Annotated in this window: 103 protein-coding genes, 1 tRNA gene, 1 other RNA gene and 1 pseudogene (2 of these 106 cut by a window edge); 34 read left to right on the plus strand and 72 right to left on the minus strand. The window is 70.8% G+C overall.

From position 1 onward, the window contains the following. The 8 genes from pyk to RC2_RS14605 form a co-directional block, all read right to left on the minus strand. A protein-coding gene (pyk, locus tag RC2_RS14570) for a pyruvate kinase (RefSeq protein WP_068152569.1) crosses the window boundary here: on the minus strand, positions 1–1,087 show its 5' portion. 332 nt of this gene lie to the left of the window's left edge; the window shows 1,087 of its 1,419 coding nt (coding positions 1–1,087); it begins with the start codon at positions 1,085–1,087; its stop codon lies off the left edge, out of view. A 125-nt stretch (positions 1,088–1,212) separates the two neighbouring features. Beyond that, positions 1,213–1,827 (minus strand): TM2 domain-containing protein, encoded by a 615-nt coding sequence (locus RC2_RS14575; protein ID WP_068152572.1) that lies wholly within the window; start codon positions 1,825–1,827, stop codon positions 1,213–1,215. Then, a complete protein-coding gene (gene lgt / locus RC2_RS14580) occupies positions 1,824–2,843 on the minus strand; it encodes a prolipoprotein diacylglyceryl transferase (RefSeq protein WP_068152577.1) in 1,020 nt (339 codons plus the stop codon). The genes RC2_RS14575 and lgt overlap by 4 nt, the downstream gene beginning before the upstream one ends. Beyond that, positions 2,840–3,646 carry a tryptophan synthase subunit alpha gene (gene trpA / locus RC2_RS14585; protein ID WP_068152634.1) on the minus strand — a complete coding sequence of 269 codons (807 nt, stop codon included), beginning with the start codon at positions 3,644–3,646 and terminating at the stop codon, positions 2,840–2,842. The genes lgt and trpA overlap by 4 nt, the downstream gene beginning before the upstream one ends. A gap of 23 nt (positions 3,647–3,669) precedes the next feature. Beyond that, positions 3,670–4,908, minus strand: a complete 1,239-nt coding sequence (gene trpB, locus RC2_RS14590; RefSeq protein ID WP_371828714.1) for a tryptophan synthase subunit beta — start codon at positions 4,906–4,908, stop codon at positions 3,670–3,672. Between the two features lie 83 nt (positions 4,909–4,991). Beyond that, positions 4,992–5,801: an indole-3-glycerol phosphate synthase TrpC gene (trpC, locus tag RC2_RS14595; protein WP_068152582.1), complete on the minus strand. Its 810-nt coding sequence runs from the start codon at positions 5,799–5,801 to the stop codon at positions 4,992–4,994. A gap of 114 nt (positions 5,802–5,915) precedes the next feature. Then, positions 5,916–6,599: a TIGR02234 family membrane protein gene (locus tag RC2_RS14600; RefSeq protein WP_068152586.1), complete on the minus strand. Its 684-nt coding sequence runs from the start codon at positions 6,597–6,599 to the stop codon at positions 5,916–5,918. Then, positions 6,596–8,140 carry an anthranilate synthase component I gene (locus RC2_RS14605; RefSeq protein ID WP_068152588.1) on the minus strand — a complete coding sequence of 515 codons (1,545 nt, stop codon included), beginning with the start codon at positions 8,138–8,140 and terminating at the stop codon, positions 6,596–6,598. The genes RC2_RS14600 and RC2_RS14605 overlap by 4 nt, the downstream gene beginning before the upstream one ends. A gap of 76 nt (positions 8,141–8,216) precedes the next feature. On the opposite strand from RC2_RS14605, the gene RC2_RS14610 reads away from it, so the two are divergent. Beyond that, a complete protein-coding gene (locus tag RC2_RS14610) occupies positions 8,217–8,696 on the plus strand; it encodes a MarR family winged helix-turn-helix transcriptional regulator (RefSeq protein ID WP_068152591.1) in 480 nt (159 codons plus the stop codon). Between the two features lie 13 nt (positions 8,697–8,709). Here the strand turns inward: RC2_RS14610 and hisI are convergent, their stop codons facing one another. From hisI to nadA, 12 genes are all read right to left on the minus strand, one after another. Continuing rightward, positions 8,710–9,063 (minus strand): phosphoribosyl-AMP cyclohydrolase, encoded by a 354-nt coding sequence (gene hisI, locus RC2_RS14615; protein ID WP_068152594.1) that lies wholly within the window; start codon positions 9,061–9,063, stop codon positions 8,710–8,712. Beyond that, positions 9,060–9,833: an imidazole glycerol phosphate synthase subunit HisF gene (hisF, locus tag RC2_RS14620; protein WP_068152597.1), complete on the minus strand. Its 774-nt coding sequence runs from the start codon at positions 9,831–9,833 to the stop codon at positions 9,060–9,062. Before hisF ends, hisI begins: the two co-directional genes overlap by 4 nt. Next, positions 9,830–10,660 (minus strand): inositol monophosphatase family protein, encoded by an 831-nt coding sequence (locus RC2_RS14625; RefSeq protein ID WP_068152600.1) that lies wholly within the window; start codon positions 10,658–10,660, stop codon positions 9,830–9,832. Before RC2_RS14625 ends, hisF begins: the two co-directional genes overlap by 4 nt. Continuing rightward, the gene (gene priA / locus RC2_RS14630) at positions 10,657–11,403 is read right to left on the minus strand and encodes a bifunctional 1-(5-phosphoribosyl)-5-((5-phosphoribosylamino)methylideneamino)imidazole-4-carboxamide isomerase/phosphoribosylanthranilate isomerase PriA (protein WP_068152604.1); all 747 of its coding nucleotides are present in this window, start codon (positions 11,401–11,403) and stop codon (positions 10,657–10,659) included. Before priA ends, RC2_RS14625 begins: the two co-directional genes overlap by 4 nt. A gap of 11 nt (positions 11,404–11,414) precedes the next feature. Then, positions 11,415–12,056 (minus strand): imidazole glycerol phosphate synthase subunit HisH, encoded by a 642-nt coding sequence (hisH, locus tag RC2_RS14635; RefSeq protein WP_068152606.1) that lies wholly within the window; start codon positions 12,054–12,056, stop codon positions 11,415–11,417. Beyond that, on the minus strand, positions 12,053–12,682 hold the full coding sequence (hisB, locus tag RC2_RS14640) for an imidazoleglycerol-phosphate dehydratase HisB (protein ID WP_068152610.1): 630 nt from the start codon (positions 12,680–12,682) through the stop codon (positions 12,053–12,055). Before hisB ends, hisH begins: the two co-directional genes overlap by 4 nt. Then, positions 12,679–13,875: a histidinol-phosphate transaminase gene (locus RC2_RS14645; RefSeq protein ID WP_068152613.1), complete on the minus strand. Its 1,197-nt coding sequence runs from the start codon at positions 13,873–13,875 to the stop codon at positions 12,679–12,681. The genes hisB and RC2_RS14645 overlap by 4 nt, the downstream gene beginning before the upstream one ends. Further along, a complete protein-coding gene (gene hisD / locus RC2_RS14650) occupies positions 13,872–15,206 on the minus strand; it encodes a histidinol dehydrogenase (RefSeq protein ID WP_068152618.1) in 1,335 nt (444 codons plus the stop codon). Before hisD ends, RC2_RS14645 begins: the two co-directional genes overlap by 4 nt. Before the next feature lie 94 nt (positions 15,207–15,300). Beyond that, positions 15,301–15,771 carry an SRPBCC family protein gene (locus RC2_RS14655; protein WP_068152619.1) on the minus strand — a complete coding sequence of 157 codons (471 nt, stop codon included), beginning with the start codon at positions 15,769–15,771 and terminating at the stop codon, positions 15,301–15,303. Positions 15,772–15,823: 52 nt separating this feature from the next. Beyond that, on the minus strand, positions 15,824–16,681 hold the full coding sequence (gene nadC / locus RC2_RS14660; RefSeq protein WP_068152622.1) for a carboxylating nicotinate-nucleotide diphosphorylase: 858 nt from the start codon (positions 16,679–16,681) through the stop codon (positions 15,824–15,826). Continuing rightward, positions 16,678–18,264, minus strand: a complete 1,587-nt coding sequence (nadB, locus tag RC2_RS14665) for an L-aspartate oxidase (protein WP_139277413.1) — start codon at positions 18,262–18,264, stop codon at positions 16,678–16,680. The genes nadC and nadB overlap by 4 nt, the downstream gene beginning before the upstream one ends. Beyond that, complete coding sequence (nadA, locus tag RC2_RS14670; protein ID WP_083529695.1) at positions 18,261–19,337, minus strand: quinolinate synthase NadA; 1,077 nt, start codon at positions 19,335–19,337, stop codon at positions 18,261–18,263. The genes nadB and nadA overlap by 4 nt, the downstream gene beginning before the upstream one ends. A gap of 93 nt (positions 19,338–19,430) precedes the next feature. Between nadA and RC2_RS14675 the strand changes: the two genes are divergently transcribed. Next, positions 19,431–20,129 carry an NUDIX hydrolase gene (locus RC2_RS14675; RefSeq protein WP_072681562.1) on the plus strand — a complete coding sequence of 233 codons (699 nt, stop codon included), beginning with the start codon at positions 19,431–19,433 and terminating at the stop codon, positions 20,127–20,129. Here RC2_RS14675 and RC2_RS14680 read toward each other — a convergent pair. Next, complete coding sequence (locus tag RC2_RS14680; protein WP_169846847.1) at positions 20,113–20,703, minus strand: DUF2567 domain-containing protein; 591 nt, start codon at positions 20,701–20,703, stop codon at positions 20,113–20,115. The genes RC2_RS14675 and RC2_RS14680 overlap by 17 nt on opposite strands. A 109-nt stretch (positions 20,704–20,812) precedes the next feature. On the opposite strand from RC2_RS14680, the gene RC2_RS14685 reads away from it, so the two are divergent. From RC2_RS14685 to treY, 4 genes are all read left to right on the plus strand, one after another. Beyond that, the gene (locus RC2_RS14685; RefSeq protein WP_068146318.1) at positions 20,813–21,406 is read left to right on the plus strand and encodes a TetR/AcrR family transcriptional regulator C-terminal domain-containing protein; all 594 of its coding nucleotides are present in this window, start codon (positions 20,813–20,815) and stop codon (positions 21,404–21,406) included. After that, the gene (locus RC2_RS14690; RefSeq protein ID WP_245811131.1) at positions 21,403–22,323 is read left to right on the plus strand and encodes an NAD(P)/FAD-dependent oxidoreductase; all 921 of its coding nucleotides are present in this window, start codon (positions 21,403–21,405) and stop codon (positions 22,321–22,323) included. The genes RC2_RS14685 and RC2_RS14690 overlap by 4 nt, the downstream gene beginning before the upstream one ends. A 69-nt stretch (positions 22,324–22,392) precedes the next feature. Further along, positions 22,393–24,726, plus strand: coding sequence for a glycogen debranching protein GlgX (gene glgX, locus RC2_RS14695; protein WP_068146320.1), 2,334 nt, complete (start codon positions 22,393–22,395; stop codon positions 24,724–24,726). Positions 24,727–24,735: 9 nt separating this feature from the next. Beyond that, entirely contained in the window at positions 24,736–27,084 is a 2,349-nt protein-coding gene (gene treY, locus RC2_RS14700) for a malto-oligosyltrehalose synthase (protein ID WP_068146323.1), read from the plus strand. Between the two features lie 65 nt (positions 27,085–27,149). Here treY and RC2_RS14705 read toward each other — a convergent pair whose 3' ends face one another. The 15 genes and pseudogenes from RC2_RS14705 to prfB all read right to left on the minus strand — a co-directional run bounded on the left by RC2_RS14705 (position 27,150) and on the right by prfB (position 41,186). Beyond that, the gene (locus tag RC2_RS14705; RefSeq protein ID WP_068146326.1) at positions 27,150–27,962 is read right to left on the minus strand and encodes a DUF1295 domain-containing protein; all 813 of its coding nucleotides are present in this window, start codon (positions 27,960–27,962) and stop codon (positions 27,150–27,152) included. After that, positions 27,959–29,248 carry a class I SAM-dependent methyltransferase gene (locus RC2_RS14710; RefSeq protein ID WP_068146329.1) on the minus strand — a complete coding sequence of 430 codons (1,290 nt, stop codon included), beginning with the start codon at positions 29,246–29,248 and terminating at the stop codon, positions 27,959–27,961. Before RC2_RS14710 ends, RC2_RS14705 begins: the two co-directional genes overlap by 4 nt. Beyond that, positions 29,245–30,507, minus strand: coding sequence for an SAM-dependent methyltransferase (locus RC2_RS18955; protein ID WP_068146502.1), 1,263 nt, complete (start codon positions 30,505–30,507; stop codon positions 29,245–29,247). Before RC2_RS18955 ends, RC2_RS14710 begins: the two co-directional genes overlap by 4 nt. Before the next feature lie 57 nt (positions 30,508–30,564). Continuing rightward, positions 30,565–31,248 (minus strand): annotated as a pseudogene (locus tag RC2_RS18960) (DUF1365 domain-containing protein); the annotation flags it as partial. Then, positions 31,245–32,549, minus strand: a complete 1,305-nt coding sequence (locus RC2_RS14725; protein WP_169818364.1) for an NAD(P)/FAD-dependent oxidoreductase — start codon at positions 32,547–32,549, stop codon at positions 31,245–31,247. The pseudogene RC2_RS18960 and the gene RC2_RS14725, both read right to left, overlap by 4 nt. 68 nt (positions 32,550–32,617) lie before the next feature. Further along, positions 32,618–33,235, minus strand: a complete 618-nt coding sequence (locus RC2_RS14730) for an alpha/beta hydrolase family protein (RefSeq protein ID WP_068146509.1) — start codon at positions 33,233–33,235, stop codon at positions 32,618–32,620. A gap of 166 nt (positions 33,236–33,401) precedes the next feature. Next, positions 33,402–33,772: a transfer-messenger RNA gene (gene ssrA / locus RC2_RS14735) on the minus strand. A 52-nt stretch (positions 33,773–33,824) separates the two neighbouring features. After that, on the minus strand, positions 33,825–35,342 hold the full coding sequence (locus RC2_RS14740; RefSeq protein WP_068146513.1) for an SDR family oxidoreductase: 1,518 nt from the start codon (positions 35,340–35,342) through the stop codon (positions 33,825–33,827). A 49-nt stretch (positions 35,343–35,391) separates the two neighbouring features. Next, on the minus strand, positions 35,392–36,261 hold the full coding sequence (locus RC2_RS14745; RefSeq protein ID WP_068146332.1) for an EamA family transporter: 870 nt from the start codon (positions 36,259–36,261) through the stop codon (positions 35,392–35,394). Between the two features lie 115 nt (positions 36,262–36,376). Continuing rightward, positions 36,377–36,850, minus strand: coding sequence for an SsrA-binding protein SmpB (gene smpB / locus RC2_RS14750; protein ID WP_068146334.1), 474 nt, complete (start codon positions 36,848–36,850; stop codon positions 36,377–36,379). Between the two features lie 114 nt (positions 36,851–36,964). Continuing rightward, entirely contained in the window at positions 36,965–37,870 is a 906-nt protein-coding gene (gene ftsX / locus RC2_RS14755; RefSeq protein ID WP_068146336.1) for a permease-like cell division protein FtsX, read from the minus strand. Positions 37,871–37,919: 49 nt separating this feature from the next. After that, entirely contained in the window at positions 37,920–38,609 is a 690-nt protein-coding gene (gene ftsE / locus RC2_RS14760) for a cell division ATP-binding protein FtsE (RefSeq protein WP_068146340.1), read from the minus strand. A gap of 67 nt (positions 38,610–38,676) precedes the next feature. Then, positions 38,677–39,183, minus strand: coding sequence for a hypothetical protein (locus tag RC2_RS18965; protein ID WP_068146344.1), 507 nt, complete (start codon positions 39,181–39,183; stop codon positions 38,677–38,679). Further along, a complete protein-coding gene (locus RC2_RS14770) occupies positions 39,180–40,067 on the minus strand; it encodes a mechanosensitive ion channel family protein (RefSeq protein WP_068146346.1) in 888 nt (295 codons plus the stop codon). Before RC2_RS14770 ends, RC2_RS18965 begins: the two co-directional genes overlap by 4 nt. A 3-nt stretch (positions 40,068–40,070) precedes the next feature. Next, entirely contained in the window at positions 40,071–41,186 is a 1,116-nt protein-coding gene (prfB, locus tag RC2_RS14775) for a peptide chain release factor 2 (RefSeq protein ID WP_068146349.1), read from the minus strand. A 120-nt stretch (positions 41,187–41,306) separates the two neighbouring features. Here prfB and RC2_RS14780 point away from each other — a divergent pair, with 120 nt between their 5' ends. From RC2_RS14780 to RC2_RS14800, 5 genes are all read left to right on the plus strand, one after another. After that, positions 41,307–42,089, plus strand: a complete 783-nt coding sequence (locus RC2_RS14780; RefSeq protein ID WP_068146516.1) for an inositol monophosphatase family protein — start codon at positions 41,307–41,309, stop codon at positions 42,087–42,089. Positions 42,090–42,182: 93 nt separating this feature from the next. After that, positions 42,183–43,592 (plus strand): acyl-CoA dehydrogenase family protein, encoded by a 1,410-nt coding sequence (locus RC2_RS14785; RefSeq protein ID WP_139277415.1) that lies wholly within the window; start codon positions 42,183–42,185, stop codon positions 43,590–43,592. A gap of 28 nt (positions 43,593–43,620) precedes the next feature. Further along, complete coding sequence (locus RC2_RS14790; RefSeq protein WP_068146355.1) at positions 43,621–44,835, plus strand: acyl-CoA dehydrogenase family protein; 1,215 nt, start codon at positions 43,621–43,623, stop codon at positions 44,833–44,835. Between the two features lie 144 nt (positions 44,836–44,979). Then, positions 44,980–45,213 carry a hypothetical protein gene (locus tag RC2_RS14795; protein WP_068146357.1) on the plus strand — a complete coding sequence of 78 codons (234 nt, stop codon included), beginning with the start codon at positions 44,980–44,982 and terminating at the stop codon, positions 45,211–45,213. Positions 45,214–45,379: 166 nt separating this feature from the next. Beyond that, positions 45,380–46,297: a glycoside hydrolase family protein gene (locus RC2_RS14800; RefSeq protein WP_167322617.1), complete on the plus strand. Its 918-nt coding sequence runs from the start codon at positions 45,380–45,382 to the stop codon at positions 46,295–46,297. 76 nt (positions 46,298–46,373) lie between these two features. On the opposite strand, the gene RC2_RS14805 is transcribed toward RC2_RS14800, so the two are convergent. Together RC2_RS14805 and RC2_RS14815 are read right to left on the minus strand one after the other, a co-directional pair. Beyond that, entirely contained in the window at positions 46,374–47,765 is a 1,392-nt protein-coding gene (locus RC2_RS14805) for an IS3 family transposase (protein ID WP_369406131.1), read from the minus strand. 267 nt (positions 47,766–48,032) lie between these two features. After that, positions 48,033–48,109 (minus strand) — tRNA-Met (locus RC2_RS14815). Positions 48,110–48,600: 491 nt separating this feature from the next. Here RC2_RS14815 and RC2_RS14820 point away from each other — a divergent pair. Next, positions 48,601–49,119 carry a transglycosylase family protein gene (locus tag RC2_RS14820; RefSeq protein ID WP_068146366.1) on the plus strand — a complete coding sequence of 173 codons (519 nt, stop codon included), beginning with the start codon at positions 48,601–48,603 and terminating at the stop codon, positions 49,117–49,119. Positions 49,120–49,204: 85 nt separating this feature from the next. On the opposite strand, the gene RC2_RS14825 is transcribed toward RC2_RS14820, so the two are convergent. Further along, positions 49,205–52,216 (minus strand): UPF0182 family protein, encoded by a 3,012-nt coding sequence (locus RC2_RS14825; RefSeq protein WP_174552335.1) that lies wholly within the window; start codon positions 52,214–52,216, stop codon positions 49,205–49,207. Between the two features lie 207 nt (positions 52,217–52,423). Between RC2_RS14825 and RC2_RS14830 the strand changes: the two genes are divergently transcribed. Continuing rightward, on the plus strand, positions 52,424–53,032 hold the full coding sequence (locus RC2_RS14830; protein WP_068146368.1) for a PPA1309 family protein: 609 nt from the start codon (positions 52,424–52,426) through the stop codon (positions 53,030–53,032). A 10-nt stretch (positions 53,033–53,042) separates the two neighbouring features. Here the strand turns inward: RC2_RS14830 and RC2_RS14835 are convergent, their stop codons facing one another. Beyond that, positions 53,043–54,080 (minus strand): YlbL family protein, encoded by a 1,038-nt coding sequence (locus RC2_RS14835; RefSeq protein ID WP_068146519.1) that lies wholly within the window; start codon positions 54,078–54,080, stop codon positions 53,043–53,045. A gap of 98 nt (positions 54,081–54,178) precedes the next feature. Here RC2_RS14835 and RC2_RS14840 point away from each other — a divergent pair, with 98 nt between their 5' ends. The 3 genes from RC2_RS14840 to RC2_RS14850 all read left to right on the plus strand — a co-directional run bounded on the left by RC2_RS14840 (position 54,179) and on the right by RC2_RS14850 (position 57,881). Next, positions 54,179–55,600 carry a zinc-dependent metalloprotease gene (locus RC2_RS14840; protein WP_068146370.1) on the plus strand — a complete coding sequence of 474 codons (1,422 nt, stop codon included), beginning with the start codon at positions 54,179–54,181 and terminating at the stop codon, positions 55,598–55,600. Positions 55,601–55,667: 67 nt separating this feature from the next. Beyond that, entirely contained in the window at positions 55,668–56,552 is an 885-nt protein-coding gene (locus tag RC2_RS14845; protein ID WP_068146523.1) for a TOMM precursor leader peptide-binding protein, read from the plus strand. 18 nt (positions 56,553–56,570) lie between these two features. Beyond that, the gene (locus RC2_RS14850) at positions 56,571–57,881 is read left to right on the plus strand and encodes an ABC1 kinase family protein (protein WP_068146372.1); all 1,311 of its coding nucleotides are present in this window, start codon (positions 56,571–56,573) and stop codon (positions 57,879–57,881) included. A gap of 3 nt (positions 57,882–57,884) precedes the next feature. Here the strand turns inward: RC2_RS14850 and RC2_RS14855 are convergent, their stop codons facing one another. Together RC2_RS14855 and RC2_RS14860 are read right to left on the minus strand one after the other, a co-directional pair. Further along, entirely contained in the window at positions 57,885–58,160 is a 276-nt protein-coding gene (locus RC2_RS14855; protein ID WP_072681602.1) for a WhiB family transcriptional regulator, read from the minus strand. A 538-nt stretch (positions 58,161–58,698) separates the two neighbouring features. Next, a complete protein-coding gene (locus tag RC2_RS14860; RefSeq protein ID WP_068146535.1) occupies positions 58,699–60,798 on the minus strand; it encodes an ATP-dependent DNA helicase UvrD2 in 2,100 nt (699 codons plus the stop codon). 163 nt (positions 60,799–60,961) lie between these two features. Between RC2_RS14860 and RC2_RS14865 the strand changes: the two genes are divergently transcribed. After that, a complete protein-coding gene (locus RC2_RS14865; protein WP_169818366.1) occupies positions 60,962–61,189 on the plus strand; it encodes a mycoredoxin in 228 nt (75 codons plus the stop codon). 36 nt (positions 61,190–61,225) lie between these two features. Here the strand turns inward: RC2_RS14865 and nudC are convergent, their stop codons facing one another. Both nudC and RC2_RS14875 read right to left on the minus strand, forming a co-directional pair. Continuing rightward, positions 61,226–62,098, minus strand: a complete 873-nt coding sequence (nudC, locus tag RC2_RS14870) for an NAD(+) diphosphatase (RefSeq protein ID WP_068146543.1) — start codon at positions 62,096–62,098, stop codon at positions 61,226–61,228. An 88-nt stretch (positions 62,099–62,186) separates the two neighbouring features. After that, positions 62,187–63,257 (minus strand): potassium channel family protein, encoded by a 1,071-nt coding sequence (locus RC2_RS14875; protein WP_068146378.1) that lies wholly within the window; start codon positions 63,255–63,257, stop codon positions 62,187–62,189. 135 nt (positions 63,258–63,392) lie between these two features. Here RC2_RS14875 and RC2_RS14880 point away from each other — a divergent pair, with 135 nt between their 5' ends. Further along, positions 63,393–63,812, plus strand: a complete 420-nt coding sequence (locus RC2_RS14880) for a DoxX family protein (RefSeq protein WP_068146382.1) — start codon at positions 63,393–63,395, stop codon at positions 63,810–63,812. Here RC2_RS14880 and RC2_RS14885 read toward each other — a convergent pair. Both RC2_RS14885 and RC2_RS14890 read right to left on the minus strand, forming a co-directional pair. Continuing rightward, the gene (locus tag RC2_RS14885; RefSeq protein WP_072681566.1) at positions 63,772–67,182 is read right to left on the minus strand and encodes an ATP-dependent helicase; all 3,411 of its coding nucleotides are present in this window, start codon (positions 67,180–67,182) and stop codon (positions 63,772–63,774) included. The genes RC2_RS14880 and RC2_RS14885 overlap by 41 nt on opposite strands. 64 nt (positions 67,183–67,246) lie before the next feature. Continuing rightward, entirely contained in the window at positions 67,247–70,687 is a 3,441-nt protein-coding gene (locus tag RC2_RS14890) for an ATP-dependent helicase (protein ID WP_068146387.1), read from the minus strand. A gap of 51 nt (positions 70,688–70,738) precedes the next feature. On the opposite strand from RC2_RS14890, the gene RC2_RS14895 reads away from it, so the two are divergent. Beyond that, complete coding sequence (locus RC2_RS14895; protein ID WP_068146389.1) at positions 70,739–71,533, plus strand: alpha/beta fold hydrolase; 795 nt, start codon at positions 70,739–70,741, stop codon at positions 71,531–71,533. A gap of 42 nt (positions 71,534–71,575) precedes the next feature. On the opposite strand, the gene RC2_RS14900 is transcribed toward RC2_RS14895, so the two are convergent. Then, positions 71,576–73,051 (minus strand): aminotransferase-like domain-containing protein, encoded by a 1,476-nt coding sequence (locus RC2_RS14900; RefSeq protein ID WP_068146391.1) that lies wholly within the window; start codon positions 73,049–73,051, stop codon positions 71,576–71,578. On the opposite strand from RC2_RS14900, the gene RC2_RS14905 reads away from it, so the two are divergent. Together RC2_RS14905 and RC2_RS14910 are read left to right on the plus strand one after the other, a co-directional pair. Next, the gene (locus tag RC2_RS14905) at positions 73,050–73,265 is read left to right on the plus strand and encodes a hypothetical protein (RefSeq protein ID WP_068146394.1); all 216 of its coding nucleotides are present in this window, start codon (positions 73,050–73,052) and stop codon (positions 73,263–73,265) included. The two genes, RC2_RS14900 and RC2_RS14905, sit on opposite strands and share 2 nt — an antisense overlap. Positions 73,266–73,274: 9 nt before the next feature. Next, positions 73,275–75,062 carry an NTP transferase domain-containing protein gene (locus RC2_RS14910; protein WP_068146397.1) on the plus strand — a complete coding sequence of 596 codons (1,788 nt, stop codon included), beginning with the start codon at positions 73,275–73,277 and terminating at the stop codon, positions 75,060–75,062. Here RC2_RS14910 and RC2_RS14915 read toward each other — a convergent pair. From RC2_RS14915 to RC2_RS14950, 8 genes are all read right to left on the minus strand, one after another. Next, positions 75,004–75,756: a sirohydrochlorin chelatase gene (locus RC2_RS14915; protein WP_068146399.1), complete on the minus strand. Its 753-nt coding sequence runs from the start codon at positions 75,754–75,756 to the stop codon at positions 75,004–75,006. The two genes, RC2_RS14910 and RC2_RS14915, sit on opposite strands and share 59 nt — an antisense overlap. Continuing rightward, a complete protein-coding gene (locus tag RC2_RS14920) occupies positions 75,753–76,961 on the minus strand; it encodes a uroporphyrinogen-III synthase (protein ID WP_245811134.1) in 1,209 nt (402 codons plus the stop codon). Before RC2_RS14920 ends, RC2_RS14915 begins: the two co-directional genes overlap by 4 nt. Further along, positions 76,958–77,359, minus strand: a complete 402-nt coding sequence (nirD, locus tag RC2_RS14925; protein ID WP_068146404.1) for a nitrite reductase small subunit NirD — start codon at positions 77,357–77,359, stop codon at positions 76,958–76,960. The genes RC2_RS14920 and nirD overlap by 4 nt, the downstream gene beginning before the upstream one ends. 103 nt (positions 77,360–77,462) lie before the next feature. Continuing rightward, on the minus strand, positions 77,463–79,958 hold the full coding sequence (nirB, locus tag RC2_RS14930) for a nitrite reductase large subunit NirB (RefSeq protein ID WP_068146406.1): 2,496 nt from the start codon (positions 79,956–79,958) through the stop codon (positions 77,463–77,465). Further along, a complete protein-coding gene (locus RC2_RS14935; protein WP_068146409.1) occupies positions 79,955–81,517 on the minus strand; it encodes an FAD-dependent oxidoreductase in 1,563 nt (520 codons plus the stop codon). The genes nirB and RC2_RS14935 overlap by 4 nt, the downstream gene beginning before the upstream one ends. After that, positions 81,514–83,655 carry a molybdopterin oxidoreductase family protein gene (locus tag RC2_RS14940; protein WP_068146412.1) on the minus strand — a complete coding sequence of 714 codons (2,142 nt, stop codon included), beginning with the start codon at positions 83,653–83,655 and terminating at the stop codon, positions 81,514–81,516. Before RC2_RS14940 ends, RC2_RS14935 begins: the two co-directional genes overlap by 4 nt. After that, positions 83,652–85,049, minus strand: a complete 1,398-nt coding sequence (locus tag RC2_RS14945) for a nitrate/nitrite transporter (RefSeq protein WP_139277426.1) — start codon at positions 85,047–85,049, stop codon at positions 83,652–83,654. Before RC2_RS14945 ends, RC2_RS14940 begins: the two co-directional genes overlap by 4 nt. Before the next feature lie 375 nt (positions 85,050–85,424). Then, positions 85,425–86,705 carry a CynX/NimT family MFS transporter gene (locus tag RC2_RS14950; protein ID WP_068146423.1) on the minus strand — a complete coding sequence of 427 codons (1,281 nt, stop codon included), beginning with the start codon at positions 86,703–86,705 and terminating at the stop codon, positions 85,425–85,427. An 81-nt stretch (positions 86,706–86,786) separates the two neighbouring features. Between RC2_RS14950 and RC2_RS14955 the strand changes: the two genes are divergently transcribed. The 3 genes from RC2_RS14955 to atzF all read left to right on the plus strand — a co-directional run bounded on the left by RC2_RS14955 (position 86,787) and on the right by atzF (position 89,671). Then, positions 86,787–87,449 carry a FadR/GntR family transcriptional regulator gene (locus tag RC2_RS14955; protein WP_068146426.1) on the plus strand — a complete coding sequence of 221 codons (663 nt, stop codon included), beginning with the start codon at positions 86,787–86,789 and terminating at the stop codon, positions 87,447–87,449. Positions 87,450–87,785: 336 nt separating this feature from the next. Then, complete coding sequence (locus tag RC2_RS18970) at positions 87,786–87,959, plus strand: hypothetical protein (protein ID WP_156509728.1); 174 nt, start codon at positions 87,786–87,788, stop codon at positions 87,957–87,959. After that, on the plus strand, positions 87,956–89,671 hold the full coding sequence (atzF, locus tag RC2_RS14960; RefSeq protein ID WP_068146430.1) for an allophanate hydrolase: 1,716 nt from the start codon (positions 87,956–87,958) through the stop codon (positions 89,669–89,671). The genes RC2_RS18970 and atzF overlap by 4 nt, the downstream gene beginning before the upstream one ends. Positions 89,672–89,684: 13 nt before the next feature. On the opposite strand, the gene RC2_RS14965 is transcribed toward atzF, so the two are convergent. The 3 genes from RC2_RS14965 to RC2_RS14975 form a co-directional block, all read right to left on the minus strand. Then, complete coding sequence (locus RC2_RS14965) at positions 89,685–90,533, minus strand: TIGR02569 family protein (RefSeq protein ID WP_371828480.1); 849 nt, start codon at positions 90,531–90,533, stop codon at positions 89,685–89,687. A gap of 67 nt (positions 90,534–90,600) precedes the next feature. Further along, entirely contained in the window at positions 90,601–91,761 is a 1,161-nt protein-coding gene (gene moeB, locus RC2_RS14970; RefSeq protein ID WP_068146433.1) for a molybdopterin-synthase adenylyltransferase MoeB, read from the minus strand. Further along, positions 91,761–92,759, minus strand: a complete 999-nt coding sequence (locus RC2_RS14975; protein ID WP_068146435.1) for a DUF3152 domain-containing protein — start codon at positions 92,757–92,759, stop codon at positions 91,761–91,763. Before RC2_RS14975 ends, moeB begins: the two co-directional genes overlap by 1 nt. A gap of 149 nt (positions 92,760–92,908) precedes the next feature. Between RC2_RS14975 and fasR the strand changes: the two genes are divergently transcribed. Further along, on the plus strand, positions 92,909–93,559 hold the full coding sequence (gene fasR / locus RC2_RS14980; protein WP_068146437.1) for an HTH-type transcriptional activator FasR: 651 nt from the start codon (positions 92,909–92,911) through the stop codon (positions 93,557–93,559). A 95-nt stretch (positions 93,560–93,654) separates the two neighbouring features. Here fasR and RC2_RS14985 read toward each other — a convergent pair whose 3' ends face one another. Continuing rightward, positions 93,655–93,888 (minus strand): DUF3107 domain-containing protein, encoded by a 234-nt coding sequence (locus tag RC2_RS14985; RefSeq protein ID WP_068146440.1) that lies wholly within the window; start codon positions 93,886–93,888, stop codon positions 93,655–93,657. Positions 93,889–94,026: 138 nt separating this feature from the next. Then, entirely contained in the window at positions 94,027–94,758 is a 732-nt protein-coding gene (locus RC2_RS14990; protein WP_068146445.1) for a ferritin-like fold-containing protein, read from the minus strand. A gap of 316 nt (positions 94,759–95,074) precedes the next feature. On the opposite strand from RC2_RS14990, the gene RC2_RS14995 reads away from it, so the two are divergent. Beyond that, positions 95,075–96,742, plus strand: coding sequence for a DEAD/DEAH box helicase (locus RC2_RS14995; RefSeq protein ID WP_068146450.1), 1,668 nt, complete (start codon positions 95,075–95,077; stop codon positions 96,740–96,742). Between the two features lie 18 nt (positions 96,743–96,760). Continuing rightward, positions 96,761–98,008 carry an Rv3212 family protein gene (locus RC2_RS15000; protein WP_068146452.1) on the plus strand — a complete coding sequence of 416 codons (1,248 nt, stop codon included), beginning with the start codon at positions 96,761–96,763 and terminating at the stop codon, positions 98,006–98,008. 35 nt (positions 98,009–98,043) lie between these two features. On the opposite strand, the gene RC2_RS15005 is transcribed toward RC2_RS15000, so the two are convergent. After that, on the minus strand, positions 98,044–98,835 hold the full coding sequence (locus RC2_RS15005; protein WP_068146546.1) for a ParA family protein: 792 nt from the start codon (positions 98,833–98,835) through the stop codon (positions 98,044–98,046). A gap of 64 nt (positions 98,836–98,899) precedes the next feature. Continuing rightward, positions 98,900–100,465 carry a DHA2 family efflux MFS transporter permease subunit gene (locus RC2_RS15010; RefSeq protein ID WP_082895404.1) on the minus strand — a complete coding sequence of 522 codons (1,566 nt, stop codon included), beginning with the start codon at positions 100,463–100,465 and terminating at the stop codon, positions 98,900–98,902. Between the two features lie 154 nt (positions 100,466–100,619). Between RC2_RS15010 and RC2_RS15015 the strand changes: the two genes are divergently transcribed. After that, entirely contained in the window at positions 100,620–101,249 is a 630-nt protein-coding gene (locus tag RC2_RS15015; protein ID WP_068146455.1) for an acid phosphatase, read from the plus strand. A gap of 104 nt (positions 101,250–101,353) precedes the next feature. On the opposite strand, the gene RC2_RS15020 is transcribed toward RC2_RS15015, so the two are convergent. Continuing rightward, a complete protein-coding gene (locus tag RC2_RS15020; protein ID WP_068146458.1) occupies positions 101,354–101,794 on the minus strand; it encodes a hypothetical protein in 441 nt (146 codons plus the stop codon). Between the two features lie 71 nt (positions 101,795–101,865). Between RC2_RS15020 and RC2_RS15025 the strand changes: the two genes are divergently transcribed. Together RC2_RS15025 and RC2_RS15030 are read left to right on the plus strand one after the other, a co-directional pair. Then, positions 101,866–102,891 (plus strand): diacylglycerol/lipid kinase family protein, encoded by a 1,026-nt coding sequence (locus RC2_RS15025; protein ID WP_068146461.1) that lies wholly within the window; start codon positions 101,866–101,868, stop codon positions 102,889–102,891. A 234-nt stretch (positions 102,892–103,125) separates the two neighbouring features. Then, a complete protein-coding gene (locus RC2_RS15030; protein WP_068101895.1) occupies positions 103,126–103,380 on the plus strand; it encodes a WhiB family transcriptional regulator in 255 nt (84 codons plus the stop codon). A 145-nt stretch (positions 103,381–103,525) separates the two neighbouring features. Here RC2_RS15030 and RC2_RS15035 read toward each other — a convergent pair whose 3' ends face one another. Both RC2_RS15035 and RC2_RS15040 read right to left on the minus strand, forming a co-directional pair. Continuing rightward, on the minus strand, positions 103,526–105,016 hold the full coding sequence (locus RC2_RS15035) for a sensor histidine kinase (RefSeq protein ID WP_068146464.1): 1,491 nt from the start codon (positions 105,014–105,016) through the stop codon (positions 103,526–103,528). 17 nt (positions 105,017–105,033) lie between these two features. After that, on the minus strand, positions 105,034–105,249 hold the full coding sequence (locus RC2_RS15040; protein WP_068146551.1) for a biotin/lipoyl-binding carrier protein: 216 nt from the start codon (positions 105,247–105,249) through the stop codon (positions 105,034–105,036). A 121-nt stretch (positions 105,250–105,370) separates the two neighbouring features. On the opposite strand from RC2_RS15040, the gene RC2_RS19440 reads away from it, so the two are divergent. Next, positions 105,371–105,445 carry a 50S ribosomal protein bL37 gene (locus RC2_RS19440; protein WP_110293457.1) on the plus strand — a complete coding sequence of 25 codons (75 nt, stop codon included), beginning with the start codon at positions 105,371–105,373 and terminating at the stop codon, positions 105,443–105,445. A gap of 80 nt (positions 105,446–105,525) precedes the next feature. Here RC2_RS19440 and rsrA read toward each other — a convergent pair whose 3' ends face one another. Together rsrA and RC2_RS15055 are read right to left on the minus strand one after the other, a co-directional pair. Further along, complete coding sequence (gene rsrA / locus RC2_RS15050) at positions 105,526–105,816, minus strand: mycothiol system anti-sigma-R factor (RefSeq protein ID WP_068146468.1); 291 nt, start codon at positions 105,814–105,816, stop codon at positions 105,526–105,528. Then, positions 105,813–106,436, minus strand: a complete 624-nt coding sequence (locus tag RC2_RS15055) for a sigma-70 family RNA polymerase sigma factor (RefSeq protein ID WP_068146554.1) — start codon at positions 106,434–106,436, stop codon at positions 105,813–105,815. The genes rsrA and RC2_RS15055 overlap by 4 nt, the downstream gene beginning before the upstream one ends. Before the next feature lie 407 nt (positions 106,437–106,843). Between RC2_RS15055 and RC2_RS15065 the strand changes: the two genes are divergently transcribed. Genes RC2_RS15065 through rsgA form a run of 3 tightly spaced genes read left to right on the plus strand, consistent with a single transcriptional unit; the run spans position 106,844 to position 109,679 of the window. Continuing rightward, positions 106,844–107,365 carry a YbaK/EbsC family protein gene (locus RC2_RS15065; protein WP_068146557.1) on the plus strand — a complete coding sequence of 174 codons (522 nt, stop codon included), beginning with the start codon at positions 106,844–106,846 and terminating at the stop codon, positions 107,363–107,365. A 26-nt stretch (positions 107,366–107,391) separates the two neighbouring features. Next, the gene (gene aroA / locus RC2_RS15070) at positions 107,392–108,693 is read left to right on the plus strand and encodes a 3-phosphoshikimate 1-carboxyvinyltransferase (RefSeq protein ID WP_139277417.1); all 1,302 of its coding nucleotides are present in this window, start codon (positions 107,392–107,394) and stop codon (positions 108,691–108,693) included. After that, on the plus strand, positions 108,690–109,679 hold the full coding sequence (gene rsgA / locus RC2_RS15075; RefSeq protein WP_068146563.1) for a ribosome small subunit-dependent GTPase A: 990 nt from the start codon (positions 108,690–108,692) through the stop codon (positions 109,677–109,679). The genes aroA and rsgA overlap by 4 nt, the downstream gene beginning before the upstream one ends. Positions 109,680–109,709: 30 nt before the next feature. Here rsgA and RC2_RS15080 read toward each other — a convergent pair whose 3' ends face one another. From RC2_RS15080 to RC2_RS15100, 5 genes are all read right to left on the minus strand, one after another. Continuing rightward, positions 109,710–110,963: a fatty acid desaturase family protein gene (locus tag RC2_RS15080; protein WP_068146475.1), complete on the minus strand. Its 1,254-nt coding sequence runs from the start codon at positions 110,961–110,963 to the stop codon at positions 109,710–109,712. 82 nt (positions 110,964–111,045) lie between these two features. Beyond that, positions 111,046–112,311 carry a fatty acid desaturase family protein gene (locus RC2_RS15085; protein ID WP_068146483.1) on the minus strand — a complete coding sequence of 422 codons (1,266 nt, stop codon included), beginning with the start codon at positions 112,309–112,311 and terminating at the stop codon, positions 111,046–111,048. Positions 112,312–112,530: 219 nt separating this feature from the next. Beyond that, positions 112,531–113,646: a ferredoxin reductase gene (locus RC2_RS15090; protein ID WP_068146486.1), complete on the minus strand. Its 1,116-nt coding sequence runs from the start codon at positions 113,644–113,646 to the stop codon at positions 112,531–112,533. A 60-nt stretch (positions 113,647–113,706) separates the two neighbouring features. Beyond that, positions 113,707–114,228 carry a DUF6912 family protein gene (locus RC2_RS15095; RefSeq protein WP_371828679.1) on the minus strand — a complete coding sequence of 174 codons (522 nt, stop codon included), beginning with the start codon at positions 114,226–114,228 and terminating at the stop codon, positions 113,707–113,709. Positions 114,229–114,283: 55 nt separating this feature from the next. Continuing rightward, a protein-coding gene (locus RC2_RS15100) for a WS/DGAT/MGAT family O-acyltransferase (RefSeq protein WP_068146489.1) crosses the window boundary here: on the minus strand, positions 114,284–115,343 show its 3' portion. Its footprint extends 365 nt past the window's final position; the window shows 1,060 of its 1,425 coding nt (coding positions 366–1,425); its start codon lies beyond the right edge, outside the window — the gene reads right to left on this strand; the stop codon is at positions 114,284–114,286.

A 115,343-nucleotide genomic window follows, 5' to 3' on the forward strand; every position in this document is an offset into this window, starting at 1 on the left:
CGCCGATGTCGCGTGCCGCGTAGGAGATGACACCGCGCTTGGTGCGCGGAATGTGGGACAACTGCGGAACCGCGTCACCCTCGATCTCGACGGTCTCGACGATGCGCGCCATGGTCCGCACCGTCTCCATGACGAACTTGCCCACCGACGTCTCGCCGGACAGCATCACGGCGTCGGTGCCGTCGAGCACGGCGTTCGCGACGTCGGATGCCTCGGCGCGGGTGGGCCGGGAGTTCTCGATCATCGACTCGAGCATCTGCGTCGCGACGATGACGGGCTTGGCGTTGGCGCGAGCGATCTGGATGGCGCGCTTCTGCACCAGCGGCACCTGCTCGAGCGGCAACTCCACACCGAGGTCGCCGCGGGCGACCATCACGGCGTCGAACGCGAGGACGATGGCCTCGAGGTTGTCGACGGCCTCCGGCTTCTCGAGCTTGGCGATCACCGGGACTCGGCGGCCCACGCGGTCCATGACCTCGTGCACCAGTTCGATGTCCGCCGGCGAACGCACGAAGGACAGTGCGATGAAGTCGACGCCGAGCTTCAACGCGAATTCGAGGTCGGCGACGTCCTTCTCGGACATCGCCGGAACCGAGACGTTCATCCCCGGCAGGGACACTCCCTTGTTGTTGCTGACGGGGCCGCCCTCGACCACGCGACAGACGACGTCGTTGCCCTCGACGCCGGTCACGACGAGCCCGACCTTGCCGTCGTCGACCAACAGGCGGTCACCCGGCTGCGCGTCCTGCGCCAGTTCCTTGTAGGTGGTCGACACACGATCGTGCGAACCCTCGCACTCGTCGACCGTGATGCGCACCTGCTCGCCGTTGGCCCAGGTGGTGCGTCCCTCGGCGAACCGCCCGAGGCGGATCTTGGGGCCCTGCAGGTCGGCGAGGATGCCGACGGCCTTGCCGGTGGCGTTGGATGCGGCGCGCACGCGCTTGTAGTTAGCCTCGTGATCGGCGTGGTCACCGTGGCTGAAGTTCAGACGGGCCACGTCCATTCCACTCTCGACGAGATCCTTGATCTTCTCGTCGCTGGCGGTGGCTGGTCCCAGGGTGCATACGATCTTCGTCCGTCGGCTCACGCGCCTCAGCCTAGCCCTACCGGGACCCGGTTCTCCATCGCCGCGCGGCGGATATGTCTTGACAAAGCAGGCTACCGATCAGTAGTTCATCCGCTCGCCGCGTGCGGTTGGCGCAATCGCCCCGATCAGGGGCGCAACAGCCGCCCGTCACCGTCACGCGGCGTCCCCGCGAGGACGACGATGCCGTCGACCAGGCACCACAACCACCCGACCACGAGCAGCGGGAGACCGAACACGATGCCGATGATCGTCAGGCACAGCAGCACGCCGACGACGAACACCGACAGCTGCGCGATCGCGATGGCGTTGGTTCCCATGTAGAACCGCCCGATGCCGATCGGCAGCGCGAAGACCAGCGGCACGAGCTGCAGCAGCCCCGCCACCACCTTGGACTTCTCGCCGTACGGCTCACCGGTCTGCTGGTGACGGCCGTAGGGAGCGGACGGATCGACCCACCCGCCGAACGGCGGCGCGCCGTACGGGTTCGGGGCGTACGGGTTCGTCGGGAGCGGCTGCTGCTGATACCCCTGCTGCTGATACCCCGGCTGCTGATACTCCGGTGACGAGGCGCCGTACTCGGGCAGCGGCGGGTAGGACGGGTACGCCCCCGCCTCGCCGCCGGGGCCGTCCCCGGACCGGGATCCGGACGAGGCGTCGCCGGCACCCTTCTGCAGGTTCGGACGGTAGTGCTGGGTGTCCTGTGTCTCGTCCGGCCGATAGCGGTCGTAGGGCTCCGTCACGACGGCTCCTGTGTGCTCGATTCCTGCTGTCCCGACTCGCGCTCGCTCGACGGTTCCGGAGCCGCACCGGCATTCACGGTGTTCTGTGTCTCGTTCCCGGTCTCGCTCGCGTCTCCGCCGTCCTTCTCGGGCTCGGTCACCGCGCGATCCTTCGTCACCAGCGTCGCCGGATCCTCACGCCCCTTCCGAGCGAGCACCACGTAGGCAGCGGCGAGCAGGAACACGATGCCCGACGTGAAGGAGTTCACGCGGATTCCGCCGATCAGGGTGGCGTAGTCGGTGCGCATCAGTTCGATGGCGAACCGGCCCGCGCAGTAGCCCGCGACGTAGAGGGCGAACACGCGGCCGTGGCCGATGCGGAAGCGGCGGTCCACGATCACCAGCAGGATCACCACGACGACGTTCCACAGCAACTCGTAGAGGAACGTCGGGTGCACCACGCGTTCCACCAGACCGGTCGAGACCCCGGTGAGGGAGTCGATGCGACCGTTCGCATCGACCCGCTGATAGATCTCCAGACCCCACGGCAGGGTGGTCTCCCGGCCGTAGAGCTCCTGGTTGAAGTAGTTGCCGATGCGGCCGATGGCCTGGGCCAGCAGGATCGGTGGGGCGACGGCGTCACCGAAGGCCGGCAGCGGGATCCCACGTCGGCGACACGCGATCCACGCGCCGATGCCGCCCAGCAGCACCGCACCCCAGATGCCGAGGCCGCCCTGCCAGATCTTCAGGGCGTCGATCGGGTTGCCGCCCTCGCCGAAGTACGTCGGCGCGTCGGTGATCACGTGGTAGAGCCGGCCACCGATCAGGCCGAACGGCACCGCCCACACGGCGACGTCGAGCACCGTGCCCTTGTCGCCACCGCGAGCGACCCACCGACGATCGCCCCACACGATGGCGACGACGATGCCGATGATGATGAACAGGGCGTAGGCGCGCAGCGCCAGCGGTCCGGCGTACCAGACGCCCTGGGGCGGACTGGGAATGTACGCGAGCACCGAGGCGGTCCCGGCGGTCATCGCGCGGACTCCGCTGCCGATCGCACGCCGCGCGCGAGTTCCTCGGTCAGCGACGCCACGGCGCCCGCCCCCTCGTTCACGGCCGAGACGAGGGCGGATCCCACGATCACCGCGTCCGCGTAGGCGGCGATCTCGGCGGCCTGCTCACCCGACCGCACGCCCAGGCCGATGCCGATCGGGATGTCCGAGTGCACGCGAATGCGGGCGGCGAGCTCCGGCGCGGCCGACGACACGACGTCGCGGGCACCGGTCACACCCATGGTCGACGCGGCGTACACGAAGCCGGACGACGACTGCACGGTCCGCGAGAGGCGCTCCTCGGTCGACGACGGCGCGACGAGGAAGATGCGGTCGAGGTGGTGCTCGTCGGAGGCCTGCAACCAGTCCCCCGCCTCGTCGGGAATGAGGTCGGGGGTGATCATGCCGAGTCCACCGGCCGAGGCGAGGTCGGCGGCGAAGCGGTCCACGCCGTACTTCATGACCGGGTTCCAGTACGTCATGACGACGGCGGCGCCGCCGGCCTCGGCGACGGCCTCGACGACGGTGAAGACGTCGCGTACACGTGCCCCGTTGGTCAGTGCGGTTCCCGCCGCCGCGGCGATGGTGGGCCCGTCCATGACTGGATCGGAGTACGGCACGCCGACCTCGACGATGTCGCACCCGGACTCGACGAGCGCGCGCACCGCGTCTACGGACCCCGCGACCGTCGGGAATCCGGCGGGCAGGTAGCCGACCAGTGCCGCGCGACCCTCCCCGCGGGTGGTCTCGAACACGCCGTCCAGCCGAGCCGGACCCGCGTGCATCGGAATGGGGGTGGGAGTCTCGCTCACCGGATGTTGCCCTTCTCGTCCAGAATGCCGAAGTAGGTGGCGGCGGTGTCGACGTCCTTGTCGCCACGACCGGACAGGTTGATCAGGATCACCGCGCCCTCACCCAGCTCGCGCCCGAGGACCAGTGCGCCCGCCACCGCGTGCGCGGACTCGATGGCCGGGATGATGCCCTCGGTACGGCTGAGCAGTCGGAAGGCGTCCATGGCCTCGGCGTCGGTGACCGGGCGGTACTCGGCGCGGCCGATGTCGTTGAGGTACGAGTGCTCCGGGCCGACGCCCGGGTAGTCCAGGCCCGCGGAGATCGAGTGGGATTCGACAGTCTGGCCGTCTTCGTCCTGCAGCAGGTAGGAGAACGCGCCGTGCAGGGCGCCGGGCGAACCGGCACCGATCGTCGCGGCATGTCGGCCCGTCTCGACGCCGTCGCCGGCCGCCTCGAGGCCGACCAATCGGACTCCCGGATCGTCGATGAAGGCGTGGAAGATGCCGATCGCGTTGGACCCTCCGCCGACACAGGCGGCGACGGCGTCGGGCAGACGACCGAGCGTGTTCAGCATCTGCGCACGTGCCTCCAGGCCGATGATGCGCTGGAAGTCGCGGACCATCATGGGGAACGGGTGCGGGCCGGCGACGGTGCCGAAGCAGTAGTAGGTGCCGTCGGCGTTGGTCACCCAGTCGCGGAGCGCCTCGTTGATGGCGTCCTTCAGGGTGCGAGAGCCGCTGGTGACCGCGACGACGTCCGAGCCGAGCAGCTTCATGCGAGCGACGTTCAAAGCCTGCCGCTCGGTGTCCACCTCGCCCATGTACACGACGCACTCGAGACCGAGGAGCGCACACGCGGTGGCCGTGGCGACGCCGTGCTGCCCGGCACCGGTCTCGGCGATGACCCGCGTCTTGCCCATGCGCTTGGCCAGCAGAACCTGTCCCAACACGTTGTTGATCTTGTGCGATCCGGTGTGGTTCAGATCCTCCCGCTTGAGCAGGATCCGGGCGCCCCCGGCGTGCGCGGCGAGGCCGCGGGCCTCGAAGATCGGGGACGGCCGGCCGGTGTAGTCCCGCTGCAGCCGGTCCAACTCGTCGAGGAAGTCACGGTCCGCGCGGGCCTTCGTGTACTCGGTGGTGACCTCGTCGATCACGCCCATCAGCGCCTCGGGGACGTACCGGCCGCCGTACTTGCCGAAGTGGCCGCCGAGGTCCGGATCGTGAGTCGTGCGATCGGTCAACCCGTCGCTGGACACGGGGAGCGGGTTCCGCCCGGGCGCAGAGGTAGTCACTCCACGAGTCTGCCCGATGCCGCCCTCACCCGACGAGTCGGGTGAGGTCAGCGGCGAGGCTTGGGGCAGGACGGATGCGTCCCCGCGGCCACCAGATCACGGACCGCGGTCCGGGGATCTCCACTGGTGACGAGGCCCTCGCCGACGAGCACGGCGTCGGCGCCCGCGCCCGCGTACGCCAGGAGATCCGCGGTGCCCTTCACTCCGGACTCGGCGATGCGGATGATGCTGGACGGCAGCCCCGGCGCGATGCGCGCGAACGTGTCCTGATCGACCTCGAGCGTCTTGAGATTGCGGGCGTTGACACCGATCACGGTGGCGCCGGCCTCGAGCGCCCGATCCGCTTCCTCCTCGGTGTGCACCTCGACGAGCGGCGTCATGCCGAGGGACTCCGTGCGGTCGAGCAGCGAGACCAACGCATCCTGTTCGAGCGCCGCGACGATCAGCAGGATCATGTCCGCACCGTGCGCCCGCGCCTCGTGGATCTGGTAGGGACCGACGATGAAGTCCTTGCGCAGCACGGGAATGTCCACGGCGCGTCGGACCGCGTCGAGATCGGCGAGCGAGCCGCGGAACCGCCGTTCCTCGGTGAGCACGCTGATGACCCGAGCGCCGCCCTCCTCGTACGCCCCGGCGAGCACCGCCGGGTCCGGGATGTCGGCGAGCGCACCCTTGGACGGGCTGGCGCGCTTGACCTCGGCGATGACGGCGATGCCGTCCTCGGCCAGGGCAGCGGCGGCGTCCAACGGCGGCCGCGCGGCAGCGGCGGCCTTCTTCACACTGGCGAAATCGACGACGGCCTCACGGGCCGCCGCGTCGGCGCGAACGCCGTCGAGGATCGAGTCGAGAACGGTCATCGTGTCCCCCGCGTCCTTTCGCCAGGTGCGTGGATGTGAGGTGTGGCTCATCCACGCCAAGAGCCTAGAGGCCCCCGGAACGGCCACGGCCACTGGGTGTCCGGGTGGTCCGGATCATCTCTCGGGGGTGCGGTCGGTCCCGGTCGCGTCCGGCGCGGTCGGGTCCCGGCCGGCGTCGAGCGCGTCCCAGAACGCGCGTTCGGAGACGTCCCCGGTGTCGCCGGACTTCCCGGGCCGCTCCGCCGCCGCGGCGCTCGCCGACGTCTCGGACGCGTGTTCGGCCCGTTCCCGACGGACCGCCGGCGCGTCGTACCGCGAGGACAGTCCCCGCGTGGATCCGGCCGCCCGCGCGATCGTCACGGCGCCGACCAGGGCCAGCAGCGACCCCAGCACGGCGAGTGCGGCGGGCCACCGGGACGCGCGCGCCGAGAGCACCTCGGCGCGGTCCGGCAGTTCTGCGAGCGCCGCTGCTCGCCCGACGTCGACCGTCGTCACCAGCAGGGTCACCGCCGGGATCGCCGCCGCCACGGCGACGAGCACCACCACGGCGGCCACCAGCACCGTCCACCGCCCGCGCACCGCGAAGGTCGCGGCGATAGCGGCGATCAACACCAGCGCCAACGGCGTCGTCGCGGCCGCCCAGGTCGCACCGAGGAGGGACTCCGCGCGGGGCTCGCCGAGACCGTCGGAACTGACCACCCGCACCCACGTCGCGCGCGAGGACGCCCACAGTGCGGCCGCCCCGAGCGCGAGCAGCAGGACCGCCACGGCGAGCGACCGACGTGCCGACGTGCTCACCGGTCGTCCCCGTACCGACGCACCGTCTCCGCGGCCGCGACGGCGCCCAGGACGGCCATCGCCTTGTTCCGCGCCTCGGTGTCCTCGTATTCCGCGACGGAGTCGGCCACCACGCCCGCGCCCGCCTGGACGAACGCCGTGCCGTCCTTCATCAGCGCCGAGCGGATGCAGATGGCCGTGTCGGCGTCGCCCGCGAAGTCGAGGTAGCCGACGATCCCGCCGTAGACGCCGCGGCGGGTCGGCTCGAGCTCGTCGATCAGTTCCATGGCGCGCACCTTCGGCGCGCCGGAGAGCGTGCCGGCCGGGAAGCACGCCCGGACGGCGTCGAGCGCGTGGCGTCCGTGATCGAGCCGACCGGTGACCGTCGAGACCAGATGCATGACGTGGCTGTACCGCTCGACGTGCCGGTAGTCGGTGACCTTCACGGTGCCCGGCTCGCAGACCCGGCCGAGATCGTTGCGGCCGAGATCGACCAGCATGAGGTGCTCGGAGTTCTCCTTCTCGTCCGCGAGAAGGTCCTTCTCCAGCAGCAGGTCGTCCTCCTCGCTGGACCCGCGCCAGCGGGTGCCCGCGATCGGGTGCGTCGTCGCGACCCCGTCCGCGACCGTGACCAGTGATTCCGGACTGGACCCGACGATGGAGAACGCGGTGGACCCGTCGGGAGCCGGGACGTGCATCAGATACATGTAGGGGCTCGGGTTCGACGCGCGCAGCATGCGGTAGACGTCGATGGGTGCGGCGTCGGTGTCCATCTCGAAGCGCTGCGAGAGCACCACCTGGAACGCCTCGCCGGCCTCGATCTCCGACACCAGGCGGTCGACGTCGGCGCCGAATCCCTCGGACGTGCGCTGGCGACGGTAGACGGGCGTGGGGCGGGAGAACCCGGCCACCGTCGACTCCGCGGGAGCCGACAGCGCCGCGGTCATCCGGTCGAGCCGCGCCACGGCGTCGTCGTACGCCTCGTCGACCCGCTCGTCGGTGCCGTTCCAGTTCACCGCGTTCGCGATGAGCGTGATCGCCCCCTCGTGGTGGTCCACGGCCGCGAGATCGGTGGCCAGCAGCATCACCATCTCCGGGATCTGCAGGTCGTCCTCGGTGGTCTCGGGGAGCCGCTCGATGTACCGCACGGCGTCGTAGCCGAGATAGCCGACCATGCCTCCGGTCAGCGGCGGGAGATCGGCGAGCCGTTCGCTGCGCAGCAGCTCCAACGTCGCCCCGAGCGCGTCGAGCGGATGTCCGCCGGAGGGCGCACCCGAGGGCACCTCGCCCATCCAGACCGCCTCGCCGTCGCGCACCGTCAGCGCCGACGGGCTGCCCGCGCCGATGAAGGACCATCGCGACCACGACCGCCCGTTCTCGGCCGATTCGAGCAGAAAGGTTCCCGGCCGATCCGCCCCCAGCTTGCGATAGGCCGACAACGGAGTCTCCGAATCGGCGAGCACCTTGCGCGTGACGGGGACGACGCGGTGCTCGGCGGCCAATCGCCGGAAGACCTCGCGCGAGGTGGTGGCGGCATCGACGGGGTCGGTCGTGACGGACATGCGGTCATTGTCCCGGGTGGCGGGGTATCGGGTACCACGGCACCCGGGCGCTCCCGCCGGTGCGAGACTGACCGGCATGGCAGAGACGCGGTGGCTGACCGCCGAACAGCAGACGGCGTGGCGGGTTCTGGTGGCGTTCACCACGCGGCTGCCGGCCGCACTCGATACCCAGCTGCAGAAGGACTCTGGGCTGACGCACTTCGACTACTTCGTGCTGTCCACCCTGTCGGAGGCTCCCGGCCGTCGGCTGCAGCTGCGGGTGCTCGCGGACTTCGCCAATGCCTCGCTCTCCCGGCTCTCGCACGTGATGACGAAACTCGAGAAGGCCGGCTGGGCGCGGCGGGAGACGACGCCGGGTGTCCGCGGATCGCAGGCCGTGCTGACCGATGCGGGACACGCCAAGGTGGTGGACACGGCGCCGGGCCACGTCGATACCGTGCAGTCCCTGGTCTTCGACGGGCTCGACGACGAGCAGGTCCGCACTCTCACCGAACTCGGCACGACGCTGCTGGACACCCTCGACGCCGGTATCGCGCGCGGCCGACGCCAGGTGTGACGGCCGGGGCCGATCAGCCGTCGGAGAGCAGGACGTCCGCGTCGAAGCAGGTGTGGTCGCCGGTGTGGCAGGCCCCGCCCTCCTGATCGACCGTGAGCAGCACGGTGTCGCCGTCGCAGTCCAGCCGCACCTCGTGCACGTACTGCGTGTGGCCCGAGGTCTCGCCCTTGACCCAGTACTGCCCGCGCGAGCGCGACCAGTAGGTGCCCGTGCGGGTCGCCAGGGTCATCGCCAGCGCGGTGTCGTCCATCCACGCCACCATGAGGACGTCGCCGGTGCCGCGCTCCTGCGCCACGGCACAGACCAACCCGTCCTCGGTGCGCTTCAGCCTGGCGGCGATGGCCGGATCCAGCGTCGGAGCACTCATCGGACCGGCACCCCCTCGGCGCGCATCGCGGTCTTGACGTCGCCGACGGTCATCTCGCCGAAGTGGAAGACGCTGGCCGCCAGCACCGCGTCGGCCCCGGCCTGCACCGCGGGCGCGAAGTGCTCCACGGCTCCGGCGCCGCCGCTGGCGATCACCGGCACCGACACCGCGGCGCGCACGGCGCGGATCATCGCCAGGTCGAACCCGGCCTTGGTGCCGTCCGCGTCCATCGAGTTCAGCAGAATCTCCCCCACCCCGAGGTCGGCGCCGCGCTGCGCCCACTCGACGGCGTCGATGCCGGTGCCGCGTCGACCGCCGTGGGTGGTGACCTCCCACCCGGACGGGGTCGGCGACTCGCCGTCCGACACCGTACGCGCGTCGACCGACAGCACGATGCACTGCGACCCGAATCGAGAGCTCAACTCGCGCAACAACTCCGGACGCGCGATCGCCGCGGTGTTGACCGACACCTTGTCGGCCCCGGCGCGCAGCAGGGCGTCGACGTCCTGCACGCTGCGGACGCCACCGCCGACCGTCAGCGGGATGAAGACCTGCTCGGCAGTGCGAGTCACGACGTCGAGCATGGTCGCGCGGCCGCCCGACGAGGCGGTCACGTCGAGGAAGGTCAGCTCGTCGGCACCCTCCGCGTCGTACTTCGCCGCGAGTTCCACCGGATCGCCGGCGTCGCGGAGGTCGGCGAAGTTGACGCCCTTGACCACCCGGCCCGCGTCGACGTCGAGACACGGGATGACGCGCACGGCGAGGCTCACGGGCGGGGTCCTTTCGGGCGATGGTCGTCGGGGTCACCGATCGCGCGCACGAGGTCGAGGACCTCGTCGTGCACACCGGGGGCGGCGGCGAGGACCGACCGCGAGGCGATGGTCCACTCGTCGCCGGCCAGGTCGGTCACGACGCCGCCCGCCGCGCGGACGAGCATGGCCCCGGCGGCGTTGTCCCAGGCATGGTGACCGAACACCAGGGAGGCCCCGAGCGTTCCCGCGGCGGTGAAGGCGAGGTCCAGGCCGGTCGAGCCGTGCATGCGAATGCGCGACGACACCCGGCTCAGCTCGGTGAGGATCTGTAGTCGGTACGCGCCCGGCAGGCGCCCGCGGCTGTCGGCGTTGAACGCACCGAACCCCACCATGGACGAGCCCAGGGTGGTCGGTCCCAACGCGGGCAACGCCTCCTCGCCGCGGTGGACGGGTCCACCGTCGACGGCCCAGAAGCGGTGCCCGGACAGGGGCAGCCAGGTGAGACCGATCACCGGACGACCGTCGACCAGCAGAGCGAGAAGCGTTCCGGCCGTGGGCAACCCGTAGGAGTAGTTGAACGTGCCGTCGATCGGGTCCAGCACCCAGACGGCGCCGGACTCGAGGTCGGGACCGCCGAACTCCTCACCGTGCACCGGGATGGACGTGCGGTCCTCGAGCTCGCCGGTCAGGCGACGTTCGAGCTCGAGATCGACGGCGGTGGCGAAGTCGTCCGGGCCCTTGGCCACGGCACTGGGCGCGCCGACCCCGGCCAGGAAGCGGTCGTGGACACCGTCGAGCAGGGCCCGCGCGTCGGCCGCCAACCGGTCGAGGTCCAGCGACGTCACGCGGACGCGCCGCCGGACACCGCGGCGAGCGCGTCGGGCAGCGTGAACTTGCCGGCGTAGAGCGCCTTGCCGACGATCGACCCCTCGACCCCGCGGTCCGTCAGGGTCGCGATGGCCCGCAGGTCGTCGATGGTGGACACGCCGCCCGACGCGATGACGGGCGCCTCGGTGGCCGCGCAGACCTGCTCGAGCATCTCGAGATTGGGGCCGGTCAGCGTGCCGTCGCGGGTGACGTCGGTGACGACGTACCGGGAGCAGCCGTCGCGGTCGAGGCGCTCCAGCACCTCCCACAGATCGCCGCCGTCGCTGACCCAGCCGCGGCCGCGCAGACGGTGCTCCCCGTCGACGATGCGCACGTCCAGCCCGACGGCGACGCGGTCGCCGTACTCGCCGATGGCCCGTCGGCACCACTCGGGATCCTCGAGGGCCGCGGTACCGAGGTTGACCCGAGCGCAGCCGGTGGCGAGCGCGGCGCGCAACGACTCGTCGTCGCGGATGCCGCCGGACAGCTCCACCTTCACGTCGAGCTCGCCCACCACCTCGGCCAGCAACTCGCGATTCGAGCCCCGCCCGAACGCGGCGTCGAGGTCGACCAGATGGACCCACTCCGCACCGTCGTTCTGCCACGCGAGCGCGGCGTCACGGGGTGAGCCGTAGGCGGTTTCGCTGCCGGCCTCCCCCTGGACGAGACGAACGGCTTGTCCGTCGGCGACATCGACGGCGGGAAGAAGTACCAGGCTCACGTGCGGAAAGATTACGCGAGGGTGCGCACCCAGTTCTCGAGCAGGGTGGCGCCTGCGTCGCCCGACTTCTCGGGGTGGAACTGCGTGGCCGACAGCGGGCCGTTCTCCACCGCGGCGAGGAACTCGCCACCGTGATCGGCCCACGTGAGAACCGGCGCGGCGAGGCTGTCGCTCGGCAGCATCTCCCACGTCTGCACGCCGTAGGTGTGGACGAAGTAGAAGCGGGTGTCCGGGTCCATCCCGGCGAACAGCACGCTGTCCGCGCCCGGCCGCACGGTGTTCCACCCCATGTGCGGCAGCACCTCGGCCTGCAGACGCTCGACGGTGCCGGGCCACTGGCCGCAGCCGGTGGCGGGCTCGTCGAACTCGACACCGCGGTCGAACAGGATCTGCATGCCGACACAGATGCCGAGCACCGGACGGCCACCGGCGAGACGCTTGTCGATCAGCTCGTCACCGCGCACGGACAGCAACCCGTCCATGCACGCCGCGAACGCGCCCACCCCGGGCACCACGAGGCCGTCCGCCGCCAGCGCGACTCGGTGGTCGTCGGTGACGGTGACGTCGGCACCCACGCGCGCGAGGGCGCGCTGCGCGGAGTGCAGGTTGCCCGAGCCGTAGTCGAGCAGGGCGACCGACGGGGTCGACGTCACAGGGTTCCTTTCGTGGACGGCACGCCCGTCACCCGCGGGTCGGGCTCGACGGCCTGACGCAGCGCCCGCGCGACGGCCTTGAACTCCGCCTCGGTCACGTGGTGCTGGTCGCGGCCGTAGAGCACCCGCACGTGCAGGGCGATCCGGGCGTTGAGCGCGATGGACTCGAAGACGTGACGGTTGATCACCGTTGCGTACGGCGTTCCGGGGTAGCCCCCGATGACGGCGTGCAGCAGGTGGTCCGGCTCGCCGGTGTGCACGCAGTAGGGGCGTCCCGACACGTCCACCGCGGCGTGGGCCAACGTCTCGTCCATGGGAACGAACGCATCGCCGAAGCGGCGGATTCCCTTCTTGTCGCCCAGCGCCTCGCCGAGGGCCTGACCCAGCACGATGGCGGTGTCCTCGACGGTGTGGTGCGCCTCGATCTCGATGTCGCCCTGCGCCCGCACGGTCAGATCGAACGACGCGTGGGTTCCCAGCGCCGTCAGCATGTGGTCGAAGAACGGCACGCCGGTGGAGACGTCCACGGTGCCGGTGCCGTCGAGGTTCAGCTCGACGGCGATCGACGACTCCTTGGTGGTGCGCTCGATCCGGGCGATACGCGGGGGGTTGACGGTGCTGGTCACGAGGGTCCGTTCTGCATCGAGGACGTGGAAGTGAAAGTGGTCGAGGTGGTGACGGGCGTGCGATCCGGGAACAGGGTCGTCGCGAGCTGCGCGCTCACGTCGAGGAACCGATCGTTCTCCGACTCCAGGCCGATGGTGACGCGCAGATGGCCGTCGATGCCGACGTCGCGGATCAGGACGCCGTGCTCGAGGTACGTCGACCACACGGCGGCGGCATCCTCGAAGCGGCCGTAGAGCACGAAGTTCGCGCTCGACGGAATCACGTGGAAACCGAGCCGGGCGAGCTCGGCGGACACCCGATCTCGCTCGGCGGACAGCGCCGCGACCGAGGCGAGGGTCTCGTCCGCGTGCCGCAGCGCGGCCCGCGCGGCGACCTGGGTGAGCACCGACAGGTGGTACGGCAGTCGCACCAGCAGCAGCGCGTCGACGACGGCGGGCGCCGCCACCAGGTAGCCGAGGCGCCCGCCGGCGAAGGCGAACGCCTTGCTCATGGTGCGGCTGACGATCAGACGCGTCGGGAACTCGTCGATCAACGTCACCGCACTGGGCGCGTCGGAGAACTCCGCGTACGCCTCGTCGACCACGAGGATGCCGGTGGTCGCCTCCGCCAGTCGACGCACGTCCTCGGTCGAGAGCGCGTGGCCGGTCGGGTTGTTCGGGCTGGTCACGAAGACGACGTCGGGTGCGAGCCGGTCGAGCGCGTCGACGGCGGCGCCGATGTCCAGCGAGAAGTCCTCGCGGCGGTGGACGTCGAGGAACTCGGTCTGCGTCCCGGCCGAGATGATCGGGTGCATGGAGTACGACGGCACGAATCCGAGCGCGCGTCGTCCGGGCCCACCGAAGGCCTGCAGGACCTGCTGCAGGATCTCGTTGGATCCGTTGGCCGCCCACAGGTTGTCGACGGTCACCGGCACGCCGGTGCGCCCCGCGACGTACGACGCCAGGTCGGTGCGCAACGCGACGGCGTCGCGGTCCGGATACCGGTGCAGGTCGGCTGCGGCATCGCGGACCGACGTGGCGACGTCGTCGATCAACGCCGTCGTCGGTGCGTGCGGGTTCTCGTTCGTGTTCAGCCGAACGGGCACGTCCAGCTGCGGGGCGCCGTACGGCGACTTGCCGCGCAGCGACTCGCGCAGCGGCAGATCGGTCAGCTCGGCCGCGCCTCCCGGAACACTGCCGCCGGAGCCGGTCACAGCGCCTCGAATCGCACCCGCACGGCGTCGCCGTGGGCGGGCAGGTCCTCCGCGTTCGCCAGGGCGACGACGTGCGTCGCGACGTCCGCGAGGGCGTCGCGCGAGTAGTCGACGATGTGGATGCCGCGCAGGAACGTCTGCACGGACAGCCCGGACGAGTGCCGGGCGCAGCCCGCCGTCGGGAGCACGTGGTTGGACCCGGCGCAGTAGTCGCCGAGGCTGACCGGCGCCCACGGTCCGACGAAGATCGCGCCGGCGCTGCGGACCCGCGCGGCGACGTCCGAGGCGTCCCGCGTCTGGATCTCGAGGTGCTCGGCGGCGTACGCGTCCACGGTCCGGATGCCGTCGTCGATCGTGTCGACGAGGACGATCCCGGACTGCTCGCCGGCGAGCGCGGTACGCACCCGCTCCACGTGCTTGGTCCGTCCGATCTGCTCTGCAACCGCCGCGTCGACGGCGTCGGCGAGCTCGGGCGAGGTGGTGACCAGGACACTGGCCGCGAGGACGTCGTGCTCCGCCTGCGAGATCAGGTCGGCGGCGACGTGCGTGGGGTCGGCGGTGTCGTCGGCGAGGATCGCGATCTCGGTGGGCCCGGCCTCCGAGTCGATGCCCACGACGCCGCGGCACAGCCGCTTGGCGGCGGTGACGTAGATGTTGCCCGGACCGGTGATCATGTCGACGGGCGCCAGTTCCGCACCGTCGGTGTCGCGGCCGCCGTAGGTCAGCAGCGCGACGGACTGGGCACCGCCGACGGCCCACACCTCCTCGACCCCCAGCAGCGCCGCGGCGGCCAGAATGGTGGGGTGCGGGAGCCCGCCGAACTCGGCCTGCGGGGGCGACGCCACCACCAGGGACGACACGCCCGCCACCTGGGCGGGAACCACGTTCATGACCACCGAGGACGGGTAGACGGCGTTGCCGCCGGGAACGTAGAGACCCACGCGATCGACCGGCACCCACTTCTCGGTGACCGTGCCGCCGGGCACCACCTCGGTGACGGTGTCGCTCCGGCGCTGGTCGCCGTGGACGATGCGGGACCGTTCGATGGACACCTCGAGCGCGGCGCGCACGTCCGGATCGAGCTCCGCGAGCGCGCGGTCGAGGGCCTCCGCAGGCACGCGCACGGTCTCGGGGCGCACGCCGTCGAACTGCTGCCCGTAGTCCAGAGCGGCGTCGGCGCCGCGCTCACGGACGGTGTCCACGATCGGCGTCACCAGATGCAGCACCGAGTTCACGTCCACTCCGCCTCGCGGGAGTACCGACCGGAGCTCGGTCGTGGACGGGGAGCTGCCGCGGAGATCGACGCGTCTCAGCTCGGTGCGGGCGGTCATGTGAGGTCCTTTCGGGGACGGCTCGACGAGGGAATTGCCTGTCGATTATCGCGCATCGTCGACGCCGTCACCCGACCGGAGTGCCGACGGGCGCCTACCGGCGGTAGCGCCCGGCGAGCTTCTCGAGCGTGCGCTCGATGCCCTTCGCGTTCTGCGCCGGCACCTTCAGCAGTTCGAGCACCTTCGGCGCCTTGGCGGTGTCGTACCGGAAGCTCTCGGTGACCTCGGTGGTCCGCGGACCGGTCGACTCCAACTCCCAGCGCCACCGGTGGCCCATCGGGTGCTGCCATTCGACGACGCGATGCTCCCCGGTGGCGACCACCTCGGTCACCCGACTGGTGATCTTGTACGGCAGCCCGTACATCTTCATCGCCACGGAGAACCTGTCGCCGGTCGACACCGCCGACGGTCCGCTCACCTTGTCCTGCACCGTTCCGGACCCGTCGAGTTCGCCGTGCCGGTGCGGGTCGGCCACCTGCGCGAACAGCTCGTCCACGGGGGCGTCGACCGTCACCTTCCGCGCGACCGTCCGGGCACCTCTGTCGACCTTCTGCACTGTTGCCATGTCCGACCTGTTCCCGCGCGGGCCGGGTGGGCAAACGCCCGCCGTGCCGGCGTCAGCGGAAGTCGAGGCCCAGATCGAGCACGGTCACCGAGTGGGTGAGCGCCCCGACCGCGAGGTAGTCCACGCCGGTCGCCGCGTAGTCGGCCGCCTGCTCGAGGGACAACCCGCCCGACGATTCGAGGCGGGTCGCCGGGGCGATCCGATCGCGTCGTTGCACGGCCATCTGCGTCTGCCACAGCGGGAAGTTGTCCAGCAGCACCAGGTCGGCGCCCTCGGCGAGCACCTCGTCGAGTTGCTCGAGCGTGTCCACCTCGACCTCGCAGGGCAGGTCGGGCGCGGCGTCGCGAACCGCGCGCAGCGCAGCCACGACGGACCCCGCGGCGACCACGTGGTTGTCCTTGATCAGGGCGGCGTCCCCGAGACCGAGGCGGTGGTTCTCTCCCCCGCCCGCGCGCACGGCGTATTTCTGCAGCAGCCGCAGCCCCGGCAGTGTCTTGCGGCTGTCCCGCACCACGCAGCGGGTTCCGGCGACCGCGTCCACCCACGCCGCCGTCGCCGTGGCGATGCCGGACAGGTGACACAGCAGGTTCAGCATCGTCCGCTCGGCCGTGAGGATCGGTCGGGTGAGCGCCTCCACCTCGAGGACCACGTCGCCGGGTGCCACCGTGTCGCCGTCGGTCGATCGCTGCAGGATCCGGTAGTCACCCACCACCTCGTCCAGCACCGCGAGCGCCACGTCGACCCCCGCCACCGTGCCGTGCGCACGGGACACGACCGCCGCGCGTGTGCTTGCGTCCGCGGCGACGGTCGCGACGGTGGTGACGTCGGGTCCGTAGCGCAGGTCCTCGGCGAGCGCGCGGCGGACGACGTCGAGAATCTCGTCGCGATCGACGGGAACGAGGGCGGTCATGACACTCCTGCGGGGACGGGGCGGCGGGCGAGGTCACCGAGACGGACGGACAGGGCACCGTCGTCGTCCCGGCTCAGCACGAGGCTGCGGCACTGCGCCGGGTCGGCGTCGGGATGATCGCGGCGAGTGTGGGCGCCGCGGGTCTCCGTCCGCAGCGCCGCGGCCGTCACCGTTGCGTCCAGGAGCGTCGTCAACGCGGAATCCTCGACGTCGCGCACCGTGGTCAGCGGACGGTCGACGGCACCGGCGGCCACCCGGCGGACGGCGTCGATGCCGGCGGCGTCGCGCACCACGCCGATGCCGGCCGACGCGGCGGCCTGCAGCACGGCGCGGTCCAGCCGCCGGGCGACACGGGGCACCACGGGATCTCCGGTCGGGTCGGTACCGAACCGCTCGCGCGCGGCCGCGGCCACCCGCCGACCGAGCACGACGCCCTCGAGCAGCGAGTTCGACGCCAGTCGGTTCGCGCCGTGCAGGCCCGTCCGCGCGACCTCGCCCGCGGCGAACAGACCCGGGACGCGAGTGCGTCCGGCGAGGTCGGTGACGATGCCACCGCAGGCGTAGTGCGCGGCCGGGGCGACGGGAATCGGCGTGGTCGCCGGGTCGATGCCGCGCTCGCGGCACGAGCGCGTGACCGTCGGGAACCGGCGGGCGACGTCGGGCACGCCCCGCGCGTCGAGCAGAACATGGGTCGCGCCGGTGTCGCTCAGTCGCGCTGCGATGGCGCGGGAGACGACGTCGCGGGGCGCGAGGTCGCCGAGCGGGTGGGCGTCACCGACGACGGGGCGGCCGCCCTGGTCGATCAGACTCGCCCCCTCCCCGCGCAGCGCCTCGCTGATCAGCGGCAACCGGCCGTGTCCGCCGGGCGCGAAGAACACCGTCGGGTGGAACTGGACGAACTCGACGTCGGCGATCTCTGCGCCGGCCGCCAGCGCGAGCGCGATGCCGTCCCCGGTCGCGCCGGTCGGATTGGTCCCGGTGGCGAAGAGCATGCTGCTGCCGCCCGTCGCGAGCAGGACGGCGGGCGCGCGGATCACGCCGACCGACTCCAGCGCGCCACCCGGGTCGGCCGTCGCGACGACGACGCCCGCGGCGCCGCGCGGTCCGGTGATCACCGACAGCACGACGGCGTCGGTGAGCGCGGTCGGACCGGCGGCGGTGAGGACGCGCTGGATCTCCGCGCCGGTCGCGTCGCCGCCCGCGTGGACGATGCGTGCCGTGCGATGCCCGCCTTCGCGAGTGCGCGCCACGCCACCGTCGGCGGACGCGTCGAATCGGGCGCCGAGGGCGGTCAGGGCAGCGAACGCCGCGGCGCCGTCGCCGACGACGGACCGCACGGCCTCCGGATCGCAGAGCCCTGCACCGGCGACGACGGTGTCCTCCGCGTGCGCGGCGACGTCGTCGATCGTCGCGGTCGCCATGCCACCCTGGGCATACCGCGTCGAGGTGTCCACCGCGTCCTTGGCGACGACCAGGACGCGCAGCCCGAGCCGGACCGCCTCGGTCGCCGCCGTCAGTCCGGCGACGCCGGCGCCGACCACCACGAGATCGGCGGCCGCGTCCCAACTACCCGTCAGGGTCACTCGCCGCCGCCCGGCGATCCGATCGCGATCATGCGCTCGACGGACGTGCGGGCCCGCGCGGCGACGTCGGCGTCGACGTGGACCTCGTCGGCACCCTCGGTGAGGCAGCGCAGCAGCGCCGCCGGGGTGATCATCTTCATGTAGGGGCAGGACGCCCGGTCGTTGACCGCGCGGAAGTCGACCTGCGGTGCGGCACGGCGCAATTGGTGGAGCATGCCGACCTCGGTGGCCACGAGCACCTGCGTGGCCCCGGTCGCGCGGGCCGCGTCGAGCATGCCCCCGGTCGAGAGGATCTTGACCTTGTTCTCGGGCACGAAGCCCTCGCCGGCGAGGTAGAGCGCCGAGGTGGCGCAGCCGCACTCGGGGTGGACGTAGAGCTCGGCGTCCGGATACGCCTTGGCCCGCGCGGTGAGCTCGTCGCCGTTGATGCCGGCGTGGACGTGGCACTCGCCGGCCCAGATGTGCATGTTCGTGCGCCCGGTCTGCCGGCGGACGTGCGCGCCGAGGAACTGGTCGGGCAGGAAGAGCACCTCGCGGTCCGGGTCGATGGACTGCACGACCTCGACGGCGTTCGACGAGGTGCAGCAGATGTCGGTGAGTCCCTTCACCTCGGCGGTGGTGTTGACGTAGGACACGACGACGGCATCGGGGTGCTCGGCCTTCCACTCCCGCAGCTGAGCGGCGTCGATCGAGTCGGCGAGCGAGCACCCGGCCCGCGCGTCCGGGATCAGCACCGTCTTGCTCGGCGAGAGGATCTTCGCCGTCTCCGCCATGAAGTGGACTCCGCAGAAGACGATGGTCTCCTCCTGCGCCTCGGCCGCGATGCGCGAGAGCGCGAGCGAATCCCCCACGTGGTGGGCGATGTCCTGGATGGCCGGCAACTGATAGTTGTGCGCCAGGATGGTCGCGTTCTTCTCCGCGGCCAGGCGCCTGATCTCCTCGGCCCACTCGGGTCCGGCCTCGACTCCGGTCCAGCCGGTGGGTCCGTCGTGGATCTCCGCGAACAGTCGGTCGGCGGTGGTCGACGGCAGGGTGGTCGACGACAGGGTCGTCGACGGCGTGGTGATCGACATGATGTCTCCTCGCGTGCGTCCGACGCGGGGGTCGCATCGGGTGCGGACCCACTCGAATGGACCCGGCCGGGTTTTCGACTTAGGGTCGAAAACATGACTCATGGTAGCACCGCCCGGCACGAGGTCCTCTCCGTGGTGTTCCGTGTGTCACCCCCGGCGCCCGACGTGCCCGCGGAACTGTGTGTCCTGCTGTGGCAACGTGCCCTCGCGCCCGACCTCGGCGCCTGGGCTCTCCCCGGCGGCACGCTGGGCGACGACGAGAACCTCCCCGACTCCGCGCGACGCCAACTCGCCGAGAAGGTCGACGTCCGCGAGGTCCGCCACCTCGAGCAACTCTCCGTGTTCGCCGAGCCCGGACGGGTGCCGGGTCTGCGCACCATCGCCTCGACGTTCCTCGGATTGGTGCCCCTGGTCGCCGATCCGGTTCTCCCCGTCGACACCCGCTGGCATCCGGTGTCCGACCTGCCGCGGACGGCGTTCGACCACGGCACCATGGTGGGTCACGCGCGCACCCGGCTGGCCGCCAAGCTGTCCTACACCAACATCGCGTTCGCGCTGGCGCCCGACGAGTTCACCCTCTCGACCCTGCGCGACATCTACTGCGCCGCACTCGGACACCAGGTGGACACCACCAACCTGCAGCGCGTCCTGACCCGCCGCGGCGTCATCGCCTCCACCGGCCGGACCGCTCCCCCCGGCCCCGCCGGCGGCCGGCCCGCCACGCTCTACCGCTTCGCCGACGCACGGCTGCGGGTGACCGACGAGTTCGCCGCGCTCAAGCCACCGGGCTGACGGGGGTGTCGGGGGCGTCGTGGGGGTCGGCGGTGTCCGGGTCGTCGGGGTCGTCGGGGTCGTCGGGGTCGTCGGGCGCGAAGGCGACGAGGACCACGAGGGTCACCGCCGCGGCCAGCGGCCCGGGCACCACCACCATCGGGGTGGCCAGCTCCGGGGCGAGGGCCACCACGGTGCCGGCGGCAGCGTCGGTGGCGTCGGTCGCGCCCGGGAAGCGCAGGGCGGCGAGTCCGAGACCCACACCGGCGGCGCACACCGATCCGACCGCGGCGCTCACGACGATGCCCAGCGCCCGACGCGGCGTTCCCCCCACCGACCGCCACACCGCAGCGGCACCGACCACGCCCGCCGCGGCCGTCACCAGGGCGAAGAGCGCCACGGCGTCGAAGCGGTGCAGGCTCTCGCCGGTGAGTACGGCGGCCCGTCCGTCGCCGAGCACGCCGACGTGCCGGGGCGGAGCGAGCAGCGCCCAGGCGACACCGAGAACGGCGCCGACCGCGGCAGCGACCACGGTCCATCGGGCCCACTGTGTCCACCTCGGGACGGACGCGCGACGAACGCCGGTATCGACCACGACGACGACCCTAGTTGCTCGGTGACCCCGGTCCTCGGGCATCTCGCTAGGGTGGCGGCAGCGCGGCGCCCACCCGGTGTCGACGAGGCCGGGAAGGACGGACGACGGCGTGCAGCTGACTCGTACCGACGTGGTGGACGCCGCCGTCGCACTGCTCGACGAGTACGGACTCGCCGATCTGTCGATGCGTCGGCTCGCGACCTCTCTCGGCGTCGCCCCCGGGGCGCTCTACTGGCACGTGGCCAACAAACAGGCGCTGCTCGGCGCGGTCGCCGACCGGATCCTGCTGCGCGCCGCTGCGCCCGAGGACCGACCGTCGCCCGAGGACTGGGATGCGCGTCTGCTCCGCGTCGCCGGCGCTCTCCGTGACGCGCTCCTGTCCCACCGTGACGGCGCGGAGGTCGTCGCGGCGAGTCTCGCCGCCCGGCAGGTGAGCGTGCCCGTCCGCGAGCGCCTCGCGGAGCCGGTGCGCGCCGCCGGGTTGTCCGAGGACGAGGCCGAGCCCGCCGCACTCGCCGTGCTGCACTTCGTCCTGGGCGCGACGACGGACGAGCAGTCGCGGATGCAGCTCGATTCCCTCGGCGTCCTCCCCGACGACGGGGCGCCGGTCGCCCTCGCCACCGATGCCGCCGCCGGCTTCGCGCTCGGACTCACGCTGTTCGTCGACGGCATCCGTCATCGCGTCCGTACGCTGGAGCGGTGAGCGAGACCACCGTCACCATCGTCGGCGCCGGAATGTCCGGTGCCGCCTGCCTTCTCGCGTTGCGACGCGCGGGCGTCGCGGCCCGGCTCGTCGATCGGGGTCGGGCACCGGGAGGCCGCATGGCCTCACCGCTGCTGCACGACCGCCGCGTCGACACCGGTGCCGGCTACTTCACCGTGCGGGACGACGACTTCGGTGCGCTCGTCGACGACTGGGCCGCGCGCGGCCTCGCGCACGAGTGGACCGACACCTTCACCGTCCTGCGCGCCGGTGCCGAGCCGGAGTCCAAGTCCGGCCCGACGCGCTGGGGCACGCCGGGAGGGCTGCGCTCGCTCGTGCGCGACCTTCTCCGTGACGTCCCCGTCGAGCAGACGGACGTCGACGTCCTCCCGGCGGGCCACGTGGTGCTCGCGATGCCCGATCCGCAGGCCTCCCGGCTCACCGAGGTACCGGACGCCGTTCCCTACGACCCGGTGATCACCGTGGTGCTCGGCCTCGCGACCGCGTCGTCGCTCCCCTTCGCCGACGCGGCCTTCGTGCAGGACGATCCGGACGTCGAGTTCCTCGCCGTCGACGGCGCGCGCCGCGGCGACGGTGCGCCGGTCCTCGTCGCGCACACCACCGCCGAGCGCGCCCGCCGCCATCTCGACGATCCGGACTCGGCCGTCGCCCCCGTCGTCGAAGCCCTCCGTCGTCTCACCGGCATCGCGCCACCCGAGTGGACGCACGCCCATCGCTGGACGTACGCGAAACCGTCGGCGAGCCACGAGGCGTCCTTCGGCCTGGTGGAGCGGGACGGTCGGCTGATCGGCTTCGCGGGCGACCAGTGGTGCCTGGAAGGGTCACCGCGCGTGGAGAGCGCATGGCGGTCCGGCAGCGACCTCGGCGCGGCACTGGCGGAACGGCTCGGCGCCTGATCGGGCCCCCACCAGCGGCCCCGGTCACAGACCGGGGGGTTCGCCGGCCGGCGGGATAGGGTTCGGTCCATGTCCGTCGAACCCGCACGCGAGTCCTCGATCCAGGTTTGGCCCGGCAGTGCGTATCCCCTGGGAGCGACCTACGACGGAGCCGGTACCAACTTCGCCCTCTTCTCCGAGGTGGCCGAAGCCGTCGATCTGTGCCTGGTGGACGCGGACGGAACGGAGACGCGGATCCGCCTCGAGGAAGTGGACGGCTACGTCTGGCACGCCTACGTCCCCAGCGTGCAACCCGGCCAGCGCTACGGATACCGCGTCCACGGTCCGTGGAATCCCGGCGCCGGTCAGCGGTGCGACGCGAGCAAGCTGCTGGTCGATCCGTACGGCAAGGCGTTCGTCGGCGCCTTCGACGGCGATCGATCGCTCTTCAGTTACGACATCGACCTCCCCGCACGGACACCGCAGATTCCCGTCACCGACGACGTCGCGGTGATCCCCGGCGCCGCGCACGACACCGCACCCGCGGGGTCGGCCGCCGCCTCGAAGACCGTCGACGCCATCCGTGACAACGCTCCCACGGCCGCGGTGGTGCCCGACGAGGCCGAGAACGAGCCGGACGAGACCGGTCCGACGGCCGACGCCGATTCGCACTTCCCGCAACACGATTCGCTCGGCCACACGATGCTCACCGTCGTCGTGAACCCGTTCTTCGACTGGCAGAACGACCGGTCGCCCCGCCGCCCGTACAACGAGACGGTGATCTACGAGGCCCACGTCAAGGGCATGACCATGACGCATCCCGACGTCCCCGAGGATCAGCGCGGCACCTACGCCGGCCTCGCCCACCCTTCGGTGATCGACCACCTCACCCGGTTGGGCGTCACGGCGATCGAGCTCATGCCGGTCCATCAGTTCATGCAGGACCAGACGTTGCTGGACAAGGGATTACGGAACTACTGGGGCTACAACTCCTTCGGGTTCCTCGCCCCGCACAACGAGTACTCGTCGTCGCCCGTGGCGGGATCCGCGGTGTCCGAGTTCAAGACGATGGTGCGGTCGTTCCACGAGGCGGGCATCGAGGTGATTCTCGACGTGGTCTACAACCACACCGCCGAGGGCAACCACATGGGCCCGACCATCGCGTTCCGCGGGATCGACAACGCCGCGTACTACCGCCTGGTGGACGACGATCCGTATTTCTACATGGACTACACCGGCACCGGGAACAGCCTGAACGTCCGCCACCCCCACACGCTGCAACTCATCATGGACTCGCTGCGGTACTGGGTGACCGAGATGCACGTCGACGGGTTCCGCTTCGATCTCGCCTCGACGCTGGCGCGGGAGCTGCACGACGTCGACAAGCTGAGCGCGTTCTTCGATCTGGTGCAACAGGATCCGGTCGTCAGCCAGGTCAAGCTCATCGCCGAGCCGTGGGACGTCGGCGAGGGCGGCTACCAGGTGGGCAACTTCCCCGGCCTCTGGACCGAGTGGAACGGGATGTACCGCGACACCGTCCGTGACTACTGGCGCGGCGAGCCGGCGACGTTGGGCGAGTTCGCCTCTCGCCTCACCGGATCGTCGGATCTGTACGAGGCGACCGGTCGCCGCCCGGGCGCGAGCATCAACTTCGTCATCGCGCACGACGGGTTCACGATGAACGATCTGGTGTCCTACAACGAGAAGCACAACGAGGCCAACGGCGAGGACAACAACGACGGCGAGAGCCACAACCGGTCCTGGAACTGCGGCGTGGAGGGCCCCACCGACGATCCGGAAATTCTCTCGTTGCGGGCCCGGCAGATTCGCAACATGTTGGCCACGCTGATGCTCAGTCAGGGCACCCCGATGCTCGCGCACGGCGACGAGATGGGACGAACCCAGCAGGGCAACAACAACGTCTACTGCCAGGACTCCGAGTTGGCGTGGATGGACTGGTCGCTCGCGGAGACCAACGCCGATCTGGTGGAGTTCACCTCCCGCGTGATCGCGCTCCGGAACGGTCACCCCGTGTTCCGCCGTCGTCGCTTCTTCGAGGGCCGGCCCATCCGATCGGCCGAGCAGACCCGCGACATCGCCTGGCTCACGCCCGCGGGCGAGGAGATGACGGAGGAGGACTGGGATTCCGGCTTCGGCAAGTCGCTGGCGGTCTTCCTCAACGGCGAGGGCATCCCGGAGCCCGACGCGCGCGGCAATCGCGTCGTCGACGACACCTTCTACCTGTGCTTCAACGCGCACCACGAGCCGATCGACTTCACCACCGTCGACGGGGAGTACGCGTCCGAGTGGACGGTGGCTCTCGACACCGCCGTCTCGACCGGGGTGCGCGACACGGTCGTGGCGGCGGGCAAGAGCGTTCAGGTGCAAGCACGGTCACTGTTGGTGCTGCGCAAAACGGGGTAACACCGGGCCATGACTGCCGACGCGATCACCTCGACCTACCGACTGCAGCTTCGGGGTGATCGCTTCGGCTTCGCCGACGCCGAGGCCCTCGTGCCGTACCTGGCCGGTCTCGGCATCTCGCACCTGTACCTGTCGCCGATTCTCACGGCCGCCGACGGCTCCACGCACGGGTACGACGTCACCGATCCGACCACCGTGTCGGCCGCCCTCGGTGGCCGCGAGGCGTTCGAATCTCTCTCGGCCGCAGCACGGTCGCACGGCCTCGGCGTCGTCGTCGACATCGTGCCCAACCATCTGGGCGTCGCGACCGCGCGGGAGAACCCGTCGTGGTGGGACGTCCTGCGGCACGGCCGGGCCTCCGCGTACGCGCACGTGTTCGACATCGACTGGACCGCCGGCCGCATCGCTCTGCCGGTTCTCGGGGACGATGCGGACGTCGCCGAGCTGACCGTCGACCGGTCCGGCGACGAGACCACCCTCGCGTACTACGACCACCGCTTCCCCGTCGATCCGAGCACGGACGACGGCAGCGACGACGCGCGCGCCGTGCACGACCGCCAGGCCTACGAGTTGGTCGGCTGGCGGTCGGGCCGGATCGGGTACCGCCGCTTCTTCTCCGTCAGCGATCTCGCGGGGATCCGTCAGGAGGATCCCGCCGTCTTCGACTGGTCGCACGAGCAGGTGCGCTCGTGGTTCGCGGACGGGTTGGTCGACGGCGTCCGGGTCGACCATCCGGACGGCCTGACCGACCCCGCCGAGTACCTCCACCGGCTGCGGACGCTGATCGGGCCCGAATCGTGGCTCGTGGTCGAGAAGATCCTCACCGCCGCCGAGCCGCTCGACGCCACCCTCCCGGTGGACGGCACCACGGGGTACGACGCGCTCGCCGACATCGGCGACGTGCTGCTCGACCGACGCGGCGAGGACGCGCTGACGCGTCTCGCCGAGGACACCACCGGCGACGCCGCCGACGCGGCCTGGGTGCACGCTGCGGAGCGCGCGCTGAAGACGGAGACCGCCCGAACCCAGCTGGCCGCCGAGGTACGTCGTCTCGCCGCCGCCGTCGTCCGGGACACGGGCAGCGACGTCGAACCGGAATCCATCGGCGAGGCCGCCGTCGACGTCATCGCGCGGATGCCGGTGTACCGGTCGGACTACGCCCCGCTGACCGGGTTGCTCCCCCGCCTGATCGGCGAGGTGGAGGCCGATCGGCCCGGCCTGTCCGACGCCCTCTCCGCACTCGCGGCCGCCGTCGCGGTCGGCGGTGAAGCCGCGGCCCGGTTGCAGCAGGTGGCCGGCGCGGTGATGGCCAAGAGCGTCGAGGACTGCATGTTCTATCGCGCGGCGCGGCTGGTCTCGTTGCAGGAGGTCGGCGGCGATCCGTCCCGATTCGGTCTATCGACGCCCGAGTTCCACGCTCGCCTGGCCGAGCGGGCGCGCTGGTGGCCGCGGGCGATGACCACCCTGTCCACCCACGACACCAAGCGCGGCGAGGACGTGCGTGCGCGGATCGGCGTGCTCTCGCAGGTGCCGGAACTGTGGCGGCGGTGCCTGGCCGACTGGACCGAGGCCGCGCCGGCCCCGGACGGATCGACCGGACTGTTCCTGTGGCAGAACATCATCGGGACCTGGCCGGCCGACGGCAACCTCACGGACACCTATCGTGAGCGTCTGCACGCCTACGCGGAGAAGGCGATGCGCGAAGCCGGGTCACGCACGTCCTGGAACGATCAGGACGCCGAGTTCGAAGACGCGGTCCACACCTGGATCGACACCCTCCTCGACGGGCCGGTCGCGCGCTCGATCACCGAGTTCGTCGCCGGTATCGCGCCGCACGGGTGGAGCGACTCGCTCGCGCAGAAGCTGATCCACCTCGCCGGTCCCGGTATCCCCGACGTCTACCAGGGCACCGAGGTGTGGGAGGACTCGCTGGTCGACCCCGACAACCGTCGCGACGTCGACTACGCGGCACTGCGCACCCTGGCCGAGACCACGACGTCGGCCCCCGCCGTCGACGGGACGGGAGCGGCCAAGTTCTGGGTCACTCGCCACGCCGCCACGCTGCGGCGCGAGCGGCCGGCGAGCTTCGCGGGAGGCAACTACACCCCGATCTCCGCGGCGGGGTCGGCGTCCGACCACGTCGTCGGGTTCGGGCGGGGTGAGCACGGCGCCGCACCGGACGTCGTCGTTCTGGCCACCCGCGCGTCCCTGGCGTTGGAGAGCACCAGCTGGGGTGACACGGCGATCGCTCTGCCCGAGGGTGAGTGGACCGATCGCCTCACCGGGGCGTCGTACTCGGGAACGGCGCCGGCCGCAGCGGTGTTCGGCACCCTGCCCGTCGCCCTGCTGGTGCGCTGACGACCGATCGTGTGCAGTAGTCCGCGCCGAGCACGGGTTTCTGCACACGATCGGCTGCCGCCCGCTCAGCCGCGCGGCGGGAGCGGCACGAAGTAGCTGGTGCGCTGCTGGTACTCGCGGTAGCCCGGCCGCTCCGCCATGTGCCGCTCGAGCAGCCGGGCCCCGGTCGCGAAGACGAGGAAGTAGGTCATCGCGACCGGGGAGAGCACGGTGACCACCGCGGGACCGACGAGCGCATCCGCGCCCCCTGCCGCGATCAGGTACACGCCCCACCAGACACACGCGTCGCCGAAGTAGTTGGGATGTCGCGTGTAGCGCCACAGCCCGCGGTCCATGATGCTGCCCTTGTTCGTCGGGTCGGCCTTGAACGCGTCCATCTGGCGATCGCCGACGGTCTCGAAGGTGATCCCGAGCAACCAGAGCGCCACACCGATCACGGTGAGCACCCCGACGGTGCCGGCGGCGGACGCGGCGACCTGCACGGGAAGCGAGACGAACCACAGGGCGAGCGCCTGCGTCAGATAGATCTTGCGCAGCGCCGTGACCACCGGATGCCCGCCGGCCCGCGCCAGCATGTCCGCGTAGCGCGGGTCCTCGCCCTTGCCGCGGGAACGCCGCGCCATCGACACCGCGAGCCGGGTTCCCCACAGCCCCACCAGAACAGCGAGCAGGACGCGCCGCCACGGTTCGCCCTCGCCGGCGATCGCGGCCACGACCGCGATCACCACGAAGCCGGCGCCCCAACTGACGTCGACGACGTTGTGCCGGCCGATGCGGAATCCGACGACGGCGGTCAGTCCGAGGACCGCCAGGGCCACGACCAGCGACAGGCCCGCGAGTCCCGCGAACGCCGAGAGATCGAACGACGCGGAATTCACGCGTACGACGCTCGAGTCGGCGGCATGGTGGTGTGACCGTGCTCGTCGGGCCGCGTCGCCAGGATCTGGTCGACGCCCATCCGACCGTCGCGGAAGGCCATCCCGCCTCCGACGAGGTACAACCGCCACACGCGGGCGACCTCCTCACCCACCATCGTGACCACCTCGTCCCACCGCGACTCGAAGGTCTCGTACCAGGCGTCGACGGTCCGCACGTAGTGCTCGCGCAGCGCGTGGACGTCGCGCACCTCCAGCCCGGACTCCTCGATCATCGCCACGGTGGCGCCCACGGGACGCATGAACATGTCGGGGGCGATGAAGGATTCGATGAACGCTCCGCCACCCGGGTTGTCACCGGCCCGGCGGGACATCTGCTGCACCAGCACGCGCCCGCCGGGGACGACGTTCTCGAACAACGCACGCGCGTACACGGGGTAGTTCTTCTCCCCCACGTGCTCACCCATCTCGATCGAGGCCACCGCGTCGAACGGCCCACCCTGCACCTCGCGGTAGTCCTGGATGCGGATCTCCACCCGGTCGGCGAGCCCGCGGTCCGCGATGCGCTTGTCCACGAACGCTTTCTGCTCGCGTGAGATGGTCACGCCCACCACCTGCGCGTCGAAGTGTTCGGCGGCGTGCAGGCTGAGCGAGCCCCATCCGCATCCCACGTCGAGAAAGCGCATGCCGGGTCGGGCGTCGAGGCCGATCTTGCGGCAGACCAGGTCGAGCTTGTCGCGCTGCGCGTCGACGAGTCCGTAGTCGGGGGCATCCGACGTCCAGTATCCGCTCGAGTACGCCATCTGCGGGTCGAGGACGAGCTCGTAGAAGTCGTTGGACAGGTCGTAGTGGTGGCTGATCGCCGCTCGATCACGCATCAGCGAGTGCAGACGCCCGGTCACCACGGCCTGCGACGCCGGCGGCGGCAGCGGACGGCCGATCACCCCGAGCGACGACGCCGTCCGGACCAGGTCGACGAGCGCGCGAGGAGTCGGACGCACGGCGGACAGGTGCCGCGTCCGCACGACCTCCCAGACGTGTGTCAAGGCCGCGTTCAGATCTCCCTCGACGTCCAGCTCGCCGGTGACGTAGGCCTGCGCCGCGCCCAGTTCACCCGGGCTCCAGAGCAGTCGCCGCAGCGCGTCGGGGCTACGAAGCGTCACCGCCGGTGCGTCGACCGGGCCTGCCGTCGAGCCGTCCCACGCCGTCAGGCGAACGGGAAGCTCCCCGCCCACCACCGGCCGCAGCAAGGTCTCGAGGCGGGCCGCCACGGTTCCGGTGGTGGTCATCGGTCGCTCCTTCGGTCGAGCACGATCTGGTGGACGTCGAGGTAGCCGGTGTCGAAACCGGCCTCGGAGTAGCAGAGGTAGAAGTGCCACATGCGGGCGAACGTCGGGTCGAAGCCCAGCAGGTGGACGTCCTCGAGGTTCTCGGCGAACTTCTCGTCCCAGGCGCGGAGCGTGCGGGCGTAATGGTCGCCCATCGAGAACCGTTCGCGCACTCGCAGAGTGGTCTCCCGTTCGGTGACGGTGTCGATCGCGTGCACGGACGGCAGGAACCCGCCCGGGAAGATGTACTTGTGCACCCAGGTGTAGGTGTTCCGGGTCGCGACCATCCGGTCGTGCGGCATGGTGATGGCCTGGATGGCGACCCGCCCGCCCGGCGCGAGAACCGAATCGATGGTGCGGAAGTACTCGCCCCAGAACTGATGTCCGACGGCCTCGATCATCTCGACGGACACCACGGCGTCGTACTCGCCGTCGACCAGGCGGTAGTCCAGCAGGTCCACCTGGACGCTGTCCGACCAGCCCGCGGCGTCGATACGCTTGCACGCCAGTTCGAGCTGCTCGGTCGACAGCGTGACCGACCGAACGGTGGCGCCCCGCTCCGCGGCGCGGATGGCCAGTTCGCCCCAGCCCGTACCGATTTCGAGGACTCGCGACCCGGCGGTCACCCCGGCCGCGTCGAGAAGCCGGTCGATCTTCGCCCGTTGCGCGTCGGCGAGCGAGGTGGTCGCGTCGGCGAACAGTGCGCTGGAATAGGTCATCGTCTCGTCGAGGAAGAGCTCGAACAGCTCGTTCGACAGGTCGTAGTGCCGGGAAATGTTGGATCGGGTGTTGGTCGTGGTGTTCGTCTCCGACCCGGGCGGCTTGGGTACGTACAGCGACCGGAGTCGCTGCAGCGGAGCAGGAATCAGCGTCGCCATGTGCTCGGCGAACACCGACAGCGCCGCCGTGAGGTCCGGTGCGTCCCAGTCGCCCGCCATGTAGGCCTCGCCGAACCCGATGAGCCCGCTCTCGCCGACCCGCGCGGCGAAGTCGCGAGGACGATGCACCACCATCGTCGGCGCGGTCGGATCCTGCGCTCCCCCACCGACGACGACACCGCCGGGCATCTCGACCCGGATGTGCAGCCCGGCCGCGGCGCGTCGGAAGAGCGCGTCGGCGACGGGTGCGGCGAGGCGCGCCTTCGGCGACGTCGGCACGTGGTCGAGTCCCGGCCAGCGACGCGCGTCGACGACGGGTGGGGCGGCGAACGTGGTGGGCATCGGCTGACTTTCGGTGGGAAGGGACGTCGAGGTGGGGGCCTCGGGACGGTGGCGCGGGACGATCGGCAGGCCGCGCAGCCAGAGTCCGATTCCCTGTCTCCGGATGCGGGCGGACACCAGGTGCGGCGCCAACGGCGCTCGCAGGGCGGTCCGCACGAGAGTGCGGGTCGTGGCCGGGCGGCCTGTGCCGGTGACGGTGGCGACGAACGGCGGGTGGCCGTCCCGGACGAGCACGACCGACAGGTCGAGCATGCCGTCCGGTTCCGGGAGCCGCATACGGTACCGACCGTCGACGTCGTTGAACGGTGAGACGTAGAACGCCTTGTCGACCTGCGCGCGACCGTCCGCGTCGGGCCGCACCGCGTAGTGGTGCCGACCGCCGTAGGTGTTCCGCACCTCGGCGACGACCCACTCGACGCGATCGGCGTCGTCGTGCACCCAGTAGACCGTCAGGGGGTCGAAGGCGTGCCCGAGCGAGCGCACCCCCGTGAGCATCGTGATGCGTCCGGTGGTCGCCGTGCCGCCGTGGGCGGCGAGGACGTGATCGATCTCCGCCCGTAGGGACCGACCGTCCGCGGTGTGGTCCGCCGGATCGATGCGGCCGAGCGCACGCAGCGGGCGCGGCACCGCCGGGAGGTCGTCGATGTCGACGAACCAGGCATGGCTGCGGTAGGTGAAGTCGCTACGGACCGGCGCGGACCGCACGTGCCGGATGGTGGTGTCGAACACCGCCGGCATCATGTCCACACTCCGCCGAGCCGTTCGGCGGCACGCAGTCCCGAGGCGGCTCCGTCCTCGTGGAAGCCCCACCCGTGGTATGCGCCCGCGTACGCGGTGCGATCGGTGGTCAGCCCGGGCAACTCGCGCTGCGCGGCAACGGACTCGGTGGTGTACAGCGGGTGCTCGTACTGCATGGTGTCGAGCACCGTCGTCGGGTCCACCCCGACGCGGCGGTCGGCGGGGTCACCCAGTGTGACCAGGTATCGCTCGCCCGTGTCGGGCAGCCGCTGGAGGCGCGTCATGTCGTAGGTGACGACGACGGCGCCGGGCGTCGCCGCGCACGTGTCCATCCGGTAGTTCCAGGACCCTCGGGCGCGCGGGGTCCGGGGCAGCACGGTGGAGTCGGTATGGAGTCGCGCCACGTTGGGCGAGTACGTGATCGCGCCCAGCACCCGATGCTCGGACTCCGTGGGATCCGCGAGGATCTTCAGAGCCTGCTGCGGATGCGTCGCGATCACGACGGCGTCGAACTCGGTCGAGTCCCCCGCGTCGGTGTCCACCGTGACGCCGTCGGCGTGACGACGCACCGAGGCGACGGGCGACGACGTTCGCACGTCCGCGATGTGCGCCGCGACCCGTTCGACGTAGCGGGCGGACCCGCCGGTGACGGTCCGCCACGTCGGGGAACCACCGACGCTGAGCATGCCGTGGTGGTCGAGAAAGGTGAAGAGGTACCGCGCCGGATAGTCCAGGGCGCGAGCGGGTTCGCAGGACCAGACGGCCGAGACCAGCGGGGTCATGAAGTGCGAGCGGAAGTAGGTCCCGAACCGGTGACGGTCCAGGAACTGTGCCACCGTCTCGGGCGACTCGTCGCTCGACGGTGCGGTGGCGATCAGCGCGGCGGCCACCCGGTGGAACCGCACGACCTCCGCCAACATCCTCAGGTACCGACCGCGACGGGCGGTCGCGAGCGACGGAAGGATGCCCGCGAGTCCCTGTCCGCCCGAGTACTCCAACCCGCAGCCGTCGCACCGGATGGACATGCTCATGTCCGATTCCTGCGTGGGAACGGACAGTTCACGGAACAGCCGCTGCAGGGTCGGGTACGTCCGGTCGTTGTGGACGATGAATCCGGTGTCGACCGACAGGTCGCCGTGGGTGCGCGTGGTCACCGTGTGCGTGTCGGCGTGACCACCGAGTCGCGCATCCGCCTCGAACACGGTCACACGCTCGGTGCGGGAGAGGACGTACGCCGCCGTGAGGCCGGCGACACCGCTGCCGACGACGGCGATGGACCGCGGGGTCCCCGAGGCGTGAAGCATGTGACTTCTCCCTGAGTTGCGCAGCCTGTGGTTGGACTGTCGATCAGGATTTCGTTGGCGACGGCGACTCAGATGGGTCGGTCGGCGCGACCGATCTCGCCGCGTGACGTCGAATCCGGGGCGAACAGGACATCCCGGACGGCGTCCCGCGTGAGACGTGACCAGTGCCACGAGCGGGTCAGCATGAAGTGACCCGCACCGCGCATCGCGACGAAACGTGCCGCGACACCACGCCGCTCGGCCCGCATCGTCGCGGCGTGCGAGAGCGTCGCGTCCGTCCACCGGTCGCGGGTGCCGTGCACGACCAGCAGGCGCGACCCCGGCGCCATCGTGTCGGTCTCGGTGCCGTTCGGCCACCACGGCGCCAACGCCACCACGCCGGCCACCGCGGGGTGGCCGGCCACCGCCGCCGCGGTCCGACCACCCATCGAGTGACCGACCAGGACCACGCGCGCACTCGGATGCCGACCACGCAGCACCTCGTCGATCGCCCACTGCGCATCGGCGACCGGGCTGCGTTCGGCTCCGTTCCATCCTCGGTAGCGACAGCGCAGGAGCACCACGTCCGCTTCGGAGCCGACGGACCGTCGCAGCATGCGGGCGAGGGGAACCATGCGGAGGTACGACAGATGCCACCGACGCACCGGGTCGTGGCTGGCGACCTTGCCGCCGTGCAGGAGCAGCACGACCGGTCGTGCCGAGCCGGTTGCGCCGGTCGAGCCGTGCAGAGAGGGTGCGTTCGGGGCCATGATCTGTGTTCGTGGCCCCGCGGGCGACGGATCACGGCCTGTGGCGTGATCCACGAACGATAAACGGCGGACCGGACACCTCGCGTGTCCGGTCCGCCGTCGCCGGTGGAGCTGCCGGGAATCGAACCCGGGTCCTGCGTCGTGTTACCAGGGCTTCTCCGTGTGCAGTTCGCTACGCCTCTGCTTGGATCTCCGGATCTCGCGAACACGTCCGGATGACGATCCCAGTCACTGTTGGATGTTCCACGTCAACCCGTGACCGGATGACGCGGTGAGCCCTCTAGCTGATGCCAGTACCCGGCCCGAGGGCGAAACCGGACTGACAGACACGCAGTCGCTACTTAGGCAGCGAGTGCGTAGTCGCGCTGATTGGAATCGGCGCTTATATTTTTGCGATGACGCTTGCGGTGGTCTCTCGCCTGCACCGACACGCTTCCCCTGACTCGACGTACACAGTCGAAACCGTTCAGCCCCTTTCTCACCCGAGGGTGACGTTCACCCACCGATACCCGGTGGGCTGCTCAGTCTAACGCGTCGCCGCGGGCGTTTCATCCCGGTTACCGTGTGCGGCGCGTTCGGCCTTCGTGGTGATGTTCTCGAGCATGCCGCGGAAGATCACGCCGTGGAACGGCATGATCGCGAACCAGTACAGCCGGCCGCCCAGACCGCGGGGGAAGAAGATCGCGCGCTGCTCGTAGCGGGACTTCGCCCCACCCTCGCGGGGGACGACCCGGAGTTCGAGCCACGCCCCACCCGGGGCCTTCATCTCCGCGCGCAGACGCAGCAACGACCCTCGTTCGATCTCCTCGACCCGCCACCAGTCGAGCGCCTCGCCGGTGTGCAGTCGACGCGGATCGCGGCGGCCCCGCTTGAGCCCGACCCCACCGACGACCTTGTCCATCCACCCGCGGATCACCCAGGCCACGGGGAACGAGTACCACCCGTTCTCCCCGCCGATGCCCTCGACGACGTCCCAGAGCAGTTCCGGCGGTGCCTCGCAGTCGCGGGCGCGCTCGTCGAGGTAGACCACTTCCCCCGCCCAGTCGGGGTCGGACGGCAACGGATCCGACGGCGCCCCGGCGTCGGTCGCGTTCGACCAGGTGGTCTCCACCTCGCCCGCCTCGATCCGTCGCAGAGCGAGCCGCACCGAATCGTCGTACCGCGTCAGTCCGCCGTCGGGCGGCGGGATCACTCGGTCGATGTCCCGTTCGTGCGCGATGGCGTCGTACTGGAGCGACTCGATCAACGGCATCGCCAGGCCCCGCGGGATCGGCGTCACCAGCCCGATCCAGTGACCGGCCAGGCGCGGGGTCAACACGGGGAGAACCAGCATGCGCCGCTTGCGCAGTCCGGCCACGGCGGCGTAGGTGTTCATCATCTCGCCGTACTGCATGACGTCCGGTCCACCGATGTCCCAGGTGCGCGACGTCTCGAACGGCGCCTCGGCCGACTCGATCAGATAGTGCAGCACGTCCCGCACCGCGATCGGTTGGATCTGGTTGTGCACCCACTTCGGCGTCGTCATGACCGGCAGGCGGTTGGTGAGGTGGCGGATCATCTCGAACGACGCGGACCCGGACCCGATCACCACGCCCGCCTGCAACACCACGGTGAACACCCCGGACTCGACCAGGATGCGGCCGACCTCGGCGCGCGACTTCAGGTGCGGCGAGAGATCGCCGGTCCGGGGATGGAGCCCACCGAGGTAGACGATGCGCCGGACCCCGGCACCCTTCGCGGCCTCGGCGACGTTCTCCGCGCTCTGCCGCTCGGCTTCGGCGAAATGGTCGGAACCGCCCATCGAATGCACGAGGTAGTAGACGACGTCGACGTCCCGGAAGGCGTCGTCGAGCGACTCGCGATCGGACAGGTCACCCTGCACCACCTCGACGCCGTCCGCCCACGGCACGTCGCGCAGTTTCTGTGGCGACCGCGCGAGGACGCGCACCCGGTAACCCGCCTCCCGCAACCGCGGGGCGAGTCGCCCCCCGATGTAGCCGGTGGCCCCGGTGACCAGGACGCGCGTGCCCGCAGAATCGTTCATGCACTCCATTCGTAGCAGAGGTGCGCCGCCAACGAGGCCGGCGAACCGCTCAGCCGGTTCCCGCGATCAGCGCGACGGCCCCCAACGCGACCACCATGCCGACCTTCTGCACGGTGCCCACCCGCTCGCCGAGCATCACCATCGCCAGGAGCACCGTCGCCGCCGGGTACAGGGACGCAATCACGCTGGTCAGCGAGAGCAGGCCGTCCTGGAAGGCGAACAGCAGAGCCGCGTTGGCGACGACGTCGAGCACCGCGATCCCGGCCGCCAGATGCAGCACGCTGCCGCGCGGCGCCGAGAACGCGCCCGTCGACAGCGCCACGGCCCACACCAGGGCGGTCGCGGCGAGCCGGCTCGCCAGCAGCGGCCAGAGCCCGGTGTCGTCCTCCCCGGCTCGGTCGAGGCAGACGAAGGTCGCGGCGAACGCCACCCCGGACGCGACCGTGAGCAGCGCGATGCGCGGCGTGAACCGCAGAACCCGTCCCCCGGCGACCTCACCGGCCGCCTCGTCCGGCGATTCCCGACTGACCAGCACCACGGCCACGAGCGCGGCCACGATGCCGACGTAGGCGAGCACGCTCGGTCGCTCGCCCACCGCCAGACCGATCAGCACGGGAACCCCGGCGACGAGCACCGCGGTGACGGGCGAGACGACGGCCATCGGTCCCCCGGCCAGCGCCAGATAGAACCACCACACCGCGACGCCGCCGGCGATACCCGACAGCGCGCCCCAGACCAGGGACGACGGCGTCGGCGAGCCGCCGACGACCGGGACCGCCACGGCGACGACGATCACCGACACGGGGTAGGACACGATCACCACGCGCAGCGCGGCGACCCGTCGCGACGCGACTCCCCCCACGAAGTCGCTGACGCCGTAGCCGACGGCGGCGAGCAGGGCGAGGAGAACGGCGGTCAGCGCAGTCCCCCGACGACGGAGGTCGTCATCTCATGTCCCCCGGCGACGGAGGTCGTCATCTCATGTCCCCCGACGACGGAGGTCGTCATCTCATGTCCCCCGACGACGGAGGTCGTCATCTCATACCCTTGATTCGACGACCGAGTTCGCGGGTCACCTCGCGCTCGGCGGTGCGTCGGGCGAGATCCTGACGCTTGTCGTAGTCCTGCTTGCCCTTGGCGAGGGCGAGTTCGACCTTGACCTTGCCCTCGTTGAAGTACATCGACAGCGGCACCAGGGTGATGTTGCCTTCGCGGGTCTTCCCCACGAGATGCTCGATCTCCCGCCGGTGCAGGAGGAGCTTGCGGTTGCGACGGGGAGCGTGATTGGTCCAGCTGCCCTGCAGGTACTCCGGAATGTGGAGTCCGCGCAGCCAGACCTCGCCGTCGTCGACGGTCGCGAAGGCGTCCGCCAGCGACGCCTTGCCGTCGCGCAGGCTCTTCACCTCGGTGCCCACCAGTGCGACGCCTGCCTCGTAGACGTCGAGAATGGTGTAGTTGTGTCGGGCCTTGCGATTGGTCGCAATGGCCTTGCGACCTTTCTCCTTCACGGTGGATCTCCTCTGTCGGGTCGAGCACGCGGTGTGGGGCGGTCGTGCACCGTCGAGCCAAGAATAAGGACGACGTCCACCCGTTTGTTCCCGTGGGCGGCGCTCGCGGTGTGTCTAGTGCCGCACGTAGAGACGCAACGTCACGTAGGACGTCACCGTCGCCATCCCGACGCCCACCACCAGCAGGACCGGCGAGACCAGCAGGACGTCGCTTGTGGTGATCCGCGCGAGGATGTTCGCCTGGTACAGGTCACCGAGGACGGAGTCGACGAAGCCGACCTTCGCGGTGAACAGCCCGGCGATCGCCAACACCGCACCGATCAGGGAGGCCACCACCGCCTCGAGCAGGAACGGCAACTGGGTGTACCAGCGGGTGGCGCCGACGAGGCGCATGATCCCCACCTCGGTGCGGCGGGTGAACGCCGCGATCTGCACCATGTTGGCGATGAGCAGCACGGCGGCGATCGCCTGCACGACGGCGACGGCGAAGGCCGCGTTGCGCACCCCGGCCAGCACGCTGAACAAACGGTCGACGAGGTCCCGCTGGTTGAGTACGCTCTGCACGCCCGGCCGGAGGCCGAACTGGTCCTCGATCACCCCGAACCGTTCCGGATCGCTGAGCTTGACCTTGAACGATGCCGGGAAGCTGTCGGGCGAGACCAACGACGCGAGCTCCGGCTGATCGCGGAACACCCGCTCCGTCGCGTCGGCGACGGCGTCGTCCCGGTTGAGGTACTGGACGGAGACCACCGACGGCGTGGACTCGAGATCGGACCGCAGGCTCGCGCAGATGTCCGAGGTGCATTGCGGGTCCGAGGTGGAGATGTCGTCGGTGAGGAAGATCTGGACCTCGACGCGGTCGAGGAAGATCTGCTGGGTCTTGTTCGCCATCTGCACGACCAGGAGGCCGCCGCCGAACAGGCCGAGCGAGATCGCCGTGGTCAGAATCATCGCGATGGTCATGGTGATGTTCCGGCGGAGGCCGGTGAAGACCTCGCCGAACAGGAAGCTTGCGCGCACTGGTCGTCTTTCGTCTGCGGTCGGTGGTGTCTGCCGGGTGCGGGGCGGGTCAGCGGCCCACGCCGTAGACGCCGCGCGCCTCGTCGCGCACCACGCGTCCGTTGTCGAGCTCGACCACGCGACGGCGCATCGAGTCGACGATGTGGTTGTCGTGGGTGGCCATGAGCACCGTGGTCCCGGTGCGATTGATGCGCTCGAGCAACAGCATGATGTCCTGGCTGGTGTCGGGATCGAGATTGCCGGTGGGCTCGTCGGCGAGCAGGACCAGTGGCCGGTTGACGAACGCGCGGGCCACCGCGACCCGCTGCTGCTCACCGCCGGAGAGCTCGCTGGGCAACCGGTCGGCCTTGCCGGACAGGCCCACCAGGTCGAGCACTTCGGGCACCGTGCGTTCGATCATCGCGCGCTGCTTGCCGATCACCTCGAGGGCGAACGCGACGTTCTCGGACACCGTCTTGTTCTGCAGGAGACGGAAGTCCTGGAACACGCAGCCGATGGACTGCCGCAGCTTGGGCACGCGCCGCCCGGCCAGCTTGGTGACGTGGAAGTCGGCGACGCGGATCTCGCCCGAGGTGGGCACCTCCTCGCGGAGGAGCAGCCGCATGAACGTCGACTTTCCCGATCCCGACGGACCGATGAGGAAGACGAATTCTCCCTTGTCGATGCTCACGGAGACCTTGTCCAACGCGGGGCGTGTCGACGACTTGTAGGACTTCGAGACGTTCTCCACGCTGATCACGGGACGCCAGTGTAGCCACCGCCGTCCCGCAGACCCCGGCTGCGACGCGCGGGGCCACGCGGCCGGGTTACGGCGCCGTCGTCGTCGTCGCCGGCGGGCCGAAGCCCGGAATGATCGGCAACTGCAGCCCCGGCGCGCGGGTGGTGGTGGTCGGTGCCGTGGTGCCGGTCACCGACGTGCCGGGGTTCGCACCGCCGGTGTCCGGGTCGTCCGTGGGCACCGTCGTGGTGGTGGTCGGCGTGGTCGAGGTGAACGTCGGTGCCACCGTCGAGGTCGGCGGCGGGACGATCGTCGACGTCTCGGACGGGGCCGGCGGGACGTACACCGGCGAGTTCTCGTTCAGCGTCGGGTCGAATCGCACCGCGTTCCAGAGCAGCAGAATCAGCAGGAACGCCACCACCATGACCACCGTGGTGGTGCGGAAGCCACCGGGCAGGTGAGCCGGGACACGGGAGAGCCACCCCATCGCGGGACGCGTCGACGGGCGATCGTCGGTCGACGACGTCGTGGTCGAGAGCTCGGGACTCGACTGTTCGGGACTCGAGTGTTCGGGACTCGACTGGTCGGGGGTCACTGCGCACTCCCCACCGGTCGGTCGGCCGACAGCTCGGGCGAGACGGTGATGCCGTTGCGTCGCAGCGTGATCGCGATACGCGCCCGCAGTTCGCGCCCGACCTCGAACTGCTTGCCGGGCAGGGTGCGCGCGACGAGCCGGAGGTTGACCTGGTCGACCTCGATGCTCTCGACGCCCATGACGGTCGGCTCGTCGAGCAGGAGTTCCGCGAGTTTGCGGTCCCGGTGTGCTTCCTGGCCGACGGTGCGCAGCAGTTCGGTGACCGCGGAGAGATCGGCCGTGGGCGGTACCGGGACGTCGATGACGGCGCGGGCCCAGTCCTTGGACAGGTTCACCGCCTTGACGATCTGGCCGTTCGGGACGGTGATCACCTCGCCCTCGGCCGATCGGACCCGGGTCACGCGCAGCGTGACGTCCTCGACGGTGCCGACGGCGTCACCGGCCGTCCCGGTGATGGCCAACTGCACGACGTCGCCGTAGCCGTACTGCCGTTCGGTGATGATGAAGAAGCCCGAGAGGATGTCCTGCACGATGCGCTGGGCGCCGAAGCCCAGCGCGGCACCGAGCACCGTCGCGGGCGCCACCAGGCTGGTGATGGGGAACCCGAGACGCTGCAGCACCCGGATGGCGACCAGGACGTAGATCAGCGCGATCACCACCCAGGTGACCACCTGCGCCACGGAGTGTCGGTGCTTGGCGGTCTCGGTGCGGATCAACGCGTCGGTCTGTTGGTAGGTGCGGTCGATCCGCCCCGTGATCTTCGCCCCGGCCCAGTCCACCGCGCGCGCGGCCAACATGCCCCCGAGGATCCACAGCAGGATCTCGAGGAAGTTGTTCTGGAGCCAGAAGACGAAGTCGGGAGGCAGTGGCCAGACGGCGCTCACCGCTCACTCCCCGTCGGCACGCATCCGCCAGCGGATGCCGGACTCGATGAACCCGTCGATGTCACCGTCGAGCACCGCCGACGGATTGTTGACCTCGTGCTCCGTCCGCAGGTCCTTGACCATCTGGTACGGATGCAGGACGTACGACCGCATCTGATTCCCCCACGAGCTACCCCCGTCGCCCTTGAGCGCGTCCATCTCGGCGCGCTCCTCCTTGCGTTTGACCTCGAGCAGCTTGGCCTGGAGCACGCGCATGGCGGACACCTTGTTCTGCAGCTGCGACTTCTCGTTCTGACAGGTCACCACGATGCCCGTCGGAATGTGCGTCAAGCGCACCGCCGAGTCGGTGGTGTTGACCGACTGTCCACCCGGACCGGACGACCGGTAGACGTCCACGCGGACGTCGTTCTCCGGAATGTCGATGTGGTCGGTGGTCTCCACCACGGGAAGGACCTCGACCTCGGCGAAGGACGTCTGACGGCGTCCCTGGTTGTCGAACGGGCTGATCCGCACCAGTCTGTGCGTGCCCTGCTCGATGGACAGCGTGCCGTAGCTGTACGGGGCCTTGACCGCGAACGTCGCGCTCTTGATACCGGCCTCCTCGGCGTACGAGGTGTCGTAGACCTCGACGCCGTACCCGTGCTTCTCCGCCCAGCGGATGTACATCCGCATGAGCATCTCGGCCCAGTCCGCCGCGTCGATGCCGCCGGCCCCGGAACGGATGTTGACCAACGCGTCCCGCTTGTCGTACTCCCCGGACAGCAGTGTCCGCACCTCGAGCTGCTCGATGTCGGCGTGGAGGGACAGGCGCTCGGCGTCCGCGTCGGCCGTGGCCTCGGCGGCGGCCGCACCCTCCTCGGCCTCGGCGAGTTCGTAGAGCACGGGCAGATCGTCGAGCCGCTGCCGAAGTTCCTCCACGCGGCGCAACTCGGCCTGGGCGTGACTGAGCGTGCTGGTGACCTGCTGCGCGTGCTCCTGGTCGTTCCACAGCTCCGGGTCCGCCGCCTGGTGCTCGAGCTCGTCGATCCGGCGGCGCAGTTCCTCGACGTCGAGGACCGATTCCACCGTCTTGAGGGTCGTGTCGAGTTCGGCGATGTCAGCGGCTACGTCGGGATGCACGCAGACGAGGTTACCGCCAGCGCAGTAGCGTCCTGACCCGTGACTCCGTCCTCCCCCGACACCGAGCCCGACCCGGGACGTGCGCCCGACACCGCCCGAGGCGTCGCCGACGATCTCGCGCTGGCCCGGCGTCTCGCCGACGCCGCCGACGAGATCACCCGCGCCCGCTTCCGGGCCGTCGACCTGCGTGTGGACGACAAGCCCGACCTGACTCCGGTGTCCGACGCCGACCTCGCCGTCGAGACCGCTCTGCGCGCTCTGCTCGGGACCGAGCGCCCCGGCGACGCCGTGCTCGGCGAGGAGTTCGGGGGCACGGCGTCCTTCTCCGGTCGTCAGTGGGTGATCGACCCCATCGACGGGACCAAGAGCTTCGTCCGGGGCGTGCCCGTCTGGGCGTCGCTGATCGCACTGCTCGAGGACGGCGTGCCGGTGGTCGGAGTCGTGAGCGCCCCGTCGCTGGAACGTCGCTGGTGGGCCGCGCACGGTCTCGGCGCGTACGCCGCGGTGACGGGCGAGAGCCCACGCCGACTGTCCGTCTCCACGGTCCGGTCGCCCGCGTCGGCCAGCCTCGGCTTCTCGTCGCTGTCCGGATGGAAGGACGCCGGACTGCGGGAGTCCTTCCTCGACCTCACCGACGAGGTCTGGCGCGTGCGGGGGTACGGCGACTTCCTCTCCTACTGCTTCGTGGCGGAGGGTGCCGTCGACATCGCCGTCGAACCCGAGGTCTCGCTGTGGGACCTGGCTCCGCTCGACATCCTGGTGCGGGAGGCCGGGGGCCGTTTCGGCGGCCTCGACGGCACGCCGGGCCCGCATGCGGGCAGCGCCGTCGCCACCAACGGGCTGCTGCACGATCACGTGCTCGGCGCGCTGCGGCTGGATCGGAGCACACAACGGCCGTTGTGACTCGCGGTAACTTACCGAGTGGTAGACAACTCAACTTACCGCCGAGTAAGATCGGGGCGTCCCCGACCGAACACCGAGAAACAGCTGGTGATCATGACGAAGAACGGCACCGCCCCTACCGCCGGCACGGGAGCCAAGCGCCCGGTGCGCGACACGTCCGCCCCCGGCTTGAACCCCATCAAGCGCGATGCCATCGGCACCGCGATGCGGGTCCTCACCAAGCTGACCGGGTCCGAGCTGGCCGAGAAGTACAACCTGCGCCAGACCGTCGACCGCGTGACGTACGAGAGCACCAAGACCGGATTCAAGACCCTCGGCGCCGCCACACGCGCCTTCGGCAAGGTCTCCGGCGGCGGTGATCCCGCGCGGCTGAGCGACTCGAGCACCAAGGGCTCGGACTACTTCGACCTCACGCCGGACGACGAGCAGAAGATGATCGTCGAGACCGTCCTCGAGTTCGCCGAGGAGATCATGCGCCCGGCCGCGCACGACGCGGACGAGGCCGCGGCGTCGCCCGACGATCTGGTGACCCGTGCCGCCGAACTGGGCGTCACCATGATCAACGTCCCCGAATCTCTCGACGGCGTGGCCACCGAGCGCAGCGCCGTCACCAATGCACTCGTCGCGGAAGCACTCGGATACGGCGACATGGGCCTGGCCCTGCCGATCCTCGCGCCCAGCGGTGTCGCGGTGGCGCTCACCCAGTACGGGTCGGACGCCCAGCAGAAGACCTACCTGCCCGCGTTCAGCGGCGAGAAGGTTCCGGGTGCCGCCCTGGTCGTGACCGAGCCGCGCGCCCTGTTCGATCCGTTCGCGCTGCAGACCAAGGCCGTTCGCTCCCCCAGCGGCTACAAGCTCACGGGTATCAAGAGCCTCGTGCCCGCGGCTGCCTCGGCCGAGTTGTTCATCGTCGCAGCCGAGCTCGACGGCAAGCCCGCCCTGTTCATCGTCGAGTCCGACAGCCAGGGACTCGTGGTCGAGGCCGATCCGAGCATGGGCCTGCGTGCCGCCGGCCTCGGTCGACTGCACCTCGACGAGGTCGCCGTGCCGGAGAGCAACCTTCTCGGCGAGGCCGACGCCGCCACCCGCGTCGCCGACTACACCGATGCGATCCGGCTGTCCCGCCTCGGGTGGGCCGCACTCGCCGCCGGCACCTCGAAGGCCGTTCTCGACTACGTGGTGCCCTACGTCAACGACCGCACCGCGTTCGGTGAGCCGATCAGCCACCGCCAGGCGGTGGCGTTCATGGTCGCCAACATCGCGATCGAACTCGACGGGCTGCGCCTGATCGTCCAGCGCGGCGCCTCCCGTGCAGAGCAGGGCCTCTCCTTCGCCCGTGAAGCCGCCCTCGCCCGCCGCTTCGCCACCGAGAAGGGCATGCAGATCGGTCTCGACGGTGTCCAACTGCTCGGCGGCCACGGCTTCACCAAGGAGCACCCCGTCGAGCGGTGGTACCGCGACCTGCGTGCCGTCGGTGTCGCCGAGGGCGTCGTCCTGATCTGATCCCCACCCACAGCCCGAAGGAACTCTCATGATCAATCTCGAACTCCCTCGCAAGCTCCGGGCGGGGGCCAACCAGGCTCACCAGGTCGCGGCCGAGATCATGCGTCCGGTCTCGCGCAAGTACGACCTCGCCGAGCACGCCTATCCGGTCGAGCTCGACACCATGGCCGCCATGATCGAGGGCATGTCCGACGCCGGCAACGAGGTCGGCGGCGCCAAGGGTGGCCGGGAATCCGGCGAGCCCAAGCCCAGCAAGACCGCCAACTCCAACGGCGGCAACATGGCCGCGCTGGTCAACGTCATCGAAACCTGCTGGGGCGACGTCGGTCTCACGCTGTCGGTGCCCTACCAGGGTCTCGGCAACTCGGCCATCGCCGCCGTCGCCACCGACGAGCAGCTCGAGCGCTTCGGCAAGGTGTGGGCCTCGATGGCCATCACCGAGCCCAGTTTCGGGTCCGACTCCGCGGCCGTCAGCACCACTGCCGTTCTCGACGGCGACGAGTGGGTGCTCAACGGCGAGAAGATCTACGTCACCGCCGGCGAGCGCTCCACCCACATCGTCGTGTGGGCCACCGTCGACAAGACCAAGGGTCGCGCGGCCATCAAGTCGTTCGTCGTACCGCGGGACGCACCGGGTCTGTCGGTCGCCCGTCTCGAACACAAGCTCGGCATCAAGGCGTCCGACACCGCTGCTCTCCTGCTCGACAACTGCCGCATCCCCAAGGACAACCTGCTGGGATCGCCGGACGTCGACACCGACAAGGGTTTCGCGGGCGTCATGCAGACGTTCGACAACACCCGCCCCCTCGTGGCCGGTATGGCCATCGGCGTCGCCCGCGCCGCGCTCGAGGAACTGCGCAGCATCCTCACCGAGGCCGGCGTCGAGATCGACTACGACGCACCGACGTACAGCCTGTCGGCTCCGGCGGCCGAGTACATCCGCCTCGAATCCGACTGGGAGGCAGCGTATCTGCTCGCCCTGCGCGCAGCGTGGATGGCGGACAACAAGGAGCCCAACAGCCTGCAGGCCTCCATGTCCAAGGCGAAGGCCGGTCGTAGCGCCTCCGACATCACGCTCAAGGCCGTCGAACTCGCCGGCACGCTCGGCTACTCGCAGCATCTCCTGCTCGAGAAGTGGGCGCGTGACTCGAAGATCCTCGACATCTTCGAAGGCACGCAGCAGATTCAGCAGTTGATCGTGGCGCGCCGCGTCCTGGGGCTGAGTTCCGCGCAGCTCAAGTGACGTCGTCCTGACACGTCGTTCGACGGGCCCGACACCTCGGTGTCGGGCCCGTTCTGCGTTCGGGGCGGCCCGCTCGGTAGTGACGGCGCGGTTCGGGGTACTCACGGCTCGACAGAGCGACGTACACGTGCGAGGAGGCACCCGATGGCCGAGTGGGCGAAGAAGATCGAAGAGAAGACGAAGGAGCTCGTCGCCGAGGCCGAGGTCAACCTGGCGCACCTCGAAGGTGCGGACGCGGTAGATCTCGACGAGGCCGAGGACGGCGACTCGGCCGATCGCACTGCGGCGTCCGATCGCACTGCGACAGGCGGCGAGGTGACCGAGAACGACGCTCCCACCACCGGATCGGTGTCCGAGGACCCCGATCTGCGGGACTGACCACACTGCTCCCGCCGGGTGCGTCGGGTGAGGGCCGGTCGACACACACCACTCCTGTCACAACCCGGTATCGATACCGCCGGCGACCGCCGACGAGGTTCCGCGGTCTGTCAGAGTTCGAGTTATGACTCCCCGCCCGCGTCGTCGCGCTGCCGCCGCTGCCGTAATGGTCGCCGCGTGCACAATCGCCTCGCCCACGACGGCCTCGGCGCAGCCGGAAACCTGGCGGTACACCATGGTGGCGTTCAGCAACGCCAGTGACCGCGACCTGGACGTCTACGAGTCGTCGGACGGAACGTCGTTCACCGCTGCGCGCACATCGGCCTACCGTCCGCCGTCCGGCGTGGTGCGAGACCCGAGCATCATCCGACACACCGACGGCCTCTACCACCTCACCTACACGACGGTCGACGGCGCGACCATCGGGTTCGCCACCAGTCCGGACCGACTGACGTGGACGTTCGGTGGGAATCACGCTCTGCCGTTGTGCTGCGCCTTCCTGCCCGGTACCGGTGATGGGCGTGGAGTCGTCGACCTCCCGTTGTTCGGATCGGCGGGCTCCTCCGACGGGCCGTCGCTGTCCCCGTTCACCACCAAGGCCTGGGCGCCCGAATGGTTCGTCGACGGTGATGCGGTTCACGTCATCGTGTCGTTGTCCACCGGTGGAGGGTTCGTTCCGCATCTGCTGACAGCGCAGAACGAGTCCCTGACGTCCTGGAGCGCCCCGGTGCCGATGGCGGGTCTGGGCGCCGATCGGATCGACACCACCGTCGTGAAGGTAGGTTCCGAGTACCACGCGTTCACCAAGAACGAGACGAAGAAGACCATCGAGCATCTGGCCTCACCCACCTTGGTCGGCCCGTATCGTCCACTGCCGCCGGGTGATTGGGGCGCCCTGCGCGAGGGGCCCGCCGTCGTCCAGCTGCCCGACGGCGCGTGGCGACTCTATCTGGACGCCTACACCGAGGGGCGCTACCTGTACTCGGACAGCGGCGACGGGCTGCGGACGTGGACCGAACCCCGGGAGCTCCCCGGGGTGTCCGGCACCGTCCGTCACATCGGCGTTCTGCGCGAGCCGGCCTGAGACCGGCTCCCGCCGGCGGGTCGGTAGACCGTTCCCGCTGACGCTGCACGCGTTCACGGACAGTGCACGGTAGTTGTCAACCTGTCTGAGACAGTCTGTGGTGGTTGATGCCGGTGAGTCCGGGTAGGTCCGGCGGCTGGGGCGGGCGCCGGAACCGTTCGGGGTGTTGGGCGTGGTAGCGGGTCAAATACTGTTGCCGGTCCTGTCGGACCAGGTGCGCGGTGCCGTGGTGGGTGTCGGCGGGGGTATGTCGGCCGAGGCCGCTGTGACGGTGCTCGGTGGCGTAGCGACGCAGGAAGGTCGCTGTCCAGGTTCGGGAGTGGTCGATGCTCTCGAACCGGGTGGGGCAGTCGAGGTCGTACTTGATCGTCTTGAACAGCGATTCGGAGAACGGATTGTCGTCGCTGACCCGTGGGCGGGAGAACGAGGTGAGCACACCATGTTCGGTGAGGGCGTCGATCAGGGTGTGTGAGCGCATGACGGCGCCGTTGTCGCCGTGCAGCACCGTCGGGGCGCCGTGGGTGGTGATGGCGTGGGCGAACATGGCCGTGGCCAGGTGTCGATCCTCGGTGTGCTCGATCCGCCATGCCACCGGGTAGCGGGAGAACACGTCGATGGCGAGGTAGAGCTTGTATCGGTCCTGCGGTCGGGGTCCGCGCAGTTCGGTGATGTCCCACGACCACAGGTCACCGACCGCGTGGGCGGCGACCACCGGGGTGCGGCGGGTCGCCGCGGCGCCGACTCCGCGGCGTCGGCGGCGGTCACCGACGCAGTGCGCGGCGGCGGCGACACGGTAGAAGGTGCGCTGTGAGCACGCCACCCTCCCTTCGTCGAATGCCCGCCAATACGTTTGCACCACAGACAGATCGGTGTAGTCGTCGTCGGTGACGACGTCGAGGATCCGGCGGCGTTCGTCGGCGGTCAGTGCTGCCGGTTGGGTCCGCTCACGGTGCGGGATCGGCGTCGGGACCCGGCGGTAGTGGGCGTAGCGGCGGGTGAGTCGGTAGTAGGTGGAGCGGGCGATCCCGACCAACGCGCACGCCGCCACCACCGACACCGACGAGGTCGTGGTCACCTCCTCGACGGTGGCGGTCAGGACAGCTTGGTGCGTTCGAGCCACTTGGCGTACTCGGTGGCGCTCATCAGCGCCGGCGGGATCTGCTCGTCGGTGTCGGTCGAGCTCTCGGTGATCCCTTCCAAGAGCTCGTGTGCTTTTCCCAGGATCTGCTGTACCGCTTCGCCCTGAGCCACCTTCTTCTTCAGGGCCTCGTTCTCCTTGCGCAGCCGGGCCAGTTCGGCGCGTTCGGTGTTGGTCACCTCGAACCTCGACTTTCGTGCGGCGGTCACCATCGATGCGGTGAATTCTCCACGCTCTCGTGAGACGAGCCACCGATCGACCGTCTGCCGCGCAAGGTTGTGTTCGCGCATCAGCCGAGCCTTCGCACCTCGCTGCACAGCGGCGTCCCACTCGCGTAGGAACTCGACCTTGAACGCGAACGAGAACTTTCGAACTCCGGTCGCCGTACGTCCGACCTGTACATCGGTCACTAGGATGCTCCGATCCTCACGCTGTTGCCGAATGTCTCACGACCATCCTGGCAACGAACGTGCACCGTCCGCGAACGCGTGGAGTGACAGCGGGAGTCGGTTCGCAGAGTCCACTCGGAGAGAGACCGGGATACCGACCCCGGAAACGACGAAAGCCGGCATCCTCTCGGATGCCGGCTTTCGCACGTGGTAGCGGGGACAGGATTTGAACCTGCGACCTCTGGGTTATGAGCCCAGCGAGCTACCGAGCTGCTCCACCCCGCGTCGGCGTCGGGAACCATGAGGCTCCGTCTGCGGCTGCAAGCGGTACTGCGTTCTTGCTGAACACGAAGTTACCGGACGGCATCACCGGATTGCAAATCGCCTGCCCGGCCGCCCGAACTGCCTGGCCGACAGCCGAAATCGTCGCTCTCCGAGGGTGATCCACGTCTCGCCGAAGCGGTGATCCCGCTCACGGAACGCCGTGCCCGTTCCCGTTCCGGAGAACGGGCGATCGCCCCGATCACCTGCATGGACGCCGCGACGATGCCGATCGGAGCCCGGGCACGGGGTGCCACCCGAGTGGTCACGCCGACGTGACGACCCCGTGATCGTTCCGTTACCGTCGCTCGCGGCCCACAACGAGGGCCAGGCCGACCCGCCGCTGGATTTCCCACTGCCCCGCGGGTCGGAGACCCGATACGCCACGGGGGCAGGGACCCGAGAAGCCGACACGGTTCTCGTGTGTCCGACAGCGCCGAGAGGATTCACCCCGTATGACCACTGCACGAAACTTCACCACCCGCGCCCTCGGATACGCCGCTGTCGCCGGCGCCACCGTCGCGATCCCCCTCGGACTCGCCACCGGAACCGCAGGCGCCGCACCGGCCCACAACTGGGACGGCGTCGCACAGTGCGAGAGCGGTGGCAACTGGGCGATCAACACCGGCAACGGCTACTACGGCGGCCTGCAGTTCTCCCAGAGCACCTGGGAGGCCAACGGTGGCTCGGGCGTCGCGTCCAACGCGTCGAAGGCCGAGCAGATCCGCGTCGCCGAGAACGTGCTCGCCACCCAGGGTGTCGGCGCCTGGCCGGTCTGCGGTCAGTACCTGACCCAGGGTTCGTCCGCACCGTCCGAGGTGCCCGCCGAGGCACCCGCCCCGGCCCCGGCTCCCGCGCCGGCCCAGCAGTACGTGGACCAGGGCGCTGCCGTGGCCGACCAGTACGGCGTCGGCCAGCAGTACCGCGACTTCGTCGCCGCCAACGCCGAGGTGCTCGCCGGACTGGGTCGCTGACCCCGGTTCACGACACCGACTGCACAACAGAACGGCCGCACCCCGTCGGGGTGCGGCCGTTCTGTTGTGTCCGGAACCTCCGCCGTCAGCCGCCCACGCGGTTGTACTCGTCGATCGCCCGCTGCAGGTTGTCGAACGCCTGACCCAGCTGGGCGAAGTCGCCCGACTGCTGCGCGGTCCGAACGGCCGCCAGAGCGGAGTTCAGGTTGCTCACCGCCGCGTTCCGATCCGCCGGCGCCGAGGTGGACGGCGCGGGAGTGGACGGAGCCGGGGTGGCCTCACCCTCGGCCGGCGTCGTCGTGCCCGGTGTTCCCGTGCTCGGCGTGTTCGCCTCTTCCTCGGCCTGCGGAGTGGCGGCGTCGCCACCCGGTGCCGTGGCCACGTTGCCGGTGCCGGCGCCGAACACCTGATCCAGCGCCTCGGCGAGCGTTGCGGCGTACCCGACACGCACGCCGCCACCGGCACCCGGCTCGCGGTAGCTCACCAGAACGCGCGACAACTGCGGGAACGTCGATGCATTCGCCGTGTTGCGTTCGGTGTAGAGCGGCTCGACGTAGAGGATGCCGCCCTGGGCGATCGGCAAGGTCAACAGGTTGCCGTACTGGATGCGGTTGGACTGTTGGAGCAGTGTTCGGTCCGACGCCACCCGGGTGTCCGACGTCATGGAGTTCTGCGCCTGCTGCGGACCCTGTGTCTGGGTGTCCGTGGGCAATTGCAGCACCGTGAACTTGCCGTAGTTCTCCGGGTCCGACCGCACCGAGATGTACGCGGACAGCAACTCACGGTTGAAGCCCACCATGGCACTGGTGAGACGGAACGACGGTTGCCCGGTGTCCGGGTCACCGATCAGGACGTAGTACGGCGGCTGGTTGAGATTGGTGCCGCCCTCGACCGTCGGGTCGCTCGGCACCGACCAGAACGCGTTGTTGGTGAAGAACTCACCGGGATCGTTCACGTGGTACTTCGCGAGCATCTCGCGCTGCACCTTGAACAGATCCTCCGGGTACCGGAAGTGCTGCCGGAGTTCGTCGGTGATGTTCTCCTCGGGCTGCACCGCCCCCGGGAACGCCCCCATCCACGCCTTCAGCACCGGATCGTCCCGGTCGACCTGGTACAGGTTCACCGAGCCGTCGTACGCATCGACGGTGGCCTTGACCGAGTTGCGGATGTAGGACACCTCCTCACGCGGCAACAGGCGGCCGGTGTTGGCGTCGATGCTGTCCTGCACCAGACCCTCGAGCGAGCTGCGCTGTGCGTACGGGTACTGGTCCAGCGTGGTGTAGGCGTCGACGATCCAGACGATCTTGCCGTCGACCACGGCCGGGTAGGAATTGCCGTCGGCGGTCAGCCAGGGCGCGACCTTCTGCACACGCTCCCGCGGATCGCGGTTGAAGATGATCTTCGACTCGTCCCCGATGGCGCTCGAGAACAGGATGTTGCGCTCGGTGTACTTCGCAGCGAAAGCCAACCGGTTGAACCAGTTGCCGATGTCGACGCCGCCCGACCCGGTGTAGGTGTAGCGCGAGGTGTCGGTGTCGTACTCGCGATCCTGACCCTCGTTCGCCCCGACGATGGCGTAGTCGGGGTTGGCCCCGGCGATGACCTCGCCGTAGTAGATGCGCGGCTGCTCGACGGGGATGACCTGATCGCCCGCGGCCTGCGACGCGAGGTCGCTCACGGTGTAGATCGGGTACCCCGAGTTGGAGTTGGACTCCGCGTTGGTCGCATCCTGCACCGCTGCGTTGACGCGGTTCGCCGGGGCCGCGACGAAGCCGTTGCCGTGGGTGTAGACCGTGTGCCGGTTGATCCAGTCGGTCTGGTTGCCGGTGAGGCTGCTCGGAGAGAGCTCACGGGCGGCCACGATGTAGTCCTGCAGCTGACCGTCGATCTCGTACCGGTCGACGTCCAGGGTGGACGGGAACCCGTAGAAGTTCTTGAGCTGCTGCTGCTGGGTGAACGTGCGGGAGAGCACGTTCGGATCCAGCAGACGGGTGTTGGCGATGGTGGTCTGATCCGCCGGGACGTCACGCGGTGAGGCGGTACCGACGCCCGGGTAGTCCTCGTAGGTGACCGTGTCGTCGGTGATGCCGTAGGCGTCTCGCGTCGCGGTGATGTTGCGCTCGATGTACGCGCGCTCCTTGTCCGCGGCGTTGGGTCGCACGGAGAACTGCTCGACGACGAGCGGCCACACGGCACCGACCAGGATCGACGAGAGCACCAGCAGCGCCGTGGCCAGAGCCGGGATGCGCAGGTCGCGGAGAAAGATCGCCGCGAAGAACGCGCCCGCACAGATGACGGCGATCGCGAGCAGGATCAGCTTGGCCGGCAGCACGGCGTTGATGTCGGTGAAGCCCGGACCGGTGAACGTCGGTTCCTTGCGGCTGCTGGACAGCAACGCGTAGCGGTCGAACCAGTACGCCACGGCCTTCAGCACCACGAACGTGCCGGCCAGCACGGCCAACTGCACGCGCGCGGACGAGGTGAGTGCACCCTCGCGCCCGCTGAGCCGCAGACCGCCGAAGATGTAGTGCGTGACCAGTGCCGCGAAGAACGCCAGCACGACGGCGACGAAGAGCCAGTTGAGAATCGAACGGTAGAACGGCAGATCGAAGGCGTAGAAGCCGACGTCCAGATCGAACTGCGGATCGCGAACCCCGAACGAACCGCCGTGCAGGAACATCTGCACGGTGATCCAGTTGCCCTGCGCCACCAGTCCGCTCAACACGCCGATGATCACCGGCACGCCGACGCCGAACAGACGCAGTCGGCCCATGACGGTGGTGCGGTAGCGCGCGATCGGATCGTTCGGACCGGCGGTGGGCACGAACACCGGGCGGGACCGATACGCGAAGGCCAACGCGCCGAACACGATTCCACCGACGAGAGCCGCGACCACGAGGAACGTGATCAGGCGGGTCACCAGGACCGTGGTGAAGACGTTGCGGAAGCCGACCTCACCGAACCACAGCCAGTCCGTGTAGGTGTCCACCAGTCGGGGACCGACGAGCAACAGCACGGCCACCACGACCGCGACGACGAGCAGGGTACGACCGCGTCTCGACAGAGACGGCATGCCGGTTGGGGGCCTCATGCCCACGTGTCACACTCCAAAAGTCTTCGCGAGCACAGGTCGTGACACCACCGAGCGTGACACCACCGAGCGACACCGCATGTCCGTTTCGGACCACTGTACGGACAGCGTGCCTCCGCCGGGTGGGGGGCTCGGTCGACACTCGGCCGGTGCGAGAATGACGCTCGTGACGTGCACGACGACCGGTAGAACGACCAGCGAGAGGCAGACATCGTGACCGACTTCGGGGACGTGACCGGCGAGGCCGCGCTCGCACGCGCCGTGCGCGAGATGGTCGCCTACGTCGAGGCCTCCGGCTGGGACCAGGGACCGCAACTCTTCGCGTTGGTCCCCACCGAGGATCTGGTGGCCGCCGAGCCCGGTCTGCTCGCCGAACTCGAGGACGGCGCCGTGCTGACCCCGGTCGCCCAGGATCGACTGCCGGCGGACGTCGCGGGTGGGTCGCGCGCGCTCGACGAGTTCCTGGGCACCACCAGCTGGCCGTCGTCGGTCGCCGGCTGCGCCCTGGTGGAGGAGATCGTCGTCCTGCCGCCCGACGCGGAGGCCGAGCTCGACAGCGCCCTCGCTCCCCTGCTGTCCGACCGGGACGCCGCCGATCACGCGGCACGCGTCGCGGCCGAGGAACACCCCGGCCGACGCGACGCGCGACTGATCGTCGGGGTCCTGCGCGACGGCCCGTCCCTCGCGCTGCTGCAGCTGCGCCCCGAGGACGAGGACGACGACGGCTTCGGAAGCGACGGCGACCTGCTCACGTACGACGACCTCGCGCCCAACGTGGTCGCCGCGTTGTACGCCACGCTCGACGCCGAGCCCGAGGACTGAGCTCCGGACGTCAGGAGCAGCCGGGCGCGTCACCGCCCTCGGCGAGGCTGCCCAACGCGTTCACCGCATCGCCGACGTCGGTCACGCGCACCAGGCGCAGTCCGTCCGGCACGTTCGCCGCGGCCTCGGCGCAGTTGTCCGTCGGCACCAGGAATGTCGTCGCGCCGGCCTCGCGGGCAGCGACCAACTTGTACGGGATGCCGCCGATGGGCCCGACGGTCCCGTCCGGGTCGATGGTGCCGGTCCCGGCGACGAACGCTCCGCCGCTCAGGTCACCCGGCGTCAGCTTGTCGATCACCGCGAGGGTGAACATCAGACCCGCCGACGGTCCGCCGACGTCGGCCAGGTTGAAGCGGACCTCGAACGGCACGTCGGGTTCCTCGGCGAGCGTCACGCCGAGGTATCCGCGCTCGCCGTCGTCCGGGCGCGGACCGACGGTCACCGTCTCGCTGAAGGGCACGTCGTCACGTACCCCGTCGATGGTCACCCGGTCGCCCGGCGCGAGGGCGCCGACGGCGGTGCGCACGTCCTCCGGGGTCTCGACTGCCGTGCCGTTCACTGCGGTCACGCGATCCCCGTCGCGCAGCACGCTCGCCGCCGGCACGTCGTCGCCGACCTCGGCGATCGTCAATTCGGTCGGCAGATCGAGGTAGCGCACCGCGGCCAGTTCGGCGCTGTTCTCGGACTGCGCGAAGTCCGCCTGATTGGCCTGTTCGACTTCCTCGCGACTGCGATCCGGCGGATAGACCTGGTCCCGCGGGACCAGACCCTGTCGGCCGCTGAGCCACAGCCCGAGCGCGTCGAAGACGGTGAGACCGTCGCGAACGGCCACGGTGGTCATGTTGAGGTGCCCGCTCGGCCGGTCGATCTCCGTCGCGCCCGTGGGATCCTCGACGTCGACCACCGGCGTGCCGTCGACGTCCCCGAGGGTGTCGAACGTCGGACCGGGACCCAGTGCGGCGAACGGGACGACGACCGTCGACCCCAGCACTCCGAGCACCACCACGGGCAGCAGTGCGACCAGCAGCGTCGCGATCCGTCGATTCACGGGAACCACCCTAGAGAACTCGTCGGAGACGCCGGTGTTCGCGCTCGGCGCACGCCGAGACCGGGTCCCGCGCGGGGTGGAGCCAGTACCGTTGGGGCATGGCGAACACTCCCTTCGGATTCTCGAACTCCGACGACGACGGCGACGACGACGCCGCACGCCGCGACTCCTCGCGCGGCTCGGGAGGTGGGGAGAACCCGTTCGCCGCGTTCGGCGGAGGCGCGCAGGGTTTCGACCCTGCCGCTCTCGGACAGATGTTCACGCAGATGGGTCAGATGCTCAGCGGGATGGGCCAGGGCGGGCCGCAGAGCGGCCCGGTGAACTACGACCTCGCCGCCAAGCTCGCGCGTCAGCAGATGGGGACGACCGCACCGGTGCGCGACGGGTCGCGGACCGCGATCCGCGATTCCGCCCATCTCGCGGAGCAGTGGCTGAACGAGGCCACGATTCTCCCGGCCGGCGCTGCACGCACGGAGGCGTGGACGCCGCAGGAGTGGCTCGACCGCACCCTGGACACCTGGAAGCGACTGTGCGACCCGGTGGCGGAGCAGATCTCCGGAATGTGGACCTCCGCGCTCCCGCCGGAGGCCCAGCAGATGATGGGCCCGATGATCGGCATGCTGGGGTCGATGGGCGGAATGGCGTTCGGATCGCAGCTGGGCCAGGCGCTCGGGCAGTTGTCGAAGGAGGTGCTGACCAGCACCGACATCGGACTGCCGCTCGGGCCGGCGGACACCGCCGCACTGCTTCCCGAGGCGGTGGCCGCGTTCGCCGAGGGCATCGAACTGCCCGAGCGCGAGGTCCTGGTCTTCCTCGCCGCCCGGGAGGCAGCGCACCACCGCCTCTACTCGCACGTGCCGTGGCTGCGTCAGCGGGTGCTCGCCACCGTGGAGGAGTACGCGCGGGGTATCCGCATGGACTTCGGCGCCATCGAAGAGGCCGCTCGCGGGATCGACCCGTCCGCTCTGACCGACCCGTCGCAGCTCGAGAAGATCCTGCAGCAGGGCACGTTCGAGCCACAGACGACGCCGGAACAGAAGGCGGCTCTGGAACGCCTCGAGGTGCTCCTGGCCCTCGTCGAGGGCTGGGTGGACACGGTGGTCGCGGCCGCGTTGGGCGAGCGTATCCCTGGCGCGATGGCTCTCGCGGAGACCATGCGTCGCCGTCGCGCATCGGGCGGTCCGGCCGAGCAGACCTTCGCCACCCTGGTCGGCCTCGAGCTGCGGCCACGCAAGGTGCGTGAAGCGGCGGAGCTCTGGCGACGGCTCACCGACGGTGCCGGCATCGAGGGGCGGGACGGAGTGTGGGCCCATCCCGATCTGCTCCCGTCGGCCGCGGATCTCGACGACCACGCGTCCTTCGTGGACCGCATCGTCGGCGGGGACACCGGCACCTTCGACGATCCGATCGCTCAGCTGGAGGAGTTCGAGCGCAAGCGCGCGAACGAAGTTGCGCAGGAACGGGATTCGGACGACGACGATCGCCGCGGCGGTCCGGAGAGCGGTCCCGCGCCGGTCTGACGGACCCTGTGGACAACCGGTGGTCGACGACGGTTCGGCCGCCGGTTCGTGTGCGACAGTGCCCGCCATGGTCGACACGACGATCGTCGCGGGACATCCGCGCCTGACACCGCATCTGGTTCTGCTCGCGCGGCGCGACGAGCGCGTGCAGATCGGGTGGTCCCCCGACACCCGCCTGATCCTCGCCCCACCGCCGGGAACGGGCGCCGCCACCATGATCGGCGCCCTGAGACTGCTCGACGGGCAACGGTCCCTGCCCGAGGTGATGTGGCGGGCCGCCGAACGCGGAGTCGACTCGGCGGCCATGGCCGCCGTGGTGCGGCTGCTGGACGAGGCCGGACTCCTCCACCGGCAGCCCCCGCCGGGATCCGATTCCCCGCTCCCCACCCTGCTGGTGGTCGGTCGCGGCCCCGTGGCGGACGCCGTCGGCGCGAGCCTGCGCCACGGCACCGTCGTCGATCACCGGACCACCTGGCCGAGGACCGTGCCGACCGACGTCGCCGCCGTTGTGCTCACCGACTCGGTGGTGACGTCGCCCGACGTGGTCCGGCACCTCATGCACGACGGGGTCCCCCACCTGCCCGTGCGATGCCGCGACGGCGTCGGTGTGGTGGGACCGTTCGTCGTCCCCGGCCACACCGCCTGTCTGCACTGCGTGGAGCTGACCCGGTGCGACCTCGATCGCGAATGGCCGTATCTCGCGGCCCAACTCGGCGGTCGTGCCGCCTCCGCCTCGCCGACGACCCTCGCCGCGACGGCCGCGTTCGCCGTAGGGCGCGTTCACGACTTCCTCGGCGACCGCCTGCCGTTCTCCCAGCGCACGACGCGTACGCGGCCCTCTGCGCTCGAGATGGGTCACAGTCAGGAGATCGACACGGCCGCGGGCACGGTGCGTCGACGCCGGTGGCGGCGGCACCCGGTGTGCCCCTGCTCCGGGCACGCCCCCGCCTGATCCGGAATGATGGATCGTATGCCCGACATCCCGCGCAGCAGCTCAGCCCGAACCGCCAAGCTCGCCAGCATTCCGCTCGGCATGGCGGGTCGCGCCGCCCTCGGCTTCGGACGCAAGCTCGCCGGGGGCAACCGGGAGGAGATCGACGCCGAGTTGACGGCCAAGGCCGCCGAGCAGATGTTCGCCGTTCTCGGCGAGCTCAAGGGCGGCGCCATGAAACTGGGCCAGGCGCTCAGCGTCATGGAAGCGGCGGTCCCGGAGGAGATGGCCGGCCCGTACCGGGAAGCCCTGACCAAGCTGCAGGCGGAAGCTCCGCCCATGCCGGCCAAGACGGTGCACCGCGTGTTGGATCAGCAGTTGGGCACCGCGTGGCGATCCCGCGTCACCGAATTCGACGACGACCCGGTGGCGTCGGCGAGCATCGGTCAGGTGCACCGAGCCACCTGGTCCGACGGCCGGGCCGTGGCGGTGAAGATCCAGTACCCCGGCGCCGACGACGCCCTGCGCGCCGACCTGAAGACCTTGTCGCGGTTCGTCGGCCTGCTCGGAACGCTCGCTCCCGGGACCGACGTGCGCGCGGTGCTCGACGAGATGTCCGCCCGCACCGAGGAGGAACTCGACTACCGCATCGAAGGCGAGAACCAACGCGCCTTCGCCGCCACCTACGACGGAGATCCCCGGTTCGCCGTGCCTCGGGTCGTCGCGAGCGCGCCCAAGGCCGTCGTCAGCGAGTGGATGGACGGCACCGCTCTGTCCAAGATCGTCGCTTCCGGCACCGCCGAGCAGCGCAACACCGCCGGTGAGAACCTGGCGCGCTTCCACTTCGAATCGGCCGCCCGGGTGCGTCGCCTGCACGGCGATCCCCACCCCGGGAACTTCAAGCTGCTCGACGACGGTCGGCTCGGCGTCATCGACTTCGGCGCTTGCCTGTCGCTGCCGAACGGCCTCCCGCCCGAACTCGGACGCATGGTGCGTCTGTCCCGCGACGAGGAGTTCGACGAGTTGAACGCGCTCATGCGCGACACCGGGTTCGTCCTGCCCGGCCACACCGTGACCGACCAGGAGATCGCGGACTACCTGCGCCCGTTCACGGACCCGATCAAGACCGACTCCTTCCACTTCACACGCAAGTGGATGCAGGACACCGCGGGCCGCGCGGCGGACTTCAACGGTCCTCAGTTCCGCACGGCCCGCTCCCTGAACCTTCCCCCGCAGTACGCGGTCATCTTCCGTGTCCTGCTGGGCTCGGTGGGCATCTGCGCCCAGCTCGATGCCTCCGCCCCCTACATGGCCATCCTCACCGAATGGATGCCGGGGTTCGCGGACTGACGCTCACATGCCGTCCGCCGCCGGGTTCTTGCGCGGCCGGCCCCGACCGCGCTTCCGCGCGATGACGGCACCCTGGTCGAAGATCTCACCGCCCCAGACGCCCCACGGCTCGGCGCGCTCGAGAGCCGCATCGAGACACCAGCTGCGCACCGGGCAGTCGGCGCACAACGCCTTGGCACGCTCGAGTGCCGCCGGAGAATCGGCGAACCACAGATCGGGATCGCCGCGATGGCACGGAAGAGAGCGGCCACCTGTGGCCGCGGGCACGGCATCGACCACGAGCGCATGGTCGGCGCGGGTCGTGTCGAATGCGAGAGTCACGTCGTTCTCCTGTTCGGACGTCCGTCACGAGATGAGGGGTGATCCGCGACGGCGTCGAGCGAGGCTCGAACGACGAAGGCCACGGATCGTGGGTACGAATCCGTGGCCAGAAGGCAGGGCGGGTGTCCTAGGCGGACGACTCCCGCGGGGGTCCTGTTCTCACGGATTCCGGAGCTACCCGGCGCTCACGAATGCCACGCGGCAGCAGTGCCACGGGTGCCACGTGAGACGCGACGGGTGCGACGGCGGGGTTCCCGCCACGGTGTGCAACAGCAGCGGTGTTCCCGGCGCGACGCGTCGCGGCAGCGGCGAATGCGGTGTGGATCTCCACCAGGAACACCTCCCTCGAGGACGACGGAACGACCGGCCGGAGCCGAGTCACGACCGGTTGCGATCGGGACGAGAACGACAGTAAACGGACCGACCGAACCGCACAACCCATTTTCGACCTGCGTAAACGTCGATCAGCGCGTCGCACGCTCCCCGACTCCACCGGTCAGCGCGTCGCACGCTCCCCGACGATCGCCAGGACGTCGGCCCCGAACCGCTCCAACTTCTTCGCGCCGATGCCCGGGATCGCCACGAGGGACCGATCGTCGCGCGGACGCTGCTCGGCGATGGCCGTCAGCGTGTTGTCACTGAACACCACGTATGCGGGCACCTTCAGCGTCTTGGACGTGGCCGATCGCCACTCCCGCAGCGCCTCGAGCAGGGGGACGTCCACGTCCGACGGACACTTCTCGCAGCGACCCAGCATGGTGGCCACGGTCCCGATCACCGGCGACCCGCAGACGCGGCAGACCGGACGCTTGCGGGTGGGCGCCGGCGCGGCGATGCGCGAGGCCGGCGACGACTCGGGTACCAGATCGACCAGGAAACGCGACCGACGGCGGGACTTGCGCCCGCCCTCGTTGCGCGCGAGGGCCCACGAGAGCTCCAGATGCACACGCGCCCGGGTCACCCCGACGTAGAGAAGCCGACGCTCCTCCTCGACCGCGGCCTCGTCGGGCGCCGACGAGCTGTCCCCGAGGGCGTGACTGATCGGCAGGGTTCCGTCGACCAACCCCACCAGGAAGACGGCGTCCCACTCGAGCCCCTTCGCCGCGTGCAGGGATGCCAACGTCACACCTTCCACCGTCGGGGGATGCCGCGCCTCGGCCCGCGTGCGCAGCTCGGCGAGCAAGCCGTCGAGATCCAGATCGGGCACCTGCTCGAGGAGGTCCGTGGTCAGCGCGACGAGTGCCCGCAGAGCCGCCCACTTCTCCCGCGCCTGCGCGCCCGTGGGTTCGGTGGCCGTGAGCCCCTGCGGTGCCAGGACGGCCTCGACGAAGCGCACCATGCCGGGGCCACGACGTGCGTCCTCCGGGAGGTCGTCGCGCGTCGCGCCGGACCGGATGGCCGTGACCGCCGCGCGCACGTCCGAACGTTGGAAGAAACTCTCCCCACCCCGCACCTGGTAGGGGATCTCGAGATCGGTCAACGCCTGCTCGTGCGCCTCGGACTGCGCGTTGATGCGGTACAGCACCGCGATCTCCGACGGCCGCACCCCCTCGCGAATCAAACGCTGCACCGTCCGCGCGACACCGGCCGCTTCGGACACCTCGTCGTCGTACTCCACGAACGTCGGCGCCGGTCCGGCCGGACGCTGACCCACCAGCTGCAGGCGAGTCCCGGCGATACGTCCGCGCGCGGCCCCGATGACCTGGTTGGCCAGCTCGACCACCTGAGGCGTGGACCGATAATCCCGCTCGAGCCGGACCACGGTGGCCTCGGGGAAGCGACGGGAGAAGTCCAGGAGGTACTTCGGGGTGGCCCCGGTGAAGGAGTAGATCGTCTGGTTCGCGTCACCGACCACCGTCAGATCGTCCCGCTCCCCCACCCATGCGTCGAGCACACGCTGCTGCAGCGGCGTCACGTCCTGGTACTCGTCCACCACGAAGCAGCGATAGCGCTCGCGGAACTCCTGCGCCACGGCCGGGCTGGTCTCGAGCGCCGCCGCGGTGTGCAGCAGAAGATCGTCGAAGTCCAGCAGGACGGCGTCGGGATCCCGGTTCTTGAGTTGCTCGTAACCCTCGTACACCGCGGCCACCCGGTCCGCGTCCGTCGGCGTGTCCCGGTGCAGCCGCGCCACCGTCGCCGCGTAGTCCTGCGGCGCGACCAGCGAGGCCTTGGCCCACTCGATCTCCCCCGCAAGGTCGCGAATGCTGTCCGTCGAGGTCGACGCACCGGCAGCGGACGCCGCCTGACCCACGACCCCGAACTTGCGGTCGAGCAGCCGCCAGTCCGTCGTGCCCACGACCTGCGGCCAGAAGTACTTCAGCTGCCGCATGGCCGCAGCGTGGAACGTGCGGGCCTGCACCTGGCCACCGTCGTTCGCGATGCCCAGCAGACGCAGGCGCTCCCGCATCTCCCCGGCCGCGCGCGCAGTGAAGGTCACCGCCAGGACCTGACTCGGCTTGACGTGGCCGCCCGACACCAGATGGGCGATGCGGCGGGTGATGGTCCGCGTCTTGCCCGTTCCGGCGCCGGCCAGCACGCACACGGGACCACGGGGAGCGAGCACGGCAGCCGACTGCTCGGGGTCGAGTCCTTCCACGGCGTCGGTTGCGGTCACCCGGCCATCATGTCAGCCCCCTCCGACAGCGCCCCGGCGCCGTGGCACCGGGGCTCGGGTCACCGCGGCACGGAACAATCCGAGCATGGCGGTACGTTGACCGACCGTGACCACATCAGACACCTCCCACGCGCCGGCACTGACCATGTACTCGACGTCGTGGTGCGGCTACTGCCGTCGGCTCAAGACCCAGCTGGACGAGAACGGCATCGCTTACACCGAGATCGACATCGAGGCCGATCCGGCGTCGGCCGAGTTCGTCGGCAGCGTGAACGGCGGCAACCATGTCGTGCCCACGGTGAAGTACTCGGACGGCACGACGGCCACCAACCCGTCCCTGGCCCAGGTGCGCAAGGCGCTCGGCCTGACCTGAGATCGGCCGCCGTACGGGACCATCCGCCGCGAGGCGTCAGGGGCGGGCAATCCAGGACTCCAGCATCGCGCGCGCGATCGAAATCGATCCCGGCAGCAACAACGGCGCCGATGTCGAGGCCGCCCAGTCACCGGCCGCCAGTGCGGCCTCGACGTCGCTGCGGTGGAACCACCGCGCCTCGGCGATCTCGCCGTCGGTGAACGCGAGCGCGGCGTCGGGGTCGGCTCGTGCCGCGAAGCCGATCATGATCGACCGTGGGAACGGCCACGGCTGACTCCCGAGGTACTCGATCCCGGTGACGTCGAGACCGACCTCCTCGCGCACCTCGCGCACCACGCAACTCTCGAGCGACTCGCCCGCTTCGACGAACCCCGCGAGAACCGACATCCGTCGCTCGGGCCACGTGGGCTGCCGCGCGAGCAGCACCCGGTCGGCGCCGTCGTGCACGAGCACGATGATCGCGGGATCCGACCTCGGCCACTCCTCGTGCCCGGTCGCTTCGGACACGCGCGACCACCCGGCCGCCGACATCCGCGTCGGTGACCCGTCGCGCGCGCTGAAGCGGGCGCTGCGATGCCAGTTCAGCAGGGCGACGGCCGTGACGACGACGCCGGCGGACGATTCGGTCAGCACGTCGCCGAACGAGCGCAGGTCGGTGGTCTCGCCGTCGAGCGACTCCACCGGAATCGCCCACAGGTGCCGCCCGTCGGCCCGGCCGAGGAACACGGCGTCGGACGGCGGCGCGTCGGCGACCTCCGCCGCCGGGACCATGCCGACCGCTCCGTCGGTGACGGGCACACGACCGACCGGGTCGACGCGCAGCACCGAGGCCGTCGGCCATCCCGCCGTCAGGGCGGCGGAGTCCTTGCGGAGTTCCTCCGCCCGGTCGAGCGGTGACCGCGACAGCATGGGCTCGGTGACGAGTGCGAAGGACACCTCACGACCCTAGCGAGCCGGTACTCGGCCGTACGCCGCACCGCCCCGAGCGAGGCGCCGATCAGGCGCTGACGCGGCGGATGTAGAGCAGGCGATCCTCGGCTTCGATGGCGTCGACCTCGGGTGCGCCCACCCGGACCAGGCGCCCGTCCCGCACCACACCCAGAACGATGTCGGACAGATGGCGCGGCGATCCGCCCACCTCGTCGCGCTCGACCTCCCGCTCGGCGATCGCGAACCCGGCCTCCGGCGTCAGCAGGTCCTCCATCATCTCCACCACCGACGGGGTCGTGGTGGCGATGCCGAGGAGGCGTCCCGCCGTCTCCGACGACACGACCACCGAGTCGGCACCCGACTGACGCAGGAGATGCACGTTCTCCGCCTCGCGCACCGCGGCGACGATCTTCGCCTTCGGTGCGATCTCCCGTGCGGTCAACGTGACGAGAACGGCGGTGTCGTCACGATTGGTCGCGACGATGATCGAGGCCGCGTACTGCGCCCCGGTCAGGCGCAGGACGTCGCTCCGCGTGGCGGAGCCGTACACCGTGACCAGCCCGACGTTCGCCGCCGCGTCCAGAGCCGTCTGGTCGGTGTCGACGACGACGATGTCGGACGCCGAGATTCCGTCGCCCAGCATGGCGTCGACGGCGGTCCGCCCCTTGGTTCCGTAGCCCACGACCACCGTGTGATTGCGCACGTTTCGCCTCCATCGCTGAATCTTGAACGCCTGCCGCGAACGCTCGGTGAGAACTGCCAGGGTGGTACCGACCAACAGGATCAGGAAGAACACGCGCAGCGGCGTGATCACGAGGATGTTGACCAGGCGCGCGGACGGCGTGATGGGGGCGATGTCGCCGTATCCCGTGGTCGACAACGACACCGTCGTGTAATAGAAGGCGTCGAGGAACGACAGGTCGTCGCCCTGGTTGTCGCTGTAGCCGTCGCGATCGACGTACACGACCAACGCGGCGACGAAGAGCACGATCAGCGCAATCACGATGCGGCGGTAGATCGCCCGCCACGGACTCGACTCGAATTCCGGGATGCGCAGGACGCCGACCAGAGCGAAGTCCGGCCGATCGGTGAGTGCGGCGTTGGTGTTCTGCAGCCGCCTACGCAACCGTCCCGCCATCGTCTGGTCGTCCTTGCTCCTCGGGCGTCGTCGAGCGCGCTCGCGTCGACCGATGCGACTGTAACCGAGCGTTGCGCCGGGCGACCCGAACCGACCGGAAGCCCCTCGGCTGCGCCCCGTGGCAGGCTCGTCGGCATGACCCGACTCGCCCGCCTTCGCTCCCGACGCGGCACTGCCCGCACCGATGCCGTCGCGACGCGCCTCGCCGTCCTCCTCGGCGGCGCCGGCGTGCTGCACTTCGTCGCTCCGGCGCCGTTCGACGCCCAGGTGCCCCGCGCCCTGCCGGGATCGGCACGGACGTACACCTACGTCTCGGGAGCGGCGGAGGTGGCGCTCGCCGCCGGACTGGCGGCCCCCCGCACCCGTCGGCTGTCCGGCGCGGCCGCAGCGGCGTTCTTCGTGGCCGTGTTCCCTGCCAACGTCAACATGGCCGCGCTCTGGCTGAGGAGCGACCGCACGTCGACGGTGCAGAAAGTCGGTGTGGTGCTCCGACTTCCGCTACAGATCCCGCTGATCACGCAGGCGTGGTCGGTGTACTCGCGGGGTCCGCGCTAGCCGCGGAGCCGATCAGTCGGGCGAGCGCGTCGGCGTCCGGGAGATCCTGCGGCGACACCGTCGTTCCCGACCGCACGTAGTGGAACGCCGCCCGCACGCGGTCGAGGGGCACCCCGGCCAGCTCCGACCAGGCCACCCGGTAGGCGGCGAGTTGCAGCGCCACCGCCCGCTCCTCCGCCGGTGTGGGTTGTGCACCGGTTTTCCAGTCCACCACCGTGAATCCGCCGTCGGTGTCGGCGAACACCGCGTCCATACGGCCCCGGAGCACCACACCCCCGACCGACGTCTCGAACGGCACCTCCACCTCGAGGGGACTGCGCAGCGCCCACGGCGAGGCATCGAACGCACGTTGGAGCCCTTCGAGGTCGGCATCCGATCCGGTGGCCCCGTCGGCGGCGCCGGGCAACTCGTCCAGGTCGAGCAGGCGCGTGGCCCCGAATCGGCGCTCCACCCACGCGTGGAACGCGGTTCCCCGGCGCGCCAACGGGTTCGGCGCGAACGGCACCGGCCGCCGCAGCGTTCCGGCCAGTCGGTCGGGGTCGGCCACCAGGTCCACCAGCTGGCTCACCGACAGCGTGTTCGGGACGGGAACGTCGGTGATCCCCGGGGCGACGCGATCCCGCTCGGCCAGCAACAGGTCGATGTCGCGATGCCACCCCTCGGGATCGTTCCGTGCGGGCTCGATGTCGGGGTTCTCGGTGGCAGCGTTCTCGGCCGCAGCGTTCCCGGCCGTAGCGTTCTCGGCGGCCCCGTTCGCCAACGCCGCCCGGACCGCGGCCGCGCCTGCGTCGACGGCGGCTCGCCGCACCCCGAGCGGGTCGGCCGGCCACTGCGCGGTGACGACACGATCCTCGTACGGATTCGCCGACCCGTCGGTCGGCGGCTCGTCCCACCGGACCACGCTGCCTGCGTCGGCACTCGCGTCGGCGAGTGCCTTCAGCTCCGACAGGAACGGGGAGGGCCCCCTCGGCCGACTCGACCCGGGCGACCAATGGTGTCCCGAGACCAGCAGAACCCGCTCGGTCCTCGTCACCGCCACGTAGAACAATCGGCGGTCCTCGTCGAGTCGCCGTCCGGCGAGTGCCTTCTTGTGGCGGTCGAAGGCGGCCTCCAGATCCGCGCGGTGCGCGGCATCGGTGACGTCGAGCACCGGCACACCGTCGGCCGCCTCTCCCGGCTGCGCCCGATCTCCCCGCAGGTCGGGCGGCAGTTCGGCCACGGTGGTCATCCATGTCGGTTGACCACGGTTGGAGGGAAACACCCCGGCACACACACCCGGCACGGCCACGACCTCCCACTCGAGACCCTTCGCCGCGTGCACGGTGAGGATCTGCACTCGATGCGGATCGACCTCCACCTCCCCGGGCTCCAAGCCGTCCTCGACGTCGTCGGCTGCGGCGAGGTAGGCGAGGAGACCGCCGAGGGTGGCGGTGCGCTGATCGGCGAAGTCGGCGACCACGTCCGCGAAGGCATCGAGATGCTCGCGGCCACCGGCGATGCGCGCGGCGCCGCCGGCCCCGGCGTAGCGCGTTCGAGCCCCGGCTTCGACGCCGAGCCCGAGCACGCGCTCGACGTCCGCCACCAGGTCCGGCAACGGCTGCCCCAGGCGAGCACGCAGCGCCTGCAGCTCCTTGCCGAGCGCCGTGATCCGGGCGTACCCGGCGGCGGAGTACTGCGACGGATCGCCGGGATCGGCGATGGCGTCGACCAGTCCCGATTCCTCCGACCGCTCCCCCGGTAGCACCTCGCCCAACGCCTGCGCGAGATCGTCGACGTCGGTGACCGCGCCGGTGCGGCCGTGGCCGGACCCGGCCGCCACGGCCCGGGCGCGTCGGGACAGCGCACGCAGGTCGGCGATACCGATCTGCCAGCGCGCCCCGGTGAGGACACGCACGGCAGCGGAACCCGCGAGAGGGTCCGAGAGCATGCGCAGTACCGCCACCAGATCGGCCACCTCGGGCGTGCGCAGCAGTCCACCGAGTCCGACCACCTCGACCGGGAGCCCGCGACGTCGGAGGACCTCCGCGATCGGTTCCGCGTCGGCGTTACGACGGATCAGCACCGCCGCGGTGGGCGGCGGATCGTCGCGTCGGCGTGCGTCCTCGTACTCCCGCGCGATGACGTCGGCGACCCACTCCCGTTCCTCGTCCGCGGTGGTGGTGAGAGCGAGTCGCACGTCACCGGAGGAGGCGCCCGGCCTGGCCGTGAGTTCCTCGACGGCGACCCCCCGATCGCGGAGCGGCGACGCCACCGCGTTGGCCAGCACCAACGCCTCCGGCGGGTTGCGCCAACTGGTGGACAGGAACCGGCGGTCGGCGAGGACCGCTGCCCCGCGCCGTCGTGCGGCGGGGAAGTCGGTCACGAATCGGGGCAGGTTGGCGGCGGACGCCCCGCGCCAGCCGTAGATCGACTGCATCGGGTCGCCCACGGCCGTGACGGACAGCGCGGTGTCCTGTGCTCGACCGAACAACGACGACAGCAATACCCGCTGCGAGTGCCCGGTGTCCTGGTACTCGTCCAGGAGGACGAGCCGGAAGCGCTCGCGTTCCGCGCGGCCGGCTTCCGCGTGATCGGCCGCGAGGCGAGCCGCCAGCGACATCTGCCGCCCGAAGTCGAGCCGACCCTCCCGCCGCAGAGCCTCGTGCACCCGCTCGACCAGGGGCAGCAGGGCGATGCGGTCGTCCTGGACGGACACCACGTTCGTCAGCGGCCTGGTCGGATCCCCGTCGCGCTGCGACGGTCCCGGCGGCAGGGTGGCCACGAGCACCGCGAGCGCGTCGCGGACCGCCGCGAGATCCGCCGGGTCGACCAGGTGCTCGGCCAGTTGACCGGACAACGCCAACACGTGCTGGGTGACCGTCGACGGAATCTTGTCGGTGTCGATGTGACCGTCCCAGTCGGACACCACCCGGAACGCGATCTGCCAGAGTTCGGTGTCGGAGACCAGCGACGTCGCCGGCTCGAGCGGCAACACCATGCCGTACCGGTCGAGGAGCCGCCCGGCGTACGCGTGGTAGGTGGACACCTCGGGCTCACCCGAGACGAGGTCACGCCGGAGGTCACCGCTCGGGTCCAGCCGGGTCACGAGGTCGGACCCGGCGAGCCGAGACAACCGCTGCCGGATGCGCTGAGCCAGCTGTTGTGCGGCCTTGCGGGTGAAGGTCAGCCCCAGCACCTCGTCCGGCCGGACGAGGCGGTTGGCCACCATCCAGACCACCCGTGCGGCCATGGTCTCCGTCTTCCCCGCCCCTGCACCGGCGACCACCAGCAAGGGCCCACGCGGCGCGGCGATCACCGCTGCCTGCTCGTCCGTGGGCGTCGGAAGACCCAGGGCGCGAGCCAGTTCCGCGGGGTCGACCGTCGCGTTCACGGCTACTCCGTCCTCCGTCACGACCCCGCCACCCGACCTTCCTCCGTCACCCGTCATCCCCCCATCACCCCTCCGTCACCTGGCGTCCTCGATCCTGCGCGGGACAGGCCGTCACCACAGGGCAGTGGCGGCACCCGTCGTTGACCCGCGCCTCGAACGTCGGCCCGCGCGTGGCCTCGGCCGCGGCGACGACGGTGTCGCGCCACTCCTCGAGCTGCTCCGGGGTGGGAGCGGCCTGCGTGCGTTCCTTGGCACCGGTTCTGCCGTGGGGCTGTGCCACGTACACGAGGCGGCCGCCACCCGGCTCGCCCGCCGGTTCGCCCTCGACGGCACCGGCCGCGAGCGCGACCTGATAGGTCGCGAGCTGCGGATGCTGGGCGGCCACCGCGGCCGTCACCGCGTTCTTGCCCGTCTTGACGTCGACCACCACCGGGCGCCCGTCCGGATCGTGCTCGAGGCGGTCGATCCGGCCACGCAGCCGCACCGCAGGCTCGTCGGGCGACCGCGGTTCGAGGACGCCGTCGACGGGCACCTCCACGCCTGCTTCCGTCAGTTCGCCACGGGACCGTTGCATCCAGTCACGGAAGGTGTCGATCATCGCGGACGTGCGTGCCAATTCCCGTCGCGAGTACCACTCCGAGCCGAGATCGACTGCGCTCCAAGCTCGGTCGAGCTCCCGGCGAACCTCCTCCGGCGGCACCCGCCCGGCGACGGCCTGCACGATGGTGTGCACGAGGTTGCCGGTGACCGCGTGCACGGTGTCGCCGTCACGACCACCGTGCCGCTCGAGCGCCCAGCGCAACGGGCAGGTCGAGAGCACCTCCACCGTCGACGGCGACAACGACACGGCCGCGCCGTCACCGCCGTCCTGCCTGTCGGAACCCTCCCCGTCGGAACCCCAGAGGGCCGCCGCGGTGCTCGCGCCCCCGGTGCCGTACCAGGTGTCCGGATGTGCACCGGGAATGCCGGCCGCGGCGAGGCGAGCCAGCGCACCGACCGCCCGGGCATGCCGCTCCGGGTCGATCCGCGCGCCCGTCTCGTCGCACACGACGGCACGCAGTTCGGCCACGACGTCGGGCAGGGCGAGCACACGGGTGTCCGCGGCGCGGTCCGCACCGTCCGCCGAGCCCGTCGCACCGTCGTCCACCCGGACCCGGTCCGACGCGATCAACTCGTCGACGAAGCGGGAGCGCAACGTCTCCTCGCCGCCGGTCACGGAGTCCACTGCGGTGACGAGCAGCCCCTCCCGCGCCCGCGAACAGGCGGAGAGAAACAGGCGACGCTCCTCGGCCAGCAACGGTGCCGTCCGGGACAGTCGGCGATCGACGTCGCCCGCGGCGGTGGTGACACCGGCGTCGATGTCGAGCAGATCCTCGACGCCGAGGAGCGTTCCGCGGGGACGGAGAGCCGGCCACAGCCCGTCCTGCACTCCCGCCACGACGACGACGTCCCACTCACGACCGGCCGCAGCGTGGGCACTCACGATCTGGACTGCGTCGGGGACGACGGTGGCGCGGCGGCCCTCGGTGGCCGGGATCTCCTGGTCGAGAACGTGATCGACGAAGCCGCCGAGAGTGCTGCGCGGCAGCGCGTCCACGTAGGACGCGGCCGTGTCGAACAGCGCGACCACACTGTCGAGGTCGCGGTCGGCCTGACCACCGAGCGGGCCACCCCGCGCCGACGCTGCGACCCAGCGCCGCTCCAGCGTCGTCGCGGTCCACGCAGCCCACAGCGCGTCCTCGACCCGACGACCGTCCGGACCGACCGCCACGGCCGCGGCGCGCACGACCTTGCGCAGCCGACGCAGCGGCGCAGCCTCGACGTCGGTCAGCGCGTCGACCAGAGCGCCGACGCCGTGATCCGCCGTCGTGCCGGTGCCGCCGTCGAGCACGGCGGCCCGGACGAGCTCCGCCGAGTCGCGGTCACCACCCTGTGCGACCTCCGCTCGGCGCAGGCCGCGTCGCAGACGGCGAAGAGACAACGGATCCGCCCCGCCGATGGGACCCTCGAGCAGCTCGACTGCGTCGTCCACCGTGAAGTCCGCCGCACCGGCCGGGTCCGCACTCCGGCTCGCGACCACGGCGCGCAGCACCCCCAGCAGGGACGCCGCACCGCGTTGGCGCGACAGCGGGAGGGCGGCGGCGGACGTCACCACGGGAACCCCGGCCGCGAGCAACGCTCGCCGCAGCGGGGCCGCCGACCGGGGCACCGATCGCACGATCACGGCCATGTCGGACCACGCGACGCCGTCACCGAGGTGCGCCCGACGCACGGTGTCCGCCACGACCGCCGCCTCCTTGGCAGCCGAGGTGGTGACGACCACCCGGGCCGGCGCCACCGCGCGAGTCCGCGACGAGGAGTTCCCCGCACCGCCCGGTGTCGGTCCGTCGGCCGGGTCGTCGCGGAACCCGGATGCCCCTCGATGGTCGTGGCGACCGGGGAGCGTCCGGGCGACCGACGCGGCCGCTGCTCCGACCGGGGCGGTGGCACGATGATTGTGCGTCAACACGATTCGCGTCTCCGGGTCCTCGAGCAGGAACGCCGGGTCCGCACCGCGGAAGGAATACACGGTCTGGTCCGGGTCGCCCACGATCAGCACCGTCCCGGCCCCGGACGCCACGGCGCGGACGATCGTGGCGGCCTGCGGGTCCAGATGCTGCGCGTCGTCGACCAGGACGTGCCGGATCCGGGCACGTTCGCGAGCGAGCAGCTCCGGATCGGTGGCGAATGCCGTGAGAGCCGAGCCGACGAGCTCTGCGGCGTCGAGGCCCGGTGACGTCGCCTCCGGCGTCTCCACCCCCACCGATCCACGAAGAACCATCGCTTGCTCGTACTGCGCGGCGAACTGTCCGACGGCGACCCAGGCCGGTCGCGCGTGCCGGCGGCCCAGCTTGACCAGATCCTCCGGGCCCAGACCGCGTTCCGCGGCCCGCAACACCAGGTTTCGCACCTCGGAGGCGAAACCCGACAGCCCCAGCGCCGGGCGCAGGTGCTCGGGCCACCGCGCGGCCCCGTCGGCCAGCTCGCCCTGCAGCATCTCGCGCACGATCGAGTCCTGCTCCGCGCCCGTGAGCAGCCGCGGCGGTGGGTTGCCGTGCGCGGACGCCTGCAACCGCAGAACGGCGAAGGCATAGGAATGCACGGTGCGAACCAACGGCTCCCGCGTGGCCCGCCGGGCGGATGCGCTCTCACCGCGCGCCAGCAGCCCCGCGGTGATGCGTTCGCGCATGTCGACCGCTGCACGACGGGACTGGGTCAGGACGAGCACCGATTCCGGATCGACCCCCTCGTCCCTGATGCGGGCCACCGCGACGTCCGCCACCAGCGACGTCTTGCCCGTCCCCGGACCGCCGAGGACCCGCCGGACGCCGGCGTCACCGGGGGCGAACAGCGAGGCACAGTCCCCCGGCCACCGACGTTCCACCCGCTCGACCGGCAGCGGGCGCACCAACCGCGCACCCGCGACCGGCGCCCCGACCGGGCCACCCGACGTCCACTCCCTCATGACGCGATTGCATCATGGGAGTCCGACACGACCGCCGCGCGAGGAGCTTCGATGACCGACCCGTCCGTTCATCTCTTCGGCCCCACCGACGGCCCGACGGTGCTCGCCGTCCACGGCATGACCGGCCACGGTCGACGCTGGCGGGCGTGGAGCGAACACCTGCCGCACGCACGGGTGATCGCGCCGGACCTCATCGGCCACGGACACGCGCCGTACACGCCGCCGTGGTCCATCGAAGCGCAGGTGGCCCGGTTGTCCGCGGTGCTCGCGGCCCACGGTGGCGGGCCCGCCGTGGTGGTCGGACACTCCTACGGGTGCGCCCTGGCGTTGCACCTGGCCCGGACCGAGCCGGCCGCCGTCGCCGGGCTCGTCCTGCTCGATCCGGCGGCCGAGCTCCCGCCGGACAGGCTGCTCGACGTCGCGGAGTCGACCGTCCGACACGACGACTACACCGATGCGGACGAGGCGCGCTCGGACAAGGTGCACGGGGCCTGGAACGACGTCCCGACCGAGTTGCTCGACGAGGAGCTCGCGGACCACCTGATCGACGCCGGGAACGGCCGGGTGCGGTGGCGCACCGGCACCGCGGCGGTGGTGGCGTCCTGGGGCGAACTGGCGCGCCCGATGGCCGTGCCACCCGCGTCGATCCCGACCGTGGTGGTGCGCGCGAGTCGGGTGAGCCCGCCCTACCTGTCGGACTCCTGCCGGGAGCGTCTCGCCGCCGCACTGGACCACGTCACCTTCGTCGATCTCGACTGCGACCACATGGTTCCGCAGGCGAAGGGGCCCGAATCGGCGGCCGTCGTCGCCGACCTGCTCACCACCGTGGCGACCGCGCGTCGATGACTCCGTGGTGCTCACGGGCGCCGATCCGCTCCTGGACTCCGGTCACACCACCGCCTCGGGGACCGCGCGCGACGGAACGCGTTCGCGTGGACCGGCGTTCGCCCCACCCATGAGCTCCGCCAACACCGCCACGGCGTCCTCGATCTCCGCGGGAGTACGGGTGAACGGGATGCGCTGACACTCGTCGAACGCGTAGCCGGTGCCGAATCGGGTTCCGGGAGCGAGCATCAGGCCGCGCTCGCGGGCGCGGTCGACCAGATCCGTCGATCGTTCGCCTGCGGGGAGAGCGCACCAGAGCGACAGCCCACCCGGCGGCGACCGGAACGACCAGCCCGGAAGCGACCGGCTCAGTGCTGCGGTGAGCGCGTCGCGGCTCGTCCGTAGCTGATCGCACCGGTGTGCGACCACGGCCTCGTAGTCGCCGAGCAGTTCGATCGCGGCGTACTGGTCGATCAACGACACCGTCAACTGTCGCGCGCTGTAGACGGTCGCGACGGCGGCCAGGTGCGCCGGGTCGGCCCGTACCCACCCGACCCGAAGCCCGCCCCACACGGACTTGCTGAGCGACCCCACGGTCACCGCGGCACGATCCGGCACGGGGGCGCCGAACGGCTCGGTCGGTCCGTGTCCGTCCAGGTCGAGGTCGACGGACACCTCGTCGACCACCGTCACCACACCGCGACGATGAAGAGTGGCGGCCAGACGACGACGCGTGTCGGTCGGCAGGACCGCGCCGGACGGGTTGGCATGGTCCGGCATGAGGTACGCGAGAACCGGATCGTGCTGCCGCGCAGCGCGATCCGCGGCCTCGACGAACGCGTCGGGGTCGTTGGGATCGAGGGCGACGGGGATGCAGGTGGCGCCCACGGCACGAAGCGTGTCCAGCGCACCGGGGTAGGTGGGGTGTTCCACCAGGACGCGGTTGCCGGGCCCGACGAGTGCGGCGACCACGGCGTGGATCGCGTCGGTGGCGCCCGCGGTGATCATGACCTGATCGGGCGTGGTCGGCAGGCCACGCGCGGTGTAGCGCCGCGCGATCGCCTCCCGCAGACGAGAGGCCCCGCCCGGTACGTAGCCGGGGTGCGCGGCCGTCGTCGCGAGCCCGCGGGCGGCCGCCTCGTACGCCGCACCGAGGAAGGACGACGCGGGCGGCGCTGCATTGACGAACTCGAGAACGTCCGGTCCGTCACCGATCACCAGACGGCCCCAGGGGCGGGTGTCCGAGCGCGGAACCACGAAGGTGCCGGCCCCGTGCACCGACGTGAGCACGCCCTGCTCGCGGAGCTCGCGATAGGCGGAGGCGACGGTGACTCGCGAGACACCGAGGACGCGGGCCAGGACGCGTTCGGACGGCATGCGCGCCTCGGCGGCGACGGCACCGTCCTCGACGAGGCGCTGCAGATCGCGCGCCAGGCTCGCGTACATGGGCCCGACGCGGCCGAGCACCGCGGTCATGTCGAGGCTCTGCGCGAGCGCGCGGGCCGTGACGGACTCCCGGAGACGGGACGGTTCGGTCATGGGTCCACTCTCGCACAGTGGACCGCTCCCCGGCGTTCTCGAACGGTCCACACTCGGTGACATGATCCTCGGTGGCCTGCTCATCGCCCTCCTTGCACTCGCCCTCGTCGCCACGGCTGCGACCGTGCGTTCCGGTGGCCGCTGCGCCCCGGCCGGACCGCCGCGCAGCCACGCCGTGGGCGGCACCACGAGTCGTGGACATCGCCTGGACTAGGCTCGGGTGATGCCGGAACGCTCCCCTGGCGTCGACGCGATCGTTCTCGCCGGAGGTCGTGGGTCTCGGATGCCGGGTACCGACAAGGTCCTCGCGACGGTCGACGGACGCACCCTCCTCGGCCACGTCCTGACGGCCACGGCGTTCTGCGATCGGGTCGTCGTCGTCGGTCCCCGCCCCTCCGCGCTCGACGGCCCCGCCGCCGCCGATCTCCGATTCACCCGCGAGACACCGCATTTCGGCGGTCCGGTCCGCGCCCTGCGCGCCGGGCTCGAGGCGATCGACCGGAGCGCGGACCCCGTGCCGGCGTCCGACGACGACGTGATCCTCACCGTGTCCGCGGATCTGCCGTTCGTCCACGAGAACGCGCTGCGCAGTCTGGTCGACGCCCTCCGCTCCCGCGAGGTCGACGCGGTCTTCGCCACCGACGCCGCGGGCCGGGTCCAGTACCTCGTCGGCGCCTGGCGTCGCGGCGCGCTCCAGCGTGGGGTGGCGGCCGCGCTGGTCGGCGTCGACGACACCCGCGAGCGCGGGCCGTCGGTCCGTGCGGCGCTGCCGCAGGCGACGGCGACGCTCGCCCTCGACGACGTCGAGGACGTCGACACACCCGAGGATCTCGCGGCCGCACGCGCGCGGGCCGAGCGGTCCCCCGATCTCGACGCCGCGCGTCGGAGAATTCGTGCCCGCGTCGCACCCCTGCCGGTTCGACACGGCCGCCCGTCCGATCACTACGGCGGGTGCCTGGCCGACCCGATGGTGGCCGTGCGCCCGTTCCCGAGTTTCGACACCTCGGCGATGGACGGATGGGCGGTGGCCGGGCCGGGCCCGTGGAAGGTCGACGACGGCGTCGTCGTCACCGCCGGGTTCACCGGAACGACTGCCGTGGCCGACGGGCGGGCGGTCCGCATCGCGACGGGCGCACCGGTTCCGGTCGGCACCACGGTGATTCGCGACGAATTCACCGTGCGTTCCGGTGACGACCTCCGCCGACGACCCGACGCCCCCGTGCGTGACGACGCCCGCCGGGTCGGCGAGGACTGGGCCGTCGGGGCCGTGCTCGCCGGCGCCGGTCGGTCCGTCACCCCGGCCCTGGTGTCCACGGCGTTGTCGGCCGGCGTGGAGTCGGTGACGCTGCGCGCCGCGCCGCGCGTGGACGTGGTGCTCTCCGGCGACGAACTCTCGGACTCCGTCGACCCGCCGCCGGGATCGATCCGGGACACCGTCGGTCCGGTTCTGCCGCACTACCTTCGGTGGTGCGGTCTCGACCCGGTGTCGACCCGCCGTTGTCGCGACACCGACGACGACTTCGACGAGGCCCTCGCCGCCGGCGACGCGGACGTGGTGGTGATCGTGGGCGCCACGGGATTCGGCGCAGCCGACCCGCTGGCCGATGCGCTGGCCCGCGCCGACGCCCGTCCGGTCGTGCGCGGTCTGGCGTGCCGCCCGGGCGGCTCGACATCGGTGTCGGTGACACCGTCCGGCCGCCTCGTGGTCGGACTTCCCGGCAACCCGTTCGCGGCGGTGGCCACCGCATGCGCGATCCTGCCGGACGTCGCACGAGCCCTCACCGGTGGCGCCCCACGTCGGCAGTACGGCCTTCCCGCGCAGCCGATCTCGTCGTCCACCGTCACCCGGCTCCTGCCCGCGACGGCGACGGCGGACGGCCGGTGGCGCGTCGCGGACACCGTTCGCACGGCGCACCTGGCCGCGTTGGTGGAGTGCGACGCGCTGGCGGTGGTCAGTCCCGGCCGGGCCCCGGACGAGGCGATCGAGATCGTGCCGCTGCCGCCCAGATGACGTCGACCCCGGCTCGATAGCGAGCCACCACCAACTCGGTCACGCCCGGATGCACGCCCAGGGGCTCCGTCACCCCGGCGGCTCCCGTCGCTCCCAGCCGTGTGTGGAACAGCCCCGGCGCCAACAAATACGAGGCGACGACGACCCGATCGCCCGCGGCGTGTGCCGTCGCCACCACGTCGGTGACGCGGGGCTCTCCGGTGGCGACGTAGGCCACCTCGACGGGACGCCCGACCACCGTGCCGAGCTGATCCGCGGCGGTCCGAACGTCGGCCAGCGCTCGCACGTCCGAGGAGCCGGCCGCGGCCAGCACCACCCGATCCGCGGGTCGCAGTCCCGTGTCCCGGAGTCGCTCCCCCATCACCTGCGCGAGCGCGGGGTCCGGGCCGATGGCCGGCGTGACGTGCACGTGTCGGTGGCCGCTCTCGGTGATCTCACGCGGGAGGTCGGCGTGGACGTGGTACCCGGATGCGAGGAACGCGGGGACGGCGATCACCGGCGCGTCGGCCGGGAGGTCCCGCAGGACGTCGGCGGGCGAGGGTCCCAGCACGTCGACGAAGGCCACCCGCACCGACGGGCCGTGCGTGGGGTCGGAGAGTGCTCCCGCCACGGCGTCGGCGAGCCGGGCGATCGTCTCGACGCCGGCGGGGTTCCGCGTGCCGTGGGCGACCAGCAGCAGGACGGGATCGGTCACGGCACACGCTCCTCGTGGTCGACGGCAGGGGCACCGTCGTCGGGCGACGGGTCGAGATCGAGGCGGTACCCCCGTTTCACCACGGTCGCGATGGCGCCCGGGGCGTCGAGGGCGGACCGCAGGCGTGCGACGGCGGTCTCCACGGCATGGGTGTCGTCCCCACCGCCCGGCAGGGCGGCGAGCAGATCCTCGCGCGAGACGACGGCCCCGGGTCGACGGGCCAGGGCGTCGAGGACGGCCAGCCCGGCCCGCGGCACGACACGCGGCTCGCCGTCGACCAGCACCGTGGTCGAGAGCAGCCGAAGGGCGTGACCGCCGCAGCGCAGCGTGGGAATTCGGGCGGGCAACTCGTCCGCGACGTGTCGGACCAACGCACCGACGCGGGCGCGGGCGGGGGCCGTCGTCGGGATCCCCATGGCGTCGAACGGCCCGGCCGTGACCGGTCCCACGCAGACCGGGACCACTCGGGTACGGAATGCGTGTTGGAGCGGAGCGACCAGGCCCGTCTCGGCCGCCCGCATCATCATCGAGGCGACGGCGGGGGCACTGGTGAAGGTGACGGCGTCGAGCTCGCGGCACACCGCCGCCTCGATCAGTCGGTCCATCGGTGCGGGGTCGTCCGGCGGGACCCACCGGTACACGGGTACCGGGACGACGGTCGCGCCGGCGTCGCGCAGCCCGTCGCAGAAGTCCGGCAAGGGTTCCCACTCGGTGGTGGCACCGTGCAGCTGCACCGCGACGCGCAATCCGGCGACTCCGTCGGCCAGGAGGTGCGAGAGCACTTCCGCGGACGATTCCGACTCCGGCGACCACTCCTCGCGTAGGCCGGCGGCGCGCAGTGCCCCGGTGGCCTTGGGGCCACGGGCGATGACTCGTCCGGCCGAGAGCGCGGCGAGCAACTCCTCCGCCACACCCCACCCCTCGGCCGCCTCGATCCACCCGCGGAACCCGATCCCCGTGGTGGCGACCGTCAGATCCGGCGGCGCGGCGACGATCTCGCGAGTCCGGGCTTCGAGCTCGACGTCGTCGGCCAACGGCACGAGTCGGATGGCGGGCGCGTGCAGCACCTCCGCTCCCCGACGGGTGAGCAGCGTCGCCAACTCGTCGGCCCGGCGCGCCGCCGTGATTCCGATCCTGAATCCGGTCAGCGGACGATCCGGGGCGGCCACTCCCACCGGAGAGGAGAGATCGGACGGTCGAGTCACGGCGTGGAGTGCTCCGTTCCGATCGTGCGGGGCCGGTCCGCAACGGCGATCAGACCGTCACGCACCTCGACCTCGTAGGTGTCCAGGCTCACGGTGGGCTCGTCGAGGCAACGGCCGTCCACCAGCGAGAATACCTGCTTCAGCAGAGGCGACGCGACGGTCGGCTCGCCGGCCCGGTCCCCCACCAGGCCGCGAGACATCACGGCGGCGCATCCGAAGGGGTCGATGTTGTCGACCGCGTACACGCTGTCGTCGCTCAGCCGGAAGACGGCCACCTGCCGCCCGTTCGGCAGCAGGACGGCCGCACCGCGGCCGGGAACGAGGACGTCCAGCCGCGTGGCGGTCACCCACCGGTCGGTCGAGCGCGACGTCACGGGGCGGGAGTCGATGACGGTCATGGTTACCTCCTGGAATGGGTGACCCGGTAGCCAGTTCTACGGGGCAGGTGTTTCTCGTCGGTTACGGCGCCGTTGCCCGTGTGTGTGGTCCTGACGGTCGGCCCTAGCGGGTGGTGCTCGGCATCCCCAGCAGCACCGGAACCTTGCGGGCCCCGGACTCGTCGAAGGCGACGGTGGGGTCCGGCTCGGCGGGGGCGTTGACGAACGAGACGAACCGCGCCAGCTTCTCCTCGTCCTCGAGAACGCCCTTCCACTCGTCGCGGTAGCCCTCGACGTGCGTGGCCATCGCCGCCTCGAGGTCGGCCGCGATGCCGAGGGAGTCGTCGCACACCACGCTGCGCAGGTGGTCGAGCCCGCCCTCGAGGCTCTCGATCCACGGCGCCGTCCGCTGCAGCCGGTCCGCGGTGCGGACGTAGAACATCAGGTAGCGATCGATGTAGCGCACGAGCGTCTCGTCGTCGAGACCGGACGCGAGCAGGACCGCGTGCTTCGGCGACTGCCCGCCGTTGCCGCCGACGTAGAGGTTCCAGCCGCTCTCGGTGGCGATGATGCCGACGTCCTTGCTGCGGGCCTCCGCGCACTCGCGCGCGCAGCCCGAGACGCCGAACTTGATCTTGTGCGGTGCCCGCAGACCGCGATAGCGGTGTTCGAGATCGACGGCCATACCCACCGAGTCCTGCACGCCGTACCGGCACCAGGTCGAGCCGACGCAGCTCTTCACGGTGCGGAGGGACTTGCCGTAGGCCTGACCGCTCTCCATGCCGGCGTCGACCAGCCGCTTCCAGATCGCGGGCAGCTGCTCCACTCGCGCGCCGAACAGGTCGATGCGCTGACCGCCGGTGACCTTGGTGTAGAGACCGAAGTCGCGCGCCACCTCGCCGATCACGATGAGTTGCTCGGGTGTGCACTCGCCGCCCGGCATGCGCGGCACCACCGAGTAGGTGCCGTTCTTCTGGATGTTGGCGAGGAAGTGATCGTTCGTGTCCTGCAGTGCGGCCTGCTCACCACCCAGGATGTGGTCCGACGACGTCGAGGCCAGGATCGACGCCACGACGGGCTTGCAGATGTCGCACCCGGCGCCGCGGCCGTGTGCCGCGACCAGGCCGGAGAACGTCCGGATCCCGGTCGCGGAGACGATCTCGAACAGCTCGCGACGAGACTGGGAGAAGTGCTCGCACAACGCCGTCGACATCTCGACGCCCGCTGCTGCCAGCAACTGCTTGACGGTGGGCAGGCAACCGCCACAGGTGGTGCCGGCGGTGGTGCAGCCCTTGATCGCCGCCAGGTCGCACGCGCCGTCGGCGATCGCCGAACAGATCGCCCCCTTGGTGACGGCGTTGCACGAGCACACCTCGGCGTCGTCGGGCAGCGCGGCGACGCCCAGCTTCTCGCCGGTCGGCGAGATCAACGACGCCGGATCCCCGGGCAGCGGTCGACCGACCATCGGCCGGAGGGTCGCGTAGGCGGACGCGTCGCCGACGAGGATGCCGCCGAGCAGCGTGGTGGCGTCGTCGGACAGGACGAGCTTGGCGTAGGTCCGCTTGGCGGCGTCGTTCAGCACCACCTCCAGCGCGCCCTCGGTGGCGCCGAGCGCGTCGCCGAAGCTGGCGACGTCGACCCCCATCAGCTTCAGCTTGGTCGAGAGGTCCGCACCGGGGAATTCCGCTGCGCCGCCGACCAATCGGTCCGCGACGACCTCGGCGGTCGAGTATCCGGGTGCCACCAGTCCGTAGCAGCGACCCTCGACGGCGGCGCACTCGCCGATGGCCCACACGTGCGGGTCCTCGGTGCGGCAGCTCGTGTCCGTGAGCACACCGCCGCGGTCGCCGAGTGCGAGTCCCGCGTCGCGGGCGAGGGCGTCGGCGGGGCGCACGCCCGCCGAGAACACGAGCAGCGACGCGTCGATCACGGTCCCGTCCGCCAAGGTGACGTCGATGCCGTGGCCGTTGTCCGCCACCGCCGAGGTGCCGACTCCGGTGTGCACGACGACGCCCAGTTCGGAGACCAGCCGCTTCAGCAGAGCGCCGCCGCCCTCGTCGACCTGCAACGGCATCAGTCGCGGTGCGAACTCGACGACGTGCGGCGTCATGCCCATCTGCCGCAACGCATTCGCCGCCTCCAGACCGAGCAGACCGCCGCCGACCACCACACCGACCGCCCCCTCGCCCGCCGCGTCGGCGCAGGCGCGAATGCGATCGAGATCGTCGACGGTGCGGTAGACGAAGCACCGATCGAGGTCGTGGCCGGGCACCGGCGGGACGAACGGGTACGAACCGGTGGCCAGGATCAGCGCGTCGTACGCGACGGAGTCGCCCTCCGAGGTGACGACGACGCGTCGTTCGCGGTCGACCGACACGGCCCGCACGCCGGTGCGCAGGGTGACGGCGTCGTCTCCGGCGTACTCGTTCCCGGCCAGCGCGAGTTCGCGGTGGTCCCACGTACCCACGTAGGACGACAGGCCCACCCGGTCGTACGCCGGGATCGGCTCCTCGCACAGCACGGTCACGGTCCAGTCGCCGTCGGTGTCGCGGGCACGCAGCGCCTCGACGAAACGGTGTCCGACCATGCCGTGTCCAACGACGACTGCGGTGCGGGTCATGTCGAGCTCCTCACGAGAGTGGCGGGGCGGGGATCGGAAGACGAAGCGGGAGTGCACGAATCGTCGCCGGGTGGGTCGACGCGGGGTGGGTCGGCGCTGGTTGGGTCGGCACGGTGCAGCCAGTCGCACAGGCCGTCGACGGCCGAGACGCAGCTGCCGCAGCCGGTGGTGGCGCGAGTCGCCTGCGCCATCGCCGCGGTGGTGTGGCACCCCCGTCGCCACGCGGACACCAGATGCTTCTTGGTGACGGTGTTGCAGCGGCAGACCACGGCCGCGTCGGGCATGGTCGACGGAGACGTCGTCTCGGCGGGGCCGCCGGCGAGGTGACCGAGCAGCAGGGTCATCCGGTCGCTCGGAACGGGCGTTCCGGCGTCGAAGTACTGGCCGAGCGTGCCCACCACCTCGGGGTTGCCGAGCATGACGGCACCGATCAGGCGGTCCTTGCGGACGATCACCTTGGCGTAGCGCCCGCGGGTGGGGTCGCTGAGGGTGAGGACCTCGGTCTCGTCGTCGTCGGGCGTCTCGACGCAGCCCATCGAGGCGAGGTCGATGCCGTGCGCCTTGAGTCGCGTCACCACGGCGCTGCCCTCGTAGGCGGGCCCGTCGACACCGCACAGATCGTCGGCGAGAACGGCGGCCATCTCCCACGCGGGCTGCACGAGCCCGTACACCTCACCGCGGTGCTCGGCGCAGTCGCCGATCGCGCGGATGTGCGGATCGGAGGTGCGCAACCGGTCGTCGACCACCACGGCTCGTCCGACGTCGAGTCCACAGGCGACCGCGAGATCGGTGTTGGGACGGGCGCCGGCGGTGACCACCACGAGATCGGCGTCGACCCCGGTGCCGTCGGTCAGGTCGACCTGGAGCGTGCCGTCGACGTGTCGTACGGCCGCGGCCCGCGCACCCAGAGCGATGTCCATGCCGAGCTCGCGCAGGACGCGGGCGAGAACGGCTCCCCCGGCCCGATCGAGCTGCTTCTCCATGGGGTGGGTCTTGGGGTGGACGACGGTCACCTGCGCGCCGCGCAGCGCGGCGCCGCGGGCGGCCTCGACGCCCAGCAGTCCGGCACCGACGACGACCACGCGGGAGCCTGGCCCGGCCGACGCGGCGATGACGGCGCAGTCCTCGAGGGTGCGGAAGGTGACGACGCCCGGCGCCGGCCGCCCGTCGTCGTCACGCATGCCCGGGACCGGCGGCACCGCGGCCGACGAGCCCGTGGCGAGAACGAGCGTGTCGTAGGTGTCGGTGCCGCCGTCGGACCGGGTGATCGTCCGGCATGCGCGGTCGATACCCGTCACGCTCACCCCGAGGTGGGTCCGGTCGGCATGGTCGTCGACCCACGAGGAGGGGCGCAGCCCGATGTCCTCCGGTCGCAGTCGGCCCGCGATCACCGTGGAGAGCAGGATGCGGTTGTACGCGGGGTGCGGTTCGTCGCCGTAGACGATCACGCGGACACGCTCACCGGTGGGATCGCGGCGCAGCACCTCGTCCTGCAATCGGGCCCCGGCGAGACCGTTGCCGACCACGACGACGCGGTGCGGTGCGGTGGTCACGGTCATGACGTCGGCTCCAATCGCACGGCGGCGACCTTGAATTCGGGCATCCGGCTGGTGGGATCGAGCGCGTCGTTGGTGACCAGGTTGGCGCGCTCGGCCCCGGCGAAGTGGAACGGAAGGAAGACGGTGTCGAGCCGCATCGTCGCCTCGGTACGCACCCGGGCACGGGTGGTTCCACGCCGCGAGACGACGGACGCGTCGTCCCCGTCGGCGAGACCCGCTCGCTCCGCGGTGTCCGGGTGGACCTCGACGAACATCGGTCCCGTGGCGTCGACCAGTTCCGCGACCCGTCGGGTCTGGGCGCCGGACTGGTAGTGCCCGAGGACCCGGCCCGTCGTGGCGAGGAGGGGGAAGTCCTCGTCGGCGGTCTCGGCGGGTCCGACGTGGTCGACGACGGTGAATCGTGCACGCCCACTCGGTGTCCGGAACCGGTCGAGGAACAGGCGCGGTGTGCCCGGATGGTCCACCGCGGGGACCGGCCAGTGCAGCGCCTCGCCGGCGTCGAGCCGCTCGTAGGTCACTCCGGAGTAGTCGGCCGGGCCGCCGGCCGAGGCGCGACGGAGTTCGTCGAACACGGTGGCCGCGTCGCGGGGGAAGCGGTTCGCGGGCTGACCGAGCCGCTCCGCCAGGTCCGCGAGAATGTCGAGTTCGCCGCGCGCACCGTCCGGAGCACGAAGTGCTCTGCGGCGACGCAGGATTCGCCCTTCCAACGACGTCATGGTGCCCTCTTCCTCCGCCCACTGGAGCGTGGGCAGCACCACGTCGGCGCGAGCCGCGGTCTCGGAGAGGACGAAATCGGTCACCACCAGGAGCTCGAGGGCGTCGAGGCGGTCGACGACGTGCGCCGCCCGAGGTGCGGAGACCGCGAGGTTCGATCCGTGCACCAGCAGGGCGCGGGGCCCGTCGGCGCGGCCCACGGAGTCGAGCAGTTCGTAGGCGCTCTTCCCCGGACCCGGGATGTCGGCCGGGTCGATGCCCCACACGCCCGCGACGTGCTCTCGCGCAGCGGGGTCGGTGATGGATCGATAGCCGGGCAGCTGGTCCGCCTTCTGCCCGTGCTCGCGTCCGCCCTGGCCGTTGCCCTGGCCGGTGATCGCCCCGTACCCCGTCCCCCGGTTCCCGGGCAGTCCGAGGACGAGGGCCAGAGCGATGACGGCGGAGACCGTGTCGGTTCCGGACGCGTGCTGTTCGGCGCCGCGTGCGGTGAGAACGTAGGCGCCGGTACCGGCGTCGCGGGACGTCGCCAGGGCTCGAACGGTCTCGCGCATCCGCGAGACCGGAACCCCCGTGACCCGCTCGGCTCGCTCGGGCCACCACTGAGCAGCCGTCGCCCAGTAGGCGTCGACACCCTCGGTGCGCTCGTCGAGGTAGTCACGGTCGGCGTAGCCCTCGACGACGGCCAGGTGCGTCATACCCAGGGCGAGTGCGAGATCCGTCCCCGGCGCGAGCTGGAGGTGCATACCGCCGGCCGCCAGTGCCCGGTCCACCGTGGGAGTCCGGCGAGGATCGGCAACGATCAGGCCCCCGGCCGCCGCGGCGGTGCCGAGGTGCGCGGTGAAGGGCGGCATGGTCTCCGCGACGTTGCCGCCGAGGATCAGGACGGCGCGGGCGGATCCGAGGTCGGACACCGGGAACGGCAGGCCCCGGTCCAGACCGAACGCCCGATTGCCCGCCGCCGCGGCCGAGGACATGCAGAAGCGACCGTTGTAGTCGATGTTGGAGGTGCCGAGCGCGACGCGGGCGAATTTGCCCAGCACGTAGGACTTCTCGTTGGTCAGGCCACCGGCACCGAACACGCCCACCGAGTCCGGACCGTGCTCGGCACGCAGCCTGGTCAACGTGTTCGCCACCAGATCCAGAGCGTGCTCCCACGTGGTGGGAACGAGGTCCCCGTCCATGCGGACGAGCGGGGCGGTCAGGCGATCCGGCACGCGCAGCACGTCGGCGGCCGTCCATCCCTTGCGGCACAACCCCCCTCGATTGGTGGGGAACTGTCGCGGTTCGACCGCTGCCGTCGCGGGTCCGTCACCGGTGATCGTCATGGCGCACTGCAGTCCGCAGTAGGGGCAGTGCGTGGCGGTCCCGGCGGTGGCGGGTGCGTGCCGCTCGACGCCGGCCGGACCGAATTCGACGACGGTCATACCGTCACCGCGGCGCGGTCCGACCGACGCAGGTAGACCCCCCGAGTCACCGCGGCGCACGCGACGTAGAAGCCGAGGAACACCCAGAACGCGCTGGTGGCGGACTTGTCCGCGCCGGTGTAGGCCGCACGCAGGACCAGGTTGATGCCCACACCGCCGAGGGCTCCGATGGCCCCGGCGATGCCGATGAGTGCACCGGACATCGTGCGGGACCAGGCGGCCCGCTCCTCGGCGGTGGCCTCGGTCATCGCCGCGGCCTTCGCCGCGAAGATGGCGGGGATCATCTTGTAGACCGACCCGTTGCCCAGCCCGGACAGGACGAACAGGGCGATGAAGCCCACCACGTATGCGGTCATCGTGGTGCCGGTCGCGGCGCCCGGTGAGGCGTCGTCGATCGTGCCGGTCGCCACGAGGATGCCGGCGGAGAAGATCATCGCGACGAAGGTGTAGAGCGTGATGCGTCCGCCGCCGAGTCGGTCGGCGAGTGCGCCGCCGATCGGGCGGGACAGCGATCCGAGAAGCGGTCCGAGGAACGCGATCTGGGCGGCGAGCAGCGAGGCGCGCGCCTGCAGTGCGGGGGTGACCGGGCCACCCTCGGTGAGACCGGCGAGGAAGTTGATCTGCAGCACCTGGCCGAAGGCGAAGCTGTAGCCGATGAACGAGCCGAACGTGCCGATGTAGAGGAACGCGATCCACCACGAGTCCGAGTGGCGGAGAACGTCGATCATGGAGCGACCGTTGGTCTTCTGGTTGTCGAGGTTGTCCATGAACATCGCGGCGCCGACGGCGGCGATCGCGATCAGCACGAGGTAGACGGCACAGACGATCTCCGGGGCGGTGTTGCCGACGGTGGCGATCACCAACAGACCGAGCAGCTGGACGACGGGCACTCCGATGTTGCCGCCGCCCGCGTTCAGTCCCAGGGCCCAACCCTTTTCACGCTGCGGGTAGAAGGCGTTGATGTTGGTCATCGACGAGGCGAAGTTGCCGCCGCCGAGTCCCGCGAACGCCGCGACGATCAGGTAGGTCGTGTACGAGGCGGGGTTGACCATGAACCACAGCGTCAGCACCGTGGGGATCAGCAGCACCAGTGCGCTGAACACGGTCCAGTTGCGACCACCGAAGGTCGCGGTGGCGAAGGTGTACGGAATGCGCAGGACCGCACCCACCAGCGTGGGAACGGCCACCAGGAAGAACTTCCCGGCGGGATCGATGCCGTACACGTCCATCGGCATGAACAGGACCATCACCGACCAGATCGACCAGATGGAGAAGCCGACGTGCTCCGCCACCACCGACCAGACGAGGTTGCGACGGGCGATCTGCTTGCCGCCGGCTTCCCACGCCTCGACGTCCTCGGGGTCCCAGTGGGCGATGCGGTGGTTGTGCACCACCGGAGCCGCGGACGTCGGTGCTGTGGACGTCGCTGCATTGTGGTCCGACACACTGGTCACGGACGGCCTCCTGATCTCGGGGAAGCCCAAAGATAGGAAACTCGTGTTGCGAGAACGCTTCTGGTTGTGACCGGTCGATGAATTCGACCTCACGTGTGCGCCCGGGGTGCGGTGAGGTCCGTGTCACGGGGTTGTGGAGCAGCCGGTTCGCGGGGCTGAGGCCGGTGAGGTCACGTCCGGAACGAGCGGATCCGCGCGACTTCCAGTGGTCCGCGCGTGGTGCAGCTGCAGCGGAGTGCCGGAACCGACGCGGATCCGGTCAGGGATACGGATCTGCCCGCCCCCGCGAGGTCGGGTCGTTCGCGCGGGTTGCCGTTACGGGGTGGGGCGGGCGGCGAGCACATCCTCGAGCACCCGCGGTCGGCACGCGGCGCGCGCCGCGACCAGCAGCACCACGACGGCGCCGGTGAGGAAGGCGAACGACCAGGTCCAGGCCCCCGAGGCCTCGTGCAGCGCGCCGAACAGCAGCGGGCCGGAACACGCCACGAGGTACCCCACTCCCTGCGTGAACCCCGACAGCGCGGACGAGCCCTTCTCGGTGCGGGTCCGCAGATTGATCAGCGTGAGGGCGAGGGGGAACGTCGTCGGGCCCGCACCCACCAGCACCACCCACAGCAGCGTCAGGTGTCCCGGCGAGAAGTACAGACCGGCGAACCCGGACAGGAAGAACACCGTGCAGGCCACCGCCACGGGGAACGGATCGACCACGCGCGTCGCCAACCACGGAGCCACCAACGACGCCGCCAGCCCCAGCGCGCTGAACACGCCCACGGCCACACCGCCGGCACTCTCGGACACCCCCGCCTCCACGAGCAACGACGGCAGCCAGGCGAACAGGGAGTAGGTGACCAGGGACGTCATGCCGAACATCAGCGCCATGCCCCACCCGAGGGACGTCCGCCACGGGGCCACCCGCGGGCCCTCGGGAGGCGAGGACTCGGCCTCGGGCGACGTCGTCGCCGCTGCAGCTGTCGCTGTCGCCGCGGTTCGGCCACGACGGTCGATCACACCGACCGCGAACCACGGCACGGCCGCGGCGACGGCCGCGAGACCCCAGAGCGCCAGGGACGCTCGCCACCCGAGGGCGTCGGCGACGGGCACCGCGGTGAGGGACGGGACGATGGTGCCGAACTGCAGGAAGCAGATGTAGACGGTGCTCATCACCGCCACCCGGTCGGAGAAGTACCGCTTCACCAGCGGCGGGATGACGACGTTGCCGACGCCCATGCCGGCGAGTGCCACCGCGGAGAGCAGCACCAGACTGGCGGTCCCGGGCGCGTACGAGCGCGCAAAGATGCCCACCGCGGTGACCAGGGCCGCCACCAGAGCAGTCCGTTCGAGGCCGAGTCGGACGGCGATCGCGGGTGCCGCGACGCCGAAGACCGCGAACATCAGCGTCGGCACCATGCCCAGAACGCCGATGATCCCGGCCCCGAAGCCGAGGTCGTCACCGATGCGCGGGAAGAGCGGTGAGATCGACGTCACCGCGGACCTCAGGGTGAACGCCGACAGCACGATCGCGGCGAACACGAGGACGCGTCCGCGGATCAGAGGCAGCGGCGCGGGGCGAGGTGCGGTGGAGGTGGGCGACGACACCGAAAAATCATAGGATGACTTCGTTCGTCGGGGCAAAGACCCGTCGTCGACGCCACACCGCCCCGATCGGAGGAGGACCGCGTGCCGCCCGCCCGCCCCAGCCTGATCGACCGGGTCACCGAGCGCCTGCGCCGCGAGATCGAGAACGGTACGTGGCCCGTCGGCACCCGCATCCCCACCGAGACCGACCTGGTCGAGCTCACGGGCGCGGGCCGCAACACGGTGCGAGAAGCGGTCGGGGCTCTCGTCCACGCCGGCATGCTGGACCGCCGCCAGGGGTCCGGAACCTACGTCGTCGCCGCCTCCGACGTCGCAGCCACCGTCGGACGGTTCCTTGCCGCCTCGCGATCCCGCGACGTGCTCGAGCTGCGACAGGCCCTCGACGTCACCGCGGCCACCCTGGCCGCGCGCCGACGGACCGACGAGGACGTCCGCATCCTGTGCGACATCCGCGATCGACGGATGCAGGCCTGGGACAACGACCGCGCCGGGGCTCTGGCCCTCGACACGGCCCTGCACCGCGCGATCGTCGCGGCCAGTCACAACGCGGTGTACCTCGAGTTCTACGACCTCGCCCTCCCCACCATCGAGGAATCAGTGTCCCGGCACGTCGCGGAGACACGGCGGGGGTTCCACGACGAGCACGGGGCCCTCGTCGACGCCGTGATCGCGGGAGACCCCGACGCTGCCGCCGCGGCCGCACGCCAACTCTTCGCCGAGGTCTCCGCCCACTACCCCGGCTGAGGCGGTCTCCAGCCACCCCCGATCCGCGCCGGTTCGAGCGATCCGCTTCGGCTGCAACCCGCGCGCACCACCGGAACCCGCGCGGATCCACGACACAGCCACGATCCGTCACCGCGCCGACCGGCACCGTTCGGTGCATGTCACGACGAGATGGATCTCGTAACACGGCCGTCACCTCGGATACGCAACTGTCACAGCGATTCTGCGGTCCGGAAACACCCGTCTCGTACCGTTCTCCTCGCATACCGCTCTGGGTACGCCTCTGTACCCGCGCACCTTCGCCGACCGGATCACGGCCGAGAACTATTCGTAAACATCGCTGTTCGTGATAGTGACATGAAACTCGAACTGCCCGTGACCGTCTCGGACGCCGTGCGCGTCGTCGCCGTCACCGTCGCCTCCGGTGATCGCGTCGAACCCGGCAGGCCCCTGCTGGTCACGGTCCCTGCCGGCACCCCGGTGCCCACCCCGGACCCCACCCCGAGAACCGAAGGGACCATCCCCGCATGAGCGTCGTCGACCGAATCGACCCCACGCTGCCCCCGTCGCAGCGGGTGGCCCTGGCGTACGAGCGCCTCGGCGAGGAGGACCGGCCGGAGGTGTGGATCGACCTGCGACCGGAGGCCGAGGTGCTGAGCGACGCGCACGCCGTCGAGCAGCGGCTCGCCGACGGTGCCGACCTTCCGCTCGCCGGGCTGCTCGTGGCCGTCAAGGGCAACATCGACGTCGCCGGACTCGCGACCACGGCGGCCTGCCCGGAGTTCGGCGCCGTGGCCGAGCGGTCGGCGACGGCAGTCCGACGGCTCGTCGACGCCGGCGCTCTGGTGCTGGGCACGACGAATCTCGATCAGTTCGCGACGGGCCTGGTCGGCACACGCAGCCCGTACGGCGCGGTGCGATGCGCGTGGGATCCCGACCGGGTGTCCGGCGGGTCGAGCGCCGGATCGGCGGTCGCCGTGGCACTCGGCGTGGTCGACGTCGCGCTCGGCACCGACACCGCCGGATCGGGCCGGGTGCCGGCCGCGTTGCACGACCTGGTCGGCATCAAGGCCACGCTGGGGCTGGTTCCCACGGCGGGCGTGGTGCCCGCCTGTGTGGACTACGACGCCGTCACGGTGTTCGCCGCGGACCTCGCCACCGCGGCCGCCGCGATGCGCGCGATGATCGGGCCCGACGAGGAGGACCCGCGGAGTCGGTCGTGGCCCGCGACAGTTCGCCTCGCGGCCTCGCCCCGGCCACGCGTCGCGGTGCCGCGGGCAGAGGACCTCACGGCACTGTCGCCGGAGTTCGACGCCGCGTTCGCGGCGACCGTCGACGGGCTGGCCGACCGTGGGATCGACACCGTCACGGTGGACGTCTCCGCCCTTCTCGACGCGGCCACGCTGCTCTACGACGGGGCCGTGGTCGCGCAGCGGTACGCGGCGGTGGGAGCGTTCCTCGAGACGGAGCCCGCGAGCGCGGACCCGACGGTCGCCGCCATCGTGCGCGGAGCCAAGGCGCCCGCGGCGCACGAGTACGTCACCGACCTCGACCGACTGACCCGGGTCCGTGCCCGCGCGGTGCGCATGCTCGCGGACGTGGACGCACTGCTGCTGCCCACCACCACCGAGCACCCGACCATCGCGGCGGTGCAGGCCGAGCCGGTGGCGATCAACCGCCGGATGGGGACGTTCACGAACTTCTGCAACCTGCTCGACCTGGCTGCCGTGGCCGTGCCCGGCCTCCCGACGGCCGCGGGCGATCCGTTCGGCGTCATGCTCGTCACCGACCGCTTCGACGATCAGGTCGCCGTGGACCTCGCGGCGCGCCTGATCGACGAGCCGGCTCCGGACCTCGGCGCGGGTGGCGTGGACGTCCTGGTGGTGGGCGCGCACCTCGCGGGCTTCCCGGCGCACGGCCAGCTCACCGAGCGCGGGGCGCGATTCCTGGGCGAGGTGCGCACCGCGACGGTGTACCGGCTGCGCGACCTGCGCACCGAGCCGCCGAAGCCCGGCCTGGTCCGCGTGGGCGGCGGCGGCGCCGAGATCGCCGGCGAGCTCTACCGCCTCGCCCCGGCTCACCTCGGTACGTTCCTGGCTGCGCTCCCGGCGCCGATGGGACTCGGTCCGGTGGAACTGTCCGACGGACGGTGGGTGACGGGCTTCACCTGCAGCCAGGAAGCCGCCGACGCCGGGACGGACATCACCGAGTACGGCGGGTGGCGGGCCTACCGGGCGCGCTGACGGCGGCGGAGTCCTAGAGCAGGAGCCGCACCAGGTCGGCGGTCCGCGCCAAGCCGGGGTACGCCTCGGCCGTCGACCGGGGGTGCAACGCGTGGACGGCGAGCCTGAACATGATGGCGCGCAACAACATCTGCGGCCATTCCGGCAGGTCCTCCCACCGGCCGACGAGGCCGTCGTCCGCGCCGCCCCAGGACACCGCGTCGACCACGACCACCGCGGCGGCCCACGCCGCCGGACGCCAGTACGGGGTGATATCGGTCAGTCCGGGCGCGCGGGCGCCGTCGAAGAGCACGGTGCCGAACAGGTCTCCGTGCACCAGCTGGTCCGGCTCCTGCACCGGTCGCCGTAACGTCGCGAGCCGGCCGATCAGCTCCATGCTGCGCACCCCGTCGGGCGACGTCGGCTCCACCGCACCGCCCGCGCGGGCGGATCGGAACGGAACCGGTTCCCACGCAGCGCGATCCGCCGCGACGAACACGTCGACGTCGGACCACGGGGCCACCGGCGGCTGCGTGAGGAACCGCGGCTTCTCGAGCGCGGAGGTGGCCACGTGCAAGCGGGTGGCCAACGAGACCACCTCGTCGTGGCGGGGCTCGGGCGCGCCCTCGATGTACGTGTCGGCCCGCCAGCCGGACACGACGTACCGGCCGTCCGTGGACCGCACGGGGCGCGCGAGCCGCACCCCCTCCACCTCGAGCGTCTCGCGCACCTTCGCCGACCACGCACCGCGCGCATGATCGGCCACCGGCGAGAGCACGACGTCTCCGAGGCGCCATCCGCCGTCCCAGTCGTCGCCCAGCGGGACCGGGTCGGAGCCGCGGAGGCCGAAGGTGCCGATGACGTGCTGAGGTGGTTCCGGCATCATGCGTTCGACCGTACCGCCACGGCCGCCGACGTCCGGGACCTCGGCCCGTCGGGCGAACGGCGGGTCAGTAGGACGGCAGGGACGGGTCGATCTCTCGGATCCAGGCGTCGAGGCCGCCGCGCAGGTGGTGTGCGTCCGCCACACCCGCGGCCCGCAGGACGGCGAGGGCGTCGGCGGACCGCTCCCCCGTCTTGCAGTAGAGGACCACGGGGCGGTCTCGGGGGATGTCGCCGGTCGCGCTGCCGTCCAGCACCCGACCGACCGGAACCAGGGTCGCGCCCGCGAGATGGGCGATGTCCCACTCGACCTGCTCCCGCACGTCCACCAGCGCGACGGGCCCGTCGCCCGCGAGAAGGTCACGAACCTCCCCGGGCTCGAGGTCTCCATCGACCGTCAGGGGCGGGGTCGGCAGACCACACAGCACCTCGTAGTCCTCCGCGACCTCGGTGACCGGCGCCCGGCCGGGATCGCGACGCATCGACACCGTGCGGAACGTCATCGCCCGCGCGTCGTAGATCAGCAGCCGACCGAGCAACGGTTCACCGACACCGGTCACGAGCTTGACGGCCTCGGTGGCCATGATCGAGCCCACGACCCCGCAGAGCACACCCAGCACGCCGGCCTCGGCGCACGACGGCACCGTCCCCGGCGGCGGCGGATCCGGGTACAGGTCGCGGTAGTCGATGCCCCGACCGCCCGGCGCGGCGTCCCAGAACACCGACACCTGGCCGTCGAAGCGGTGGATCGACCCGAACACGTAGGGCACACCGGCCACCGCGGCGGCGTCGTTGACGAGGTACCGGGTGGCGAAGTTGTCGGTGCCGTCCACCACCAGGTCGTACTGCCGAAAGATGTTGGCCGCGTTGCGCGGAGCGAGCCGCAGCTCGTGCACCCGCACCTCGATGCTCGAGTCGATGCGTCGGATCGCGTCCCGCGCGCTCACCCCCTTGCCGCGCCCGACGTCGGCCTCCCCGTGCGCGATCTGACGCTGGAGGTTGGACGCGTCGACCTCGTCGAACTCGACGATGCCGAGGGTGCCCACCCCGGCCGACGCCAGGTACAGCAGGACCGGCGAGCCCAACCCGCCTGCGCCGACCACCAGGACGCGGGCGGCACGCAGTCGCCGCTGACCGAGGGTGCCGATGTCCGGCAGCAGGAGATGGCGGCTGTATCGGCCCACCTGGTCCGGCGTCAACGGGGCGCCGGGAGCGACGAGTGGCTCCATCACGTACGCGGGTACGGCCAGGGATTGAATCGACACACCTTGCCGTCCATGGGGACGACACCCTCGGGGTCGAGCGTCGCGATGTCGTCGTTGGCCGTGCCGAAGGTCTGCTGCATCATGATCGGTGCCAGCCCGCCGTCGGTCTCGCACGGCTGATGCGCCTGGTAGCCGATCGCGTGGCCCACCTCGTGGTTGACGACGTACTGGCGGTAGGAGCCGATGTCGCCCTGGAACGCCGTCGCACCGCGCACCCACCGGGGCTCGTTGAGCACCACGCGGTCGATGCCGGGGTTGTAGCAGGAGACCTCGAGCTGGATGTCGTAACCGCAGACGTCCCGCACCGTCATCTGCGAGGTCAGGGAGACCCGGAAGTCGGGATCACCCGTGTCGACCCGACGGAAGGCGAACCGCGCGTCGTTGGTCCAGCTCTTCGGGTTGGACAGCGTGGCGTCGACGAAGCGGCCGAAGGACTCGTCACCGCCGAAACCCACCGTGTCGATGCCGTCCTCGATCTCCACGGTGTAGGTGAAGACGCGCTCGGTGCCCTGCCCCACCTGGTCGGTCGTCCCCGGCACGACGCGCCATGTCCCCGCGCCCTGGACGGCGAACGGCCCGCCGTCGGGCATCTGGCCCGACGGAATGCTGTCGGCGAAATTGCCGTCGCCCGCGGGCGGCACCCCGATCACGTCGGTGCCCTCGGACGTGTTGGACAGTGCCGGGAAACCGGGCGCGGAATCGGCCGAGGGGCCCGTGCCCGGATCGCGCACCGCGTCGACGATCACGAGCACGGTGACCACGAGCAGGATCGGCAGGGCGTAGGCCCGCCAGCCGTAGGTGGCCACGAAGCGACCCACCCGGCTGCGCTTCTTCGCGGTGCGTTCGGGGCGCGGCGGGCGGGGACGACCGGCGTCGACGGCCGTCGGATCCCACTGCGCCCGGAGCGGCTGATGAGATCGCCGCGCCCGGTCCGCGCGCTGCGGATGCCCTCGATCGCTCACCGATCCAGGTTCTCACACGTGCCCGACCGCTCGGATCGGCGCGCCGGGGTATCGTCGACACGATCTGCAGAACGACATGCCGCGCCCTACCGCTGAGCCGAGAGATCCTCGTCCGTCGGCCGACGCGGCGGATGGGACGGTAGTACCAGATGACCGATGTCGCCGACCGAAGCTCGTCCGTCGGGGCCGGACCCGCGCGTCGCAGCGCCCGCCTCCCCCGCGATGCGCGCCGCGCGCAACTGCTCACCGCGGCCGGCGAGATCTTCGTGGCTCGTGGCTACCACGCCGCCGGCATGGACGAGATCGCCGAGTGCGCGGGTGTCAGCAAACCCGTTCTGTACCAACACTTCCCCGGCAAACTCGACCTGTACGTGGCGGTGCTCGGCAACTACGTCGACACGCTCATCTCCGGACTGCGCCAGGCGCTGCGATCCACCACGGACAACCGCAAGCGCGTCCGCGCCGCCGTCCTCGCGTTCTACGACTTCGTCGACAACGACACCCAGGGCTTCCGCCTCGTGTTCGAGTCCGACCTGATGGGCGATCCGCAGGTACAGGCGCGCGTGGACCAGGCCACCGAAGCCTGCGTCGACGCCGTCTTCGATCTGGTCAGTCACGACTCGGGCCTCGACCCCCACCGCGCCCGCATCCTCGCCGTCGGCCTTGTCGGCGCCAGCCAGTTCACGGCCCGTTACTGGCTCGAGGCGGATCGGCCGATCACCAAGGAAGAAGCCGTGGACACGACGGTCACCCTGGCCTGGGGCGGCTTGTCGCACGTACCCCTGCAGGCCGGTTCCTGACCGGAGTCGATTCGACCGGCACACGCCCACGACGACGAACGGCCCCGCACCTGCTCGGTGCGGGGCCGTTCGTCGGCGTATCCGAACGGGTCCGGTCAGGACGCCGTGACGGTCGAGAACCCGACGCGTCGGCTGTCCGACGGACCGATCTCGACGTAGGCCAGCTTGCCCGCGGGGACGAGGAACTTCCGGCCCTTCTCGTCGACCAGGGTCAGCACGCCCTCACCGCCGAAGGCTCCGGAGACCAGGGCCTCCACCTCGTCGGGCGTCTGGGCGCTGTTGATCACCAGTTCCCGTGGGCTGTCCGAAATTCCGATCTTGACCTCCACGGCCGACCTCCACGTCGTTGTCGTTGATGCCTGTCTGTTCGTGGTCCAGGCTAGTGCAGCACCCGCGCCCGACACGGTCTCCGACGCCACGCCCTGAGCGAACAGCCGGGCAGAACCGGACGAGATCCGAGGGGACGCTCAGACGAGGCCGAGAGTGGCCATGCGTTCGGAATGGCGCACCTGCATACGGTCGAACAGCGCGACGATGCCGGTGAAGTCGCCCGACGCCGTCATGACCAACTCGGTCAGCTCTTCGCGCTGCGCGAGGACGAACTGAGCCTGGGTGATCGCCTCGCCCAGCAGCCGCCGGCCCCACAGCATCAGGCGGTCCTTGGCGGCGGCGTCCTCGGCGACCCGAGCCGCCACCTCGGAGACGACGAACTCCGAGTGCCCCGTCTCGGCGAGCACCTCGCGCACCGTCGCGGCGACCTCGGCGGGCAGGCTGTGGGCGATCTCGCGGTAGAAGTCCGCGGCCAGCCCGTCCGCGACGTAGGTCTTGACCAGGACTTCCATCCACGTCGACGGCAGAGTCGACGCGTGATAGGCATCGAGGGCGGCCGCGAACGGTTCGGTCACCGACAGCACGTCTCGCCCCCGCTCCCGCAGAGCGGCCTCGAGGACCTCGAAGTGATTCATCTCGGCGGCGGCCATGCTGGCCATCGCGATGCGGTCCCGCAGCGTGGGGGCCATCGCGGCGTCCTCGACCAGGCGATAGAAGGCGGAGATCTCGCCGTACGCGAGCACGCCGAACAGGCTCACGATGCCCGGGTGATCGGCGGAGACGACACCCGGCGCCGAGGCGGCCTCCACATCCGGCGCAGAGGCGCCGTCGACCTGCTGCGACTGCCCGGTGACCCCAGTGCTCTCCATGGCCACAGACCCTACCGTCGGACACGTCCGAACTGCCGATACCGCGGCCCGGACATCGCCGGGCTAGAATGGTCGTGACGGCGCTGCGTCCGTGCGACGACGGCCGTGTCTCGGACACCTTCGAGTCACGCTGCGGCCACCGCGGCGCCGACACCGACACTGTGCGCGCACTCGGTTCGTGCCTGCCGCCGTTCGTGTCGCCGGGGTTGCCGCGACGGACCATGTCCGTCGCCACCACCGGCCGACGGCGCTGCGGGCGGCATACGGACTCGGGGGCATCGACATCGGCCGTCACTCGGCCTGGCCCTCGTGGTGCGTGCGAGACCCGAGAGAGGCCGGACCCCTGAGCAAGATCACCGTCGACCACGAGAACGACGCCCCCGCGGAGACCACCGTGTCCGCCGCGCTGGACACCACCCACACTCCCCCCACCTTCGCCGAACTCGGCGTGCACCCGCAGATCGTGCGCGGGCTCGCCGACATCGGCATCGACCGCACCTTCGCCATCCAGGAGCTCACGCTGCCGCTGGCCCTCGCCGGCGACGACCTCATCGGTCAGGCACGCACCGGTATGGGCAAGACGTTCGGCTTCGGCGTGCCGTTGCTGCACCGCCTCGCCACCGGTCCCGCCGACGGCTCGGGCACGTCGGTGCTGGACGGCACCCCGCGGGCGCTGGTCATCGTCCCGACGCGCGAGCTCTGCGTCCAGGTCACCAGCGACCTCGAGAACGCCGCCAAGCATCTGCAGTCCGCCGACGGACCCGTTCGGGTCATGTCCATCTACGGCGGTCGCCCCTACGAGGCGCAGATCGCCACCCTGCAGTCCGGCGTCGACGTCGTCGTCGGCACCCCGGGTCGACTGCTCGACCTGGCCAAGCAGGGCCACTTGATGCTCGGCAAGGTCGGCGTGCTGGTCCTCGACGAGGCCGACGAGATGCTCGACCTCGGCTTCCTCCCCGACATCGAACGCCTCATGGGCATGGTCCCGGACAAGCGTCAGACCATGCTGTTCTCGGCGACCATGCCGGGACCGATCATCACCCTGGCCCGCACGTTCCTCACGCAGCCGACGCACATCCGCGCCGAGGAGGCCGAGTCCTCCGCCGTGCACGAGCGCACCGCGCAGCACGTCTACCGTGCCCACGCACTGGACAAGGCCGAGATGGTGGCCCGCGTGCTGCAGGCCGACGGGCGCGGCGCGACCATGATTTTCACGCGCACCAAGCGCACCGCCCAGAAGGTGGCCGACGACCTCGCCGAGCGCGGATTCGCCGTCGGCGCAGTCCACGGCGACCTCGGGCAGGTCGCGCGTGAGAAGGCGCTCGAGAAGTTCCGTGCCGGCAAGATCGACGTCCTCGTCGCCACCGATGTCGCCGCCCGCGGCATCGACATCGACGACGTCACGCACGTCATCAACTACCAGTGCCCGGAGGACGAGAAGACCTACGTCCACCGCATCGGTCGCACCGGCCGCGCGGGTCGCACCGGCATCGCCGTCACGCTGGTCGACTGGGACGACATCCCTCGCTGGCAGCTGATCGACAAGGCGCTCGGACTCGACATTCCCGACCCCGCGGAGACCTACTCCAGCTCCGATCACCTGTACTCCGAGCTGAACATTCCGCGCGACGCCACCGGCAGCATCGCCGAGGCCTCCCGGCCGACGGCCGCCGAGACCTCCACCGACTCGCGATCCGGTTCCGACGGCGCCGGGTCCTCGGACGACGCGCCGCGCGCGCCGCGTCGGTCACGGAACCGTCGCCGCACCCGTGGCGGCACCACCGCCACGGCCGCCGCGACCGAGCAGGGAGCGACCGCCGCCAACTCGACCTCGACCTCGACCGACGGCGACGGTGGCGGTGACGACAAGGCCGGATCGCGCCCCCGTCGCCGACGTCGCCGCGGATCGGGTCGTGGTGGCGCGTCCGCCGACACCGCCACCGCCGAGTCCGGCGCCGCTGTCACCGCCGCAGCGCACGACTGACGGCCGGCTCGTCGGCCTGTGCTCGCACCCGAACGGCGCACCCGCGCCGACGTGATCGCCGCCGCCACGATCGCCGTTCTGGTGATGGTGGCGGCGGTCGCCGTCTGGTGGAACAGCGATGCCCGCGGCACCACGTCGGTGGTGGCCGAATCCCCGGTCGGTCCGCCGCCCTCGGCGCTGTCCGTCCCCGAATCGGTCTCCGAGATCTGGCGGACCGACGACGCGGGACGGGGAACTCCGTTCGTCGTGGGCGGCACCGTGATCGCCTCGGACGACCACACCGTGCGCGGCCTCGACCCGGCGACCGGGGACCCGCGCTGGAGTTACTCCCGCGATCGTGACCTGTGCACGGTGGTCGGCGCCTGGGACGCCGCGGTGGCCACCTACCGCGACGATCGCGGGTGCGGACAGGTCACCGAACTCGACGGCGGGTCCGGCGCTCGCGAGGACCAGCGCACCAACGACGCGGACGATCCGGCGCGGCTGAGCTTCGACGGAACCTACGTCACCCAGGCGGGATCGACGCGGCTCGAGGTGTGGCGGTCCGACCTGGTGCGCACCCTCGAGTACGGACGCGTCGACGCCCCCGTGAATCCGGGCTCGCAACCACGCAGCGGATGCACGCTGATCTCGACCTCCTCGGCGAGCAGTCGAGTCGCCGTGCTGGAGCGGTGCCCCGGCGAAACCGGTCTGCGTCTGACCACGATGAACCCGGCACCGAAGGATGCGACCGTCCCGGAGGTCTACGGGTCGACGGTGCTGGCCGACGTCTCCCCCGACGTCGAGACCGCCCGCGTCCTCGCCGTCGTCGGCGATCGCGTCGCGCTCTACCTGCCGCCGTCGGACACCGTGGTGGGTCGGGTGGCCCTCTTCGACGGGTCCGCGACGTTCCTCTCGGCCACTCCGATGGACGAGCCGGTGACCACCACGTGGCCGACCGCACGCGCGTCCGACCTGGTCCGCACCGGGTCCGTGCTGGTGTGGTGGACCGGATCCGTCGCCGTCGGCTTCGATCAGGCGACGCTCGAGCGCCGGTGGGTCCTGCCGACCGCCCTCGGCGCGGGTGCCGTCATGGCCGGGCAGCTCCTCGTGCCGGTTCCCGGCGGCCTGGCCGTGACGGACACCGAATCCGGCACCGTCTCCCGCACCCTCCCGGTCGACCGCGAGGACCGCACCGCACCCGTCTCGGTCACCGCGCTCGGCACCCGCGTCGTCGAGGGCCGACGAGGCGCCGACGGGACCGGCACCACCGTCGTCCTGGGCTGAGTCGTCGTCTCGCCGGGCGAGACGACGTGGCCGACCTACTCGCCGTCGTACGTCTGCAGCGCCGCGCCGTCCGTCCAGTGGGCGTCCAGGTTGCGCGCCAGTTCGCGGTAGGCCTCGGCGCCCTTGTTCTTGCGGCCCGAGATCACCGACGTCCCCGAGGCCGACGCCTCGGCGAACCGCACGGTCCGCGGGATGGGCGGGGCGACGACGGGGATGTCGTACTGACCGGAGACGTCCGCGAGCACGTCCCGGCTGTGGGTGGTGCGCGCGTCGAACAGTGTGGCGAGCGCGCCGAGCAACTCGAGGTCCGGGTTGGTGATCTGCCGGACCTCCTCGACCGTGGTCAGGAGCTGTCCCACGCCGCGATGCGCCAACGTCTCGCACTGCAGCGGGACGAGGACCGCCGTGGCGGCCGTGAGGCCGTTCAGCGTCAACACACCCAGCGAGGGTGGGCAGTCCAACAACACCACGTCGTACTCGGCCACCACCGGTGCGAGCGCACGCTTGAGCGTGTACTCGCGGCCGGGCCGCATGAGCAGGAGGGCCTCCGCGCCGGCGAGGTCGATGGTCGCCGGCAGGAGATCCACGCCGTCGTCCGTCGACAGAATCGCCTCACCGACGGGAAGCGCCGCAGTGAGCACCTCGTGCACCGACGCGGTGAGCTTGTCCGGGTTGTGCCCCAACGAGAAGGTGAGCGATCCCTGCGGATCGAGGTCCACGACCAGTACTCGCCGCCCCGACGCCGCCAGGGCCGCGCCGAGGGAAGCCACGGTGGTCGTCTTGGCGACGCCACCCTTCTGGTTGGCCACGGCCAGAATCGTCGTCACGCGCACGATCTTGTCATCACGACCGACCCCGCGCCGCACCTCGCCCCGGTGTGGCGCGACGAGGTCAGTGCAGCAGCGTCGGTGCGGCGCCCGAGCCGGCGGTCGGCGTGACCTTCCGACGCGGCAGCAGGAACGCCGGAACGAAAGTGAACGCCACGATGATCGTCGCCACGAGGAAGGTCGATCCGAACGCGTCCGCGGCCTGGGCGAGGCCCGTTTCCACCGCACCAGGCGGCAGCGCTGCGGCGATCTCCGGGTCGTTCTGCGCGGCCATCGCCGGGCCGGCGGCGGCCCGATCGAGCAACTGATTCGTCAGCACCACCGAGATCACCGCGGTACCCACCGAGCCGGCGGACTGCTGGATGATGTTCATCAGGGTCGACCCGCGCGCCACCGACGCGTCGTCGAGCGTCTGCAGCGCCGCCGTCATGATCGGCATCATCGTCGCGCCGAGGCCCAGACCCATGACGAACAGACCGCCGAGCAGAATCACGTAGGACGTCGACGGACCCACCTGCGTGAACACCGCCATACCCGCGGTGACCAGGGCCATGCCGGTGATGACGATGCGCCCGGGGCCGATGCGGTCGGCGAGATTGCCGGCGATCGGCATCGAGACCATCGCACCGAGTCCCTGGGGCGCCAGCAGCAGCCCGGCGGCGAGCGTGGTCTCGCCTCGCACCTGCAGGAAGTAACTGGGGAAGATCAACCCGGCCCCGAAGAAGGCGATCGCGAACAGGCTCATCGCCACCACGGCGACGGACAACGCGCGGTTCCGGAAGAGGCGCAGGTCGATCAGCGGATGCTCGACGCGCAGCGCATGGACCACGAAGGCGGCGACGAGGGCGAGACCCACCACTGCCGACACGAGCACGCGGGCGGACAGCACGGTGCCGGTCTCGGGAATCGACGAGACGCCGAAGAGGAACAGCGCGAGTCCGGGCGAGAGCAACAACATCCCGACCACGTCGAAGGACTGCGACGGCTGCGGGGCGTCCTTCGGCAGTATCGTCCACGCCGCGATCAGGGCGACGATGCCGATCGGCACGTTGATGAGGAAGATCCAGTGCCAGCTCGCGGCGTCGATGAGCCACCCGCCGAGGATCGGCCCCGCGATGGGGCCGAGCAGCATGGGCACACCGAGCACGGCCATGACGCGACCGATGCGGTCGGGGCCCGCGGCGCGGGTCAGGATCGTCATGCCGAGTGGCATGAGCATGCCGCCGCCGAACCCCTGCAGCACGCGGAACACGATGAGCGACGTGATGTCCCACGCCACGCTGCAGAGCATCGAGCCCGCGACGAACAGGACCAGGGCCGTCAGATAGAGGCGCTTGGTGCCGAAGCGGTCCGCGGCCCACCCGGTCAGCGGAATGACCGAGGCGAGGGCCAGCGTGTAGCCGGTCATCGTCCACGCCACACTCGCGTAGGTGGTCCGGAACTCGGCGGCGAACGTCGGAAGTGCCACGCTGACCACGGTCACGTCCAGGATCGACATGATCGCACCGATGACGATGACACCGGCGATCTTGAGGACGGTCGCGTCCAGGCCCCGCTCGGCGGCAACGGTCGCCACGGCGGGCTCGTCCACTCCGGTCGCCGGGGCGGACTCGGTGGTTCGATCGGTCATGATCGGTGACTTCCTTCTCTCGCGCACTCGTCACCCGCTCCGAGAGCGGTGGGAGGAACCCGAGAAGTAAACACGCATCCGCCCCGTTCGTTCCAGCGAGTTCTCCGAGACCTATGTCACCGACCCACGTCGCCGATGAGGAAGGATCGACGTCGTGCTCGACGACCACCGCCCGGAGTCCGATTCGCTGCGCCCCGACGCCCGCCTGGTGCTGCTCCGCCACGGGGAGACCGATTGGGCGCGCACGGGTCGGCACACCTCGGTGACGGACGTGCCCCTCACCGACCGAGGCGAGGATCAGGCGCGCGCCGCCGGCGGCCGAATCGCGATGCTCGGCCTGCGTCACCCGCTGGTGGTCGCGAGCCCGCGGACCCGCGCTCTCCGCACCGCGGAGCTCGCCGGCTTCGCGGTGGACCGAGCGTGGGACGCCGTGCGCGAGTGGGAGTACGGCGACTACGAGGGACGGACCACCCCGGAGATCCGCCGGGAGGTCCCGCACTGGACGGTATGGACCCATCCGTGCCCGGGCGGAGAAACGGCCGATGCGGCGTCGTCGCGCGCGGACCTCGTGCTCTCCGTGGTGTCGGCGACGCTGCCGGAGCGGGACGTCGTCGTGGTCGGGCACGGGCACTTCTCCCGCGTTCTGATCGCCCGCTGGATCGGCGAGCCCGTGACCGAGGGACGGCGATTCGCCCTCGGTCCGGCCGGCTCGACCGTCCTGGGGTTCGAGCACGGATTCAGGCAGGTGGTGTCGCACAACGTGCCGCCGGAGCACGGAGCGTAGCGGAGCTGCGACCAGGAATTCCGGAGCACGGAGCGTAGCGGAGCTGCGACCAGGAATTCCGGAGCACGGAGCGTAGCGGAGCTGCGACCCGAGATTCCGGAGGACTAGGCCGAGCGGTCGGCGTCCTGCTGGTCGTCCGGATCGGCGTACTCGGTGACCATCCAGCGGGCCGCGGGCGGGCAGAACAGGCAGACCAGGACGACGACGACCACGACGCCGAGGACGGTGCCGAGGACCGGCCGATCGGAATCGGTGAGCAGGGACCACACCACCGGGAGCAGCAGCAGCTGGGCGACCAGTGCGAGTGCACGTCCCCAGCGATGCCCCAGCACGAGGGCGATACCGCCGGTGAGCACGGCCCCGCCCAGGACGGCGAACCAGATGGCGCTGCCGAACCCGTTGACGACGGATTCGTCCGCTCCGGCAAGGCCGCGGACGACCAGCACGACGGCCACCACGACGGCGACGGTCCCCTCGAGCGAGACGAGCGCGCCCGCGACACGCACCGGAAGCGGGGTGGCGGTCGACGGGGGCGTGGCGGACACACGGCCACCCTAGAGCACCACCCGGCGCGATCGACGGGAGCCGACGACGGCCGCGTCTAGTCTGGAGCCTCGTGCGAGCCATCCTCATCGTGAACCCCAACGCCACCTCGACCACTCCGGCCGGTCGTGATCTGGTGGCACACGCGTTGGCGAGCCGGGTGAGTCTGCAGGTCGCTCAGACCACCCATCGCGGTCACGCCACCGAGCTGGGCCGCGAGGCTCGTCGGGCCGGTCTGGACCTGGTGATCGTGCACGGGGGCGACGGCACGGTGAACGAGGTGGTGAACGGCCTGTTGGGCACGCCCGCGCCGACGTCGATGCAGTCGGTCACCGTGGGCCCGGTACCGCTGCTCGCCGTGGTTCCGGGTGGGTCGGCCAATGTCTTCGCACGATCCCTGGGCATCGAGCGTGACCCCGTCGCGGCCACCAATCAGCTGATCGACCTGATCGGGGCCGAGCAGCGTCGACGAATCGGCCTCGGTTACTGCGTCCGGGTCGTCGACGGTCGGTCGGACGATCGACGCTGGTTCCTCTTCAACGCCGGTATGGGGCTCGATGCCGACGTCTGCGCGGCGATCGACAAGGGCCGACGTAGCGGCGACCCGGTGTCTCCGTCCCGGTACGTGCGCACGGCGATCGCGACGTTCTTCCGGCGCAAGCGAGCGGACCCGACGTTGTCGGTGTCGATGGAGGACCGACCCGAGGAAAGCGGCGTGCATTACGTCTTCGTCACCAACACCGATCCGTGGACGTATTTGAACGATCGCCCGGTTCGCACCAATCCGACCACGCGTTTCGAAACCGGACTCGGGGTGTTCGGGATGCGGACCACCGCGGTGTTGCCGTCGCTTCGGGTGGTGGCGCAATTGCTCTCTCCGACGCGGGAACCGCGGTCGTCGAGACTGCTGCGGACCGACGACACGTCGTGCGTCGTGGTGCGGTCGAGCGAGCCCGTCGGTCTGCAGGTCGACGGCGACTACCTGGGCGAACGGACCGAAGTTCGGTTCGTGTCCGCGCCGGACGCGCTCGATGTCGTGGCGCCGGTCGACGTCGACGGTGTGTCGAACTCGGCGGGAACGGGTACGACGGCGCGGTGAGTGAATGTCACCGGCACCTCGGAACGCCCGATGACCGAATTGTCAGTGAGCTTGGCCACGGAGACCGCGTCCGCTATTGACTTATCTCCGGTTCGTGAAAGCATTCACAAGTAACAGCGCGGAAACATGCTTCGGCTCGCTCGCGAACTGTTCGACAACAACCCCCCAATACGCGTCCGTCGACGCGACCACGAGACGACAAGCGCGTGCGCGCGCTCGGTGAGGAGTAAGAAGATGGATTGGCGCCACAAGGCTATCTGTCGCGACGAGGACCCGGAACTGTTCTTCCCGGTGGGAAACAGCGGTCCGGCTCTCGCTCAGATCGCCGATGCCAAGGTCGTGTGCAACCGCTGCCCCGTCACCGCGGACTGCCTGGCCTGGGCCCTCGAGTCCGGCCAGGACGCCGGCGTGTGGGGCGGCATGAGCGAGGACGAGCGTCGCGCCCTGAAGCGTCGTAACGCGCGTACCCGCGCTCGCTCCGCCGTCTGACCGCAACAGCAGGTTCGAAAGAGGTCGAAGGCCCGGCACCAAAGGGGTGCCGGGCTTTGTCGTGTTCGGGGTCGTCGTGTTCGGGGTCGTCGTGTTCGGGGTCGTCCTGTCCCGGTGTCGGCGGTGACCGTCGGACACGCTGCGTTCAGGTGCGACGGGTGAGACCCACCGGCACCCGAACCGTCGCGTCGGTCCCTCCGTCCGGCCCACCCGTGACCGCGATGGTGCCGCCGAGCTCGACGTCGACGAGCGTGGTCACGATCTGCAGCCCCAGTCGACCGGACGTGCGCGGGTCGAAGTCCGCCGGCACGCCGCGGCCGTTGTCGCGCACGATGACGGTGAGCGTGTGGGCGGACCGCTCGGCCAGGATGTCCACCCGCCCCGACGCACCGGACGCGAAGCCGTGCTCGAGCGAGTTCTGGATCAGCTCGGTGAGCACCATGACCAGCGGCGTCGCCCGTTCGGCGGGGAATCTGCCGAGCGCGCCGTCGCGCCGCACCCCGACGTCCGCCGAGACCGACCCCACGTCCGCCATCACCGGCAGCAACCGGTCCACCACCTCGTCGAGGTCGACCACCTCGTCGACGGAGTTGGACAGCACGTCGTGCACCAGAGCGATCGACGTCACGCGCCGCTCGGATTCCTGCAGCGCCGACCGGGCCTCACCGTTCTGCGTGCGCCGCGCCTGCAGGCGCAGCAACGCCGCGACGGTCTGCAGGTTGTTCTTCACCCGATGGTGGATCTCGCGGATGGTCGCGTCCTTGCTGAGCAGCGCACGGTCGCGGCGCTTGACCTCGGTCACGTCGCGGACCAGGACCACCGCCCCCAGCGGGCGGTCCGCGCGGCGCAGGGCGAGCGTGCGGAGCAGCACGGTGGCTCCCCGCGCGTCGATCTCCATGCGCCGTCCGCCGGCGTCGCGCACGGCGGCGCCGATGTGCGCGGCGATCTCGTCGCCGTCGAACGGGTCGGTGACCAGCGCACGCGTCGAGGCCGCCAGGTCGTGGCCCGCGAGGTCGGTCGTCAGCCCCATGCGGTGATACGCGGACACGGCGTTCGGGCTCGCGTAGGTCACGATGCCCGCGGTGTCGAGCCGGATGAAGCCGTCCCCCACCCGCGGGCTCGAGTTGACGTCGCCCGGCTCGGCGGCCGTCGGGAACGTTCCCTCCGCGATCATGTCGCCGAACTGGGCGGCCGACTCGCGGTAGGCGGCCTCGAGCAGGCTCGGCGGCCGTCGGGACACCGGGGCGGACTCGCGGGTGAGCACACCGACGACGCGCCCGCGGACCCGTACCGGCACGGCGTCGGCGACCGGGACGTACTCCCCCTCCTCCACACCCGGTCGGCCAGCGGACCGCTCCACGGCACCCGAGTCGAAGCACCGCGCCACCTCGGGGTGCTCGTCGTCGTCCACGACGGCCCCGACCTTGTCCATCGGAATCACGGTCGGTGCGGTGGTGGGGCGACACTGGGCGACGCACAGAATGCGAGCGGGCGGCGCTGCGGGAACCCAGAGGAGGACGTCGGCGAAGGAGATGTCCGCGAGGAGTTGCCACTCGCTGACCAGTCGCTGGAGATGGTCGACGGCGCCACCGGGCAGATCGGTGTGCGCCGCGAGCAGTTCCGACAGCGTCGACACGGGCGGCTGCGCGCGGGTCAGGCGATGACGGCGATGAGATCGCCCTGCTGGACGACGTCGCCCACCGCGACGTCGACCGAGGCGATGGTCCCGGCGGACTCGGCCAGCACGGGGATCTCCATCTTCATCGATTCCAGGATGACGACGGGGTCGCCCTCCGCGACACGGTCACCCGGGGCCACCACGATCTGGAACACCGTCGACACCATCTCGGCCCGGACGTCCTCGGCCATCTCGCTGCCCACCCCTCGTCGTCGGAGAACCGCGCCGTCGCCGTGCGCCGGTGCGCGGCCGGTCGCGGTACAGCCAACCACACGTGAGAAACTGGAGCGAACGAGAAGGAAGGAGATCGCGATGGGCAAGCGAGGACGCAAGAAGCGCAGCCGCAAGGGGAACGCCGCCAACCACGGCAAGCGACCCAACAGCTGAATCCTCACCACTCGGTGACGACGACGGGGCCGGACACGCATGGCGTGTCCGGCCCCGTTCTCGTCCCGGCTCCGCCGGGGTCAGGCGTCCGTCTCGACGACCGTGACGGTGCGCCTGATCTCGATCTTCAGCCGTTCCCGGAGGCCGTCGGGCGCGCGGTCCCCGCCGCACTTGCGACCCACCAGCGACTTGATCTTCTCCTCGATGCCGTACTGGGCGAGGCACGATCCGCAGGAGTCCAGGTGCTTCTGCACCCGCTGCCGGCTGGCCTCGTCGCACTCGTTGTCGAGCATCACCCAGACGTCCGCGAGGACGGCGGAGCAGTCGAGCTCCTCGAACTGGCTGTCGTCGTCGACGTCTCGCGCGGTCATCGCACGGCCTCCTCGGATGCGGTGGTGCGCAGGAAGCCGCGCTCGCGAGCGACCTCGGCCAGTTCGTGCCGCAGTTGCTTGCGCCCGCGGTGCAGCCGGGACATGACGGTTCCGATCGGCGTACCCATGATCTCGGCGATCTCCTTGTACGGGAATCCCTCGACGTCGGCGTAGTACACGGCCATCCGGAACTCCTCCGGGAGGGCGGCGAGCGCAGCCTTGATGTCGTCGTCGGGCAGCGTGTCCAGGGCCTCCACCTCGGCGGACCGCAGGCCAGTCGAGGAGTGCTCGGCCGTGGCCGCCAACTGCCAGTCGGTGATCTCGTCGGTCGGATACTGCGCCGGCTGCCGCTGCTTCTTGCGGTACGAGTTGATGTACGTGTTGGTCAGGATGCGGTACAGCCACGCCTTGAGGTTCGTGCCCTCACGGAAGCTCTTGAACGCCGTGTACGCCTTGATGTAGGTCTCCTGGACCAGATCCTCGGCGTCGGAGGGATTGCGCGTCATGCGCAGCGCCGCGCCGTAGAGCTGGTCCACGAGCGGAAGTGCGTCCCGCTCGAAGCGCGCGGTCAGATCTTCGGCGCTGGCCCGGGAACGGATTCCGTCCTCGGTCTCGAGCACCGCCGGATCGACTGCGCCCGTGGTGCTGCCGGGCTGGTCGTCCGTCACGGGGTTCCCTTCGGTTGCCGCGGCCGACACGGTTGCGGCGGACCTCGTGCCCACCGGCACGGCAGCGGCGGGAGCCGCGCCGTCGACCTCGTACCACCACGATACCGGCGGGATGACACGCTTCGCGGTCACCGTCCGGGACCGTGCGACGCGCTCGCCGACTGTTGTCGCGCTCACCCGGTCGCCTCCTCTCGCTCGAGTCCAGTGGCTCGAGTTCCGTTTCTCCGACGCCGTCCTCGTTTCGCACTCGGACACGCTCTCGTCGTCGGTGCAACAGTGACCCCCGCCCACCTGTTCCCGCCGGGGCCGGTCGGGGGCCTGCCGGGACGGGGACGGGACGGTCGGGCACGATGGCCCGCATGGCAGGAACGGCCACTCCGGCGACCACCGTCCTCGACCGGTCCGGCGTGCCGTACCGCCTGCACACCTACGTTCACGCGAAGGGCACCGCGCGATTCGGCGAGGAGGCCGCCGACGTCCTCACCGCCCGTCTCGGGATCGACGCGGACCGCATCCTCAAGACCCTCGTGATCAGCGCGTCCGGTGGTGCGGCCGCGCGACCGTTCACGGCCGTCGCGGTGCTGCCCGTCACCGCGACGTTGTCGACGAAGGCCGCGGCCGCCGCACTGGGAGCCGGCCGCGCCGCACTGGCCGACCCGCCCGTGGCGCGTCGGGCGACGGGGTACGTGCTCGGCGGGGTCTCACCCCTCGGCCCGTGGTGCACGGGCGCTCGCCCCGCGCTGCCCACCGTCGTCGACGAGTCCGCCGCCGCCGCGGACACGGTGTTCTGCAGCGGCGGTCGCCGGGGGCTCGAGATCGAGATCGACCCGGCCGACCTCGTCGCCCTCACCGGCGCGGTCCTGACGGACCTCACTCGCTGACGAGCGGGAATGAGAGACTGAGCACCGTGACGTACTGGATCGCCCCCACCGCCACGCGCCCGGTGCGTGCCACCGTCGACGTGCCCGGCTCGAAGTCGTTGACCAACCGTGCGCTGGTCCTCGCCGCACTGGCCGACGGCCCCTCGACGATCACCGGCGCGCTGCGCAGCCGGGACACCGAGCTGATGATCGACGCGATCCGCACGCTGGGCGCGACCGTGGAGAACGACGGCGATCGCGTCCGGGTGACGCCCGGACCGCTGACCGGGGGCACCGTCGACTGCGGCCTCGCCGGCACCGTCATGCGATTCGTGCCCCCGATGGCGGCGCTCGGCTCTCGCACGTCGCACTTCGACGGCGACCCGCACGCGCGGAACCGGCCGCAGCGCACGGTGCTCGACGCGCTGCGCGCGCTGGGGGTCGAGGTGCACGGCGACAGCCTGCCGTTCGACGTGGTCGGCACCGGATCCGTCCGAGGCGGCCGCGTCGAGGTGGACGCCTCCGGGTCGAGCCAGTTCGTCTCCGGCCTGCTGCTGTCCGCCGCGCGGTTCACCGACGGCGTGACCTTCGAGCACGTCGGTCCCCCGGTGCCGTCCATGCCGCACATCGACATGACGGTGGCGATGCTGCGGGAGAGCGGCGTGCAGGTGGACACGCCGGCCGACACCGGACGGGCGAACACCTGGCGGGTCCACCCCGGACCGATCACGGCCGTCGACCGCACCATCGAGCCCGATCTGTCCAACGCCACACCGTTCCTCGCGGCCGCGGCCGTGACCGGCGGCGCCGTCACCGTGCCCCGCTGGCCGGCCACCACCACCCAGCCCGGCGACGAGTTCCGCGCGGTGCTCACCGCGATGGGCGCGGCCGTCACCGCGGACGAGGCCGGCGTGACCGCCCACGGACCCGATCGGCTGGTGGGCATCGACGTGGACCTGCACGACATCGGCGAACTGACCCCGACCGTCGCTGCCATGGCAGCGGTCGCGTCCTCCCCCTCTCGCCTGCGCGGGATCGCGCATCTGCGCGGCCACGAGACCGACCGCCTCGCCGCCCTCGCCGCCGAACTGACCGCCCTGGGCGGCAGCGTCGTCGAGACGGACGACGGACTGGCCATCACGCCCGTCCGGTTGAGCGGGGCCCCGTGGCGCGCCTACGCCGACCACCGCATGGCGACGGCCGGGGCCGTGGTGGGACTGGTGGTCCCGGGAGTGCGGATCGACGACATCGACTCCACCGCGAAGACGCTGCCCGGCTTCGCCGATCTGTGGGGACGCATGCTCGGTACGGATGCCCCCGCCCCCGCGTCCGGCGGAGTCGAGTCCTGACCACCCGCCGCTACGACGAGTCGGACGTCCGGATCCGACCGGGCAAGGGCACCCGGCCGCGGACCAAGACGCGGCCGACGCACGCCGACGCCCGACGCGCGATGGTCGTCTCCGTCGACCGGGGGCGCTGGGGGTGCGCTCTGGACGACGACCCGGCGCGCGTCGTCGTCGCGATGCGTGCGCGGGAGCTCGGGCGCACCCCGATCGTGGTGGGCGACAGCGTCGGCGTGGTCGGGGACACGAGCGGGCGCACCGACGCCCTGGCGCGCATCGTGCGTGTCGAGGATCGACGAACGGTGTTGCGCCGCACCGCCGACGACACCGATCCGTACGAGCGGGTGGTGGTCGCCAACGCGGACAAGCTGCTCATCGTCGTGGCGCTCGCGGACCCGCCGCCCCGGTCCGGCTTCGTGGAACGAGCGATGGTGGCGGCGTTCGTCGGTGGATTGCGCCCCGTGCTGTGCCTGACCAAGGACGATCTCGCCGACGCCGAGGAGTTCGCGGCGATGTTCGCCGGCCTCGACGTTCCGGTGGCCCTGGTGGGACGCGACCGACCTCTCACCGAGCTGACCGCGTTGATCGCAGGATCGTCGTCGGCGCTGATCGGTCATTCGGGTGTCGGCAAGTCGACGTTGGTGAACCGGTTGGTGCCGGGCGCGGACCGCGCGACCGGCGTCGTGTCCGGCGTCGGCAAGGGGCGACACACGTCCACGCAGTCGGTGGCACTTCCCCTCGACGGCGGGGGCTGGGTGATCGACACTCCCGGCATCCGCAGTTTCGGGCTCGCCCACATTTCCCCCGAGGACGTCGTGGCGGCCTTCTCGGACCTCGCCGAGACGGCGGCCGACTGTCCTCGCGGGTGCACCCACCTGGGTCCGCCTGCGGATCCGGAATGTGCGTTGGACTCGCTGACAGGTCAGGCGACGCACCGCGTCGCCGCGGTGCGTCGCCTGCTGGTGGCGCTCATGTCCAACGAAACCTGGTGACGCACAGCCCGTCCGGGTGGACCGGACGGGTCAGCGGCGGCCGAACCGGGCGCGCAGACCCCGTCCGCTCTTCGACTCGGCGATCGCCGAGAGCAGACCCTTGCGGCGGCCGGTGGCCGGGTCGACCACGGCGGTGGTGTTCCCGCCGAATCGACGCTCGGACGCGGTCTCCGGAGCGTCGTCCGCGGTGGCCTTGAGGAACTTGTCCGGCAGCGACAGCTTGGCGATGGTCCGCCAGGACTTCGCGTACTGCGCAGGGAACGACCCCGTGGTGTACGGCAGGTCGTACTTCTCGCACAGCGCACGGACCTTCACGCTGATCTCCGCGAGACGGTTGCTCGGCAGGTCCGGGAAGACGTGGTGCTCGATCTGGTAGCAGAGGTTGCCGCTCATGAACGCGAGCACGGGGCCGGCCTCGAAGTTGGCGCTGCCCAGCATCTGGCGCAGGTACCACTGGCCCTGCGTCTCGTCCTTCAGATCGTGGCGTGTGAACTTCTCCGCGCCGTCCGGGAAGTGGCCGCAGAAGATCACGGCGTTGGTCCAGACGTTGCGGATCACGTTCGCCATGATGTTGGCGGTCAACGTCTTCCGGTACGACGCGGCCGGCGACAGCGACGACACCGCCGGAGTCAGCGCGTAGTCCTTGAGCATCTGCTTGCCGACCTTCTCGCCCACCTCGGCGAGCTTGCGGCGCGTCTCCTCCTTGGACACGCGACCCTTGGCGACCTTGCCGAGCTCGAGGTGCTGCACCGCGACGCCGTACTCGAAGAGCAGCATCAACAGCGTGTTGTAGACGAGGTTGCCCGCGTTGAAGGGCGTCCACCGACGGTCGCGCGTGACGCGGATCAGGCCGTACCCGATGTCGTCGTCCATCCCGAGCACGTTGGTGTACTTGTGATGGATGTAGTTGTGGGTCTGCTTCCAGTGCTCGGACGGGCCCGTGTTGTCCCACTCCCACGAGGTGGAGTGGATCTCGGGATCGTTCATCCAGTCCCACTGGCCGTGCATGACGTTGTGGCCGAGTTCCATGTTCTCGACGATCTTCGACACGCCCAGCATGGCGCTGCCCGCCCACCACGCCACACGGTTGTTGCTGGCCAGCATGGTGGTGCGGCCGACCGCCTCGAGGGTGCGCTGGAAGCGGATGGTGTTGCGCACGTAGCGCGCGTCCTTCTCGCCCCGCACGGACTCGATCTCACGACGGATCGCATCGAGCTCGTGCCCGATGGCCTCGACGTCGGCGTCGGTGAGGTGGGCGTATTCCTTGACATCGGAGATCGCCATGAATCCACTCCTCGGCAGGTGGGGGAACCCCGCACGCGGGGTCGTACCGTGGTTACCCTACCGGAAGTTACGGCTCCGTAGGTTACGGTGCCGCAGGTGTGTGCGCCTTCACAGCCCGACGGGCCTCACGCCGTGCTTCCTGCAGCGCCGAGCGCAGTCCCCGCTTGCGACCGGTGATCGGATCGAACCGCACGCGATCGACGACGGCGGACGCCGGACCGTGGAAACGACGCTCCGAACTGGTCTCCGGTGCGTCGTCGGACGTCCGGCGCAACCAACTGTTGGGCACGGACAGCTTGAAGATCGTCCGCAGCGCCTTCCAGTACTGCGCGGGCAGGTGGCCCGTGGTGTACGGCAGGTCGTACTTGTCGCACAACTGCTGCACGCGCTCGGCGATCTCCGGGTACCGGTTGCTCGGCAGGTCCGGGAACATGTGGTGCTCGATCTGGTAGCAGAGGTTGCCGCTGAGAAACGCCATCGTCGGCCCGGCGTGGAAGTTCGCGCTCCCGAGCATCTGGCGGAGGTACCACTCCTCGTGGGTCTCGGTCTCGAACTGGCCCATCGTGAACTTCTCGGCACCGTCCGGGAAGTGACCGCAGAAGATCACCGCGTACGCCCACAGATTGCGGATGACGTTGGCCGTGAGGTTGGCCCCGATCGCGCGTCGCCATGCCGGTCCCGACAGAGCCGGGAAGAACACGAAGTCCTTGCCCACCTGCGTCGCCACCTTGCGGGCGAACTCCTTGTTCGGCCCGGACAGCACCTGTTTCGGATCGACTCCGCGCTCCTTTTTGGACGCGTCGAGATCGTGCAGCGCGATGCCCCACTCGAAGGTCAGCGCGAGCACCAGATTGGCGATCGGCTGCAGCAGGTTGATCGGACGCCACTCCTCGTCCCGCGTCATGCGCAGGATGCCGAAGCCGATGTCGTCGTCCATGCCGACGATGTTGGTGTAGGTGTGATGCGAGTAGTTGTGGGCGCGTTTCCAGTGGTCGGACGGACCGGTCTGATCCCACTCCCACGAGGTCGAATGGATCTCCGGATCGTTCATCCAGTCCCACTGACCATGGGAGACGTTGTGGCCGAGCTCCATGTTCTCGATGATCTTGCTCGCCGCCAACAGGCCCGTGCCGAGCAGTGCGGCGGGCCGCCACCGCGAACACAGGATCGCGAGACGACCACTCACCTCCAGCGACCGTTGAAGAGCGATGGTGCGGCGGATGTAGTTCGCGTCACGCTGACCGCGCGACTCCTCGACGTCGCGGCGAATGGCGTCGAGTTCGCGTCCGAAGGACTCGATGTCCTCGTCCGTCAGATGGGCGAATTCCAAGATGTCAGTGATCGCCATGTGGGTGTACTCCCAGAAGTCTCGTGGCGGCTTTCCCTCGCCGGCGCCGGGTCCGTGGACCGAACGGTGGGGGGTGTGCCTCGCGCCGAACGGGCGGGCAGCCACGACCGACAATAGCGGACCCACCTGAGAGTCGGGTATGCCTTCTGCGCGGGCTACGTCACAAACGCGGCGCCGAGCCGCCGGGCGTCACACGGTGCCCGACGAGCCGGCGCGCACTCACAACTCCAGCGTGCAGTCCCCCGCCGCGGCGGAGATGCACGTCTGGATGCGCTCACCGCGCGAGTGTTCCTTGCCCGACCGCAGGTCGCGGACGTGGCCGTCCGACACCGCGACGACGCACGTCTGACAGATCCCCATACGGCAGCCGAAGGGCATCTGCACCCCGGCGCTCTCCCCCGCCTCGAGCAAGGTGGTGGCGCCGTCCACGTCGACCGTGCGGCCCGACCGCGCGAAGGTCACGGTGCCACCGTCCTCCGACGCTCCGGTGCGAGCGATCTCGAACCGTTCGGTGTGCAGCCGGTCGGCCACACCCGCGTCGGCCCAGTGCGCCTCCACCTCGTCGAGCATCGCGATCGGCCCGCACGCCCACGTCTGCCGCTCGCGCCAGTCGGGGAACCGCTCGTCGAGCGACCGCAGGTCGAACTTGCCGTCCGATCGCGTCAACTGCACGTGCGACACCACTGAGTCGTACTTCGCGTCCAGCGCCTCGAGCTCCGCGCCGAACATCACGTCCGCCCGCGACGGCGCCGAGTGCACGTGCACCACGTCCGGCATGTGACCGCGTGTGTCGAGACTGCGCAGCATGCCGATGACCGGCGTGATGCCGCTGCCCGCGGTGACGAACAGAATCTTCTCCGGCGGAGGCTCGGGCAGAGCGAAATCGCCCTTCGGCGCGGCCAGACGCACGATGGTGCCCGTCTTCACGCCGTCGACCAGGTGGGACGACAGGAACCCCTCCGGCATCGCCTTCACGGCGATGGAGATCTGCTTGTCCTTCCAATCCGGCGCCGAGGTCAGGGAGTAGGACCGCCAGTGCCACCGACCGTCGACGTGCAACCCGATGCCGATGTACTGGCCGGGCCGATAGTCGAAGTCGAAGCCCCACCCCGGCTTGATGACCAGCGTCGCCGCCGTGTCGGTCAGCTTCTCGACTCGGACGATGCGGCCTCGCAGTTCCCGAGCGGACCACAGCGGATTGGCGAGGTGAAGATAATCGTCGGGAATCAGCGGCGTCGTGATGCGAGTGAGAGCGCCGCGCACCGCGTTCAGCGCAGGACGCCGCGGCACAGCCGCTCCGGACACCGGTGCCTCGAGCCAGTCCTTGAATCCCATGCGGTCATTGTCCCCGACTGCGCCGCCGCCCGGGAACCCGGCCCGTCGGGCCTCGGGACGTCACATCAGGTCGAGGAGAAACGGAATCTCCTGCGGCGCATACCAGGCGAGTTCGTGGTCCTCGGCATCGCCGAGGACGAACTCCGCATCCGCGTCTCCGAGGTCCGCCGCGTCGACCGCCTCCACCGCAGCACGGACGGGCTGCTCCGCCTCCGCGAGATCGACGTGGACCGACGCGACGTCACGCATCGACAGCGGCTGCGGCAGTCGCACCACTGCGTCGTCGAGATCCGGACGCAGCGTCACCGGATCGACGTCCGCCGCGATCACCACGCGTCGCGACGCCGACCGTGCGGGTGCGTCACCGTCGGTGCCGTCGTGCTCTTCCCCACCGAGGAGGCGCAAGGACGCGCGCGCGGCCTCCCGCAGCGCGACGTCCGCCAACTCGTCGTCGTCACCGGACGAGTACGCCTCGCGCAACGTCGGAGTGACCGCGAAGGCCGTGCGCGAGATCGGCGAGAACTCGCCGTCCTCGACCAACGCGCGCAGCATCGTCGTCGTTGCGGGAACGAACACCCTCACGAGCGCCTCGCTTTCGGGATCGGTGTCGTCCGGGCCGGCGCCCGGCCGGGACCGGTCACCGCACGGACTTGTCGTCGGAGGCGGCGTCGACGAGTTCGTCGAGCGCTTCGTACAGCAGTGTGGTCACGACGTCGATGTCCGGCATCGCCGCGCGGTCCGCGTTCACGCCGTAGTAGACGTGGCCGTCGTACGAGGTGAGGCCGATCGTCATCGCCTGGTTGCGCACCAGGGGCGGCACCGGATACATCTCGATCATGCGCGCCCCGCCGGCGTAGAGGGGGAACTGCGGCCCGGGGGCATTGGTCACCACGATGTTGAACATGCGCTGCGACAGGCTCGACCCGACGCGAGCGCCCATGGCGTGCAGCGTGGCGGGCGCGAAACCGGAGAGCTTCATCAGCGTCGACGCCGTCACTCCCCGTCCCTGGCGTGCGTGCGCCTCGGTGGCATGGGAGACGTGGGACAGCCGTACCACCGCGTTCGGCTCGCCCACCGGCAGATCGACGAGGAACGATTCCACCTCGCCGGCCGGATGACCGATCGTGTCGGCCCCCGCGGCCGCGGGCGCATGCACCGACAGCGGCACCAGCGCGCGCACCGTCGTGTACGGCCCGAGCGGCTCGCCACGAGACAGCAGCCAGTTGCGGAGGGCGCCCGCCACGACCGTGAGCACGACGTCGTTCACCGTGCCGCCGAAGCGTCGACGGACCGCCCGGTAGTCGTCGAGGTCCGTGCGGGCGACGGAGAACCGACGGTTGCGCGAGATCGTGGTGTTCAGCGGGCTGGTCGGGGCGGTCTGCGCCGCCGTCCGGACCACGGCCGCGACCTTGCCGACCGCACGCGCCGCGCCGTGGGCGGCCTCCGCGAGGTCACCGACCGCGCCCCGCACCGCCTCGACCGCCTCGCCGGGCCGCGACACCATCTCCGCCAACGCCGACGCCACCAGCGCGCGGTCGGACGGCTCCCGCGCCGGCATCCACAACTCCTCGGCCATCGGTGGGGGCGACTTGGCGTCGTCGAGGATCACCTGGCTGATCTCGAGTGCCTGATCGCCGTCGACCAACGCCGAATGGGACTTGGTGTAGATCGCGAATCTGTTGCGCGCCAGACCTTCC

This window comes from Rhodococcoides corynebacterioides NBRC 14404, assembly GCF_001894765.1.
GTDB classification, from domain to species: Bacteria; Actinomycetota; Actinomycetes; order Mycobacteriales; family Mycobacteriaceae; genus Rhodococcoides; species Rhodococcoides corynebacterioides.

Excerpts from the sequence above, each read along its gene's own strand:
- lgt (WP_068152577.1), bottom strand. The coding sequence starts at position 2,843 with ATGACCGCCGGGACCGCCTCGGTGCTCGCGTACATTCCCAGTCCGCCC.
- trpA (WP_068152634.1), bottom strand. The coding sequence starts at position 3,646 with ATGCACGCGGGTCCGGCTCGGCTGGACGGCGTGTTCGAGACCACCCGC.
- trpC (WP_068152582.1), bottom strand. The coding sequence starts at position 5,801 with ATGACCGTTCTCGACTCGATCCTCGACGGCGTTCGCGCCGACGCGGCG.
- RC2_RS14605 (WP_068152588.1), bottom strand. The coding sequence starts at position 8,140 with ATGTCCGTCACGACCGACCCCGTCGATGCCGCCACCACCTCGCGCGAG.
- RC2_RS14610 (WP_068152591.1), top strand. The coding sequence starts at position 8,217 with ATGGCAGAGACGCGGTGGCTGACCGCCGAACAGCAGACGGCGTGGCGG.
- hisI (WP_068152594.1), bottom strand. The coding sequence starts at position 9,063 with ATGAGTGCTCCGACGCTGGATCCGGCCATCGCCGCCAGGCTGAAGCGC.
- hisD (WP_068152618.1), bottom strand. The coding sequence starts at position 15,206 with ATGACCGCCCGCACCGAGCTGAGACGCGTCGATCTCCGCGGCAGCTCC.
- RC2_RS14655 (WP_068152619.1), bottom strand. The coding sequence starts at position 15,771 with ATGGCAACAGTGCAGAAGGTCGACAGAGGTGCCCGGACGGTCGCGCGG.
- nadC (WP_068152622.1), bottom strand. The coding sequence starts at position 16,681 with ATGACCGCCCTCGTTCCCGTCGATCGCGACGAGATTCTCGACGTCGTC.
- nadA (WP_083529695.1), bottom strand. The coding sequence starts at position 19,337 with ATGTCGATCACCACGCCGTCGACGACCCTGTCGTCGACCACCCTGCCG.
- RC2_RS14675 (WP_072681562.1), top strand. The coding sequence starts at position 19,431 with ATGACTCATGGTAGCACCGCCCGGCACGAGGTCCTCTCCGTGGTGTTC.
- glgX (WP_068146320.1), top strand. The coding sequence starts at position 22,393 with ATGTCCGTCGAACCCGCACGCGAGTCCTCGATCCAGGTTTGGCCCGGC.
- treY (WP_068146323.1), top strand. The coding sequence starts at position 24,736 with ATGACTGCCGACGCGATCACCTCGACCTACCGACTGCAGCTTCGGGGT.
- RC2_RS14710 (WP_068146329.1), bottom strand. The coding sequence starts at position 29,248 with ATGACCACCACCGGAACCGTGGCGGCCCGCCTCGAGACCTTGCTGCGG.
- RC2_RS18955 (WP_068146502.1), bottom strand. The coding sequence starts at position 30,507 with ATGCCCACCACGTTCGCCGCCCCACCCGTCGTCGACGCGCGTCGCTGG.
- RC2_RS14725 (WP_169818364.1), bottom strand. The coding sequence starts at position 32,549 with ATGCTTCACGCCTCGGGGACCCCGCGGTCCATCGCCGTCGTCGGCAGC.
- RC2_RS14740 (WP_068146513.1), bottom strand. The coding sequence starts at position 35,342 with ATGAACGATTCTGCGGGCACGCGCGTCCTGGTCACCGGGGCCACCGGC.
- RC2_RS14785 (WP_139277415.1), top strand. The coding sequence starts at position 42,183 with ATGACGAAGAACGGCACCGCCCCTACCGCCGGCACGGGAGCCAAGCGC.
- RC2_RS14790 (WP_068146355.1), top strand. The coding sequence starts at position 43,621 with ATGATCAATCTCGAACTCCCTCGCAAGCTCCGGGCGGGGGCCAACCAG.
- RC2_RS14795 (WP_068146357.1), top strand. The coding sequence starts at position 44,980 with ATGGCCGAGTGGGCGAAGAAGATCGAAGAGAAGACGAAGGAGCTCGTC.
- RC2_RS14800 (WP_167322617.1), top strand. The coding sequence starts at position 45,380 with ATGGTCGCCGCGTGCACAATCGCCTCGCCCACGACGGCCTCGGCGCAG.
- RC2_RS14820 (WP_068146366.1), top strand. The coding sequence starts at position 48,601 with ATGACCACTGCACGAAACTTCACCACCCGCGCCCTCGGATACGCCGCT.
- RC2_RS14840 (WP_068146370.1), top strand. The coding sequence starts at position 54,179 with ATGGCGAACACTCCCTTCGGATTCTCGAACTCCGACGACGACGGCGAC.
- RC2_RS14845 (WP_068146523.1), top strand. The coding sequence starts at position 55,668 with ATGGTCGACACGACGATCGTCGCGGGACATCCGCGCCTGACACCGCAT.
- RC2_RS14850 (WP_068146372.1), top strand. The coding sequence starts at position 56,571 with ATGCCCGACATCCCGCGCAGCAGCTCAGCCCGAACCGCCAAGCTCGCC.
- RC2_RS14865 (WP_169818366.1), top strand. The coding sequence starts at position 60,962 with ATGTACTCGACGTCGTGGTGCGGCTACTGCCGTCGGCTCAAGACCCAG.
- nudC (WP_068146543.1), bottom strand. The coding sequence starts at position 62,098 with ATGCTGTCGCGGTCACCGCTCGACCGGGCGGAGGAACTCCGCAAGGAC.
- RC2_RS14875 (WP_068146378.1), bottom strand. The coding sequence starts at position 63,257 with ATGGCGGGACGGTTGCGTAGGCGGCTGCAGAACACCAACGCCGCACTC.
- RC2_RS14880 (WP_068146382.1), top strand. The coding sequence starts at position 63,393 with ATGACCCGACTCGCCCGCCTTCGCTCCCGACGCGGCACTGCCCGCACC.
- RC2_RS14890 (WP_068146387.1), bottom strand. The coding sequence starts at position 70,687 with ATGAGGGAGTGGACGTCGGGTGGCCCGGTCGGGGCGCCGGTCGCGGGT.
- RC2_RS14895 (WP_068146389.1), top strand. The coding sequence starts at position 70,739 with ATGACCGACCCGTCCGTTCATCTCTTCGGCCCCACCGACGGCCCGACG.
- RC2_RS14905 (WP_068146394.1), top strand. The coding sequence starts at position 73,050 with ATGGGTCCACTCTCGCACAGTGGACCGCTCCCCGGCGTTCTCGAACGG.
- RC2_RS14900 (WP_068146391.1), bottom strand. The coding sequence starts at position 73,051 with ATGACCGAACCGTCCCGTCTCCGGGAGTCCGTCACGGCCCGCGCGCTC.
- RC2_RS14910 (WP_068146397.1), top strand. The coding sequence starts at position 73,275 with ATGCCGGAACGCTCCCCTGGCGTCGACGCGATCGTTCTCGCCGGAGGT.
- nirD (WP_068146404.1), bottom strand. The coding sequence starts at position 77,359 with ATGACCGTCATCGACTCCCGCCCCGTGACGTCGCGCTCGACCGACCGG.
- nirB (WP_068146406.1), bottom strand. The coding sequence starts at position 79,958 with ATGACCCGCACCGCAGTCGTCGTTGGACACGGCATGGTCGGACACCGT.
- RC2_RS14935 (WP_068146409.1), bottom strand. The coding sequence starts at position 81,517 with ATGACCGTGACCACCGCACCGCACCGCGTCGTCGTGGTCGGCAACGGT.
- RC2_RS14940 (WP_068146412.1), bottom strand. The coding sequence starts at position 83,655 with ATGACCGTCGTCGAATTCGGTCCGGCCGGCGTCGAGCGGCACGCACCC.
- RC2_RS18970 (WP_156509728.1), top strand. The coding sequence starts at position 87,786 with ATGAAACTCGAACTGCCCGTGACCGTCTCGGACGCCGTGCGCGTCGTC.
- atzF (WP_068146430.1), top strand. The coding sequence starts at position 87,956 with ATGAGCGTCGTCGACCGAATCGACCCCACGCTGCCCCCGTCGCAGCGG.
- RC2_RS14965 (WP_371828480.1), bottom strand. The coding sequence starts at position 90,533 with ATGCCGGAACCACCTCAGCACGTCATCGGCACCTTCGGCCTCCGCGGC.
- moeB (WP_068146433.1), bottom strand. The coding sequence starts at position 91,761 with ATGGAGCCACTCGTCGCTCCCGGCGCCCCGTTGACGCCGGACCAGGTG.
- fasR (WP_068146437.1), top strand. The coding sequence starts at position 92,909 with ATGACCGATGTCGCCGACCGAAGCTCGTCCGTCGGGGCCGGACCCGCG.
- RC2_RS14990 (WP_068146445.1), bottom strand. The coding sequence starts at position 94,758 with ATGGAGAGCACTGGGGTCACCGGGCAGTCGCAGCAGGTCGACGGCGCC.
- RC2_RS15010 (WP_082895404.1), bottom strand. The coding sequence starts at position 100,465 with ATGACCGATCGAACCACCGAGTCCGCCCCGGCGACCGGAGTGGACGAG.
- RC2_RS15030 (WP_068101895.1), top strand. The coding sequence starts at position 103,126 with ATGGATTGGCGCCACAAGGCTATCTGTCGCGACGAGGACCCGGAACTG.
- RC2_RS15040 (WP_068146551.1), bottom strand. The coding sequence starts at position 105,249 with ATGGCCGAGGACGTCCGGGCCGAGATGGTGTCGACGGTGTTCCAGATC.
- rsrA (WP_068146468.1), bottom strand. The coding sequence starts at position 105,816 with ATGACCGCGCGAGACGTCGACGACGACAGCCAGTTCGAGGAGCTCGAC.
- RC2_RS15065 (WP_068146557.1), top strand. The coding sequence starts at position 106,844 with ATGGCAGGAACGGCCACTCCGGCGACCACCGTCCTCGACCGGTCCGGC.
- RC2_RS15080 (WP_068146475.1), bottom strand. The coding sequence starts at position 110,963 with ATGGCGATCTCCGATGTCAAGGAATACGCCCACCTCACCGACGCCGAC.
- RC2_RS15085 (WP_068146483.1), bottom strand. The coding sequence starts at position 112,311 with ATGGCGATCACTGACATCTTGGAATTCGCCCATCTGACGGACGAGGAC.
- RC2_RS15090 (WP_068146486.1), bottom strand. The coding sequence starts at position 113,646 with ATGGGATTCAAGGACTGGCTCGAGGCACCGGTGTCCGGAGCGGCTGTG.